Annotated in this window: 100 protein-coding genes and 1 CRISPR repeat array (1 of these 101 only partly in view); of the genes, 46 read left to right on the forward strand and 54 right to left on the reverse strand. The window is 38.7% G+C overall.

What is annotated here, in order from left to right; all coding sequences use genetic code 11:
- Positions 1-985 (reverse strand): hypothetical protein (locus FJR04_RS00540; RefSeq protein WP_168490809.1); only part of this gene is annotated, 985 nt, incomplete at its 3' end.
- Positions 986-1515: 530 nt separating this feature from the next.
- On the opposite strand from FJR04_RS00540, the gene psaA reads away from it, so the two are divergent.
- The 4 genes from psaA to FJR04_RS00560 all read left to right on the forward strand — a co-directional run bounded on the left by psaA (position 1516) and on the right by FJR04_RS00560 (position 7831).
- Positions 1516-3774 carry a photosystem I core protein PsaA gene (gene psaA, locus FJR04_RS00545; protein WP_168490811.1) on the forward strand — a complete coding sequence of 753 codons (2259 nt, stop codon included), beginning with the start codon at positions 1516-1518 and terminating at the stop codon, positions 3772-3774.
- Between the two features lie 168 nt (positions 3775-3942).
- Complete coding sequence (gene psaB, locus FJR04_RS00550; RefSeq protein WP_168490812.1) at positions 3943-6174, forward strand: photosystem I core protein PsaB; 2232 nt, start codon at positions 3943-3945, stop codon at positions 6172-6174.
- Between the two features lie 217 nt (positions 6175-6391).
- Positions 6392-6949 carry a CAP domain-containing protein gene (locus tag FJR04_RS00555; RefSeq protein ID WP_371717152.1) on the forward strand — a complete coding sequence of 186 codons (558 nt, stop codon included), beginning with the start codon at positions 6392-6394 and terminating at the stop codon, positions 6947-6949.
- A gap of 18 nt (positions 6950-6967) precedes the next feature.
- Positions 6968-7831 (forward strand): alpha/beta fold hydrolase, encoded by an 864-nt coding sequence (locus FJR04_RS00560; RefSeq protein WP_168490814.1) that lies wholly within the window; start codon positions 6968-6970, stop codon positions 7829-7831.
- A gap of 231 nt (positions 7832-8062) precedes the next feature.
- On the opposite strand, the gene FJR04_RS00565 is transcribed toward FJR04_RS00560, so the two are convergent.
- The 6 genes from FJR04_RS00565 to carA all read right to left on the reverse strand — a co-directional run bounded on the left by FJR04_RS00565 (position 8063) and on the right by carA (position 14204).
- Positions 8063-8365: a DUF1816 domain-containing protein gene (locus FJR04_RS00565; protein ID WP_168490815.1), complete on the reverse strand. Its 303-nt coding sequence runs from the start codon at positions 8363-8365 to the stop codon at positions 8063-8065.
- An 85-nt stretch (positions 8366-8450) separates the two neighbouring features.
- Positions 8451-9338 carry a 23S rRNA (guanosine(2251)-2'-O)-methyltransferase RlmB gene (gene rlmB, locus FJR04_RS25995; RefSeq protein WP_371717154.1) on the reverse strand — a complete coding sequence of 296 codons (888 nt, stop codon included), beginning with the start codon at positions 9336-9338 and terminating at the stop codon, positions 8451-8453.
- A 651-nt stretch (positions 9339-9989) separates the two neighbouring features.
- Complete coding sequence (locus tag FJR04_RS00575; protein ID WP_168490816.1) at positions 9990-10469, reverse strand: ribonuclease III domain-containing protein; 480 nt, start codon at positions 10467-10469, stop codon at positions 9990-9992.
- 455 nt (positions 10470-10924) lie between these two features.
- Positions 10925-12265, reverse strand: coding sequence for an RNA-guided endonuclease InsQ/TnpB family protein (locus FJR04_RS00580; RefSeq protein ID WP_371418246.1), 1341 nt, complete (start codon positions 12263-12265; stop codon positions 10925-10927).
- A gap of 268 nt (positions 12266-12533) precedes the next feature.
- Positions 12534-12905: an STAS domain-containing protein gene (locus tag FJR04_RS00585; protein WP_174763489.1), complete on the reverse strand. Its 372-nt coding sequence runs from the start codon at positions 12903-12905 to the stop codon at positions 12534-12536.
- Between the two features lie 129 nt (positions 12906-13034).
- On the reverse strand, positions 13035-14204 hold the full coding sequence (carA, locus tag FJR04_RS00590) for a glutamine-hydrolyzing carbamoyl-phosphate synthase small subunit (protein WP_168490822.1): 1170 nt from the start codon (positions 14202-14204) through the stop codon (positions 13035-13037).
- A gap of 262 nt (positions 14205-14466) precedes the next feature.
- Between carA and FJR04_RS00595 the strand changes: the two genes are divergently transcribed.
- Positions 14467-15501 carry a TIGR02281 family clan AA aspartic protease gene (locus FJR04_RS00595; protein WP_168490824.1) on the forward strand — a complete coding sequence of 345 codons (1035 nt, stop codon included), beginning with the start codon at positions 14467-14469 and terminating at the stop codon, positions 15499-15501.
- Here the strand turns inward: FJR04_RS00595 and trpD are convergent.
- Positions 15431-16477: an anthranilate phosphoribosyltransferase gene (gene trpD, locus FJR04_RS00600; RefSeq protein ID WP_168490826.1), complete on the reverse strand. Its 1047-nt coding sequence runs from the start codon at positions 16475-16477 to the stop codon at positions 15431-15433. The genes FJR04_RS00595 and trpD overlap by 71 nt on opposite strands.
- A 13-nt stretch (positions 16478-16490) precedes the next feature.
- On the opposite strand from trpD, the gene FJR04_RS25800 reads away from it, so the two are divergent.
- Positions 16491-16634, forward strand: a complete 144-nt coding sequence (locus tag FJR04_RS25800) for a hypothetical protein (protein WP_217359196.1) — start codon at positions 16491-16493, stop codon at positions 16632-16634.
- A 92-nt stretch (positions 16635-16726) separates the two neighbouring features.
- Here the strand turns inward: FJR04_RS25800 and FJR04_RS00605 are convergent, their stop codons facing one another.
- Positions 16727-17572, reverse strand: a complete 846-nt coding sequence (locus FJR04_RS00605; protein WP_168490828.1) for a DNA adenine methylase — start codon at positions 17570-17572, stop codon at positions 16727-16729.
- Positions 17573-17661: 89 nt separating this feature from the next.
- Between FJR04_RS00605 and FJR04_RS00610 the strand changes: the two genes are divergently transcribed.
- Positions 17662-18387 carry a cytochrome b/b6 domain-containing protein gene (locus FJR04_RS00610; protein ID WP_168490830.1) on the forward strand — a complete coding sequence of 242 codons (726 nt, stop codon included), beginning with the start codon at positions 17662-17664 and terminating at the stop codon, positions 18385-18387.
- Between the two features lie 186 nt (positions 18388-18573).
- A complete protein-coding gene (locus tag FJR04_RS00615; protein WP_168490832.1) occupies positions 18574-18801 on the forward strand; it encodes a hypothetical protein in 228 nt (75 codons plus the stop codon).
- Positions 18802-18853: 52 nt separating this feature from the next.
- Here the strand turns inward: FJR04_RS00615 and FJR04_RS00620 are convergent, their stop codons facing one another.
- From FJR04_RS00620 to dcm, 5 genes are all read right to left on the reverse strand, one after another.
- Positions 18854-19948 (reverse strand): hypothetical protein, encoded by a 1095-nt coding sequence (locus FJR04_RS00620; RefSeq protein WP_168490833.1) that lies wholly within the window; start codon positions 19946-19948, stop codon positions 18854-18856.
- 68 nt (positions 19949-20016) lie between these two features.
- The gene (locus tag FJR04_RS00625) at positions 20017-23433 is read right to left on the reverse strand and encodes a virulence factor SrfB (RefSeq protein WP_168490834.1); all 3417 of its coding nucleotides are present in this window, start codon (positions 23431-23433) and stop codon (positions 20017-20019) included.
- Positions 23434-23483: 50 nt separating this feature from the next.
- Entirely contained in the window at positions 23484-26042 is a 2559-nt protein-coding gene (locus tag FJR04_RS00630) for a dynamin family protein (protein WP_168490836.1), read from the reverse strand.
- Positions 26043-26487: 445 nt separating this feature from the next.
- On the reverse strand, positions 26488-27507 hold the full coding sequence (locus tag FJR04_RS00635; protein WP_168490838.1) for an ABC transporter ATP-binding protein: 1020 nt from the start codon (positions 27505-27507) through the stop codon (positions 26488-26490).
- A gap of 86 nt (positions 27508-27593) precedes the next feature.
- The gene (gene dcm, locus FJR04_RS00640; protein ID WP_168490840.1) at positions 27594-28961 is read right to left on the reverse strand and encodes a DNA cytosine methyltransferase; all 1368 of its coding nucleotides are present in this window, start codon (positions 28959-28961) and stop codon (positions 27594-27596) included.
- 156 nt (positions 28962-29117) lie between these two features.
- Here dcm and FJR04_RS00645 point away from each other — a divergent pair, with 156 nt between their 5' ends.
- Positions 29118-29912, forward strand: coding sequence for a hypothetical protein (locus FJR04_RS00645; protein WP_168490842.1), 795 nt, complete (start codon positions 29118-29120; stop codon positions 29910-29912).
- 3 nt (positions 29913-29915) lie between these two features.
- On the opposite strand, the gene FJR04_RS00650 is transcribed toward FJR04_RS00645, so the two are convergent.
- A complete protein-coding gene (locus FJR04_RS00650; protein ID WP_168490844.1) occupies positions 29916-31091 on the reverse strand; it encodes a DNA cytosine methyltransferase in 1176 nt (391 codons plus the stop codon).
- 89 nt (positions 31092-31180) lie between these two features.
- On the opposite strand from FJR04_RS00650, the gene FJR04_RS00655 reads away from it, so the two are divergent.
- The gene (locus FJR04_RS00655) at positions 31181-31483 is read left to right on the forward strand and encodes a GNAT family N-acetyltransferase (protein ID WP_217359197.1); all 303 of its coding nucleotides are present in this window, start codon (positions 31181-31183) and stop codon (positions 31481-31483) included.
- Positions 31484-31588: 105 nt separating this feature from the next.
- On the opposite strand, the gene FJR04_RS00660 is transcribed toward FJR04_RS00655, so the two are convergent.
- From FJR04_RS00660 to FJR04_RS00670, 3 genes are all read right to left on the reverse strand, one after another.
- Complete coding sequence (locus FJR04_RS00660) at positions 31589-32581, reverse strand: WD40 repeat domain-containing protein (protein WP_168491152.1); 993 nt, start codon at positions 32579-32581, stop codon at positions 31589-31591.
- 90 nt (positions 32582-32671) lie between these two features.
- Complete coding sequence (locus FJR04_RS00665; RefSeq protein ID WP_168490846.1) at positions 32672-32965, reverse strand: hypothetical protein; 294 nt, start codon at positions 32963-32965, stop codon at positions 32672-32674.
- Between the two features lie 250 nt (positions 32966-33215).
- Positions 33216-33386 carry a chlorophyll a/b-binding protein gene (locus FJR04_RS00670; RefSeq protein WP_168490848.1) on the reverse strand — a complete coding sequence of 57 codons (171 nt, stop codon included), beginning with the start codon at positions 33384-33386 and terminating at the stop codon, positions 33216-33218.
- A gap of 285 nt (positions 33387-33671) precedes the next feature.
- On the opposite strand from FJR04_RS00670, the gene ald reads away from it, so the two are divergent.
- Positions 33672-34763, forward strand: a complete 1092-nt coding sequence (gene ald / locus FJR04_RS00675) for an alanine dehydrogenase (protein ID WP_168490850.1) — start codon at positions 33672-33674, stop codon at positions 34761-34763.
- A 120-nt stretch (positions 34764-34883) separates the two neighbouring features.
- On the opposite strand, the gene FJR04_RS00680 is transcribed toward ald, so the two are convergent.
- Together FJR04_RS00680 and hcp are read right to left on the reverse strand one after the other, a co-directional pair.
- On the reverse strand, positions 34884-35273 hold the full coding sequence (locus tag FJR04_RS00680; RefSeq protein ID WP_168490851.1) for an MAPEG family protein: 390 nt from the start codon (positions 35271-35273) through the stop codon (positions 34884-34886).
- A 220-nt stretch (positions 35274-35493) separates the two neighbouring features.
- Positions 35494-37128: a hydroxylamine reductase gene (gene hcp / locus FJR04_RS00685; protein ID WP_168490854.1), complete on the reverse strand. Its 1635-nt coding sequence runs from the start codon at positions 37126-37128 to the stop codon at positions 35494-35496.
- A 167-nt stretch (positions 37129-37295) separates the two neighbouring features.
- Between hcp and FJR04_RS00690 the strand changes: the two genes are divergently transcribed.
- From FJR04_RS00690 to FJR04_RS00710, 5 genes are all read left to right on the forward strand, one after another.
- Positions 37296-37667, forward strand: a complete 372-nt coding sequence (locus tag FJR04_RS00690; protein ID WP_168490855.1) for a type II toxin-antitoxin system RelE/ParE family toxin — start codon at positions 37296-37298, stop codon at positions 37665-37667.
- Positions 37668-37672: 5 nt separating this feature from the next.
- Positions 37673-37999, forward strand: coding sequence for a DNA-binding protein (locus tag FJR04_RS00695; protein ID WP_168490857.1), 327 nt, complete (start codon positions 37673-37675; stop codon positions 37997-37999).
- 302 nt (positions 38000-38301) lie between these two features.
- Entirely contained in the window at positions 38302-38994 is a 693-nt protein-coding gene (locus FJR04_RS00700; protein WP_168490859.1) for a Crp/Fnr family transcriptional regulator, read from the forward strand.
- Between the two features lie 157 nt (positions 38995-39151).
- Positions 39152-39955: an ABC transporter ATP-binding protein gene (locus tag FJR04_RS00705; protein WP_168490861.1), complete on the forward strand. Its 804-nt coding sequence runs from the start codon at positions 39152-39154 to the stop codon at positions 39953-39955.
- A 67-nt stretch (positions 39956-40022) separates the two neighbouring features.
- Positions 40023-41429, forward strand: a complete 1407-nt coding sequence (locus FJR04_RS00710; RefSeq protein ID WP_168490863.1) for an MlaD family protein — start codon at positions 40023-40025, stop codon at positions 41427-41429.
- Between the two features lie 122 nt (positions 41430-41551).
- Here the strand turns inward: FJR04_RS00710 and FJR04_RS00715 are convergent, their stop codons facing one another.
- A complete protein-coding gene (locus FJR04_RS00715; RefSeq protein WP_168490865.1) occupies positions 41552-41848 on the reverse strand; it encodes a DUF3288 family protein in 297 nt (98 codons plus the stop codon).
- Between the two features lie 244 nt (positions 41849-42092).
- On the opposite strand from FJR04_RS00715, the gene FJR04_RS00720 reads away from it, so the two are divergent.
- Positions 42093-44543, forward strand: coding sequence for an ATP-dependent Clp protease ATP-binding subunit (locus FJR04_RS00720; RefSeq protein WP_168490867.1), 2451 nt, complete (start codon positions 42093-42095; stop codon positions 44541-44543).
- Between the two features lie 432 nt (positions 44544-44975).
- Positions 44976-47168, forward strand: a complete 2193-nt coding sequence (locus FJR04_RS00725; protein WP_168491154.1) for a transglycosylase SLT domain-containing protein — start codon at positions 44976-44978, stop codon at positions 47166-47168.
- 205 nt (positions 47169-47373) lie between these two features.
- Here the strand turns inward: FJR04_RS00725 and cobQ are convergent, their stop codons facing one another.
- Positions 47374-48849 carry a cobyric acid synthase CobQ gene (gene cobQ / locus FJR04_RS00730; RefSeq protein WP_168490869.1) on the reverse strand — a complete coding sequence of 492 codons (1476 nt, stop codon included), beginning with the start codon at positions 48847-48849 and terminating at the stop codon, positions 47374-47376.
- A 127-nt stretch (positions 48850-48976) separates the two neighbouring features.
- The gene (locus FJR04_RS00735; protein WP_168490871.1) at positions 48977-49381 is read right to left on the reverse strand and encodes an Npun_F0494 family protein; all 405 of its coding nucleotides are present in this window, start codon (positions 49379-49381) and stop codon (positions 48977-48979) included.
- 147 nt (positions 49382-49528) lie between these two features.
- Here FJR04_RS00735 and FJR04_RS00740 point away from each other — a divergent pair, with 147 nt between their 5' ends.
- Complete coding sequence (locus FJR04_RS00740) at positions 49529-49966, forward strand: peroxiredoxin (protein ID WP_168490873.1); 438 nt, start codon at positions 49529-49531, stop codon at positions 49964-49966.
- Positions 49967-50048: 82 nt separating this feature from the next.
- Here FJR04_RS00740 and FJR04_RS00745 read toward each other — a convergent pair whose 3' ends face one another.
- From FJR04_RS00745 to FJR04_RS00755, 3 genes are all read right to left on the reverse strand, one after another.
- Positions 50049-50423 carry a hypothetical protein gene (locus tag FJR04_RS00745; RefSeq protein WP_168490875.1) on the reverse strand — a complete coding sequence of 125 codons (375 nt, stop codon included), beginning with the start codon at positions 50421-50423 and terminating at the stop codon, positions 50049-50051.
- A 31-nt stretch (positions 50424-50454) separates the two neighbouring features.
- Positions 50455-51345 (reverse strand): ABC transporter permease, encoded by an 891-nt coding sequence (locus tag FJR04_RS00750; protein ID WP_168490877.1) that lies wholly within the window; start codon positions 51343-51345, stop codon positions 50455-50457.
- A gap of 113 nt (positions 51346-51458) precedes the next feature.
- Positions 51459-52199: a GDSL-type esterase/lipase family protein gene (locus FJR04_RS00755; RefSeq protein ID WP_254445173.1), complete on the reverse strand. Its 741-nt coding sequence runs from the start codon at positions 52197-52199 to the stop codon at positions 51459-51461.
- 611 nt (positions 52200-52810) lie between these two features.
- On the opposite strand from FJR04_RS00755, the gene FJR04_RS00760 reads away from it, so the two are divergent.
- On the forward strand, positions 52811-54088 hold the full coding sequence (locus FJR04_RS00760; protein ID WP_168490880.1) for a glycoside hydrolase family 10 protein: 1278 nt from the start codon (positions 52811-52813) through the stop codon (positions 54086-54088).
- A gap of 46 nt (positions 54089-54134) precedes the next feature.
- On the opposite strand, the gene FJR04_RS00765 is transcribed toward FJR04_RS00760, so the two are convergent.
- Both FJR04_RS00765 and FJR04_RS00770 read right to left on the reverse strand, forming a co-directional pair.
- Positions 54135-56117 (reverse strand): FHA domain-containing protein, encoded by a 1983-nt coding sequence (locus FJR04_RS00765; protein WP_168490881.1) that lies wholly within the window; start codon positions 56115-56117, stop codon positions 54135-54137.
- 39 nt (positions 56118-56156) lie between these two features.
- Positions 56157-56690: an FHA domain-containing protein gene (locus tag FJR04_RS00770; protein ID WP_168490883.1), complete on the reverse strand. Its 534-nt coding sequence runs from the start codon at positions 56688-56690 to the stop codon at positions 56157-56159.
- A gap of 65 nt (positions 56691-56755) precedes the next feature.
- Here FJR04_RS00770 and FJR04_RS00775 point away from each other — a divergent pair, with 65 nt between their 5' ends.
- Both FJR04_RS00775 and FJR04_RS00780 read left to right on the forward strand, forming a co-directional pair.
- A complete protein-coding gene (locus FJR04_RS00775; RefSeq protein ID WP_168490885.1) occupies positions 56756-57190 on the forward strand; it encodes a hypothetical protein in 435 nt (144 codons plus the stop codon).
- Positions 57191-57238: 48 nt separating this feature from the next.
- Positions 57239-57580, forward strand: a complete 342-nt coding sequence (locus tag FJR04_RS00780; protein ID WP_168490887.1) for a helix-turn-helix domain-containing protein — start codon at positions 57239-57241, stop codon at positions 57578-57580.
- Positions 57581-57703: 123 nt separating this feature from the next.
- On the opposite strand, the gene FJR04_RS00785 is transcribed toward FJR04_RS00780, so the two are convergent.
- The 8 genes from FJR04_RS00785 to topA all read right to left on the reverse strand — a co-directional run bounded on the left by FJR04_RS00785 (position 57704) and on the right by topA (position 67158).
- Complete coding sequence (locus FJR04_RS00785; protein ID WP_168491156.1) at positions 57704-58117, reverse strand: salt stress protein, Slr1339 family; 414 nt, start codon at positions 58115-58117, stop codon at positions 57704-57706.
- 281 nt (positions 58118-58398) lie between these two features.
- Positions 58399-59004: a VWA domain-containing protein gene (locus tag FJR04_RS00790; protein WP_168490889.1), complete on the reverse strand. Its 606-nt coding sequence runs from the start codon at positions 59002-59004 to the stop codon at positions 58399-58401.
- 37 nt (positions 59005-59041) lie between these two features.
- Positions 59042-59647: a VWA domain-containing protein gene (locus tag FJR04_RS00795; protein ID WP_168490891.1), complete on the reverse strand. Its 606-nt coding sequence runs from the start codon at positions 59645-59647 to the stop codon at positions 59042-59044.
- A gap of 139 nt (positions 59648-59786) precedes the next feature.
- Complete coding sequence (locus FJR04_RS00800; protein ID WP_168490893.1) at positions 59787-62411, reverse strand: HD family phosphohydrolase; 2625 nt, start codon at positions 62409-62411, stop codon at positions 59787-59789.
- A gap of 183 nt (positions 62412-62594) precedes the next feature.
- The gene (locus FJR04_RS00805) at positions 62595-63506 is read right to left on the reverse strand and encodes an ADP-ribosylglycohydrolase family protein (protein WP_168490895.1); all 912 of its coding nucleotides are present in this window, start codon (positions 63504-63506) and stop codon (positions 62595-62597) included.
- Between the two features lie 40 nt (positions 63507-63546).
- Complete coding sequence (gene aroQ / locus FJR04_RS00810; RefSeq protein WP_168490896.1) at positions 63547-64041, reverse strand: type II 3-dehydroquinate dehydratase; 495 nt, start codon at positions 64039-64041, stop codon at positions 63547-63549.
- Positions 64016-64156, reverse strand: a complete 141-nt coding sequence (locus FJR04_RS00815) for a hypothetical protein (RefSeq protein ID WP_168490898.1) — start codon at positions 64154-64156, stop codon at positions 64016-64018. The genes aroQ and FJR04_RS00815 overlap by 26 nt, the downstream gene beginning before the upstream one ends.
- 362 nt (positions 64157-64518) lie before the next feature.
- Complete coding sequence (gene topA / locus FJR04_RS00820) at positions 64519-67158, reverse strand: type I DNA topoisomerase (protein WP_168490899.1); 2640 nt, start codon at positions 67156-67158, stop codon at positions 64519-64521.
- Between the two features lie 462 nt (positions 67159-67620).
- Between topA and FJR04_RS00825 the strand changes: the two genes are divergently transcribed.
- Both FJR04_RS00825 and FJR04_RS00830 read left to right on the forward strand, forming a co-directional pair.
- Positions 67621-67911: an RNA-binding protein gene (locus FJR04_RS00825; RefSeq protein ID WP_168490901.1), complete on the forward strand. Its 291-nt coding sequence runs from the start codon at positions 67621-67623 to the stop codon at positions 67909-67911.
- A gap of 838 nt (positions 67912-68749) precedes the next feature.
- Positions 68750-70312, forward strand: a complete 1563-nt coding sequence (locus tag FJR04_RS00830; RefSeq protein ID WP_168490902.1) for an NAD(P)H-quinone oxidoreductase subunit N — start codon at positions 68750-68752, stop codon at positions 70310-70312.
- A 55-nt stretch (positions 70313-70367) separates the two neighbouring features.
- On the opposite strand, the gene FJR04_RS00835 is transcribed toward FJR04_RS00830, so the two are convergent.
- Both FJR04_RS00835 and FJR04_RS00840 read right to left on the reverse strand, forming a co-directional pair.
- Positions 70368-71678 carry a response regulator gene (locus FJR04_RS00835; RefSeq protein WP_168490904.1) on the reverse strand — a complete coding sequence of 437 codons (1311 nt, stop codon included), beginning with the start codon at positions 71676-71678 and terminating at the stop codon, positions 70368-70370.
- Between the two features lie 164 nt (positions 71679-71842).
- Positions 71843-72421 carry a response regulator gene (locus FJR04_RS00840; RefSeq protein ID WP_168490905.1) on the reverse strand — a complete coding sequence of 193 codons (579 nt, stop codon included), beginning with the start codon at positions 72419-72421 and terminating at the stop codon, positions 71843-71845.
- A 241-nt stretch (positions 72422-72662) separates the two neighbouring features.
- Here FJR04_RS00840 and lipA point away from each other — a divergent pair, with 241 nt between their 5' ends.
- Together lipA and psaX are read left to right on the forward strand one after the other, a co-directional pair.
- Entirely contained in the window at positions 72663-73559 is an 897-nt protein-coding gene (lipA, locus tag FJR04_RS00845) for a lipoyl synthase (protein ID WP_168491158.1), read from the forward strand.
- Positions 73560-73697: 138 nt separating this feature from the next.
- Entirely contained in the window at positions 73698-73817 is a 120-nt protein-coding gene (gene psaX, locus FJR04_RS00850; RefSeq protein ID WP_168490906.1) for a photosystem I protein PsaX, read from the forward strand.
- 21 nt (positions 73818-73838) lie between these two features.
- Here the strand turns inward: psaX and FJR04_RS00855 are convergent, their stop codons facing one another.
- Positions 73839-74708: a branched-chain amino acid ABC transporter permease gene (locus tag FJR04_RS00855; RefSeq protein WP_168490907.1), complete on the reverse strand. Its 870-nt coding sequence runs from the start codon at positions 74706-74708 to the stop codon at positions 73839-73841.
- A gap of 220 nt (positions 74709-74928) precedes the next feature.
- On the opposite strand from FJR04_RS00855, the gene hrmK reads away from it, so the two are divergent.
- Together hrmK and larE are read left to right on the forward strand one after the other, a co-directional pair.
- Positions 74929-76749 carry a hybrid histidine kinase/response regulator HrmK gene (gene hrmK / locus FJR04_RS00860; RefSeq protein WP_168490908.1) on the forward strand — a complete coding sequence of 607 codons (1821 nt, stop codon included), beginning with the start codon at positions 74929-74931 and terminating at the stop codon, positions 76747-76749.
- Between the two features lie 418 nt (positions 76750-77167).
- Positions 77168-77983 carry an ATP-dependent sacrificial sulfur transferase LarE gene (larE, locus tag FJR04_RS00865; protein ID WP_168490913.1) on the forward strand — a complete coding sequence of 272 codons (816 nt, stop codon included), beginning with the start codon at positions 77168-77170 and terminating at the stop codon, positions 77981-77983.
- A gap of 70 nt (positions 77984-78053) precedes the next feature.
- On the opposite strand, the gene FJR04_RS00870 is transcribed toward larE, so the two are convergent.
- Positions 78054-79184 carry an SGNH/GDSL hydrolase family protein gene (locus tag FJR04_RS00870; protein WP_168490914.1) on the reverse strand — a complete coding sequence of 377 codons (1131 nt, stop codon included), beginning with the start codon at positions 79182-79184 and terminating at the stop codon, positions 78054-78056.
- Positions 79185-79978: 794 nt separating this feature from the next.
- On the opposite strand from FJR04_RS00870, the gene FJR04_RS00875 reads away from it, so the two are divergent.
- Positions 79979-80173: a hypothetical protein gene (locus tag FJR04_RS00875; protein ID WP_168490915.1), complete on the forward strand. Its 195-nt coding sequence runs from the start codon at positions 79979-79981 to the stop codon at positions 80171-80173.
- Positions 80174-80771: 598 nt separating this feature from the next.
- On the opposite strand, the gene FJR04_RS00880 is transcribed toward FJR04_RS00875, so the two are convergent.
- Positions 80772-81497, reverse strand: a complete 726-nt coding sequence (locus tag FJR04_RS00880; RefSeq protein ID WP_168490916.1) for a cyclase family protein — start codon at positions 81495-81497, stop codon at positions 80772-80774.
- Between the two features lie 381 nt (positions 81498-81878).
- Here FJR04_RS00880 and trxA point away from each other — a divergent pair, with 381 nt between their 5' ends.
- From trxA to FJR04_RS00915, 7 genes are all read left to right on the forward strand, one after another.
- Positions 81879-82214, forward strand: coding sequence for a thioredoxin (gene trxA, locus FJR04_RS00885; protein ID WP_168490917.1), 336 nt, complete (start codon positions 81879-81881; stop codon positions 82212-82214).
- Positions 82215-82480: 266 nt separating this feature from the next.
- Positions 82481-84565: direct repeats of the CRISPR family, unit length 37 nt; unit sequence ATTGCAATTTCTACTACTCCCTATTAGGGATTGAAAC.
- Between the two features lie 181 nt (positions 84566-84746).
- Complete coding sequence (locus FJR04_RS00890) at positions 84747-85412, forward strand: nitroreductase family protein (protein ID WP_168490918.1); 666 nt, start codon at positions 84747-84749, stop codon at positions 85410-85412.
- A 795-nt stretch (positions 85413-86207) separates the two neighbouring features.
- Positions 86208-86708 (forward strand): DUF2231 domain-containing protein, encoded by a 501-nt coding sequence (locus FJR04_RS00895; protein WP_168490919.1) that lies wholly within the window; start codon positions 86208-86210, stop codon positions 86706-86708.
- A complete protein-coding gene (locus tag FJR04_RS00900; RefSeq protein ID WP_168490920.1) occupies positions 86705-87316 on the forward strand; it encodes a DUF2231 domain-containing protein in 612 nt (203 codons plus the stop codon). The genes FJR04_RS00895 and FJR04_RS00900 overlap by 4 nt, the downstream gene beginning before the upstream one ends.
- A gap of 72 nt (positions 87317-87388) precedes the next feature.
- Complete coding sequence (locus FJR04_RS00905; protein ID WP_168490922.1) at positions 87389-88315, forward strand: cytochrome c oxidase subunit II; 927 nt, start codon at positions 87389-87391, stop codon at positions 88313-88315.
- A gap of 160 nt (positions 88316-88475) precedes the next feature.
- Positions 88476-90128 carry a cytochrome c oxidase subunit I gene (gene ctaD, locus FJR04_RS00910; RefSeq protein ID WP_168490924.1) on the forward strand — a complete coding sequence of 551 codons (1653 nt, stop codon included), beginning with the start codon at positions 88476-88478 and terminating at the stop codon, positions 90126-90128.
- Positions 90129-90278: 150 nt separating this feature from the next.
- On the forward strand, positions 90279-90884 hold the full coding sequence (locus tag FJR04_RS00915; RefSeq protein ID WP_168491160.1) for a heme-copper oxidase subunit III: 606 nt from the start codon (positions 90279-90281) through the stop codon (positions 90882-90884).
- Positions 90885-91128: 244 nt separating this feature from the next.
- Here FJR04_RS00915 and FJR04_RS00920 read toward each other — a convergent pair whose 3' ends face one another.
- Genes FJR04_RS00920 through FJR04_RS00935 form a run of 4 tightly spaced genes read right to left on the reverse strand, consistent with a single transcriptional unit; the run spans position 91129 to position 93647 of the window.
- Positions 91129-91371: a transcriptional regulator gene (locus tag FJR04_RS00920; protein ID WP_168490926.1), complete on the reverse strand. Its 243-nt coding sequence runs from the start codon at positions 91369-91371 to the stop codon at positions 91129-91131.
- A 43-nt stretch (positions 91372-91414) separates the two neighbouring features.
- A complete protein-coding gene (locus FJR04_RS00925; protein ID WP_168490927.1) occupies positions 91415-91594 on the reverse strand; it encodes a hypothetical protein in 180 nt (59 codons plus the stop codon).
- Positions 91595-91629: 35 nt separating this feature from the next.
- Entirely contained in the window at positions 91630-92580 is a 951-nt protein-coding gene (locus FJR04_RS00930; protein WP_168490928.1) for a hypothetical protein, read from the reverse strand.
- Complete coding sequence (locus tag FJR04_RS00935) at positions 92580-93647, reverse strand: AAA family ATPase (protein WP_168490930.1); 1068 nt, start codon at positions 93645-93647, stop codon at positions 92580-92582. The genes FJR04_RS00930 and FJR04_RS00935 overlap by 1 nt, the downstream gene beginning before the upstream one ends.
- A 189-nt stretch (positions 93648-93836) precedes the next feature.
- Between FJR04_RS00935 and ilvA the strand changes: the two genes are divergently transcribed.
- Positions 93837-95348, forward strand: a complete 1512-nt coding sequence (ilvA, locus tag FJR04_RS00940; RefSeq protein ID WP_168490932.1) for a threonine ammonia-lyase, biosynthetic — start codon at positions 93837-93839, stop codon at positions 95346-95348.
- A 140-nt stretch (positions 95349-95488) separates the two neighbouring features.
- Here ilvA and FJR04_RS00945 read toward each other — a convergent pair whose 3' ends face one another.
- Together FJR04_RS00945 and FJR04_RS00950 are read right to left on the reverse strand one after the other, a co-directional pair.
- Positions 95489-95935, reverse strand: coding sequence for a pyridoxamine 5'-phosphate oxidase family protein (locus FJR04_RS00945; RefSeq protein ID WP_168490934.1), 447 nt, complete (start codon positions 95933-95935; stop codon positions 95489-95491).
- A 371-nt stretch (positions 95936-96306) separates the two neighbouring features.
- Positions 96307-97209, reverse strand: coding sequence for an alpha/beta fold hydrolase (locus tag FJR04_RS00950; RefSeq protein WP_168490936.1), 903 nt, complete (start codon positions 97207-97209; stop codon positions 96307-96309).
- 82 nt (positions 97210-97291) lie between these two features.
- On the opposite strand from FJR04_RS00950, the gene FJR04_RS00955 reads away from it, so the two are divergent.
- Positions 97292-98209 (forward strand): FTR1 family protein, encoded by a 918-nt coding sequence (locus FJR04_RS00955; RefSeq protein ID WP_168490938.1) that lies wholly within the window; start codon positions 97292-97294, stop codon positions 98207-98209.
- A 167-nt stretch (positions 98210-98376) separates the two neighbouring features.
- Complete coding sequence (locus tag FJR04_RS00960; RefSeq protein ID WP_168490939.1) at positions 98377-99243, forward strand: shikimate dehydrogenase; 867 nt, start codon at positions 98377-98379, stop codon at positions 99241-99243.
- Positions 99244-99373: 130 nt separating this feature from the next.
- On the opposite strand, the gene FJR04_RS00965 is transcribed toward FJR04_RS00960, so the two are convergent.
- A complete protein-coding gene (locus FJR04_RS00965) occupies positions 99374-101266 on the reverse strand; it encodes a hypothetical protein (RefSeq protein ID WP_168490941.1) in 1893 nt (630 codons plus the stop codon).
- A 317-nt stretch (positions 101267-101583) separates the two neighbouring features.
- Here FJR04_RS00965 and FJR04_RS00970 point away from each other — a divergent pair, with 317 nt between their 5' ends.
- The gene (locus tag FJR04_RS00970) at positions 101584-102816 is read left to right on the forward strand and encodes a succinate--CoA ligase subunit beta (RefSeq protein ID WP_168490942.1); all 1233 of its coding nucleotides are present in this window, start codon (positions 101584-101586) and stop codon (positions 102814-102816) included.
- Between the two features lie 37 nt (positions 102817-102853).
- The gene (locus FJR04_RS00975; protein ID WP_168490944.1) at positions 102854-103738 is read left to right on the forward strand and encodes a CoA-binding protein; all 885 of its coding nucleotides are present in this window, start codon (positions 102854-102856) and stop codon (positions 103736-103738) included.
- 320 nt (positions 103739-104058) lie between these two features.
- Here FJR04_RS00975 and FJR04_RS00980 read toward each other — a convergent pair whose 3' ends face one another.
- Together FJR04_RS00980 and FJR04_RS00985 are read right to left on the reverse strand one after the other, a co-directional pair.
- Complete coding sequence (locus FJR04_RS00980) at positions 104059-105900, reverse strand: tetratricopeptide repeat protein (RefSeq protein ID WP_168490946.1); 1842 nt, start codon at positions 105898-105900, stop codon at positions 104059-104061.
- Positions 105901-106127: 227 nt separating this feature from the next.
- Positions 106128-106721, reverse strand: a complete 594-nt coding sequence (locus tag FJR04_RS00985; protein WP_168490948.1) for a thylakoid membrane photosystem I accumulation factor — start codon at positions 106719-106721, stop codon at positions 106128-106130.
- 458 nt (positions 106722-107179) lie between these two features.
- Between FJR04_RS00985 and FJR04_RS00990 the strand changes: the two genes are divergently transcribed.
- The 3 genes from FJR04_RS00990 to FJR04_RS01000 all read left to right on the forward strand — a co-directional run bounded on the left by FJR04_RS00990 (position 107180) and on the right by FJR04_RS01000 (position 109957).
- The gene (locus tag FJR04_RS00990) at positions 107180-108517 is read left to right on the forward strand and encodes a Mur ligase family protein (RefSeq protein WP_168490950.1); all 1338 of its coding nucleotides are present in this window, start codon (positions 107180-107182) and stop codon (positions 108515-108517) included.
- Between the two features lie 103 nt (positions 108518-108620).
- Positions 108621-108893 (forward strand): hypothetical protein, encoded by a 273-nt coding sequence (locus FJR04_RS00995; RefSeq protein WP_168490952.1) that lies wholly within the window; start codon positions 108621-108623, stop codon positions 108891-108893.
- Positions 108894-108961: 68 nt separating this feature from the next.
- A complete protein-coding gene (locus FJR04_RS01000) occupies positions 108962-109957 on the forward strand; it encodes a metal ABC transporter solute-binding protein, Zn/Mn family (RefSeq protein WP_174763485.1) in 996 nt (331 codons plus the stop codon).
- A gap of 106 nt (positions 109958-110063) precedes the next feature.
- Here the strand turns inward: FJR04_RS01000 and FJR04_RS01005 are convergent, their stop codons facing one another.
- The 3 genes from FJR04_RS01005 to FJR04_RS01015 all read right to left on the reverse strand — a co-directional run bounded on the left by FJR04_RS01005 (position 110064) and on the right by FJR04_RS01015 (position 113496).
- On the reverse strand, positions 110064-111140 hold the full coding sequence (locus FJR04_RS01005; protein ID WP_168490954.1) for a fatty acid desaturase: 1077 nt from the start codon (positions 111138-111140) through the stop codon (positions 110064-110066).
- 170 nt (positions 111141-111310) lie between these two features.
- Positions 111311-112372, reverse strand: coding sequence for a fatty acid desaturase (locus FJR04_RS01010; RefSeq protein ID WP_168490956.1), 1062 nt, complete (start codon positions 112370-112372; stop codon positions 111311-111313).
- 308 nt (positions 112373-112680) lie between these two features.
- Positions 112681-113496, reverse strand: a complete 816-nt coding sequence (locus FJR04_RS01015; RefSeq protein ID WP_168490958.1) for an acyl-CoA desaturase — start codon at positions 113494-113496, stop codon at positions 112681-112683.
- Between the two features lie 86 nt (positions 113497-113582).
- Between FJR04_RS01015 and FJR04_RS01020 the strand changes: the two genes are divergently transcribed.
- Together FJR04_RS01020 and FJR04_RS01025 are read left to right on the forward strand one after the other, a co-directional pair.
- Positions 113583-114815: a methionine gamma-lyase family protein gene (locus tag FJR04_RS01020; protein ID WP_168490960.1), complete on the forward strand. Its 1233-nt coding sequence runs from the start codon at positions 113583-113585 to the stop codon at positions 114813-114815.
- A gap of 37 nt (positions 114816-114852) precedes the next feature.
- Positions 114853-115230, forward strand: coding sequence for a GxxExxY protein (locus FJR04_RS01025; RefSeq protein WP_168490962.1), 378 nt, complete (start codon positions 114853-114855; stop codon positions 115228-115230).
- Positions 115231-115284: 54 nt separating this feature from the next.
- Here FJR04_RS01025 and FJR04_RS01030 read toward each other — a convergent pair whose 3' ends face one another.
- On the reverse strand, positions 115285-115343 hold the 3' end of the coding sequence (locus FJR04_RS01030) for a Coenzyme F420 hydrogenase/dehydrogenase, beta subunit C-terminal domain (RefSeq protein WP_168490964.1). The gene runs 1135 nt beyond the window's last position; the window shows 59 of its 1194 coding nt (coding positions 1136-1194); its start codon lies off the right edge, out of view — the gene reads right to left on this strand; the stop codon is at positions 115285-115287.

Genomic DNA, 115343 nt, shown 5'->3' on the forward strand with positions numbered 1-115343 from the left:
CAGTAACTGGAGTCTCAGTTGTATAATTCGGTTCTACAATGCCACGTACCTGTTCCGCTGTCAGTTCTCCCCTGACAATTTTTGACAAGGTATCTTGACCATTGGGTTGGTAATTAATTAACCTGATAGTGGTATTGAAGGCATTTTTCACAGGTTGCCCTTGGTTATCGAGGAATTCTAGTTTTATCCAAGTTTTACCAGGTTGAAAGCCTTTGAGATAAATTGGTTGCCAACGATCAAGAATAAAGCTTTCACCATTGACTGTGCTACGAATGCGCCAATTACTCATTGTATCGTCAGGATTAGTTTCCGCGATACTATGTAACGGTGCATTAGTTAGGTAGAAGTCCAGCATAATTGGTTCTGCACCATAACCACCATTGGGACGACTGTAAGTAAGCAGAGGTAACTTAACATCAGGATTATTGTCCTCGGTTTTCGTCAAAACATGAAATGTGGTTTGGGCATAAGCACCTTCATTTTTAAAACTTTCATGCCACGGACGAGAGGCAAAAACGCGGAGGGTATGTGTACCTGGAGATAAATCTGGCAAGACCACTGGCTGATTTAAGTTGTAAACAGCTATGTAAGGTTGATTATCTAAAATTAGGTGTAAATGGGGTCCAAGTTGCCATTGAGGATCTTTAAATATCGGTAAATCCTTAACTTCTAACTGGACTTTAACTGTATTGTCTTGGAGAATTTCATCTGCTTGGGGACTCAGGATGCTGACTTGGGGTTGATAACCCTCTAAACTAGGGCGCAATGCTTGGATAACATCTGGTGGTGCTGTTTCCGCAAATGTTCCAGAAATTTTCGTGGCAGGTATCGCTTTGACGGGATTTTGCATCAATACTTCTTGACTGCTTGCTGATTCAACACAACTGCCTAATATAACAACTAGCACTAATGTGATCACCCATTTGAAAATCGGGAATCTCTTTGAAAAAAGCTGCTCAAAATTTTTTTTACACCCAGTATTCATGTTTTCCTCTGTTAATATTTTTTAACAATTAACGCAATCATTGTGACGCAAATTATGACCCATGGACTATGAACTGAAAGCATAAATCTATGGCCAAAGTTATAAATTTACCTACTTTTCTCTGATTACAATGCCAAATAAGTGATTTTTGTGACCTGATCATAGGACAAAAAGTTGCTTTTATCTCGCCAAATTTAGCCAAAAATCGCTAAACAGTAGTAGTTTCATCTGTTTTGCGTATCAACTATAAGTTTTACAAATTGTTGTTCTTTGTAAATTAAATGAAGAGTCTATTGACTTTTGGCAATGAATAGGAACTTGTAAAGCAAATTAGGCAATAAAATTGGCGATTTTAAATTATTGTTAAAATGTCTCTGACAATGTGCAAGTTCACACTCTATAATTCAACAGAAACAACTTTTCTTTTCCACACGGCAAGTTCATCGCTTTTTCAGAGAAATCGGAAAACTGCGACTATGTAACTCTAGGTGGTATTCATGATTCCCCATTCCTTATAGAGAGGAGGTCGAATGACGATTAGTCCTCCGGAGCGAGAGGAAAAAAAAGCACGAGTGATCGTTGACAATGACCCGGTTCCTACCTCATTTGAAAAATGGGCAAAGCCAGGACATTTCGACAGATCCTTATCCAAAGGTCCAAAGACCACAACTTGGATTTGGAACCTCCATGCCCTCGCCCACGATTTTGATACACATACAAGTGATTTAGAAGACATCTCTCGCAAGATATTCGCCGCTCACTTCGGCCATTTGGCTGTAGTAGCAATCTGGTTGAGCGGGATGTTGTTCCACGGTGCTAAGTTCTCCAACTACGAAGCTTGGCTGGCTGATCCATTAGGCATCAAGCCCAGCGCCCAAACAGTTTGGTCTATCGTTGGACAAGACATTTTAAACGGTGATATGGGCGGCGGTTTCCGCGGCATTCAAATCACCTCTGGCTTGTTTCAAGTATGGCGTGGCTGGGGTATTACTAGCTCCTTCCAACTGTATGTAACTGCAATTGGCGGCTTAGTATTAGCAGGCTTGTTCTTATTTGCTGGCTGGTTTCACTACCACAAACGCGCTCCTAAACTGGAATGGTTCCAGAATGTGGAGTCAATGCTGAATCACCACTTATCAGTGTTGCTAGGCTGTGGTTCGTTGGGATGGGCTGGTCACTTAATCCATGTGTCTGCACCAATCAACAAGCTGTTAGATTCAGGTGTGGCGATTAAGGACATCCCCTTGCCCCACGAGTTCATTTTGAATAAAGAATTGTTGACAAATCTGTATCCCAGCTTTGCCAGCGGTTTGACACCTTTCTTCACATTGAATTGGGGAACTTACGCTGATATTTTGACCTTCAAAGGCGGGCTGAACCCTGTAACAGGCGGCTTGTGGATGACTGACATTTCTCATCACCACTTAGCGATCGCTGTACTGTTCATCGTTGCTGGTCATATGTACCGTACCAACTGGGGTATTGGTCACAGCATTAAAGAAATCCTCGAAAATCATAAAGGTCCTTTCACTGGCGAAGGTCACAAAGGTCTTTATGAAAATATGACCACCTCTTGGCACGCTCAGTTAGCTACTAACCTAGCTTTCTTAGGTTCTTTGACAATCATCATCGCGCATCATATGTACGCGATGCCTCCCTATCCTTATTTGGCAACTGATTACGCTACTCAGTTGTGTATCTTCACTCACCATATTTGGATCGGTGGTTTCTTGATTGTTGGTGGTGCTGCTCACGCAGCCATCTTCATGGTGCGCGATTATGATCCCGTAGTTAACCAAAATAACGTGTTAGACCGGGTGATTCGTCACCGCGACGCTATCATTTCTCACCTCAACTGGGTTTGTATTTTCCTCGGCTTCCACAGCTTTGGTTTGTACATCCACAATGACACCATGCGTGCCTTGGGTCGTCCCCAGGATATGTTCTCCGACAGTGCAATTCAATTGCAACCAGTATTTGCTCAGTGGGTGCAAAACTTGCATACACTAGCTCCCGGCAACACAGCACCTAACGCTCTTCAAGTAGTTAGTCATGCTTTTGGTGGCGGTATGGTAGCTGTAGGCGGAAAGATCGCTATGATGCCCATTGCTTTGGGTACAGCGGACTTCTTGGTTCATCACATTCACGCCTTCACCATTCACGTTACTGTTCTCATCTTGCTCAAAGGTGTATTGTACGCCCGCAGTTCTCGTCTGATTCCAGACAAGGCTAACTTAGGCTTCCGATTCCCTTGCGATGGTCCAGGTCGTGGTGGTACTTGCCAAGTTTCCGGTTGGGATCATATCTTCCTCGGACTCTTCTGGATGTATAACTCCTTATCAATTGTAATTTTCCACTTTAGTTGGAAGATGCAATCTGACGTATGGGGAACAGTAGATCCAGATGGCACAGTAAATCACATTACTGGTGGTAACTTTGCAGAAAGTGCAATCACCATTAACGGTTGGTTACGTGACTTCTTGTGGGCGCAAGCTACACAAGTAATCAACTCCTACGGCACAGAATTGTCCGCTTACGGACTAATGTTCTTAGGCGCTCACTTTGTTTGGGCGTTCAGCTTAATGTTCCTGTTCAGTGGTCGTGGCTACTGGCAAGAACTAATTGAGTCCATTGTATGGGCGCACAATAAACTGAAAGTAGCACCAACAATTCAGCCTCGCGCACTGAGCATCACTCAAGGTCGGGCTGTAGGTGTGGCTCACTACCTATTAGGAGGAATTGCCACCACTTGGGCATTCTTCCACGCACACATCCTTTCAGTAGGATAAAAATCAGTGGAATTTTGGTGAGGCAGCGCGGTCTTGGGGGTTTCCCCCATGAGCGACTGCCAAACCTGAAAGGATTTTGGATTTTAAGATTTAATCCAAAATCCAAAATCTAGAATCTAAAATTTTACTGACAAATAATGGCTAAAGGTCAGAGGACAGATCACACCTATGGCAACAAAATTTCCAAAATTTAGCCAGGATCTCGCACAGGACCCGACTACTCGTCGGATTTGGTATGCGATCGCTACAGGCAACGACTTTGAAAGCCACGATGGCATGACGGAAGAGAATCTTTACCAAAAGATTTTCGCTACGCACTTCGGTCACTTGGCAATCATCTTCCTGTGGGCATCCAGCCTCCTGTTCCACGTAGCCTGGCAAGGTAACTTTGAACAGTGGATTAAAGATCCCCTTCACGTCCGTCCTATCGCCCATGCGATTTGGGACCCTCATTTCGGTGATGCGGCAATTGAAGCTTTCACCCAAGCTGGTGCAAACAACCCTGTAAACATTGCTTACTCCGGTGTTTACCACTGGTGGTACACCATCGGGATGCGGACAAACACAGAACTATACACTGGTTCAGTTGGTTTGCTCCTGTTGTCAGCATTGTTCCTGTTTGCTGGTTGGTTACATTTACAACCCAAGTTCCGTCCTAGCCTCTCTTGGTTTAAGAGTGCTGAACCCCGCCTGAACCACCACTTATCTGCTTTATTTGGTGTTAGTTCTTTGGCTTGGGCTGGTCACTTGGTTCACGTTGCTATTCCTGAATCTCGCGGTATCCACGTGGGTTGGGATAACTTCTTAACTGTAGCCCCCCATCCAGAAGGTTTAACCCCCTTCTTTACAGGTAACTGGGGCGTTTATGCTCAAAACCCTGACACCGCTGGCCAGATATTTGGTACTTCCACTGGTGCTGGGACTGCGATTCTCACCTTCTTGGGCGGTTTCCACCCCCAAACAGAATCCTTGTGGCTGACTGACATGGCTCACCACCACTTGGCGATCGCAGTTTTGTTCATCATCGCTGGTCATATGTACCGGACTAACTTCGGAATTGGTCACAGCATCAAAGAAATGCTGAACTCCAAATCCGGTTTAATTCCCGGTAGCAAAAGTGAAGGTCAGTTCAACCTGCCTCACCAAGGTCTTTACGACACCATCAACAACTCCCTGCACTTCCAGTTGTCATTAGCTTTGGCATCTTTGGGAACAATTTGTTCCTTGGTAGCGCAGCATATGTACGCTCTGCCTCCTTATGCTTTTATCGCTAAGGATTACACAACACAGGCAGCCCTGTACACACACCACCAGTACATCGCTGGTTTCTTGATGGTTGGTGCTTTTGCTCACGCAGCAATCTTTTGGGTCCGTGACTACGATCCCGAACAAAACAAAGGCAACGTTCTTGACCGAATTTTGCAGCACAAAGAAGCGATCATTTCCCACCTTAGCTGGGTATCTCTCTTCTTGGGCTTCCACACCTTGGGCTTGTACGTTCACAACGACGTAGTTGTAGCTTTCGGTACTCCTGAAAAGCAAATTTTGATTGAGCCAGTATTTGCTCAATTCATTCAAGCTGCTCACGGTAAAGTTCTCTACGGCTTAGACACATTGCTGTCTAATCCCGATAGTATTGCTTACACAGCTTATCCTAACTACGGCAATGTTTGGTTAGGTGGCTGGTTGGAAGCCATCAACTCTGGCACCAACTCCCTCTTCTTAACAATTGGTCCTGGCGATTTCTTGGTTCACCACGCTTTCGCTTTGGCTATCCACACCACCACCTTGGTACTCGTTAAGGGTGCTTTGGATGCTCGTGGTTCTAAACTGATGCCCGATAAAAAGGACTTCGGTTATGCCTTCCCCTGCGACGGTCCCGGCCGTGGCGGTACTTGCGATATCTCCGCATGGGACGCTTTCTACCTGTCCATGTTCTGGATGTTAAACACCATTGGTTGGGTAACTTTCTACTGGCACTGGAAACATCTAGGTATTTGGCAAGGTAACGTTGCTCAGTTCAACGAAAACTCTACCTATTTGATGGGCTGGTTCCGTGACTACCTCTGGGCTAACTCTGCTCAGTTGATTAACGGTTATAACGCCTACGGCATGAATAACCTGTCTGTTTGGGCTTGGATGTTCCTCTTCGGACATCTAATCTGGGCAACTGGTTTCATGTTCCTCATCTCTTGGAGAGGTTACTGGCAAGAGTTAATTGAAACCTTGGTTTGGGCGCACGAGCGTACTCCTCTAGCTAACTTGGTTCGCTGGAAAGACAAGCCCGTTGCTCTCTCCATTGTTCAAGCTCGTGTGGTTGGTTTAGCTCACTTCACAGTTGGCTACATTGTCACCTACGCAGCATTCCTCATTGCCTCTACTGCTGGTAAGTTTGGTTGATCCTGACTACTGATTTTAGGTAAGTAAAAAAAAATCCCCTGCCGCAAGGTGGGGGATTTTTTGTAGAATAGGCGTTTTATTTCTTTTAATGGTAAATTTACCAAATTCAAAATTATCAGGAAAATTACATCTAACTTGGATCTACATAGGCTTTATGATTAATCTATGACGTTTATACTGTTACTTTAGATAATCAATGACTGAACAAAATTTGACCATGATTTCAGATTTGGAACAAAAAGTAATTGCAGAAATGAATCTGGTAAGGACAAATCCTGCAACATATTTACCGATTTTAGAAAGCTGGAAACAGCTATTTCAAGGGACTAAGGTCAAAGTCGCTGAAAATTCTTATTTACAAACCCAAGAAGGGATCATAGCTGTTGATGAGGCGATCGCCTTTTTGAAATCAGCCGCTCCTATTCTTGTATTAAATGCCTCCACAGGAATGTCTTTAGCTGCAAAAGATCACGTCAAAGATCAAGGTTTAAAAGGTGGGATCGGTCATAATGGTAGTGACGGTAGCGATCCCTTTACCCGGATGAATCGCTATGGTCAATGGCAAAGCACCGCTGGAGAAAATATCAGCTATGGTACGAAAACTGCCCAAGATATTGTTATGCAATTAATTATTGATGATGGTGTCCCATCCCGTGGACATCGGACAAATATCTTTAACCCAGCTTTTCAGGTAACTGGTGTTGCTTACGGCAATCACACCACTTATGGCAGTATGTGTGTTATTACTTACGCCGGTGGTTATAGGGAAAAATAAAACTGCAAATGGGGATTTATGGGTGATGCCTTCGGCGATCGCAGCTACCGCACATCTCAGGCTGTACCACTTAATTTCTACATCCAAGGTCAAGGATTTCCCATTCTTGGTTTACATGGTCATCCTGGATCTGGACGTAGCCTCTCCATCTTTACCAATCATTTATCAAAACGCTATCAAACTATCGCCCCAGACTTGCGCGGATATGGCAAAAGTCAGTTTCAGGGTAAATTTGAGATGCAAGATCATTTATATGACCTAGAAGCCCTGTTAGACCAATTAGAAATAGAAAAATGCCTAGTATTGGGATGGTCACTAGGGGGGATTTTGGCGATGGAACTAGCAATGCGTCTACCGCAACGGGTGACTGGCTTAATTCTTGTCGCCACCGCGGCTAGACCTTGGGGCAATCATCCCCGGATTTCTTGGCAAGACAATGTTTATACAGGCATTGCTGGCATATTGAATTATCTAAAACCTAGTTGGCAATGGAATATTGATACTTTCGGCAAGCGATCGCTCTTTCGCTACTTAATTCAACAACACACATCCACAGCCTACAGTTACATAGCTAGGGATGCCGTACCAGCCTATTTAAAAACCTCTCCTGCGGCTACTAATGCTCTCTACAGCGCCATTAGAGCAGGTTATAATCGCATTCCCGATCTCTGGAAAATTCAATGTCCCAGCTTAATTCTTGCTGGTGAACAAGACCGACACATCACGGCCGATGCCAGTTTAGAAACAGCCCGACACCTCACAAATTCTCAATGGCAGTGTTACCCCAATACTGCCCATCTCTTTCCATGGGAAATACCCCAGCAATTACTAGGGGACATAGATCATTGGTTAGCAACCAACGCCCAGGTAATAAAAGTTTAGACTAAGGTTTGCTGATAGCGTAGCGTGGCGTAAGCAATATAATTAACAATTGACAATTGACAACTAACAACGCTTAATAACCCAGATTCAAGACCATTCTGATCTCCTTCTTCCCTGTCACCTGTCACCTTCTCCTAACGAAAAGACTTTTTCTACAAGCCCTAGACTAGGTGTAGTTCGTTCCCAGGATTGGCCTAGGAACGATAACAGCCTATGGAATTGGTAATTAGACTATAACTGACCGCTAAAGACAGGCTTTACTTTACGGTCAATCCATTCCCCCAAATCTTCAGCAATTGTCAAAACACTAGGTTTACAGCGTTTGATATTAACTATAATGCCCTGCGCTCCTTCAATTTCTAAATCTTCTATATAGCCTTTACTTGCTGAGTCCGCTTCCACGGAACTGAAAAATGGTCCGAAGTAGTATGTACACCGAGGGTTCTGCGTAACAATTTCTACCCACCAAGCAAGGCCGAGTCCATTTAATGTATTAATCAACCCTTCTTGGAAGTTATGCCAAATCGTTTTCATGGTTTTCGCCGATTTATAAACGTGTGACTGGGTGTGTGAGAATATGTTAGATTTTTTGTCTTTTACATTTCTTTATACTCTTTTACTATTCTTTTTTCAAAGAAATTGTCTGTAATTTATCAAGGTACAGTGTATTTAGCGATTTTTGACGATAAATTTCGTAAAGTGCCATACCAGTTGCTACCGAAGCATTAAGGCTAGGAGTCTTGCCCTGTAAGGGAATGGACACTAAAACATCGCAAGAACGTTGTGTCAACATACTCAGACCTTCGCCTTCACCACCGACAACTAAAACCACTGGTCCACTAAATTTAACAGTTTGTAATGGTTCACTACCTGTAGCCGCAGTCCCGTAAATCCAAAAACCTTCTTCTTTCAACTGCTCTAAAGCGCGACCGAGATTTACAACTCTAGAGACAGGAAAGCTTTCTAAAGCCCCGGCTGCCACCTTCACCACCGTTGAAGTAATTCCGGCTGCCCTTCTTTGGGGAATCACTAGACCGTGAGCGCCAATAGCTTCTGCTGTGCGAATAATTGCCCCTAAGTTGTGGGGATCAGTAATCCCATCAGCAACCACAATTACAGGATCAGTAACAGATTTAGCCTGACTAATCAAATCCTCTAATTCAATATAGGAATAAGGAGCAATTTGAGCAGCTATCCCTTGGTGATTTGCCCGACCAGTAATTTGGTCTAACCGCATTGGTTCAACTTCATCAATAACTGCACCATTATCCTTAGCTTGCAAAATCAAATGATGAAATCTGGGATCATAACGGAGACGGGTAGTAATCCAGAGACGGTTGATACTACGTTCATTTTCCAAGGCCGTCAAAACTGGATGACGACCGTATATGAGATCACTCTCTTCTGTAGATGTAGATGTAGATGTAATTTCTGAAGATTGCTGGAAAGATTGGTAAGAGGGACGATGTCTACTGGAAAAAGATTTCCCTTCATTTGCTAATGTGATTTCTGAGGATGGTTCAGAAGAGTAACGGGATGAGCGGGGTTTCGCAGAATAGGATTTCCCTTCATTTGCTAATCTAATTTCTGAGGATTGCTCAGAAGAGTAGCGAGATGAGCGGGGTTTTGCAGAATAGGATTTCCCTTCATTTGCTAATCTAATTTCTGGAGATTGCTCAGAAGAGTAGCGAGATGAGCGAGGTTTTGCAGAATAGGATTTCCCTTCCTTCGCTAATCTAATTTCTGAGGATGGTTCAGAAGAGTAGCGAGATGAGCGGGGTTTCGCAGAATAGGGTTTCCCTTCTTTATCTAATCTAATTTCTGGAGATTGTTCAGAAGAATAGCGAGATGAGCGAGGTTTCGCAGAATAGGGTTTCCCTTCCTTGTCTAATCTAATTTCTGGGGATTGTTCAGAAGAATAGCGAGATGAGCGGGGTTTACCGTCACTTTTGCCTTGATTACGGATAGGGTGAGGGACAACGCGCTTACCTTTAATTTTCACAGATTGACCACGCTTAGATTCGCCACTATTATTGTATTTTTTGGGTTGACTTGTCATATGAGTATTGAGGTTTTATTTAGATGAGTGAACAGCCCGATGACATCAATTTAATGAACCATTACAAATCAGTTTCCTATCACCAGATGTAGCTTTTTACTATTTCTCTAGATGGAGTTTTTGTAATAATTCGGTTAAACGGGGGTAATCAGTAAGATATAAGTAGCCAACTAAGGTTTCTAAACTAGTTGCTTGTTGATAAATTTCGGGATTCAGTCGTTTATGACGAACCGTGGCAGAGTTACGACCTCTGCGAACAATTTCTAATTCGTTACTCCTCAAGTAAGGAGTTAACATTCGCAAATGTATCGCTTGTGTTTCTGCTCTTACCTGATCCACTACTGAACGATGGTAATTTTCCAGTCGCTGTTGTGGCCACAGGTAAAACATTCTAACATATAGTTCATAAATTGCATCTCCCAAGTAGGCTAAGGCAGAAGGAGATATCTGTTTTATTTGATCTGAGGATATTTGCTGGGGTAGTTGCGTTGTATTTATCAACCATGGGTCAATATCTGATGAATCCTGCATGACAGTTTCATCTTCTCCATTTTGGCCTGTTTCCTCCTTGGACTTCACAGATTAATCATTCCTTAATAAAGCACTACATTGAGAGATAATTTTCACAAACATTGCTCTAATTGCAAAAGTAATGTTCGCGTACCTAGCATATTCCAAACTAGCAAAAATTACCAAAAATTACTGATCTTGTTTTCTGAACTCTTGGGAGTTGTTCTTGTCAGTTAGCTGAACACAACAACTTTTCAAGCTATTTAGCAGATTGTCCGAATGATTCAGGATTATACTTCCCAGTATTTTTGGCTGGGAGAGGTAAAGCCATAGTGGTGTTATGGGAACTGTATATTTACTAATAGACACATCTGTAAATTCACAACAAACCTTGATAAATCAAGGACGTAAACTAATTCACGGATAAGTTTAATAGAGAAAATGAAACTATGAACACGCAACAAATACGGTATTTCTTTACCAAAGATTTAGGATTGCTATATCTATAGTAATATGAACTACCTCTAGTTAGCTTCGCTTGAACTAGAGGTTTCTACATCCTCTAGTTTGTTATTAGCAAAGTCCCCTTGAGATTTTTGACGCTTCTTTTCCCCTAGTTGCCTCATGCTTCCCGCTTTTTTGCGGGTGCGTGAAGTAGAGCCAGAAAGATCAGCGTCTACGAGGCTAGTTCCTAACCCCGGTAGAGTGCCTTTTGCCCAATAAAGCATGACCTCAGCAGCAGCAATATCCCTGTCCTGAACATACCCACAAACACCACACTGATGCTCTCGTTTATCGAGTGTTTTCTTGTGCTGATTTCCGCATTTTGGACAGGTTTGACTGGGTTTGACTTGACGGGTTGGGACTTCCACGAAGACACCACCAATTTGTTCTACTTTGTATTTAATAGATGCTCTAAGCATCCCAAAACCCACGTCAAGAATTGATTTATTTAACCCAGCTTTTTGCTTTTTGCGCTTACCTTTTTTCGCTTTACTAGTCATATTCTTAACTTCTAGTTTTTCCGTTGCAATGAAGCTATTACTGCCGATTATTTCTACTGCAACTTGATGTACCCAGTCTTGACGTTGATTAGCAACTCGTGCGACTAGTTTACTAACTTTCAATTGGGCTTTTTTATATCTTCTAGAAGCTTTGATTTTTTTGTTTCTATTTGGTGCGCGTTTACGTCTCTTCTCCTTAGAAGCTTTTTTGATTTTCTGTTCAGCAATTCTATAAAACTTAGGGGCATCAATTTGTTGATGATTTTCCCCGTCGGTAATTGATAATGCTGATTTACACCCTAAATCAATTCCTACCGCACCAATGGGTAAAGTTTTTGGTTTTAGGGCTTGCTCTAAAACATTAACTGTTATAGAGGCGTACCATTTGCCATTGCGAAAAACAATAGTGCAAGTAGTAGGTTTCCCCCAATATTTGGCTTGTCCACGCATTTGAATCTTGCCAATTTTGGATAGATTCAGATACCCATTCTCGCCATTAGATTCTACTTTAAACCCAGCAGAATCTGGATATGTCCACCCCGAATAATGCCTGATTGATTTGAATCTAGGGCGTTTACCCAACCCTTTAAACCAGCGTTCAAAAGCAAAATCAACCCGCTTTAAAGTCGCCTGTAAAGCATGGCTAGGAAGCTCTTTGTATTCTACCCAGACTTCTTTAAACGCTGGCAAACAATTTTGTTGCTCAAAATAATCAACCTTGTGGTTAAACTTTTGATATTGGGTAAACCTGTTATTGACTGCGGCGTTATACAAGTCTTTATGTAACTTCCGGTGATACCGCAATTTCGATTCAGTTGTCTGATTTGGATATAACCGGAAAGTCATACGTCTTATCGCCACAGTAAATATTTACCCTCTGTTTAAAATCTGTAGAATAGAAAGATTGGTTATTTTCGCTTCGCTGCAATAACCCGCTCTAACCCCTACCCTATGGGTACATTGAGGGTAGGGACTGCCGCGAGTAGTTCAATTTTATTTAACCTTCAACATAATACATTAAATAGATGTTAAGTAGTTACTGTGAAGAGATAGATTTTTCCTATAGGCAAAAATTAAGCTATCCAGATTTAACATCGGATAGCCTAATTCAGATTTTCCAGTTAAGCAATCAAGATGCTGTGATGTTTTCTAGGGCTGCATCAACTGAAACTTGTAGGGCGAGAAACTTCTCCAAGCGAACAAGCTTAACCGTTTGGGTAACACGGGCATTAGTGACAATTTGCAAAGTGCCTTTAGCTGTTTGAGCCTGTTTGGCTAGTTGTACTAGCGCACCCAAGCCCGAACTGTCTACAAAGTCTATTTGTGAAAGATCCAAAATTATGTTTTTTGGGCCTTCATCAATTTTACTGCCAAGTACCTTACGAAATGTCGGCTCAGAAAAAGCGTCTAATAAACCTGTGAGGCGGAATAGCTGACAGTTATCCCGGACTTCGCGTGTACCTCTCAGGCTCACGGTTAGATTTAGTGGTTCAGCTATAATTTCCTCCTCATTTTTTTTACTAAAAGTAAACGTTCCAGTATAGATGGTTTGTGAGCAAGTTGTCTTGGTTGGGGGGTTGGCAAAGATTTTTACCAATTACCATCATGACATTTTTTATTTTTACTCAAGCTAGGCGTTACTCGCTCCGCTCGTTGCTTGCCGTGTTGCTTGCATTTGGATCACAAACTGCTCAAACAAGTAATCAGCATCATGGGGTCCAGGACTGGCCTCTGGATGATACTGAACAGAAAACACAGGTAGAGACTTATGACGGACTCCAGCGACTGTCAAATCATTGAGATTCAAATGACTGATCTCAACGGTTGCCGTTGGTAAGGAGTCTGGATCAATGGCAAAACTGTGATTTTGGCTGGTAATTTCCACTCGTTGTTTTAAGCCAGCAGGTTGATTTAAACCCCGATGTCCAAATTTTAGTTTAAAGGTTTCTGCGCCAAGAGCATGACCTAAAATTTGGTGTCCCATGCAAATGCCAAATATTGGTTTTTGACTTGAGAGCAGGGCTTTAGTGGTGGTGATACCCTCTGTTACTGCTGCGGGGTCTCCTGGACCGTTGGAGAGGAAGATACCATCTGGATTGTATTTGAGAATTTCTTCTGGTTGTGTATCGGCAGGAACAACTATGACGCGACAACCATAACTGGCTAGACGACGCAAGATATTCCGCTTTACGCCAAAGTCTAAGGCCACGACGGTAAATGTTTCCCCAATTTTAGCGATCGCTTCGGAGTTAAATTCCCAAGGGGTGGTGGTGGCTTCATGCCATTCATAAACTGCTGGTGTCGTTACTTCTTTAACCAGATTTAATCCTGTCATGTTGGGAGCAGCTTGTACCATTTCTAACAATTCTACTTCGTCGAGAATTGCTGTAGAAATGCCGCCATTCATTGCTCCAACTGTGCGAATTTTCCGGGTGATAGCGCGGGTATCTATGCCGTATATGCCGGGGACGCGATGCTGTTGGAGGTAATTTGGTAAGGATTGGCTGGAACGCCAGTTACTAGGTTTGTGACAAATGTTCCGAGCGATCGCTCCTTTGACATAGGGTTTAGCAGATTCCTCATCTTCGGGATTAATGCCAGTATTGCCTAATTCTGGATAGGTAAAAATGACAATTTGACCGCAATAACTAGGATCAGTTAATACTTCCTGATATCCGGTCATCCCAGTATTAAATACGACTTCTCCAATGGCGGTTTCTGTAGCACCGAAAGACCAACCACGATAAGAAGATCCATCTGCTAAAACAAGTAAAGCTGGTATTGCGTCAGACAGGGACATAGGTAATGGGGGAATAGGGGGCTGGGGACTGGGGATAAGTAAAAGTTTTTTGTAGGCGCGAATTGTGTCGTTAGGCTATTTCAAATTAATGTTTGCCCCAGTTTGCGACTGCGATTGTTTATTATCCCATGAGTTAAGGTCTTTAGATTTGAGACTGGAATTAATTAAAAATTAAATGGTTAAAGAGTAGAAGTAGAGCATCTTTAATTCTGTGGGGAGAGTACACTTGGAAAGAGCAGCCAGGGCGGTTAAAACATTTAATATGCTTCAGTCTTTTTTGTCCCGTACAGCCCTCATTTCTGGTTTCGTTAGTTTAGCGGTTTTGACTGTTGCTTGTGAACAAAACCAGCAAACAACAGCACCTGTTGGATCTAAATCATCTTTATCAACTGGGAGTTTGGCAGCGATCAAGCCTTCTAGTCAAGTTAAACCAGCATCAAAGCCCCTAAAACCTGCGCCCACTCAATTAAGTGCTTTTGAAATGGCACTAAGCAAAGCCGCTGGTGCTAAGAGTAGCAGTAAATCTGCAAATACAGCAGATGATTGGAATTTGGTGATAAATCAGTTCCAAGAGGCGATCGCTTTCATGAAAAAAGTCCGGCGAGATAGTCCCAATTTTCCCTTTGCTCAACGCAAAATCAAGGAATATAACCGTCAAATTGCACTTGCTCGCCAAAAAGCTCGACCTCGCAATTGGATATCTTCCATTACTGAGCCTAAAACTGTCGTAATTGAAGTTCCCAAAGCACAAACTACCGTTACAGTTCCTCCCCATCCCGTCATCAAAGCTCAAAAACCATCATTATTAAAACCAACTTCTCCTGCATTGGCGATCGCTCCTTATCACAATGAGGTATTTATTGCCCCAATTAAGCGACGCATTGGTAAAACACCAATTATTGAAGTTACTTTTAATGGTACACAGCGATTTGAGATGATTGTAGATACAGGGGCTAGTGGGACTGTGATTACCCAGAAAACAGCAGCGGCTTTGGGAGTAGTACCCGTGGGAAAAACTAGAGCTAATACCGCTAGTGCTAAAGCTGTAGAATTTGCCATTGGCTATCTAGATTCAATGGAAGCCGGGGGGATGATGATCAATAAAGTCCCAGTAGCGATCGCTGGTACAGAATTAGATACAGGATTATTAGGGCATGACTTTTTTGGTAACCACGATGTCACTATCAAACGCCATGTTGTCGAATTCCGTCCCCAAATCAATGAAGTTAATTCTGTAGGAATTGAACCAAATCCTCCAGCTTTTTCCAGGGGCTACCGCTTTGTAAAATTTCCCTAGCTACAGTCACCCCTTGGGCATGATTTAGCAAAGGAACTGCACCAGCTACCTGTAACGCAAGGGAAGCATTAAGCGCCACTATATCCTGTTGCGCTATTGTCCCCTTCCCTTGCAAAACTTCCTTGAGAATAACTGCATTTGCTTCTACATTGCCACCTTTTAAAGCCGTAATAGGGGCAGGTGTCACGCCTACTTCATCAGGATCAACAGTGGATAAGTGTACTTGACCATTGCTTAATATTGCCAAATCAGTAATATCCCCTAAACCAGCCTCATCTAATTTTTCTCTCCCATGTAGAACAATAGCTGTTTGTGTCCCCAATTGATTTAAAGCTTCTGCAATAGTTTCTATCAGTTGGGGATCAAATACACCAATTACCTGACCGGTTGGAGATAGGGGATTTACCAGGGGACCTAGTAAATTAAACACTGTTCGCACCTTGAGATTTCGCCGTAATGGGGCAACAGCTTTAAGTGCTGGATGCCAACCAGGGGCAAATAAAAATGTAATTCCTACCTCCTCTACTGCTGCTTGAACTTTTTCACTCGTAGCAGTCAAATTAATTCCTAATGCTTCTAAAACATCAGCACTTCCCGTCAGGCTAGAAGCTGAACGACTACCATGTTTAGCCACAGGTATACCAGCCGCTGCAACTACAAAAGCCACCGCTGTGGAAATATTAAATGTTGATGCTCCATCACCACCAGTACCACAAGTATCAATTAACCGTAGGGGCGGGGTTTCCCCGCTCTTAGCTCTCGGTACAGAAGATAGAGATTTCAATACTTCCGCCATTCCTGTCAATTCTTCAGCACAAACACCTTTGAAGTTCAAAGCCATTAAAATTGCCCCTGATAGTTCTGGGGGAATCGCTTCATTGATCCATCCTTGCATCAATTCGGCTGCTTGTGTGCGGGTTAATGATTGACGTTCTAATAATTGTTTGAGTAAGTTAGACCAAATAGTAGAATCCATGCTGCGGTTTTTTATGACACTGGATGTGATTTTACCGAAAAATGGTTATCTGTTTCGCGCGATCGCTTTTAGTGGCTATTTGATGCGAAGAGAACGAACCGCAGAGGCGCAGAGGACACAGAGGAAGAGAAGAAAGAGATGTTTTGATCTTATTTAGTGAGATCCAGTCAGCCAATCGCAAACTCTGTAGGGGCGCAGGGTCTGCGCCCTCGATTGTATTTTATCCTAGTGATAACTGCTATATGGTGTTTAAGCCGTAAGTTGAGATTTTTCTGAATATTGGTTAATTTTATAATTACTAATAAATAGTTCTTTGCCTTTTTCAGCTTTTTTCTGTTTATAATTATTCATCCCATACTGTAATTCCCATTCTAGGATATTTGCCCAATGAAAATTATCTCTAATTTCTGGAGAATCATCATAGGTAATTAGCCACTGATGAGGGCATTCTTTTAAAATTTCTGCAAATCTGAGATGATCAAAACCAGTGTGTAAATTTCCTCTTTTCCCATACAGTTTAGATTTTTCAGCTTTAAAATAGGGGGGATCTAAAAATATAAATACATCATTGCCACCCATATTTAAAATTTGACTATAATCTAAGTTAGTAATTTTAATATCTGTCGTTAATATGTTTTCTAACTTCTGCAAACGATCTATTGATGAATGTGTAAATCTTGTATGAAAAGACTCTAAAGAAAATCCACCTGATTCTATAGTTCCCGAAAATGTAATTCTGTTAAGAACAAAAAAGCGCACTGCTCTTTCTAAATCTGATAAAGTATTCACATCTACACTCGCTAATTGGGTAAATAGTAATTTCCCATCTTTTGAGTTTTCTTTAATTTGACGAATTTCAGAAACTAATTTCGATAAATCAGATTGAGTAAAATGCCAGAATAGAAATAATTCCTGGTTTAAATCATTAATAGAAATCTTTAAATTAGGGAATTTTTGTTTTAAGTAAATAAAGACAGAACCACCACCAACAAAAGGTTCTCGAAATTCAGAAAACTTTTCAGGTAAATATTCAGAGATTTGCTTGACTGCTCTTGACTTTCCACCAGGATAACGGAGAGGACTTTTGATATTCATTGTTTCCGATGTTTGAGACGTGATAATATAAATTTTATATTTTATATCTACATCAAAATTAACCTTCTTAAAAACTACAATATCAGCTTATGAATCGTTCAGCCCCTTATCAACCCTTGATATTGCGAATCCTGCATGGTATCAGCGGAGTTTTAGTAATTGGTGCAATTATTAGCGGATTCTTAGTTTACAATACTTTTGACAAAAGATTTGGATATATTCCAATTCCCAAAATTAATCCAATACAAGATATTCATGGGACATTAGCAGTATTTTTCTTGATTTTACTGCCATTCTTTGCACTTTATAGCTTTCATGCTGGAAAAAGACGCTTACTACAACCAGACTCAATCCAAAATCTAACTCAATTCGGTAAACCAATTTGGTGGATAAGTCTGCAACGTTTAGTAAATACTAAAATCCTAATTGCTGCTGTTTTGGCAGTAATATCTGGCAGAATGATGAAAGAAGAATGGCTACCTATAGGAGAACTTGATCATATTTGGTATTATCTTCATCTAATAGCTTGGGTAATCATGATCTGCTTTTTAGCAGTTCATGTCTTGATGTCAGCTAAAGTTGGTGGTGTGCCATTATTAATATCAATAATATCATGGGAATTCCGCGCAGAAGATAGTCCTGCTAACTGGTACACTCGTTTGCGTGGTTGGTTAAATAATTTCTCTCATAATATTCAAGGAGAAATTAATCAGTTTATGGGGGGTAGTTTATTATTGAAAATAATTGAGGTGATTGTATTGGGGGGAATTATCGCCGCATTTGTTTTACCATTATTTTTTTCAGGTAGTGAATAAGTAAATTTAGACATCAAATAGACGCAAATATCATTCTTGGCATTTTAGAAAAACAGCAAATTGATACATTTTTCTAAATCAATTTTTATCTCTAAAGTTGCATAAGTCAAAATACCTATAGCAAGATATCTAAGGGTTTAAGATATAGCAAAATAGGATGACATAAGTTGTGACAAGGATAAAAATATGAAGCGTATAGCATCAATAACTCTATTAGCATTTTTGGGAACTACCGCTTTCGTTGCAATATTCAAAAATTCTCAAGACATAACGACATCACAAGTCATATTTGCTAAACAAAACCCGACTATACTCGTTCCAGCACCTACACCTACACCCGTACCAACCCCTACACCTACATCCGTACCAACCCCCACACATCCACCGATACCTACACCTATACATCCATTTTAGGATCATCATTTTGGTATTTTCAGTTTTTAAGAAAACAAAAAATATCCTGTAGTTACCTTAAAGTCCGAAATATAACTCTTCCTGGATACTCTTGCTGATTAATGCGGGCATATACTCGTAAACAAGTTAATACTTCACCAGGATTACCACCACAGTCTAATTGCAAGTCATCTTTAGAAAATTCACAGACATCAGCATACAGTCCTGATAATTGCTTAAGTCGGACTTCATTACCTACTTTTATCGCTTTATCAGCGGCTTTTCTGAGGAGACGACGGGATTCTTTTTGTAATTTTCCCCACCAAGAATAACGTTCAGCAGGAGGAATAAATACTAAGGAATGAATGGCTTCATCCATGTCAATCCAAGCACATAAGTTGAGGACTGTATCAGTATTTTGATCGGATTTTTGAGTGCGGTGAAAGCGATCGCTTAATGCGTCAATATATTGATTACGTTGTTCTGATTTGGAATATAAGGAAATTACATCAAAGCTAAAAACACTTTTTAAAGCATGATGTAAATCTGGTTCTATCTCAATAAATTTAATATATAAAAGTAAAAATCCGGCTATTAAATGAAGATTCTCAGATAAATGAGTTTGGGCAATTCCTGAATTTGCCAGTGCTTTTTGAGATAAACATAGTCCTTTGACTTTAACTGTACCACTCAAGCCTGGATAAATAATTTCATCACGCACAAATGGTAATTCATAAAGATTTTTATTATCTGCAATTGCACCTAATTCTTCTGCCAATTTTAAAGCCATTTGTCGCCAAGATGTGGCTAAATCTTCAGGAACACGCAATAATTTTCGGTGAATTTCATTCCATATTTCAGCATCAGTTTGGCTGTGGATATGAGAATTACCCAGATAATAATTTAATTCAGGATCGTAATTAAAAGCCTCTTTTAATTTCAATAATTTTAATTCATTTGTTGACTGAGGTTTTTCTGCTATGACTGGTATAGGTTGTAAGAGATGATCAAGTTCTTGGAGTAGTTCTTCGCATATCCCAATTCCAGAATCTAAGGGGTATTCTTGATGGGCTTTTGTTAAAGTTGCGGTTAATCCATATAAATTAAACCGTAAGATTTTGGCTAATTCTGAGTTTTCTGTATTTAGTAGTTTATATAAATGTTGCATGGTTTTGTGAGGATGAAAATAGAAGATTGTAGATCCCCGACTTCTTGAAAAAAGTGGGGATTTTGGACTTAATGAATCCCACAAAAAGGATCACGTTCTTTATCAACTTCATTAGGTTGTAATTCTAATTCTGCCCGATAAACACATCCTTCTTTTTGGAGACATTCTTGATTATTAGATGTCCAATAAGGAACTGCACCAGCGTGCATTCTTAATATACCTTTGTTATCAAGAGTTATATGATATTGACAAGGGTAATCTGTAATAATGTCTGGTTTACTGAGTGTACCAATACGTATCCATTTTTTAGTATTGGTTTCATTATCAGTTTGATAAATATAGAAGGTATGTTGACCACTTTGGGGGAATGGTGGTAAGGGTTTACTAATTAATCCTGTTCCTGGTTGATTAACACCATCTTGTAAATAATGAAATGTTTCCATCAATTTACTATCATTATTATCAACTGCAAATACTAAATGATAAGCATGAGGTTGATCAACAGTTGCTGACTCTAAAACATTGACGGCTATATCACCATCATTTAAGTTATGCGGTAGATTCTCAATGGCAATATTCCATTTTAAATTACCATCAGCAAATAGGGTATTTTCAGCAGACTTAGATATAACAGAATTGATATTAATTCCCGCTACATCTATTAAATAGTGAGGATTACCTCGACATAGTAAAACACTAAATTGTAAAGCTTGATCAATCTCAAATTGGACTTTGATTTTTTTGAGAAAGTCCTGTTCTTCCATGCCTAATTTATCCATCAATATCTTACCATCAAAACTCCCCCACAAGCGAAAAGTTCCATTTTCATAATCTTGACGATGGATAATATTAGTTAATTGTATACCCTGCCAAGGTGTCCGCACTTTCGCAACAGTGTCCCAAGGTGCAAGTTGATATAGTTCTTGTCCTGCGCTAAATATGGGTAATGGTTCGTTACTTTGGGTTTTGCGTTTGAAGTTGCAAGGAAGATAATAAAATAGGTTTTTGACATCAATTTCTAATTGATTTGCACCTTTCCGCAACAGATTTTTAGATTCTTCCGGATCAAATCGAAAGCGACGCAGTTTTTCGGCATAACAAGCACCTGCGGAGGTGGCAATTTTTGTAAATTCTAAAACAAAGGTAATCCGTTCTGGATTCCAAACAAAATATGGTGATTGACTAAATTCTTCGTAAATTTGTTGTTGAACAAGATCAAGATTACAAGTTTTACCAGAAAGAATTAACCAATCTACTTTTTGATTAGTTTCAGAATTTAGACGGCTTTCCATTAAACCTTTAGCAATACCAATAGCTTCCTTAATGGACGACATAGCAGATCGTTCAAATTGCTGATTGTCTAAGGTTAGAGAAATAGATTCAGGGCTTCTAACTTGAAATTTAACTGAACTTTGGGCGAGAAGTTCACCAATTTGCTGTTCATTTAAAGTGAAGGTTAATAAAGAACTGTCTGTGGGTGGTTTTTGTCCTAATTTGAGTTTAGCGGTTTCGGCATGATCCCACAATGTGTAAAATGTTTGGAGGCGTTGGGGTGCTTGTTGCCAGCGAGTTGGTAATACTTTTTCGGCTGTATCTAGGGCATCTTTAAAGGCTACATCACCTTCGGGATTTTCTTTATCTATACATTTCAACAAACTGCCAGTTTTAAATTTTCCATCTTCTAAAAAACGTTCATTTAATTCAGAGTTAATTAAGTCTTCTAATTTGTCGCTTTCGATATCACCTGTAGTCACTGCGGTGAGAAGAAAATCGGAAATAGCAACTTTTAAGAGGCGGAATATTCGTAAAGTAATTAACTCACCACCTAATTGTAAATGTCCAGAAGAACCTAATAGTTTAGGAGTAAGTTTATAGTAACGTCCTCCTAAGCCTCTATCTTCATTATCTGCAAAGAATGGGGTTTTATCTTCGAGAGTAAGTTCAATTAAAGCTAAGTCTGTTGTTCCGCCACCAATATCTAAAACGAGGACATTTTGTGACCATTTATTGCCGTTTTGACGACAGCGAGTTTTAAAAGATTCAATGCCAATATTGAGATTACCGCCAAATTCTCGCCAGAGGAAAAATATAGCCACAGAAACGGCTTCGTCATAGGCTGTTTGCACATCATCAATGCCTAATTCCTGTACCAATTGCTTAATTTCTTTGCGAACTACTGGAGGGGCAACAGCGGGATAGGTAACAACTGCTGTTAAAAAATCACCTTCCGAAAATCTGCGTCTAGCCCGTTGGCGATAGTCTTCTGTTAGTTCGATTAATTGCGCCCAAGCTGCTTGAATTAGTCGATTAACTTGAATATTTTCTTCATCTTCTTCTAAGATAACGGGAAAAGATCGATCTTGTCCAAAATAGCGTTTGGGTGAATGGTGAAATCTACTAATAATTTCTTTGACGGAAATACTTGATCCTTGGGCTATCGCTTTTTTTCGATTATCTCTTGCGTCTCTCCCCATTCGCAGTTTTAAGGGAATTAATTCTGATATTTCCATTTCACTGGGAATTTCGGTATTTCGCCGATCAATATCTAAAACTACGGGAATTAAATTTTGTGATTCTAATGTGGGAACACGAAAAACTTCATGATAAATGGAATAAAGTTTTTTGCTAACAGCCCGTCGAAATCTATCACTTGTTCCTAAACATAATTCAATTTGGCGAATTGCTTCTAAAAAAAGTTCCTTGTTATCAATTTCAAAAATTTCACTTAATTGATGTGATTCTATTTCTAAGTTTTTGCTAATATCAGCAAGGAATTTTTCCCATTCGCTGCCACTAACATCAATTAAAGCTAAATCAGGGGGAGAATTTAACCATTCGGCCATGCGTTCTCTTAATCTCAGTTCTTGTTCTCTGGGTAAAACTTCAGCAATAGGTACTTCAATAGGATCAAAAAGTGTAACCGTGGAGTTAGAAGTTCCAAAGTCTAAAGCTAACCAACCAGGGAATCTTTTTCTTTGTTTTTCGTTAAGTTTTTCACTAAGTTGTTGACTTAAACTATGAAGATATTGGTCAAATTGAGAATGGTTCATGGCTGTATTATTTACTGCAATTGGTAGATTTGATGATGCTTGTAAATTGGGGATAAACCAAAGATCACATTCAGCAGATATGTGTTTAGATATAGATAAAATTGGTTGTCCCACAGCATCAGATTCAAAATATTCAACAATCACCTTTAAAGTACAATCAACTACTGTCATTAAAGGTGAATCTAAGAGACAAGGATCTTGTCCTAGTTGACAAATATTAGATATTTGTTTAGGGATAGATGAGTTGAATTGTTTATAGGTTCTTTGAATTTTTGCTGCTAATTCATTTGGTGTGCCTCTAACTATACAGGTAATTCGAGAAATGTAAGAGATGTTGCTATTAATAGAGATAATTTGAATTGAGGGTAGATGCAACTGTGCATTTTCTCTCACACCTAATTTAAAGCTAGGTGGAATCTGAATTTCCACAGGCATTTTTGATTTTCCTTATTTAAGTTGATAGTTAATCACTGAATGCTGACCAATTAAATATAGGTATATGCTTCAGCTTCATTAATTGCGGCAATATCTCCTAAAATTTCTAACCAGGTGGGAATAGCTAATTCAGATTGTGAATCTCTAGCCGCAATATATCTGAGTAATGCTTCTTGTTTAGAAAGGTTTTGCAAACTGGGGATAATTTGATCTAAAATGCCATTGATTTCTATATTTACCTGTTGATTAATCTCACTCACATACTGGACTAGGTGAAGACTGGCACTAGCGGTAATTTCATCTCGTAGTCGCAAGACAAAAAGTTGATGATTGGTATTTCTAGATGGGTTTTGATTTCTCTCAGGAGACCAATCAAAAATTTGCCCAACACTGTGTTTTTCATCTTGTCTAGCTAGGGGAAAAATACTTTCTGGTTTGATGCTTTGATCATTGTTATTTAGTTCGGCAATAATGGCTTCTTTCCATTGACGAGGATCACATCCTAATAACAGTTTATAAAATAAATCTGCTTCTTCTAAACCAAATTTATTTTCAATTTCTTGTTCCATTTCTGGCTGAAGAATGGCTTGCAGTTTTTCCCGTTCTAAGGTGATTTGATGTGCCAATGAGTTTAATAAGTCTACCACAGCTTGACGAATGCGATCGCTCGCAAAACTTTCTAATTCTTTAATGGTTTTCTCAAAAGCTGGATAAAAGTCATCACTCTTAGTTGGTAGGGAATTATTCACCCTATTTCCTCGATCAAATAATTTCCCCGCTGCACCTTTAAATTCAGCTAAGGTAATTGTGCCATTTTGGACTTTATTAAAAAGTAATGTCCATTGACTCCAATTCAAAATTCTCAAAGTTAGTTCATCTTTAATCACATCACTAACTACAATTCCTCTTCTATCTTTAAGTTGTTCTTTTCCTAAACCTTTCTGGAAATTTCTGTAGGTTTTATCTAAACTTTCAATCACCAATCGCAATTCTATTAAAGCTGGAGTATCGGCTGTGGGTATACCTTGTTCATGAATTTCCGCAATAATTTCTTTGAGATATTCTTGTTGTTGACGAATGACATCAGCAGCCCGACGGGTATCTTCATACAATTGCTTTAAGCCATGATTAGCAACATGAGTTTGAATCAGTTCTCTTAATTTACTAATCCCTCCATCTTGAGAAAAATAACCCAATTGTCTGCCTAATTGATTGCGTCCATCTGCGGCTAATAAACCTGTGCTTAAATCACCCCATTTCTGTTGGAGTTTTTTCGATCTTTCTAGATATTCGGGATAATCTAAATTGGCGAGAAATTCCTCTGAACCGGCTTTAACTTGACTGGAACGTTTAGCTAATTCAGATAATCCTAACAGTGGTGATAATAAAACAATCCGGTCTTTTTGAGAAGTAAAAGCCTCTGCACCATCAATGATAGTTTTGAGAACTTTCAATTTTTGGAAAACTGTATTTGTTTGTAAAGGTTGTGAATCTGATTGATTAGCAATTAATAAATCTAGTTCTCTTTCACCACCTTCACTTTCTAAAGGTAGTTGATCAAAACGTCCCACACCCACCAGAATTAAATCCTTGAGGTCTTGTCCGGGGCGTTGTTGCTGCATCATTGTGAAAATTTTATTGGCGCGATCGCTCCCTGGTGATTTACCATTTAGCAAAACTAAAATTGTCTGTACCTGTGCCAATTCTCGCAATGATAAAAAGGTGTCTCTAGTTCCAGAATTAGCTGCACCCAAACCTGGAAAATCTAACAATACAAATTCTTCTGCACCTGTAACATCCCAAATTTCTCTGGATATTTTGACTTCAATATCAACACGACGAATTAAAGGAAAACTGTTTTGTAATAATTGAATTGCTAATCTTTGGGGCGCACTCGGTAAACGAATATGTGCTGCTGGTAAATCCTCAAATTTGAGCGATTGAATCGCTAGAGGCATTTCTGCCAGTTGTAAACCTTCGCGGGCAGTGACATCATCAATTGGGTAAAAGCGACCGCATAAAGCCTCACCATAGGCTTGATAAGCCCGCAAAAATGACACTAACTCCCTGACCAAATAGCGCAATTCTAAATTATTTGAGCTTTTCCAAACTTCTTCACACCAGGTACTAATATCTTTACCACTTCTAATTTTAGCAACCTGTAAAGGTGTTACACTTGCAGCAGTAGCGCGACGGTTTGCTTCTCTGAGCATGAAGTGTAAGCACTCATTTACCCCTTCATGAGATAAATATTCTACAGTGTAATTGTCTACTTGGGTAGTTACAAAACCATCCTGGGGTTTAATATGAATAGCAGTAACATTACCTGTGGTAGGATTTTCGCTGACTGGTAAAGCGTCTGCATAACCAATTAGACTGCCTAACAGTAAACTTTTACCACTGCTAAATTCTCCCATTACGCCGATTTTTACCGGTGATGTTGCCAATTCTACAGTTTTTTCAGCCGCTTCTCGCAGCCGTCGCAGACAATCATCAAGGCTAGTCGGAATCCAATCTTCCTCCTGGGAAGGGCTTTGAGGTACTGAGTCAATTTTGCGGAGGATAAATTCACCGTACTCTTTCAATCGCGCCAGTTTATCTGGTTCCATAGAGTAATTTTTCGCTTGATTTCATTGTCTGACAGGGTTATAACACAAAATAATCGCTACTAAAAATCCGCGAGAACCAAGTTTCAGTTCCCCAATCAAATTTATTTTCCTACACGATTATAGTGATGTCCGGTAAATTACCACCAGTAGGGGCGCAAGGTGTGCGCCCAAAAATATAGTTCATATCAATTTACGAAAACTTGATAAATAATATCAAACTTACTCAATTACCAATTAATCAAGAAGAACCCCACCCCCGTTTTACTTACGTAAAACTTACCCTCCCCTCTAGAGGGGAGGGCTAAAGTGAAACCGTATGACTGTTAGGACTTACGCAAAATATCTCGGAAACCCTCTTTTCTTCGTGTCCTTCGTTCCTTCGTGGTTTGTTCTTTCGTGATTCGTTTTTTCGTGACTTGTGCGTAAGTCCTGACTGTGTTTGCGTCTACCTCATATTCTGCTTTTTCTCGGCTTTAGGATCACGATTAGCTACAGCGGCTAATTCAGCATCCATTAAAGTTTTTCCGGTTGCAGCTAGGTAAACATCATCTAAACTAGGACGAGATTGGGCAATACCAAAAATCGGTAAACCTGCATTATTTAATGTTTGCTGAATCGTGATTAAAGTGTCATTTTGGGGAGTTACTACCAAATTCAAAGAATTACCTTGGGCGCTATTGATGATAATTTCTTGAACAAAAGGTAAAGCTGCTAAAAGGTTTTTCGCAGTTTCGGCTTCTTCACTGGGTGAAAATTCGCGGATTCTCAAAGTGATGCGATCGCCTCCTACCTGATCTTTTAACTGAGAAGGTGTACCATTAGCAATAACCAAACCTCTATCTATAATTGCCACTCTATCAGCTAAAGCGTCAACCTCTTCTAAGTAATGGCTGGTAATGACAACGGTAGTTCCCGCAGCCCGCAATTGACGCAAGAATTCCCACACCACAACCCGGCTTTCAATATCCAATCCTACGGTTGGTTCATCTAATACCAAAACATCCGGTGAATGGAGTAAACCAGCAGCCAAATCTAACCGTTTGCGTAAACCACCGGAATAAGTGCCGGTTTTTTTATCTGCGTATTCTTGTAAACCCAGTAAATCCAAAATAGTGTTAATTCGCTGTTTGATTAGCGCACCGGGAAGATGATAAAGTGCGGCTTGTAATTGTAGTAACTCCCGGCCAGTCAGTACCTTATCTAAAGCTACTTCCTGGGCGACATAACCCAACTTTTGGCGGGCTAATTTGGGGTGATCTAATACGGAAATGCCCGAAACTTCAATTTTCCCAGCATCAGGGGTTGTCAGCGTACACAAAGCCCGGAGAGTGGTCGTTTTCCCAGCCCCGTTGGGTCCAAGTAAACCAAAGATTTCTCCAGCTTGGACTTCAAAGGAGACATCCTGAACTGCGACGACATTACCGTAGCTTTTTTTTAGATTTTCGATGAAAACGGCAGCAGCCATAACAGCTATAATCCCTAACTATACAATTCGCAACAATCTATCTTTTATTGTACGAGTTGAGCGATCGCTGTGATGAGTTTAATATTTCATTTTGAGATAATCTTGAGTAAAGATTTAGCTAAATGATAGATTACAGGCACAGATACGGCATTACCAAATTGATGCTTGGCCTTATTTTCATTATGTGCGATTTGGAAATTTGCTGGAAATCCTTGTAATATTGCGTAATCTTTTGCGGTTAATGGTCTATATTTTTTAAGAAGATAAATTTCCTGAATAAACTTCTGTTTATATATTTTTGGTTCATCACATTCTAGCGATATAGTTGCTAAATAATCTCTCGTTCCCGTTGCAGTTAAAGTCCCAATAGCATCAGCATGAGGTAAATATATTTTAGAAATTCCCTTAATTCCTGATGAAATTTTAGAATTAACAAATTCATAACCTTTATTTTCTACAAAACGTAAAATTGATTTTTCAATTAAAATATTGATATCTTCAATATTTAACTGAGGAATTAAAGCTTGTAAAATTTCTATACTTAAAGGATTTCCGTCTTTATCACCGTAAATTTTTCTTCTACGATTTTTTAATATGGTTTGACAAATTTGCTTTTCTCTTGGAGTGGTTTCTATTAAGTCCCAAGAATGAATAGTAGTATGTCCATCTCTGACATCTGAAAATAGAAAAAAATCATTTAATTCATCTAATTTTTGGAATCTACCCCTAGCACCAGGAATTTTACCATCTATAAATAACACTGTTGGAGAAAATTTCTTTTTATAAAAATCCGTGCGTTGAATATCAGGAATTACATCATATAATTTCTCATGTTTATTTACAGGTTGAGGAAAGGTAAAACCCCAACTGTTATTTATATCATTTCTAATTCCCACAATAAATATTCTGTCTCTATCTTGAGGTAAACCAAAATCGTAGGAATTAAGCACCTGATATTTAACTACATAGCCAGATGATGTTAAATTATCAAGGATGTATTCTAAACTAAGTTTATTTCTCGGTTCAGTTAAACCTTTAACATTCTCAAATATAAACGCTTTAGGTTGATTAGATTTTATTACTCTAAAAACATCATTCCATAATTGACCTCTAGGATCTTTTAAACCTTTTAATTTTCCTGCTATTGACCAAGGTTGACAAGGAACTCCACCGACAATTATATCTATTTGAAAAGGTAATTTATCTAAATTAGTGATATCTCCTAAATATGGTTCGTCAGCATTGATATCACGAATAAAGTTATTTTTGTAAACTTTGATGGCTTCTTTGTCAATTTCTGAATAACCTAAACAAATTCCTCCTAGTTCTTCAAGAGGAATTCTAAAACCACCAATGCCGGAAAATAGGTCTATAAAGGTAAATTTGGTTGTGTTTTTTATGGTATTTGCCGGTTGGAATGGTTCTAGTTGTTCAGAATTAATACCAGATTTCATATTAATTTAATATCTATACCTCTCTTCTATGATATAGTAACCAGAATATATTTAGTGTTTTAATTAGGTATACGAATATTGATTGAAAATATCAAGTCTATAAAGATATCTATTTGCTTGCTAAATTTTGCTTAAATAGGTTAATACAAGTATTTTATGTCTATCAATTTAGCTGCTGAAACTCTCATACCGCTTTCTATAAAACAAAGAAAAGAATTAATTTTATATCATGCTTCATTAATAGATTCTACTCATATAATAGATGAAGATTTACATATAGCATATCAATATGGGAAAACTATTTCCTCAATAGGATTAGAATATTTTGAATATCAAATTCAAAAAGATAATCAAAATTACTCTGTTTTAGAATTAGAGACTCAATCTAATTTAATTAGCAATAAAACTGAGCAGTTTGCAGATCAGTTTATTGACTGGTTAAGAACAGATTTTAAAAATAAAAGTGCAATACTTGAGCATCATCCTAATCCACGTAATCTTTTTGAACTATGTGGTGCAAAGTTATTAGTTACTAGCAACTCAGTCACAAGAAGCCTTAGTACAAAAATGGGGCAACTTTGGGAAGAAATAGCTGATATTAGCCCTTATGTAATTGTACCCGAATTTGAATTTGGAATCAAAATTAAAGGAATAGATATTGTTCTACTAACAGACTCAAAAATTAAGTTTGCACAGTTAAAAACTTTAAAGGGTACTTTAACTGGTTCACAAACAAATAGAGCGAAAAAAGAATTAGGGATTCATGATAATCCCTTATTTATATCTGCTTTTAATTTAGGTTCATGGACATTTAACGACTCTAAAATTCCTCGCATAGCTGGTAAAGAATTTTGGGATATGATTCATCTTGAATATGAGCTAATTGAGAACCATATCAGATATATGTTGCAGAGAATTGATAATGAATTTGCTGAGTTAGCTGCAAAGTAAATTTTATAAAGAGAATAAAGAGAGTTGTTCAGTAACTTCTTTTCCTTTTGGTTGATTTCCCTGCATTAGATTAATCAGATATTCACCTAGTTCTTTAGCAAGTAATACCGGAACTGCATTACCAATTTGTTTGTATTTAGAACTTACCGAACCATGAAAAATCCAATCATCAGGAAAAGTTTGAATTTTCGCAGATTCGCGCACAGTTAAAGGACGAAGTTCTACAGGGTGACACATATCTGTAGCTTTTTGTTGGGGACTGGTTGTGATAGTTGGTGAAGGTTTATCCCACGATAATCTTCTGTAAAAACCAACTTTTCCCCCACCAGAATTATAAGCACCTCCCATTGCTTCTCTTTGTAATTCTTCTGGTAAATTTTTCCAATTTTGTCCTGCTTCTAATAATCTTAAAAACTTGAGACGATTTTCTGAATAAGCAATAAATTCTGGTTGGATATCAATAAAATCTGTTAACGCATCTTTTAAAGTTCTCCACTTTGGTAAAATTTTACCATCTTTACTATATTTAGCGAGAGGAAATGTCGCAGCCTCACCATCTCTAGAACCAATAAAAACTACACGGGATCTATTTTGGGGAACACCATAATCTGCGGCTTCTAACAGGTTGTAAACTACGTTATAGCCTAATTCCTTCATTTCTGCTAAAACGACTTTCAAAGCTGCACCATTCATTTCATCAAGTTCTAAAACTGGGTAATCTTTTCCTCTTTGATTAATAGGACGATGACGCAAAGAAGCAGAAAGTAAACCTCTGACATTTTCCATTAGGAAAAATCGGGGTTGGACTTCTTTAACAATGCGAATAAAATCCATAAATAAACTCCCGCGCGGGTCCATAACTGAACCACGTTTTCCTGCGGTACTAAATGGCTGACAAGGAGGACCACCCGTGACTAAATCTATTTCACCAACACGCAAAGCACGACCTAAATTTAAAACTCTTCCACCTTCTTCTAGTAATTCTTGAGAAGTAACTTTTTCTAATTCTCTGGGAATAGCACTTTCTTGAAGATAAGGTCTATTAAAAGCAATTGTTTTGACTGCATCACGGTCTTTTTCAACTACACTAACAGTATGAAATCCTGCTTGTTCTAGTCCTAAATCTAAGCCATAAGCACCTGTAAATAGGGAAATGCAAATAGGTTGATTATTGATCATTTTGCAAGTATAATTTATTGAGATGATATATTATAGCTAAAAATTGTAACTGATAGATGTCAGATTAAAAATCAAGACATTTACTAGAATTGAGATATTCATTAAAAATAAAAAGAGAACCAAATATTATCAAAGTTCGTCCTGAAACTCTATCAGACTATTTATCTATAACAGAAGTTAATATCAAAGCATTTGGGATTGAAAATGAAGCTAAACTCATAGAAAAAATTCGTTCTTCTCCCGGTTATATTCCCAAATTATCTTTAGTTGCGGAAATAGACAATCAAATAGTTGGTTATATGGAAGATGTTTTTATGGTAAAAATTCTTGCAAATTATCAAGATAAATATCAGGGAAAAATTGTTTATCCACCTGCATTTAATGAAGTATAATTAAGTAATTTACAAATCTGGAATGTAATGACAAAAAGATAATAGATATGATATAACTATTTATAAAAATTACTGAATATCAGTAACACCATTAATTTAATTTTGTTAAAATTTCCAAATATTAATTTTCCTGTCAAATCCTCCACTGGAGAGGGTTTTACCATCGGGACTAAAAGCGATCGCACTCACCCAATCACTATAACTAAGAAGTGATGTTTTCAGTTCACCTGTAGTTAAATCCCATAATTTAATCCCATCTTTACCCCCACTAGCCAGAGTTGTACCATTGGGATTAATAGCGATCGCATTTACCCAATTATTATGTCCTCTTAGGGTCATCATTTCTTCTTCAGCATTGACATTCCAGACTCTAATTGTCTTATCTCTGCTACCACTAACTAAGTTTTCTCCATTAGGAGTAAAAGCTAAAGATGTAACTATTTGCGAATGTCCCTTTAACTGACTAATTAACTCCCCACTACGCAAATTCCAAAGCTTAATCACACCTTTCTGATCACCACTCGCTAAAGTTTGACCATCAGGACTAATAGCTAAAGTATAAATAACATTATCAAATCGGACTAATGTTGCTAATGGGCGTTGTTGTTGTAAATCCCACAAACGAATCCCGTCTAAACCACCACTAATCAGAATTTTACTATCAGGAGTTATCGCTAAAGACAAAACTTGACTACTATGTCCCAGCAAAGAACGACTAAACTCTAAATTTTTCAGATTCCAAAGATTAATTCGGTTCTCACTTCCCGCACTAATAAAAGTTTGACCATTAGGAGAAATCGCCATAGATTCTACAGCGGCTGAATGCGCCCTAGCAATATTCCCAATATTTTTACCAGCTTGGAAATTCCAAAATCTGATTTTACCCTCGTTTTCACCTCCACCACTAATCAGCATTTTTCCATTAGGACTGAAGATGAGGGATTTGACAATACCTGAATGGGCGACAAAACTATGCAGCAGTCGGGGTTCTCCAATGTTACTATGATCTATGGGGTTGGGTATAACATCATTCGCCGCCCGAACAGACTTAATACTTAAATCTTGCCCAATTTGACTAAATATAACGACAAATACCATCAACCCCAGAATATTGTTTCTGGGTTTTTTGGGCTTAGTGGTACTTTTTCTAAGTTTTGGAAATAAATTTAACAATTTCATTGGTTATACCTACTGACGTGGTTTTTTCTTAGAAACCTTCAGTACAGGTAAAGGGGCCGTAGAAGATTGAGGCGGTAAATAATGTTGCACAACAGGTTCTTCTGGTAAAGACGGACGTTGCTGCATTCGCCATAATTTAAAAGCGAGGGCTACTCCTGCTGTTCCTAATCCAAAGGTAAATAATGACCAACTATCATCTAATCCACCAATCAGAGCATCTATGACACCAATAGTTAGTAATGCACTAATTATAGGTTCTTTCCGGTAGGCTGACTTTAAAAAACGAGGCAATACAGCATTCATCACAGCTTACTTATTTCCACTTAAGTTTTTGTATAGATTTACTCAGAATATTCCGAATACAATTTGCCAATTACATCAAAGGCAAATAATAGCACAAATAATTATAATTTCCTTGAGGGAAAAAAGGAGTACGGTAATTAACACCTATTGTAGGGGCGAAGCATTCGGAAAATAGCCTTTGACAAAAATGGATAATTTATCGCCTGAATGCTTCGCCCCTACTTGAATTCTTCCCGTTAAAATGAGGAATTTACTTTAAACCTAACCATGAAAGTACACCTTGGTTGGTAGAGTATTCAATTACTACCATTAAAATGAAGCCAATCATGGCGGCTCTACCATTTAATCGTTCGGCGTATTCATTAAAGCCAAACTTAGGTTCTTCTAGTTTGGGCGTAACTGTTGGTTGTGTTTGTGACATAATGGGTGATTCCTTTCTTGATAATTAGCAAACAAAGATTTACAGAGATTTTGGAAAAATTGCAGGGATGATTGTCGGTACTTTACAATTTTTAATTATTCTTTATCTATTGTAATAAAACTGGCAAATTAGTCAAGGTATAGTGCTGGGAAGATAAGGAACTTTGTCAATGCAGCTTCTTTAATCTCCGCAAGAGATTCGAGGCATTTTGAATCATGGAATACGGACATAGCAACATAGATACTGGCAGGCTAAAGTGAAACAATAAAATATTAGAGGCTGTCCATGGAAATAGGTATTCCCAAGGAAACTAAAGATCAAGAATTTCGGGTAGGTTTAAGTCCTTCCAGTGTACGGGTATTACGGGAAAACGGTAATAATATTTTTGTGCAAAGTGAAGCTGGTGCTGGTGCGGGATTTACTGATGAAGATTACCGCAGTGCTGGAGCAAATATTGTAGATAATGCTGATGCTGCTTGGAATCGAGAGTTAGTTATCAAGGTAAAAGAGCCTTTGGTCAGTGAGTATAAATTTTTGCAAAAAGAGCAGTTGTTATTTACTTATTTACATTTAGCAGCAGATCGTAAATTAACAGAACATTTAATAGATTGTGGCACTTGTGCGATCGCTTATGAAACCGTAGAACAACCAGGAGCAAATAAACTTCCCTTACTCACCCCCATGAGTATTGTTGCTGGTCGGTTAGCCGTACAATTTGGCGCAAGATTCCTAGAACGTCAACAAGGAGGAAGAGGTGTTCTTTTAGGGGGTATCCCTGGAGTCAAAGCCGGAAAGGTGGTAATTTTAGGCGGTGGTGTCGTCGGTACAGAAGCCGCCAAGATTGCTGTTGGTATGGGTGCAATGGTGCAAATATTAGATGTCAATGTTGAACGCCTATCCTACCTAGAAACCCTCTTTGGTTCAAGAGTAGAATTACTTTACAGCAATTCCGCCCATATTGAAGCCGCAGTTAAAGAAGCTGATTTACTCATAGGTGCAGTCTTAATTCCCGGTAAAAAAGCCCCTATTTTAGTATCGCGTGAATTAGTTAAAAAAATGCGCCCTGGTTCGGTGATTGTTGATGTCGCTGTTGATCAAGGTGGATGTGTGGAAACATTACACCCCACATCACATACGAAACCAGTCTATATAGATGAAGGTGTTGTGCATTATGGTGTTCCTAATATGCCAGGAGCAGTACCTTGGACATCAACACAAGCCCTCAACAACAGTACCTTACCCTATGCTGTTCAATTAGCAAGTCTGGGAATTAAAGCTTTAGACGTTAACCCAGCTTTAGCAAAAGGTTTGAATGTCCATAATCATCGTCTTGTACATCCTGCTGTTCAAGAAGTCTTTCCCGATTTAATTGGGTAATTGGGAATTTTCTTCTTCCTTCTTCCTTCTGACTCCTGTAAGGGCGAAGCATTCGGAAAATAAACTTGGGAAAAAACCGATAATTTATCGCCCGAATGCTTCGCCCCTACGATTCCTGTACTATTTCAGCATAGATAAAATGATACCAACCAGTGAACCAATAATTAGCACGATACTACTCAGAGAACTAATTGCAAAACCTGGACCTCGCTTTTCGGCTGCTTGATAATATCCCCAAGCATACGCAATCCTTCCCACTACCCAAGCTGCACCTATTCCAGAACCCCAAATAGGGCTAACGTAAATAGAAAATAACCATAAAGCGGGTATAAATAAAGCAAGTTGTTCTAAGGTATTTTGCTGTACCCGTAACACGCGCTCAAAATCGAGATTTCCGGTAGTTTGTGGTACGGGAACTTGATATTTGAATCTAGCTCTACCTACATTAATTGTGACTACAAAATATAGTAAAAGTGCGGAAACTGTGACTAAACTAGGATAAGGTGACATAAACTTTAGTAAAATTGGAAATTGGCTTGCTTGAGAAAATATTATAGATTATGGGTGATATTGGAGTTTAGACAAAATTAAATGAAGCTGCATAAAATAAGATTTCCAGAATAATTGACCGCAGATAAACGCAGATAAACGCCGATGCAGACGGATGAATTAATGGATTTCATGATTGTGTTCAGTCTGAATGAGGTGCTAAACTCCAATTCTATTACGTTTAACCAAGACAAGCAGCTAAATCTTGTTCTGGGGTGGTAATGAGTTGCAAATGATAGGTTTCTGATAGTAATTTGATGACGTTAGCTGATAGAAAAGCGGGAAGTGTCGGACCAATGCGAATATTTTGGATACCTAGATGAAGTAAGGTTAATAAAACGGCGATCGCTTTCTGTTCGTACCAAGATAATACCATTGATAATGGTAATTCATTGACACTAACTTGAAACGCATTTGCTAAAGCTACCGCAATTTGAATTGCAGAGTAAGCATCATTGCATTGTCCCACATCTAATAACCGAGGAATACCCCCAATATCACCCATCTTTTTGTCAAAGAAGCGGAACTTTCCACAGCCTAATGTTAAGACTACACAATCATGAGGAATCTGTTCTACTAAATCACTGTAATAGTTTCTTCCTGGTTTTGCACCATCACAACCACCTACTAAGAAAAAGTGCCGAATATTCCCTGATTTGACAGCATTAATCACTGTATCTGCCACACCTAAAACCGCATTTCTAGCAAAACCTGTGGTGACTGTTCCTTTATTTTCTTCATCGCTAAAACCTGGTAATTCTAAAGCTTTGTTGATAACTGGAGAAAGATTACTCATACTCAGGTGTTGTAAGCCAGGATAACCCACTGGACCTAATGTAAATACTTTATCTTTGTAAGATTCATGGGGAGGGACAAGACAATTTGTAGTCATGACAATTGCACCAGGAAAATGGTCAAATTCATGGGTTTGATTTTGCCATGCTGTACCATAATGTCCGCAAAGATGGGGATATTTTTGTTTTAATAGCGGATAACCATGCGCTGGTAATAATTCCCCGTGGGTGTAAACTTTAATTTCTGTTTTTGCGGTTTGTTCTAAGATGGCTTTTAAAGCTAATAAATCATGTCCTGAAACGAGAATAGCTTTACCAATTCTATGTCCTAAATTTACTGGTGTGGGGGTAGGATGTCCAAAGGTTTCTGTATTTCCTACATCTAAAAGCTGCATTGCTTTCAGGTTCATTTCCCCAACTTTTAAGGCTAGACTTAACCAATCTTGTAAGGTTTTATCTTGGTCATCTAAATGAGCTAAAACTTCATGGCAAAATGTATATAATCCTTCATCATGCTGATTTAATTCTAAAGCATGGAAAGCATAAGCCGCTAAACCTTTTAGACCATATAAAACAGTCAGCTTGAGAGAGAAAATATCTACATCTTTAGCTGAATGACTGATAAATTCAAATTCTAAATCTTTACCTTGCTGGATTTGTGCTGGTAAATTAATAGCAGGTTGGAACTGATTAATTGCTGATTCTATAACTTTATTCTCCAAAGCTTGAATTTGTAACTTGAGACTTTCGCGAAGTGCGATCGCACGATTCACAAAAGCCATAAAATCAGAAGTGGTAAAATTCACATTTGTTAATGTGGAAAACAGCATCTCACAGGTAAATTCATCTGTATCACGGGTAGTAATACCTAGAGATTTTGCTTGTAGTGCAACTTGGGAAAGTCCCCGCAAGCAATGTATCAACAAATCTTGCAAAGCAGCAACTTCAGGACTTTTACCACAAGCACCCCACTGATGACAGACATCTCCACGGGTAGTTTGTTCACACTGGTTACAGAACATAATTCGTTCCTCAACTTTTTATGCTTCCAGCGTATTCATTTCCGTTAGAGAACTCCTTGATTTAAGTCAAGTTTATTTGTAAAGTTTGGTAAAGTTTTTTCTAGTACAAATTCATTAATAGTCAGAAACTTATTGACAACAAGTAACATATAAGTTACCATAATATTATGTCTATTATAAAAGTTCAAGAATATCTTAAAGAAGATGGTTCAAGTCCTTATCAAGAATGGTTTAATAGCTTAGATGCCAAAGCTGCTGCAAAGGTTACAGTTGCTAAATCTCGTCTCGAATTAGGAAATACATCAAATGTTAAATGGTTTGATGGTATCGGTGAATATAAGATTGATTGGGGTCCAGGATATCGCATTTATTTGGCTCAGGATGGTAAGCAACTTATAGTCTTATTTGGTGGGGGAACAAAGAAAAATCAGCAATCTGATATTAATCGTGCTAAAGAATTGTACCAAGAGTACAAAAAGCGAAAAAAAGAAGTTAGTAAAGAGCAAGAAATTGAAACCGAGAATAGAGAGAAGAGGTAGTTATTATGGCACTGACTAGAGACTTTAAAGAAACTGTTAATGCACGAATTCAAAAAGATCCTGAATTTGTAATAGCATTACTTGATGAAGCTATTTCTCTTTTCCTCAATGGTGAACCAGAAACAGCAAGATTGATTTTAAGAGATATTGTCAATGCAACTGTAGGTTTTGAACAGTTGGCAATTGAAACTTCTAAACCGAGCAAGAGTTTACATCGAATGTTATCTGCCAAAGGTAATCCAACAATGGATAATTTGACTGCAATTTTCAATGTTTTGCGAAAAAACTTGAATGTTGATATTAATGTTCAGACGACGATTATTTCCCATTGAAAACTTATGTATAAATTACCATTGCTAATGGTTTTACGAAATTCTGAGATTAAATATTTTGGTTTTTTACCAGACCTAATTAAACCAAAAAATCTAAATCCAAATCTAGTAAAAATACACTTTTTGATATTTTCTCATACTTATCACCACACAGATAATATAATGAAAATTGGTAATTGATGATAATATCTCAGATTCCATCCTGTACATCCTTTAATCCTGGATATCCTGATTCAGACAATTTCCTTAACTATAAATTGAAGTTATAATCTGTAATAATATAACCAAATTTCCTGATATTTATGACTGTAACCGAAAAAGTCCTAGAAGTTAAACAATTTCTCCAACAAACCCCAATATTTCAAAACATCATTGAAGAACAATTACAAGCAGTCGCTAATATTGCTATTCTCCAAACTTATAAAAAAGGTGAAACCCTATTTTGGGAAGGAGACGAAGCCACAGGATTTTTTATTGTGCAATCTGGCAGAATTAAAGTTTTCAAAATAGGGAATTCTGGTAAAGAACAAATTCTTCATATATTCGGTGCAGATGAATATTTTGCCGAAGTACCTGCTTTTGATGGCGGAAATTTTCCGGCTTCAGCAGCAGCAATGGAAAATGCAGAAGTAGTATTTATTCCGAGAACTGCATTTTTAATAGTTTTGCAGCAACATCCAACTTTAGCAGTAGCTATGTTAGGAACATTCGCTAGACACTTGCGACAATTAACCCATTTAGTTGATAGTCTTTCTTTTCAAGAAGTTCCAGAAAGATTGAGTAATTATCTATTAAAATTGAGCCAACGTAATGGTAATATTAATATTGTAGAACTCGATTTACCAAAAGGACAACTAGCTGCTTTATTAGGGACAGTTCCAGAAACTCTTTCTCGGGCTTTTTATAAATTAAGTCAAGAGGGAAAGATTGAGATTAACGGAACAAAAATTAAATTGCTGAATTTTAATAAAAATTCGGAGGGGATGTCATCATAAGTCGAGAATATCATCCTCAATGGAGCGATCGCATCATGAAGCATCTCACAAATTCAGGAAAAATGGGGATTGTTCGTTGAGCTTCCCTGCACTCAGAATGAGAAAATATACTTAAGCTGTCTTTCTCTCAACCTGTTCCTCCCTTCCTAGTATACCAATGACCAATTACCAATTACCAACCACCGAACCATTAATTGAATTAAAAGGTATTTCTAAGACTTTTGGGAATAACAAAGTTTTAGATAATGTAGATTTGACAATATACCGAGGACAAGCATTAGGGATTATTGGACCTTCGGGAACTGGTAAATCCACGGTTCTACGGATTATAGCGGGGTTATTGAAACCTGATGAGGGAGAAATTTATGTCCAAGGGGTACGACGATCTGGGTTAATTGAAGATGCTGCTGATCCTGTGGGGATTGGGATGGTGTTTCAGCAAGCAGCCTTATTTGACTCCTTGACAGTAGAGGAAAATATCGGATTTCTACTTTACCAAAATTCCCGATTAAAGCGATCGCGCATTCGAGAACTGGTTAACGAAAAATTAGATATGGTAGGCTTATCAAGCATTAATCATCTTTACCCATCAGAACTTTCTGGAGGGATGCGAAAAAGAGTCAGCTTTGCACGGGCGATTATGTCTAACCCAGATCATCCCACAGATAGCCCAGAGGTTTTATTGTACGATGAACCTACGGCTGGACTCGACCCCATCGCCTCAACGGTAATTGAGGATTTAATCCGCAATTTACAACATACACATGGAGTCTGTAGTACATACTCCATTGTTACGCACCAAGATAGTACCATTCGCCGGACTTCAGATCAAATAGTATTTCTTTATCAAGGTAAAGTGCAATGGCAAGGTACAGTTAGTGAAATAGATAATACAGAAAATCCTTTGATTAGACAATTTATGAGTGGAAAGGTACAAGGACCTATTCAAGTCGCAGGTTAAGTATCTAAAAATTTCTAAGTTTAACTTTATGGCTTATGCCACGCTAAGGATATAGGTGGAGGAACAAATGCGAGATCTAATTAGCAGTTTCACGTCCGCACGCACATGGAGAGAAGGCTCTGTAGGATTGTTGCTCCTGCTAGGGTTAGGCGCATTTGGCGTAATTTTACTGTGGTTGAATAAAATTACCCCAGGACAAGATTCCTATAAAGCCATTGTCGAATTCGCTAACGCCGGGGGAATGCAAAAGGGTTCAGCCGTTCGGTTTCGGGGTGTCAAAGTTGGGAGTATTACTAATGTTCAAGCTGGAACAAATGCTGTTGATGTAGAAATTCAAATTAACTCACCAGATTTGAAAATTCCTGCTAATTCGGTTATTGAAGCGAATCAAAGTGGATTAATTAGTGAAAATATTATTGACATTGCGCCAAAAGAAGAGTTACCTAAAGAGGCGATCGCTAAACCCCTCGATAAAGACTGTAACCCCAGTCTCATTATTTGTAATGGTTCTCGTTTAAAAGGTGTAATTGGGATCAGTGTTGACGAATTGGTGCGTCAATCAGCCAGTTTTGCGGCTCAATACAGTAATGAACAATTCTATAAAAATATTAATCGCACCTTGGAAACCTCTTCCAGTGCTGCCGCCAATATCGCAGATTTGACCAAAGATTTGCAAAGTTTGAGCAAAAGCTTTCAGGGACAATTAGGTATATTTTCTGGTACTGCTGTAGCATTACAACGCTCCACCAACCAACTGACTGCAACTACTACCAAAACAGCAGATCAATTAGGAACAACAGCTAAAGACTTTAGTGTTACAGCCCAACAAGCAAGTCGTTTACTGACTAACTTAGATAATCTCGTCACTACTAATCGTTCTTCTTTAGTGGGAGCTTTGAATAGTATGACGCAAACTAGTGACCAACTGCGTCAGACAGTGACAAGTTTATCCCCAGCCCTTAATCGCTTAACCCAAGGAGAATTACTAAACAATCTAGAAACCCTGTCTGCAAACGCAGCCGAAGCTTCTACTAATTTAAAAGATGCTTCTCAATCCTTAAATGATCCAAAAAACATTGTCTTACTGCAACAAACCTTAGATGCAGCGAGAGTGACTTTTGAAAATACACAAAAAATCACCTCTGATTTAGATGAATTGACAGGTGATCCTAAGTTTCGTCAAAATCTGCTGCGATTTGTCAATGGTCTGAGTGAATTAGTCTCTTCTACCGAGGATATCAAAGAACAAACTCAGGTAGCTGCAACCCTAGATTCTCTCAAAGCTTCTGTCAACCAACCAAAAGTAGTAATTACCGCACCTGTTCCTCAAAAACAAACTTTAGTTATTAATCCTGCACCCAAAATTCTTAAGAAAGTAGATAACCCCCCTGAACCAGTCCCAGAACAACCCAATTCATCCCAAGAACAACTTCTACAACAACTCCGAAATTATCGAGAACAGGGGAGTAGGTGACAGGGAGCAGAGGGGCAGAGGGGCAGAGGGGCAGAGGGGCAGAGGGGCAGAGGGCAGGAAAAATAATTCTTACCAATCACCAATCACCAATCACCAATCACCAATCACCAATCACCAACGAACTAATTCCAATCCTGCTCTTCCTTTTTGCCACGAGTTTTGTAAATTCCGCCAATATCATGGAGTTGGCGAGTTTTTTCAAATAGTTCCGCCTCAGTTAAACCCCAGCTTTGTAAAACTTTATCTAAGTTGCTTTGGATGTCTCTAGCGCCTGGAAAACCTTGATAGCGAATTTTTAGTCTAGCTAATTCTGATAAATTGTAGTCCGTTGCGCCTTGAGCGAGTAAAATATCAATAAGGGGGCGATCGCGGCCGTAGAGGGGGTGTTGTTGGTCTTTGCTACCTAAAGGCTCTGTCATAATTATTATGAGTACATAATTGGTAATACATCAACAATATCAGACTCAAAAAACCTCTGTAATTGCTAATTATCCACCATTATCTGGAGAATGACGGCAACTACGCCTTGTTACTTACGGCTCTCACTACTGCCATTCAGCTTTAAATAAAGATACATTATCTTTAAGAAAATACAAGAAACTTTAGATGAGGGTGAACTTTATCTCACCCAAAGTCCAAGCAGCAAGGGAGCAATAACCCGCTATGTTTGAACACTTCACTTCCGAAGCCATTAGGGTAATCATGTTAGCTCAGGAGGAAGCACGCCGTCTGGGACACAACTTTGTAGGAACAGAACAAATTCTCCTGGGTTTAATGGGAGAAGGAACAGGGGTTGCTGCGAAAGTCCTGGCTGAGTTGGGTGTTACCCTGAAAGAAGCCCGTCGGGAAGTAGAAAAAATAATTGGCCGGGGTTCTGGTTTTGTCCCACCGGAAATTCCTTTTACCCCCAAAGTAAAAAGCCTGTTTGAGCAATCCTTCCGAGAAGCTCATGGTCTTGGCCATAATTACATAAACACTGAACACTTATTATTAGGTTTAACTGAGGCTGGTGAAGGAGTAGCCGCCAAAGTATTACAAAATCTAGGAGTGGACTTACAAGTTGTCCGTTCGGCTGTCATGAGCCGATTGGGTGAAGATACAACTGTTACGGCTGGCGGTAGAAATAATTTCCAGCGCAATCAGAATTTATCTATAGAAGAGTTTGGGAGAAATCTCACCAAATTGGCTCAAGAGGGCAGACTAGACCCCGTGGTTGGTCGTCAGAAAGAAATTGAACGAACTGTGCAAATTCTGGGGCGGAGGACGAAAAACAACCCGGTTTTGATTGGAGAACCAGGCGTTGGCAAAACAGCGATCGCTGAAGGTCTAGCGCAACGGATTGTTAATCAAGATGTTCCCGAAGTTCTACTCGATAAACAAGTAATCAGCTTGGATATGGGGTCTGTAGTGGCAGGAACACGCTTCCGTGGTGATTTTGAGGAACGCCTGAAAAAAATCATGGAAGAAGTCCGCACCGCAGGCAACATCATCTTAGTGATTGATGAAATTCATACCTTAGTTGGTGCAGGTGGTACAGAAGGCGGTTTAGATGCAGCTAATATCCTGAAACCAGCCTTAGCACGGGGTGAACTCCAATGTATTGGTGCAACGACCTTAGATGAATATCGTCAGCACATCGAGCGTGATGCCGCTCTAGAGCGGCGTTTCCAACCAATTTTGGTCGGTGAACCATCGATAGCCGAAACTATTGATATTCTCTATGGTTTACGTAGTGCTTATGAACAGCACCATAAAGTCAATATTACTGATGAAGCAGTAGTGGCAGCGGCTGAGTTAGCAGATCGTTATATTAGCGATCGCTTCCTACCAGACAAAGCCATTGACTTGATTGATGAAGCTGGTTCTCGTGTGCGCTTACGTAACTCGCGTATTGCCAATAATAAAGAACTCAAACGGGAATTAACCACCGCTACCAAAGCCAAATCTGAAGCTATCAGAACTCAAGACTTTGGCAAAGCTGGTAAGTTGCGGATACAAGAATTGGAACTTCAAGCCAAACTTGATTTAGAAGAAAACCAGCAACCTGTTAACGCTCCCATTGTCAATGAGGAAGACATCGCCCAAATTGTCGCCTCTTGGACTGGTGTTCCTGTTAACAAACTCACTGAATCGGAATCAGAGTTACTCTTACACCTGGAAGACACCTTACACAAACGGCTCATTGGGCAAGAACAAGCAGTTACATCCGTTTCTCGCGCTATCCGTCGCGCCCGTGTCGGCTTAAAGAGTCCTGATCGTCCCATCGCCAGTTTTATCTTCTCTGGTCCAACTGGTGTAGGTAAAACTGAATTAGCAAAAGCCTTAGCGGCTTACTTCTTTGGTGACGAAGACTCTATGGTGCGCTTAGATATGTCCGAATACATGGAGAGCCAAAATGTTTCTAAGTTGATTGGTTCACCTCCTGGTTATGTAGGATACAACGAAGGCGGACAATTAACGGAAGCTGTACGGCGCAAACCTTATACAGTGTTGCTATTCGACGAAATCGAAAAAGCGCATCCCGATGTATTCAATATGCTGCTGCAAATCTTAGATGATGGTCATCTTACGGATGCGAAAGGTCGAAAAGTAGACTTCAAGAATACATTAATTATCTTGACTTCTAATATTGGTTCTAAGGTAATTGAAAAAGGTGGTAGTAGTTTAGGGTTTGAGTTTGATAATCAACCAGATGCTAGTTATCATCGGATTCGCAACTTAGTTAACGAAGAACTCAAAGCTTATTTCCGTCCAGAATTCCTCAACCGTGTTGATGATATCATCGTCTTTACTCAACTCAACAAAGATGAAGTCAAGCAAATTGCTGAAATCATGCTGCGTGATGTTGCTACTCGCCTGAAAGATAAGGATATAGCCTTGGAAGTTACAGAAGCCTTTAAAGAGAAGGTAGTACAAGAAGGCTATGACCCAAGCTACGGCGCAAGACCATTACGCCGCGCTATTGTGCGTCTGCTAGAAGATTCTCTGGTTGAAGCTATCCTATCTGGTGAAATTACAGATGGAGATAAGGCGATCGTTGATGTAGATGATGATGGCCAGGTAAAAGTCAGAAAATCGGAAACCCGTGAGTTGCTATTAACTAATGTTGGTTAATTACGGGTTTTAATAGCATTAGCAAATTACTTATTTGGTGGGTGACGTTATTGTTAACCCACCATTTTTAATCAGTTCTGTTTATCAGTTAGGAGTTATAGCGATCGCTATTCTAGGAGAGGCGTTGCTGAATGAATGTATGAATTAGCCTCACGCAAAGGCGCAAAGGCGCAAAGAATTAAGAGTTAAACTAATTTTTAAATTTCATACTCTGATTCAGCAACGCCCTATGAGGTAGAGCAAATGCAAAAATTATATTGTCATGGCTTGACGCTATAACTTGTCGTTAAAGAGTTATTTTGATCCAAACTGGCGGAAATTCATGCAGCAAAGTCGTAAAAGTTAATCATGGGTGTTACCCTAAATGTTAAAGTTGCAAAGATATTAATTGCCAACTTTCTCTTCCAGACACTACGCAAACAGCGAGTATCAATGTTGAAGAAATTACAGAAAACACAAATTTATCTGCTTACGGGCGCTGGAATATGTGCCTTTTTTGCTGGTGCAATGGTGGCAGCCCCCCAAGCTGGCAAAACCCTAAGCCAATGGCTGAACTTGAGTCCAGATAAGCAGGAACAACTAACTGAGGCTAACAAAGCTAAGTCAGTTGTATTTTCTATACTGTCTCAATCTGTACCAGAGAGATTAACAAAACTTACGGAAATTGCTGAACGAGGTAGTTCCCCAGATCGGGAACGGGCCCGTTATCTGTTGGCCAGTGATTATGTAGAAACTTCTCAAGGGGAAAAAGCCCTGAGTTTATTATTAGGACTAGAAAAAGACTATCCCGTTTTAGCTCCTTATGTTTTACTAAAACAAGCCCAGGCACATGATATTTTAGGTGAAGGTAAAAAAGCTTCAGATTTGCGCCAAAAGGTGTTAAAGGAATATCCTCAAGAAGCAGCGGTAGTTAAAGCCATATATGCGATCGCTCAACCAAAATTGCATGATCAAGCGATCGCTCAATTCCCTTCCCATCCCCTCACGTGGGAAATTATCCGCAAACGGTTAAGAGAAAATCCTAATCAACCCAATTTACAATTAATCTTGGTTAAATACGCCGCTGATGAACCGGGAATTATTGGTGTATTAGATCAATTAGTAAAACAACCACAACTTAAACCCGCAGATTGGGAACTTGTTGGTGCAGTGTACTGGAAAAATAATCAATTTACTAAAGCTCAGAATGCCTATGTTAAAGCACCGAAAACAGCTACTAGCCTCTATCGCATCGCTAGGGGATTACAATTAAATAAAGAGCAAGATAAAGCGATCGCTGTTTACAAACAACTCATCCAAAAGTTTCCCACCGAAACAGAAACGGGAATAGCCCTACTAAGGTTATCAGAAATCGCTAAAGGTAAAGATTCCATAACTTATCTCGACCAAATTATCAGTAAATTTCCTGAACAAGCTCCTCAAGCCTTAGCAAGAAAAGCTACTCTGTTAGAAAGTCTCAAAGATGATCAATCAGCTAATGCTACATGGAAATTATTACTAGGTAAATATAGTGGATCTGATGAAGCCGCAGAATTTCGCTGGAAAACAGCCGAAGCTAAAGCTAAGAATAATGACTATTTAGGTGCGTGGGAATGGGCGCAACCAATTACTATTAATAACAAGACTAGTATCATAGCTCCCAGAGCCGGATTTTGGGTAGGCAAGTGGGCAACGACACTAAATAAGCAACAGGAAGCGATTACGGCTTATCAGTATGTAATTAGTGAATTTCCTTACTCTTATTATGCTTGGCGTTCTGCCAGTCTTTTAGGTTTAAATGTGGGTAATTTTAATAATATACGTTTGATGAACCCCACCATTATTCCTTATCAACGCCCTGTACCTCCAGCGGGTTCTCAAACTTTCCAAGAATTGTATTTGTTAGGACAAGATCGTGATGCTTGGCAACAATGGAAAACCGAAGTTAATCAAAAAACTGAGCCTAGTGTCGCGGAACAATTTACAGAAGGGTTGATGAGTTTCACTAAAGGTGATTATCTAATTGGGATTGACAAAATTTCTAAATTAGAAGATAGGAAAACTCCCACAGACAAAGCCGAATATCAAGCTTTAAGTCAACAAAGTATTTATTGGCAAGCCCGTTATCCTTTTCCCTATTTTAAAGAAATTGAAAAATGGTCTACTTCCCGTCAACTTAATCCGCTGTTAGTTACAGCCTTGATGCGGCAAGAGTCTCGCTTTCAACCGAAAATTAAATCGGTAGTCGGTGCAACTGGTTTAATGCAAGTTATGCCCAGTACAGGTGCATGGATAGCTCCACAAATTAATTTAGATTTTAAAAAACTCAATCTGGAAGATCCCACCGATAACATCAATTTGGGTACTTGGTATCTTGATCATACTCATCAACAGTATGGTAATAATTCCATGTTAGCGATCGCTAGTTATAATGCTGGACCTGGTAATGTTGCCAAATGGTTGCGAACTATACCCAAAAAAGATCCAGATGAGTTTGTGGAAGTAATTCCTTTTGATGAAACTAAAAATTACGTTCGTCAAGTTTTTGGTAACTACTGGAATTATCTCCGACTTTACAATCCAGAAGTTTCCGCTATAGTCACAAAATACTCAGAAGCACACCCTAAGTTAGGAACTTCCAAATAGGGGCAGGGAGTAGGGGAGAAATAAATATACTTTCTTCTTCCTTCTGATAGCGCAGCGTGGCGTGAGCCATACTCCTGTAGGGGCGAAGCATTCGGACGATAAATTATCGGTTTTTCCCAAGTTTATTTTCCGAATGCTTCGCCCTTACACCGAATGCTTCGCCCCTACGACTCCTGACTCCTGAATGGGCGCAGGCCCTGCGCCCCTACGAGATAAACGGTGTTAAATCTAAATGTTCTTCAATTTGAGTTGCTAAAGAATCTAAAATTTGTTCTCGCTGTTCTCGGTAGTTTGATACACCTGTTGGTAATGATTTCAAACCTCGTTGTTGTCGAAGACGATTTACCCAAGCTCGTCGCCATGGTCCATTATCAAAAATTCCGTGTAGATAAGTTCCCCACACCGATTGACAACTATCCACTAAACCTAAATTAACATCGTCAAATAGAGGATGACAGGATTTTTGATCAGCGGGGTTTTCGATACGCGATCGCCCTTGGTGGATTTCAAACCCGGTTACAGGTAAGCCCATTTGGGGATAATTGGAGGTAACTTGACGCTGACGGGCAATTTTTTGACCTGTAATGACTGTTTTTATTGGTAATAAATTTAACCCTTGATATCTGCCAGCTTGCCCTTCTACTCCTTCTGGATCGGCGATAGTTTGTCCCAGCATTTGGAAACCACCACAAATTCCTAAAACTGTTCCTCCAGAAGCTGCATAGTTTTGAATTGCTTCTGCCATACCGCTTTTTTGCAACAGGATTAAATCTGCAATTGTGGTTTTTGTTCCGGGGATAATTACTGCATCTGGATGTCCTAAATCTTGCTTAGGGCTGAGATATTTTACTGTTACCGATGGTTCTGATTCCAAAGGATCAAAATCGGTAAAGTTAGCAATTCTAGGTAAGCGAATTACAGCAATATTCAGTTCTGAATTAGCTTTTGCTGGTTTGCGTTCTAGTAAATCGAGGGAGTCTTCCGCTGGAAAAACCTGTTCTAAATAGGGAATTACCCCCACAACAGGTATACCTGTGCGTTCTTCTAACCATTTGATTCCTGGTTCGAGAATTGATCGTTGTCCCCGAAATTTGTTAATCGCGACTCCTTTAATTAAGGCGCGTTCGTCTGGGTCTAATAGTTCTAATGTTCCTACTACATGGGCAAATGCCCCACCTCGATCAATATCAACTACTAAAAGGGTGGGTGCATTTAAATGTTTTGCCACCCGCATATTAGTTAAATCCCGATGTTTGAGATTAATTTCTGCGGGACTACCAGCACCCTCGCAAACTAAAGCATCAAATTCTGTAGATAGATATTGTAGACATTCTTTAATAGTCTGCCAACCTAGTTCAAAATATTGTTCATAATAGTCTGTGGCGCTGACTTTCCCTATGGCTTTACCTTTAAGGATAATTTGGGATGTCATATCCCCTTGGGGTTTCAGTAAAATTGGGTTCATTTCTACTAAGGGCGCTACTCCCGCCGCCCAAGCTTGCACTGCTTGAGCATAGCCAATTTCTCCCCCACTAGCAGTCACGTAGGCATTTAAAGCCATATTTTGCCCTTTAAAGGGAGCTACTCGCCAACCGCGCCGCGAAAGAATCCGACAAATAGCTGTGGTTAACAGTGATTTCCCCGCGTGGGATGTTGTTCCCACTACCATTATTGATTTCATTTTTAACTATAATCTAGTATGTTCGGATCAGTAGTGCATCGGTAAATAAGCTGTGATTTTTTTAAAGTTGCATGAGTATGGCGGGCAAGATGCCCACCCCATAAGAGTTTTAACCACAATTCATTGGTTAAAAGGGTAAACGCAACCAGCGAGTAATAAAATCATTGAAGCGATCGCTTACTGACGGATTACGCCAATTTTGATCTTGTAACTTTCCTATGAGTAAATGTCCCAGCGGTGTCAGACGAAAACTATCTGTAATTCCCTGTCCATCAACTTCTCGCCGCAATACTCCTACGTCAATTAACCAGGCTAAAGCGTTTTCACAGGTTAATTCTGATAATGGACGATTAGTGTAACTTTGCTTGATGCCTTTATCCATGGCAATAGTGCCTAGTTGGATACTTTGACTGGCCATTGCTACAAATAAACTGAGATTAAAGGGCGAACAGATGAGCGATCGCTCGGCTCTTTCTAGGGCTTTATCAGTATAAACTAAGGGTTTGAGGTTTGGGGAATTCACAGTAGACATTTTTACTCACTATAAATTGTGCTTTTTGTCAATACTTTTGTCATGAATATTTCTGTTTGATAATATTCGTTAACAATTTATTTAAATATTGTAAATTATTGTAAAATTTTGATTGCATGAAGATTTTTAAACAGGACAAGGTGAATTATGCCTCTAGCAGTTGGTACAGACGCACCTGCATTTACAACTAAAGACACTAACGGTAATACAGTTTCATTATCAGATTTCGCCGGTAAAACCGTAGTTCTCTATTTTTATCCCAAAGATGACACACCAGGCTGCACCAAACAAGCTTGTAGTTTCCGGGATGCTAAACCAGAATATTCGACAAAAGGCATAGTTGTTCTTGGAGTGAGTGCTGATGATGAAGCAGCCCACCAAGCATTCACCTCCAAATATAATCTCAATTTTCCCCTGTTAGCTGATACCGATAAAAGCATCATCACTGCTTATGATGTTGATGGTGGTGGTTATGCCAAGCGTGTTACCTATGTAATTGGTACTGATGGCAAGATTACTCATATTGATACCGCTGTAAATACAGTTACACACGCTAGTGATGTTTTGGCAGCACTGAATTTGTAATCATAAATCAGTAGGGGCGCAGGCTTTGCGCCCAGAAGAGCAGCTTAAACCACTGCTCTTTTCTGAACTCCTTTTTTAGGTATTATTGACCTGATAAAGGTAAAATTTGTAAAGGCAATGTATTTGTAACCTCAGACGCACCTGGATTTTGTTGTGACTGAGTTTGCAGACGTTTTTGTTGTGCAGCTTTGAATGCGGCTGCGGCTTGATCTAACTGTTGACTTTGTTCATTAGCATTCCATTGGAGATTTCCAAATTGTGCCTGATGAATTAAGTTAAACATATTGAAATCTGAGGCATTACCAGATAAAGGATTACTATTACCATCGCTATCGGGACTACCAAAAGGTTGATTAGGATTAGCTAAAGTAGGTTCTACTACGAGAATAGAAGCAAAACTCATGCCGGCGATAGTGGCAACAATAATTTTGTGAACTGGTAAAAATGGTCTTTTCATGAAATTTCCCCTCATAATGATGCTTTTTATATTAAGCAAGAGTCCGACGCAATTGGGGTTGAATACTCAGTAAAGCTACTAATGCAAAACCCAACAACACTAATAACGCTACACCAAAGGTAACATCACCCCAAAAAGCGTGCATTACTATGTCATTTAATGACCAACTGCTGTGTAGATACAAATAGCGAATAGGTTCGATCGCATAGCTGAGAGGGTTGAGGGTAGCGATAACCTGCAACCAACCAGGCATAAAGGATAAAGGTGCTAAGGCTGTGCTGGCAAACAACAAAGGTAAGTTAGTAACAAAAATTACGGCGATAAGTTCAATATGTCCAGGTAAAGCAAAAGCCAAACCGAGAGAAATAGCCGTGACACCTAAAGCTAAAAGAAAGACAATGAGAGCGATCGCGCATAACCCAGCCATATCCGGTAAACCAGCCCCTAAAAACGCTGCTGCTGCCACAATTACCGCCGCTTGTAATAAACTTTGGCTAATAATAAAAATAGCAGAAGCAAACACAATTGAGAAGCGAGAAGCTAAAGGTGCAACCAGCAACCGATTTAAAAAGCCAAATTCTCTGTCAAACATTACAGGTAAACCGGCATTCAATGCCCCAGCAAAAGCTGTAAATACGATGACACCGGCTGCTAGAAATTGTCCGTAGTTTGTCGTACTCCCAAATAAACCCTTGGGGGCATTTTGGAATAAAGCCCCAAATAAAACTAACCACATTACCGGCTGAATAATTCCGGCGACAAGGGTAGAAGGACGGCGTTGCAGTTGAATAAAAAGACGACGAGTTAAAGCGAAGGTTTCTTGGAAAATTTCTCCCAGAAAATTAGGAGTAGTATCAGCAACTACATTTGCAGATGTTAATTGCTGCCAGTTCATATCAGCCTTTACAGCTATTTTATTCATACGAAATAATTGGATTTCAGGGTATAAATTATAAACATCTCTGCAATTTTCAATTAGCAAAGAATATTTATAATTCTTAACAATATATTATAACAAAAATCACTCTAGACTGTTCACAAATCAACGTTTTCTCCCACAGATACACCCCACTCTCTAGTTCCTAGTTCTTGCTGATAGTCAACTTGACAATGATATTTTGCTAGTTCTGGCCAGTTGAGTACGGCTTCTAACAAGTCTTGATACCCCAGCGTGTTGGGATGAAGTCCATCATTGCTAATGCGTTCACTTCTCCAAGCTGGACTACGTTGCATCCATTGGTCAAAAATATCTAAGTAGGGAATTTGCCTTTGATAACAAGCTTGACGAGTTGCTTCTTTGTAGCGATATTGGTCGGCGTGATTGTAAAATAGACAGTCAAGGAAAGGCATTTTAGTTTCTTCTACAGGAACCATGCCCACAAAAATTACAGGACATAATTGTTGTGCTTGATCTAGTAATGTAGCTATCTCCAATTCAAACTGATTAAAATCTGTGTAGTTTCTGCCGTTTGTGCGTCCTAATCTTGGTGTATCATTAACTCCAACAGATAAAATAATCAAATCAGGAACACGATGACGAATTTCCCCACGGTGACGGAATTCTATTTCTAGTCGTTGGGAAACTTGCTGTGTGCGATCGCCCCTAATTCCCAAATTATAAAGCACATGACCCACGCTGTCTGGTAACATCCACCATCGTCGGAGTTGTTCCACCCAACCACCTTTTTCCGGGTCGCCATATCCATATACTAAGCTATCTCCTAAAGCGACAATCTTTAAAGGCTGACATAGTTTTGGCGATATAGATCGTTGCATGGAGGTAAAACTCTGAAAATTTGGCATTATGAACAGCAATATAGTTGATTTCGGCAACAGATTATATATATTTTTACACTATTATCCATTAAATGTAAAATTAAACTTAGCTTGTCGGGTTAAAATTTTTACTACCACACAAGCACAAGCCCACTGCGGCAAGTTTTCTCTTTCTAGACTTCTATAGGACTAAGATTGGATTTTTGTTCGCGTAATGCACCCTGATCTTGATGAATATGCTTTTTTAATTTCGCTCTGTGATACTAGTAGCCGGTCAAATACATTTTTACGGATAAAGAACAAACGAACCACAAAGGACGCAAAGAGCGCGAAGGAAGAAGGAAGAAGGAAGATTATTTACCCGTCAATTACTTTTTGACAGACTACTAGTTCTTGATTAAATTCTTGATTACAAAAAAGTCAATATCAATTACAAAATTTTTTCATATCATCACGATGATAAATAGTAATTCTTTGTCATTTGCTAAATGTCAAAAATAAATTTTTGATGAGATTTGCGAGAAAAAATAGTCAAACCAGGCACTACTTTTGATCAACTACGTCAACTATCTTAAATTTAGTCAATCCCATTGGAATAGTCTCAAATCAAAATGAAATTCAATTTCTTAAAGTTTTGTTCCCAGAAATTACTTAAACGATTATTTCTGCCTTTGTTCTTAATATCCTTACTCACCGCCTTTTGGGGAAACACCTTCACTGCTGTTAACGCCCAAGCACCACGTCAAGAAATTCGTGGTGTATGGATGACAAATAATGATCTGAATATTCTCAGAGATAGGACTAAAGTTCAGGAAGCTGTAACAAAACTGCGACAACTCAATTTTAACACTATCTATCCTGTGATTTGGAATTCTGGATATGTGATGTATCCGAGTAACGTAGCCAAGAGATTAGAAATTCAACCCTTTGTATTTCGAGGTTTAGACGGACATGATATCCTTGAAGACCTAATTGAAAAATCCCACCGTCAAAATTTACTGGTAATTCCTTGGTTTGAATTTGGCTTTATGGCTCCCCCAACCTCAGAATTAGCCATAAATAAACCTGAATGGTTCACACAAAAACGGGATGGTAGTCAAACATCTATTAGTGCCGCTGGTGAAGTTAAATGGTTAAATCCTTTTCATCCCGAAGTACAACAATTTATTACTGATTTGCTGGTAGAACTGACCAATAAATACGATCTTGATGGTATTCAATTTGATGATCACATGAGTTTACCCCATGAATTTGGCTATGATCAATATACAGTTGCTTTATACACCAAAGAAACTAAAAAAAGTCCCCCAACAGATCCTAGAGATCCGGAATGGGTAAATTGGCGAGCAAATAAAATTACAGATTTTATGGTAAGACTCAACCAAACCATTAAGCAAATAAAACCCAAACTGATTTTCTCTGTTTCTCCTAATTACTATGATTTTGCTTATAAATTTCAACTCCAAGATTGGTTGAATTGGGTGCGGTTAAACATAGTAGATGAGTTAATTGTGCAAGTTTATCGGGACAACTTGAATGATTTTAGCTCCAAACTTTCCCGTCCAGAAATGGAAGAAGTCAAACAAATAATTCCTACGGGAATTGGAATTATGGCAGGTTTAAGAACTAAACCCGTTTCCATTCAACAAATTCAATCTCAGGTTCGAGCCGCTCAACAACGGGGACTGGGTGTAGCTTTTTTCTATTATGAAAGCCTTTGGAATGCAGCACCAGAACCATTAAAAGAACGCTTGGCTGGATTTAAAAATTTATTTCCATATCCTTCACAGCGAACGGCATTAGAACGAAATTACGGCAGAATTCAGGAGTCAAACTCTTTTGATGAATTCCAAATATTGCCAACCACAGGCTACGGACAACAAAATTAAAGATAATTAGTGGGGGTGTGAATCCCCCTTCTTCTTGTCTCAATCCCTAATTTTTACTTCCGCCCGGCGAATAGTTAAAAACCCACTTTAACCATTGTTGTAAAGAATTCACACCATTGATACTCTTCACCCCCGGCGCACGCGCAGTATATAATCCATCAACAGCAACTAATGCCGAATATTGTAACCCCAAAAAACTATCAACAGCGGCATAAGGTCCACCCAGGGTAATTGCTCCTGCGGCATAGATTTGTCCTTTGGTATTTCGCATTTCTAATAGTTCAAAATTATTCGCTACGGTTAATCTTCCTAAATGATTTAAAGGGAGATTGTAATGTTGAACTAAATCTTCTAATAAAGGACTAGCTTCAACTTTGGCATCTAATCCAGTAGCATCAATAATAAAGTCTGCGGTTAATTTCATTTCCCCCAAACCTTCTGCTTGAATATTAGTAATAGTCCGGTTTTGTTCATCTTTTTCTACACTAAATACCTGACCAAAAGTGATTTGATACCAACCTTCTTTGATGCCTTGTTCCGTGATATTTTGCCAGTCTAAACGGTCAGCAGTAGTTGTCCCTCCCCAGTCTGCTAGTAAGCTTTTACGTTCTTCGGGAGTAGCTTTTTCTAGCATTTCCCGCAGTTCACCACCCCAACAAGCTTTTGGCCAGTTAAAGGGCTGAAATTCATAGTGATTTTTAACGGTACGTTGTGCTTTTTGAAATTTGTTGCCTTGGGGTTTAGGCGATCGCATTAAATGTAAAACTGTAACATGACGATTTTGTTTTCTCGCTTCATAAATCCGCTGTATAACCCGTGAAGCCACAATTCCCCGTCCCCTAATCAACACTGTCCCACCTTGGCGTTCTAGTTGTTCATAAACATGATTGTGGTCTTCATAGGCATTAACTACAGATTTAAAATCCTGATACTTTTCTCGATAAGTTTGCAAATCTGGTAGAAACTGAATGGCTGGATATCCCGTAGCTAAATGTAAATAACGACTGACAATAAAAGCATATTCTCCTTGTCCTAAAGCATAAGCAATACAATATCTCCCATCTTCCGTTTTCCGAATTCCTCTTACTCTTCCATAACGATAAATTTGCTCCCAACCAATGCGTTTTGCTTCCCTATCTATAGAATTAAAAACATTACCTGCACGAGGAGTATAGGTTTGGGCAAAAGTTGGTTCACTAAAAACTTGCCATAAATATTTAAATGCAGACTTTAAATGACCTTGAGTTAAATCATGCCAAGATTCTCGTAAAGCATAACTAGGCCAACCCCAAATATTATCGGGACAAGAATCAGAATTAGAACGCAATCTTTCTGGCAAAGGAATTTGGGAATTGAGACAAAGCCGCTGATAACGGGCATAGGGTTGTGGTTCTAATCCCACAGCAATAATTTTATTAGCTTTTACACCACTAATTCTCAGCAAATCAACCCAAATAAAACTTCCCAAACCTGCCCCAATAGCTAGATAATCACATTCATGAATGGGTAAACCTGTAGCATGAAGCGCCTGAACTTCTACCTTTTCTGACTGAAAAGCCGACGGCGGAAAATTACTACCTACAGGCGTAGCTACAGGTAACGGTGATACACTAGAATCGGGAAGATTAGTATGAGGATTAAATTGAATTCTAGAAGGATGATTAGGAGTAGGAATAATAGTATTAATACCAAACTGAACAGTAATTGCATAAGGTCCAATTTGCACAGTATCGCCATTCTTTAACTGACAACGAGTTTGTTTTTGACCATTAACATAAACTCCATTCGCACTATTTTGATCAATCACAAATATATGATTTTCATCCCAGTCTTGTTCTGAGTCAATTAGCGCATGATAACGAGAAACTTCATTACTATTTAACAGCATTCTCGAAACACGCTGTCCCTGAATTTCTGTTGGTAAGCGGGCAAATTCTCGACCAAAAGCAATGGGTATATTTAATTTTGGTTCTCGTCTTTCTCCCGTCGCTGGATCTTCCCAACTTAATTGAATTTGTAAGTTAGTCATGAGTCAGTTATTTGTGGTTAGTGATCAATTATTAATGATTTAATTACTGGGTGCAACCAAAACGCTGACGGCTGCTGCTAAAGATGTACCACACCAAGGACAACCTATTTTTAAATTTTCGGCTGGGGAAATTTTATGACATCTGGAACATTGTAAACCATATACAGGTGTGGGTCTTGTCACAGGTGTGGGAGAATGTATTTGCAATTGTGGTGGTATAATAGTTGGGGAAATAATCTTGTGAACAGAAATAGCTGTAACTTCTATTTTCTGTTGTCCTAAATAAATGATGCTACCTTTTCCTAAAGCCATTTCCCCTTTAATTAATTGTTGATTATTGATTAGTGGAGGATTTGGTTCACGCAAGTTTCTGATATAAAATTGTTGCTGTTGTGCGTGAAAAAATATTTCGACGTGCAAACCCGATACAGTCGGGTGAGTTAAAATAATATCGCATTGTAAGGGATCTCGACCAAGACGCACAGTACCTGGATTTTTGCTGGACTGTTGCTCGTAAATATGCTGTGTGATATTTTGATCTTTATCTTGCCAATGTAAAGTTAATGTGTTCATTGTCTTTAAAGTAAATTTTTATCTCCTTTTAATTCCGACTCCTGACTCCTAAATGCTTACATTTTATGACTCCTACTTTACTTGGTCGTTGGCAAACGCGATTATTATTATTAGCAACTGTAGGTATCTTGGTATCTATACCTTTCGCTACAGGTTTATTTGGCAACAAATCTAATTTAGTATATTTTTGGATACTTGCCTATGTCGCCATTTTTGGACTAGGTTGGGATATTTTGTATAACTATCTGCAAAAATCCCGTTGGGATAGAGACTGGCCAGCAGCTTATCAGCTTTTTGCTGGTATCTGGGAAATGGTATTTGTCTTTTGTGGGGTGAAGATATTGGGATTTTTACCTATACCTATACCTAAGAATGAATTATCACCGTTTATCTTTTTGCTGCATTATAGTGTTGTTTGGTTAGCAGTTTTTATAAGTTCACAAAGCATAATGAGGATTATTTTCCCCCGGTGGCGGTTTCGCGGTGGAAAATGGTTGTGAGTTAACCCCCTTTGGGGAATTAAAAATTAAAGACAAAAAACTGAAACTATGAACAGTGAATTACCGATACATGATAAAGCTAATTGTGAGGTAGAAACTACCCTCAAAGTCATTGGTGGTAGGTGGAAGGTATTGATAATTAGAGAATTAATAACTGGGGTGAAACGGTTTGGAGAATTACAACGTTCTTTAAATGGAATTACCCAAAAAATGCTCACTCAGCAACTTCGAGAAATGGAAGTAGATGGGATTATACATAGAGAAATTTATCCCCAAATTCCCCCAAAGGTAGAATATTCACTCACACCTTTAGGGGAAAGTTTAAAACCTATTCTTTATGCTATGCACGAATGGGCAATTAATCACTTACAGCATAATTCCATAAATTAAGATTTAGGGCGTTGCTGATTAAGAGTATGATTTTGTTTCACGCAGAGGCGCTCCAGTCACAGAGAGTAAGGGTTTGAAATCTTTGATTTTTCAATTTCATACTTCAATTCAGCAACGCCAGATTTAGGAGTTAGTTTGTAAATAATCAATTGCGGCTGCTAATTTGTCAGGATAACTTTCAGCAAATTTTTCAAACCATAATCCTTCTGATGATAATGGATCTAATTTAGCTAACCACTTTTTGGCGGGTTTTTCTAAAGCTTGTCTTTGTTTAGCTTTAAGTTTTTCCTGACGAATTTTCTCCTGGATTAATTCTTCTTGTTTTCGCAGTTCTTCAGCCGCATCTTTTGCCGCTAAATCTGACTGAACATCTGCTAATAAATTATCTATAACTACATCTGATTTTGTCGTAGTTGAATTAACAAATTGAATGGAGTTTAAGTTAGTCTGGGGTACGGTAGGTTGATATGAAATATGTTCCGTTTTAGTTTCAGCTTCTGCAAAATCGGCTTGTACTTCTGATAATAAGTTATCTATAACTACATCTGACTTTGTAGTAGGTGAATGAACAAATTGAATGGAGTTTAAGTTAGTCTGGGGTACGGCAGTTTTAGTTTCAGCTTCCGCAAAATCAGCTTGTACTTCTGATAACAAGTTATCTATTAATACATCTGATTTCGTAGTAGAGGAAACCACAAACTTAATTGGGTTTAAATTAGTTTGTGGTGGTGTAGTTTTTGGTTGAGTATGTTCAGTTTTAATTTCAGCTAATAGCTTATCAATGGAATCCATATTGGTAATTCCTGGAAAAGAGATTGCTAATCATTAATGGCATTGAGAAGAACTTCTGATAAACTCATATCTTCCATATCATCCATTGTCACGGTGTCGCAAATATCAAATTTAGCACCTGCACTTTGTAGTTCATCATCTAGAATTTTCAGAAAGCGGGTAGCTTGAGCATCATTACCAACTTGAATAAAGGAAATACCTAATTCTTCATCTTTATCTAGACGACGAGAAGCTTCAATAATTACCTTCATTACGGCTTTGCGATCATCTGGTTCACCATCAGTAACTACTAAAATTGTTTCCCCATTGGGTTTAGCTGTACCAGCAGTTTTACGTTGTAGATAATCATCGGTAGCGTGTTTTAAAACTCCTGCTAAATCGGTTGTGCCAGAAGGATCATTTTCCATGAAAATTTGTGAAACTTTGGCAGATGTGACATTTTCATAACGTTTGAATTTTCCAGAAAACAAGTAAATAGTAATGCCATCTGGATCATATTGTTCACATTTACTTGCTAATGCTAAAGTTGATTCTTGTGCTGTTACCCATCTAGTTCTACCACCTTTTTGATCTGGGGTAGCCATGCTACCACTTTTATCAATAATCAAGGTGTAATCACGATTGTCTAGCATGGCTAAATTCTCCAGTTATTGGTAAGTAATTTTTAAATTAATCAGTTATCGCATTCATTAAAACATCAGCCAGACTCATGTCTTCTAAATCATCTAAAGTTATGGTGTCACAAATATCGAATTTTGCACCAACACTTTGTAATTGATCATCTATGGCTTTGAGGAATTTGGTTGCTTGAGGATCATTGCCAACTTGAATCATGGAAATTCCTAATTCTTCATCTCGATCCATTTTTTGGGTAGCACTGATGATGACTTCAAATACGGCTTTACGATCATCTGGTTCACCATCAGTAATAACTAAAATTGTTTCCCCGTTAGGTTTGCTTTGCCCGGCTGCTTTGCGTTGAAAATAATTATTCAGGGCATCTTGTAATACACTGGCTAAGTTGGTTGTTCCTGCTGGATCATTTTCTTGGAATACCTGAGCTACTTTGGCTGATGTCACATCATCGTAACGTTTAAATCTGCCGGAAAAAACGTAAATTGTAATGCCATCTGGATCATATTGTTCACATTTTCTGGCTAAAGCAATGGTAGATTCTTGGGCTATTTCCCATCTACTTCTCCCGCCCACTTGGTCGGGTGTGGACATACTGCCGCTTTTGTCAATAATTAGGGTATAATCGCGATCGCTCATCATAATCTTCCTTTGGTTGTTTTCTCTAGTTTAATGGTTAAGTACGAATACAGTACCATAATTAAATTCTTTGTAATATTTTTATGAGTATTTCTTATCTGTTCCCTTTTTTTGTAATTATCTATGAGTTAGAAATTACAAGTTACGAATTACTAGTTTTTGATTTAGGGTAAGCAATGCGTTTGTGATGAAATTGTTGCCAAACATCTACAAATATTTTGGCAATTTTTGGCATTTCTGCCTTTGTTAATCCTGAATCTATTAATTGTTCATCTTGCCATTTTGCTCGCAAAATATTATTCAGCATATTTAATGCTTGTTCTGGAGTTGCATCTTTGAGGCTGCGTAAGGCAGCTTCACAAGAATCTGCTAACATGACGATTCCTGTTTCCCGTGATTGGGGTATAGGTCCATCGTAGCAAAAATCGGCTTTATCTACTATGATACTAGGATTTTCTTGAGCTACTTGTTGGGCTTGGTGATAAAAATAGGCGATCGCCATTGTGCCTTGATGTTCGGGAATAAAAGCCTGAATCGCTGTTGGTAAGCTGTGTTTCTTGGCCATGATCAACCCTTGCGTCACGTGCTTTTTAATAATTTCTGCACTTTTCCAAGGATCTTTAATTTCTGTATCATGTTTATTTGGTCCTCCCATTTGATTTTCAATAAATCCTAATGGATCGTGCATTTTGCCAATATCATGGTATAATGTCCCCGCCCTAACTAACTCTACATTACATCCCAATTCTTTTGCAGCCGCTTCAGCAAGAGTGGCTACTAATAAAGTATGCTGAAAAGTTCCTGGAGCTTCCGTCGCCAAACGCTGTAATAATGGGCGATTAGGGTTTGCTAATTCTGCCAAGCGGATGGGGGTAATCACATCAAACAGCTTTTCCAGATAAGGGCTTAAACCCAAGGCGACAATACTCCAAGCCAAGCCCGATACAGCAAATAAACCTACTTCTTGGAAGATATACCAACCTGAACCGAATACCGTACCCGTAAAGATTTTTAATAATAAATATATGCCACCTTGGGTTAAGGCAGTAATAACACCTAATAAAGCGAGTTCTTCCCGCGATCGCAATATATGCGCTACATAACTGCTTAAAATTCCACCCCCAGCCCCAGCCATCAATACGAGAATACTTTTATCTACGGTAAATGGTAGTATTAATGACAGTAAACCTACTACCGTTACCCCTACAGTCGGACCATAGAAACTGCCTAACAACAAACCAATGGCACTCCAGCTAGTATAGGGTAAACCGATTGCTAATATTCCCGGTACAGTCAGGGTAAGTAGTAAGACTAACAGGCGATCGCGTTGTCGTAAATAATTATTACTTTTTCTTTCTAACCACACAAAAATCCGAATAGCTACACTCACAACAGCAGCTAAAAATGTTAACCTCATCCAATTCACCTGACGGCCAATCAGTTGATAATGTTCTAAAACTTCAAATTTCCATTGTGTAATTTTCTCTCCTTTACTAACAATTACCTCTCCTTTTTTCACCTGTAACATTACAGATGGTATTTCCTGCGCTGCTAGTTGAGCTTGTTGTTGAGTTTGTTCTTCATCTTTTTTAAGATTTGGTTGAATTACAGCTAATAATATTTTTGTTGCTAACGGTTCAGCCTCACTAGGAACAGATAATTGTACCTGTAAACTCACTGCATTATACAAAATACTTTTGGGTAATCCAGAGGATATTCCCTGGGCAAGAATTCGCTCTGCACTTTTACGAATTCCCGCCTGTGTATTTACCCAATCATTATCAGATAACTCTAAAATAATAGGTTCTATATAAATTTTTTTGAGTTTTCCAGTTTCTAGTTTTGATGCTTTCTCAATAGCTTGATTATATGCTTGTCTAGCTTGAATTATTTGCTTAATCAGTGCCGAAAAATCTCTTTCTGATGTGGTAGCTTGATAAGCTTCAATTTCTGATAATGCTTGAATAAAAGCTGCATCATCACTCGGTTTTTCTTGACTGGGTGTAGGTGTAGCTACCCCACTCAAGCTATCAGATAATGGTAATCCCGGAAAAATTGATGAATTAGATATGGGTTTTCCAGTTGCAGAAATTCGTTTTCTTAAATTTTGTTTACTATTATTTTCTAAAATTCCTTGTAATTTTTGCCATTCTAATATTGGAAGAGAACGCAGATAACGTTGAGTAGGAATTGATAGAACTGAAATATCAAAAAAAGGAAAAACGCCAACTATTGTCCTAATCTCATTACTGGCATCTAAAATTTTGTTCAATCTTTCATTAATCTGCTCATTTGTCTGATTATCAATCATCAAAATAGGCACAGAACTATTTATCGCTGCTTGACGTTGTAGTTCTGTTTCTTGCTGATCTTCAATATTATCCGTATAAGGAGCAATAAATGTTTGTAAGGCGATATTACCAACCTTCATTTTTGGTTGGTTATATAAATCATGCCCCAGCATACTTGTCAGTGATAATATTGCTAACACCAAAATTATTGAGGAGCGTTTTTGATGTATCCATTTAAAAAGAACTGTATCAAGTCCGCCTTTTTTTTTCAGTACGTTACCAGACGATTTATTTGTTTGCCTGTGTTTACCTTGTTTTCCTTGATGACTATTTGTTGATAAATAGAGAAGTATATCTTTGAAGAAATTCCTATGCAGTTTTTGATGGCGCTTTCCTTTGCGGAATAGCACTTTATACTGTCGCTGCCATTGCCTTAAATGCTGGCTCAAGGACTGCAAAAATCGCTGCGTTTTCATCTTTCCTTCCGCGAAATACCCCAAGTATGGCTGATGCCTCTGGCTCCCGAAGGGATACGCCACCCAAGTTAGATTAGAACTTAGGGATGGATAGCGGTTTGTATTTTACCTTATTTAGGGTTAAATACGAGTCTCTAAGTTTACTACATAATTGGTCACGTGCTTTGCCTAATCATAATTCTTTCAACGAATAATATGAGGAGCAGCAAAGATAGTATATCCTTTCTCTACAAATTCGCTAAAATCATCGTTTAGGTCATACACTCCCGACCATACCTCCATCATTGTATCGGCTAATTTTAGCATCTGAGCAAAACTATGAAGTCCCCATTTGGAGGATTTGTTAGCTAAAACAGGAATTTGCCAATTTATAGGTATACCGACGGAACTATTGTATGCACCTGATAATGATCCGGTAATTGCACTTATAACATCTTGATTAACTAAATCGTGATTTTGAGTAGCCCGTAATATTGTGAGGGGAAAGTCTTCTAGGGTACTCAGGAAGCAATAAATAGCTAAACTAATATTGCTAGTGAATGTTTCCTCTAACTGGTGCTGCGTGGCTATACTGCTCAATTCCCTGCACGCTATTTCTAGTCCTGCCCCTTTTTCTAATAAAGCATTGACTTTTATTAACTCTTGTGGTAAAGAAGTTGATGTGTTACCTAAAAAACTAACTGTTTCCGAAATGAGGTGAATGGGGTTTAGTTTTTCATTGAGAGATCGAGCGATCGCATATCCTATGATTAAACTAGCATCTGTGACAACTGGCTCATTTTGCCAATTCAATATTCTTTGCACTGCTAGGATATTTTCTCGCATTTTTGCAGTATCTTCATGAAAAAAAATTACTACTGGTAAGGTAGCGAAAATTATTTGTCCCCAGGAGTTAATATTTGTTTCTAATTCAATCCCTGCTTGTTGCTGACGCTTGAGCCAATCATCTACATCTAGTTTTCCTAAACTAATTAAACTTTCTGTCCCCAAAACGGCAATTTTACCCAAATCACAACTATTTCCGTTAGCTAAACTCTCTCCTAACAATGCTCCCAGAAATATACCCCTAACCCGATTAACGAGAGAATAACGCATGATTTTTAATTGTCAATTGTCAATTATCAATTGTCAATTATTACTGCCTTAAATAATACACCAGTGCTTGCAAGCCCAACACATAGCTTTGAGCGCCAAAACCACTAATTTGACCAATTGCTACCGGTGCTATATGAGAATGATGACGGAAATCTTCCCGACGATAAATATTACTTAGATGCACTTCGACAGTAGGTAAATTAACAGCCGCGATCGCATCTCGTAAAGCTACACTCGTATGAGTGTAAGCTCCCGCGTTTATGACAATTCCCTGATGCTTGCCTAATGCCCCATGAATAGCATCTATTAAAACCCCTTCATGATTTGACTGCACGGGTAACGTCTCTACTTGTAGATGCACTGCTTCTGCTTCTAACAAGCGATTAATTTCTGCTAAAGTTAAAGAACCATAAATTCCAGGTTCTCTGAGTCCTAGCAAATTTAGGTTTGGCCCATGCAGCACTAAAATACTTAAAACTGGCAAATTCAACTCCCACACCTTGAAAATTTTAGCGACGGCGCATAGAAGGTTCATGCACAGGAATAGGAATCAGTTCCGGTTCCGGTTCAGCCTCTGGACCTAGCAGGCTATCAATTAACTTTCGCGCTAATTCTTTCAGCTTTTCCAGTACCTTTTCTATATAATCCATTAAATTGACCGCTCCTGAGATACTACCTCAATTTTATTTAACCAGGTCGCAGAAACTCGCGTATTATCGCACCTTTAGCCTTTAATCAGGTTGACACTTTTCCATAATTATGGTAACAACCACTAGGAAATTGTAATTTTGTGTTTTCCCTTACTTATTAGATTATCACATCTACAATTCTTAATGAGTAATTAGTGATAGGAATCAATTTTAGGAGTCAGGAGAAGAAAGAAAAAGTATTATGACTTACGCAATAAATGGCTTAAAACCTGATTTTTCCGTAGGGGTAATTCATGAATTACCCCTACTATTGTGATGTTGTGCGTAAATCCTGAGTATATTTCTCCCCCTTTCCCCTGCGTTTAACTGGCTGTGTCTTTCTTTTTTCCTCTTGTAGTGGTTGACTTAGTTGTTGATTTAGTGGTTGACTTAGTTGTTTTGCGTGTAGATTTTGTAGATGCTTTGGCTGACAGTAATTCAATTGCTGTAGACAGAGTTATATTTTCTACTGATTCACCTTCGGGAATACTGACATTAGTTTTCCCATGTTTAATGTAAGGTCCATAGGGTCCATCATAGATATTTATGGGCGAATCATCTTCTGGATGTGGACCTAATTCCCGTAAAGCTTCTTTTGACTTACTCTTGGCGGATGCACGTCCTTTTTTAGGTTCTGCCAGTAATTCCAAAGCACGATCTAGAGAAATTGTCAAGACATTATCCGTAGATTTCAGGGAACGGTAATCTTTCCCCTCTTTCCCTTGGTCATGGACAACATAAGGACCAAATCTTCCTAAACTAGCTTGGATTTTTCCACCAGTTTCTGGATGAGTTCCCAAAGCACGGGGCAAAGACAATAGACCAACAGCCATGTCTAAAGTAATTGTTTCCGGTGTTACACCTTTGAGTAAGGACGCTTGTTTGGGTTTGGGATTTTCCTCAGTTTTGTCACCTAGCTGAACATAAGGACCATAAGCACCAATTTTGATATAAATTGGTTCTCCAGTTTCCGGATGACGACCGAGTTGATCCGGACCCACAATTTTTTGTTTAAGGAGGATTTCCACCTGTTTGGGATTAAGGTCAGCAGGTGTGAGGTTTTTGGGGATAGAAGCTGTCACTACCTCTTCACCATTAGTAACTTCGATGTAAGGACCATATTTACCAATACGGACTTTAGCATCTAAATTTTCTAGTTCTACAGTTCTAGCTTTACTGGCATCAATTTCGGTTTCCCGTTCCCTCACCAAAGTTTCTAAACCTTGTTCACCAAGATAAAATTTCTTTAAGTAAGGTAGCCATTTAGCTTCACCTGTAGCAATTTCATCCAAGGTTTGCTCCATTTTGGAGGTAAAACTAGGATCAACAATATCTGGAAAATGTTTTTCCAATAAATCAGTTACAGCAAAGGCAGTGAAAGTAGGAATCAGGGCATTATTCACCAATTGGGCATAATCTTTATCAATGATTGTGCCAATGATGCTGGCGTAGGTACTAGGACGACCAATCCCTTCACTTTCTAAAGTTTTTACCAGAGTTGCTTCAGTGTAACGGGCGGGGGGTTGGGTTTCATGTCCTACCGCTTCCAGTTCACGACACAATGGATGATCCCCAACTTTGAGAGGAGGTAAAATTACTTCCTGATCTTCTAAAGCGGCTTCAGGATCATCAGAACCTTCTACGTAGGCGCGGAGGTATCCTGGAAAATCTATCCGCTTCCCAGAGGAACGAAAACCAGCTTCTTCCACTTGTAGCTGGACGGTAATTTGAGTTTGACGAGAGTCAGCCATTTGAGAGGCGACGGTGCGTTTCCAAATCAAGTCATAGATAGCAAATTCCCGGCCACCCAAACCGGTTTCTTGGGGGGTACGGAAACTGCTCCCCGCAGGACGAATGGCTTCGTGGGCTTCTTGTGCGCCTTTCGATTTAGTGGTGTATTGCCGGGGTTGGGGACTCAGGTATTGTTTCCCGTATTTTTGTTCTACACAACTGCGAGCGGCAGCGATCGCTTGATCAGATAAATGCACCGAATCTGTCCGCATATAGGTAATATACCCTTGCTCATACAAATTCTGAGCTACCCGCATGGTGTCCCGTGCTGACAAGCGCAATTTGCGGTTAGATTCTTGTTGCAGTGTAGAAGTAGTAAACGGTGGTGCAGGTTTGCGAGTGACGGGACGTTCTTCCATATCCGTCACTGACCAAGTTTTTCCCTCTAGGCGTGCCTTTAGGGCTTCTGCTTGCTCCTCGTTGAGTAATACTACTTTGCGACCTGCGGTAATTTCTCCCGTTGTAGAGTCAAAATCACTACCTGTAGCAACTTTCGTACCTGCTAGAGCTACTAACACGGCGCTAAAAGGACTTTTTTCCTGCTCTAGGCTGGCTTTTAAATCCCAATATGCACCTTCATGGAAAGCCCGGCGTTGCCGTTCTTTTGTGACTAATAACCGCACTGCTACAGATTGAACTCGTCCGGCGGATAACCCCCAGGCAATTTTTTTCCACAACAGGGGCGATAGGGTATATCCTACTAATCGATCTAAAATGCGCCGGGTTTCTTGGGCGCGAACTAACTGCTCATCAATGGTGCGGCAGTTTTTCAAAGCTTTTTGAATGGCTTCTTTTGTAATTTCATGAAACACCATTCGCTTTGTCGGCACTTTCGGCTTGAGCAATTGGTATAAATGCCAACTAATGCTTTCCCCTTCCCGGTCTTCGTCAGTTGCCAAAATCAGTTCAGTTACACCTTTGAGGGCTTCTTTAAGCTGAGTGACAATTTTCTTTTTGTCTTTGGGAACGACATAAACCGGTTCAAAGTCGGCTTCTACATTTACCCCAAGCTGCGCCCATTTTTCTCCTTTGACGGCGGCGGGAATTTCACTGGCCGATTGTGGAAGGTCACGGACGTGACCCATGGAAGCTTCTACCTGATAGTCTTTTGGCAGGTAGTTGCGAATGGTACGAGCTTTTGTCGGAGATTCGACGATGACAAGAGTTGACATGGAAATTAAAAAAAAGAATAGCTATAAAGCTAAACAGTCAAGTTGGATTAATTTTTGCGAAATGTCAAGTGGAACTGTCAACTAAAATTATAGAGGTGCTGACTGTAGAAGCTAAGAGGTCAATTAGGAAATGAGAACGGAGATAGGATAAAAGTGGCAGTATTTACATCCTTGTTTATACTTTATACTTCTTATTTGCTGAGAGCTTAATTAAATTTTTGTTGTTTTCATCTCAACTCATCGAACCAGGTAACTTTTATATAAATTTCCCTAATAAATGTAAAATGAGATACATATTACCATAAAACACCACAAATATACATTTTTTTTCTGGTTTCTAGATGATTTGTGTTAATCTAAGTCTAGAGATATAAGTCCGGTGCTACAGATATTGTTATCAGTAAAAATGTCTGTTTGTGTAACTGTGCTACATCTCTATATCAATGGATTTTGGAGAGTTTCATGTCAATTTACGTAGGAAACCTAGCCTACAGCGTCACACAAGAGGACCTGACTCAAGTATTTGCTGAGTATGGTTCTGTTAAACGAGTTCAGTTACCCACAGATAGGGAAACAGGCCGTGTACGAGGCTTTGGGTTCGTAGAAATGGAATCAGATCAGGCAGAAGAAGCAGCTATTCAAGGACTTGATGGTGCGGAATGGATGGGACGCGTCATGAAGGTGAATAAAGCTCGACCACGGGAGGAAAAAGGCAATCGCTCAAGTAGTGATGGCTACTCTCAACGGTATTAATTTTTTAATCAAAATTACTTAGCCTTAACAGTTCAGTTTTATACTGGACTGTTTGTTTTGCGTTGTTGTAGTATATTTGCGGAGAGGGCAAAATTCAGCAATTCAGAATTGACACTCTCAGGGCTAAAGCCACTGAGATTCTTGGTTCAACGAGTCCACTTAACTTAGAACCCTTGCGGTATCTAAGCCAGAGGTGGTTCTCTCCCCAAGCGTTAACTTTCCCTCTGCCCGAAGGTAGTTGCATTACTGCAAATTTTGATTGAGTTTATAATTCTGTGTCGTGTTGATCGAAGTCGAAACACAAGTCTAGCTCCCATGAAGATTTTACCTATTCCTGGGCAGGAACTAGAACTATGGAATAGAACCCCATATCTTCAGTTGTCAAGGTACAGATTGCCGTTAGGCAGTTAGGTTTTTATACAGGTTGATTACCATTCCTGTTGTGAACAGTATAACACCATTGAGAGCAAAGATAACAAAACTTCGCGCACCTCAACCAATCTTGATGAAAAGAAAGGCTCTATGCGGTTAAAACCGTGGTCAGTGAGCTTGCCGAACTGCACGAGCGGTCACTGAGCTTGTCGTTAGCGTAGCGTGGCGTTAGCCATAGTGTCGCTTATATCTCAGGTCTAAAGACACTGAGCTTTACTCTTACCGGATGCTCTTGTAAAAACCACTTAACTTTAGATTTAGATTTGGGATTTTATTTACTAAAATGGCGTGTATACGAATTATTAACTATTGAAGATAGAAAGATTAATGCAATTTTAGTTAAGAAGTATAGATAGAATAAACTTGTGTTAGCCCTAATGTTTAATCGCTAAAACCTATACATCTCATGGATTTTGCTAATTTTGCATCCCAGTTAAATGCTGGAACGATTTTACCAGAGGGAATTGTCATTCTCACCCTCTTAGGGGTTTTGATCGTTGATTTGATCTTGGGACGGACATCTGCTCGCTGGATAGGATATTTAGCGATCGCTGGTTTAACAGCCGCGGTTATCGCTCTATACTTCCAATGGGATAGTAGTAATCCCATTGCCTTTACGGGCAGCTTTAATGGTGATGACCTGAGTATTATCTTTCGCGGTATCATCGCTTTGTCATCAATGGTGACAATATTGATGTCTATTCGCTATGTCGAACAAAGTGGTACGGCTTTAGCTGAATTTATCGCCATTTTGATGACTGCAACTTTGGGAGGAATGTTTTTATCCGGTGCTAATGAGTTGGTGATGATTTTCATCTCTCTAGAAGCCCTGAGTATTTCCTCTTATTTGTTGACAGGTTATACAAAACGTGACCCCCGTTCCAATGAAGCAGCGTTGAAATACCTGTTAATTGGAGCTTCCAGCACAGCCGTATTTTTATATGGTGTCTCACTGCTGTATGGTTTATCCGGTGGACAAACAGAATTAACTGCGATCGCTAATGGTATCGCTACAGCCAATGTTGGTCAATCTCTAGGCTTAGTTATTGCTCTGGTTTTTGTAATTGCGGGTATTGGTTTCAAAATTTCCGCTGCACCTTTTCACCAATGGACACCAGACGTTTATGAAGGCGCACCAACTCCAGTTATTGCCTTTTTATCCGTCGGTTCTAAAGCAGCCGGATTTGCCCTCGCTATCCGTCTATTAACTACTGTCTTCCCTATCGTTGCTGATGAGTGGAGATTTGTCTTCACTGCCCTTGCAGTCCTGAGTATGGTCTTAGGTAACGTCGTCGCCCTAGCCCAAACCAGCATGAAACGGATGTTAGCTTATTCATCTATTGCCCAAGCTGGGTTTGTGATGATTGGCTTAATTGCGGGAACTGATGCCGGCTATTCCAGTATGATCTTCTACCTACTGGTATATCTATTCATGAACCTGTGCGGTTTTACCTGTGTGGTATTGTTCTCTCTGAGAACCGGAACAGACCAAATCGCCGAATACTCAGGTTTATATCAAAAAGACCCACTCTTAACACTGGGTTTGAGTATCTCTCTGCTTTCATTGGGTGGTATCCCGCCACTAGCCGGATTTTTCGGGAAAATTTACCTATTTTGGGCAGGTTGGCAAGCTGGTCTTTACTGGTTAGTTTTACTAGGTTTAATTACCAGTGTTGTTTCCATCTACTACTACATTCGTGTAGTTAAAATGATGGTAGTCAAAGAACCTCAAGAAATGTCCGACGTAGTGAAGAATTATCCCCAAGTCCGTTGGGATTTACCAGGTCTTAGACCTTTACAAGTGGGTTTGATAGTAACTTTAATAGCGACTACTATCTCTGGAGTTTTATCCAATCCCTTGTTTACTCTAGCTAATAATGCCGTTGCTAACACTCCCATGTTACAAGTAACCAAGGTTGCCAGTACACAAGCTAGTGTGATGATCAATCAACAGCAACAGGAATTTTAATTTCTCAATAATGGGTAATGGGTGATAGGTGATGATTTTTTCTCTTACCAATCCCCTATTCCCCATTGTTGTTAATTGGTAAAGTAATAATAAATTCTGACCCCTTGCCTAGTACAGAATTCACCTCAATATTACCCCCATGTTTTTCAATAATAATTTCCCTGACAATTGATAAACCCAAACCTGTACCTTCACTTATAGATTTAGTGGTAAATAAATGCTCAAATATTTTTTCCTTGGTTGTCGGTGACATCCCTATGCCATTATCTTTAATTCCGATAATTACATGATTAGCATCTTCGCTCAGACTGGTTTGAATATGTATTTGATGAGGATTTGCTAAAATATCTTCTGCTTTTTGTTTATGATTAGATTCATCAATAGCATCAATTGAATTAGCTAATATATTCATGAATACTTGATTTATTGGTCCACTAAAACAGTTAATCAGAGGTAATTTAGCGTAGTTTTTAATTACTTGAATATTAGGACGATTGGGAGTAGCTTTGAGACGATGTTTGAGAATAATTAAAGTGCTATTAATACAATCATGAATATCACAAAGAACTTGGCGATCGCTATCTCCCCTAGAAAATGTTCTTAAACTAGTCGTAATATCCCGAATCCGTAACACACCTTCCTGCATAGACGCAATCAAATTAGGTAAATCATCACGAATAAAATCTAGATCAATCTCAGATATGGCCGCTGCTAATTCGGGAACAGGATGGGGATAATAAGTTTGATAAAGATCAATAATACACAGCAAATCCTGGATATGTTCTATAGCCGGTTGTAAATTACCCGCAATAAATCCCACCGGATTATTAATCTCATGGGCTACTCCAGCCACTAAATTTCCCAAAGCAGACATTTTTTCTTTCTGAACCAGTTGGGTTTGGGATGCTTGTAAATCCGCTAATGCTTGAGTAAGTTCCGACGTTCTTTCAGCAACTCTAAACTCTAATGTTTTTGTTAAATTCCGTAATTGTAAATGAATTTTCAGCCGGGCTAATACTTCCTCTACCTGAAAAGGCTTAATAATGTAATCTACTGCACCTAATTCCAAGCCCTTAACCTTGCTATCTATATCAGCTATACCAGTCATGAAAATCACTGGAATATCGCTAGTTTCAGGATTACTCTTCAATTTTTGACAAATTTCAAATCCATCTATACCCGGCATCACCAAATCTAACAAAATTAAATCAGGTTGTTGATATTTAACCTGTTTTAAAGCACTTTCTCCATTACTAGCCGTAGAAACATCAAAACCTGAACACTTTAATAAATCAGAGATGATTAACAAATTGGTATAGCTGTCATCCACTACTAAAATTAAACTATTTTCTTGTTTATCAGCCATACTTCTTCTTGAGAGTCATACAATAGTAAAACTCAAACTAATTTATTGGACAAATGCCAAAAAAAATCCTGCCGTTTCTTAGCTAGGTACAACCTAGCATTACTCAATCCATATTTTATCAGACTGAGGATTTTAGACGGCAAGAATCATTACCAAAAACAATACTACTTAATTTTCTGTTTAATGAAAGTCACAATTTGATTAAGCTGTTTCTTCAAGCCATCAATTTCTACTTGCATCTTGACAATTTTATCATTTAGTGATTTTATTTCAGCGGATGAATCTACTCCATTCACAGATGGATTCGCTGGAGTTGATTGATTGTTTCCAGGAATAACCAGGGATGGATTTAAGTCTTTGCGCTCTTTTTTGGACTTAACCATTGCTGACTTAATCGCACCAATGAGTTGCTTTTGGTCAAAAGGTTTGCCCAGAAATTCAAAATATTCAAATGGTTCTAGGAGTTTTTCCGTCACCTCTTCCTTCCGTCCGGACATAATCACCAAAGGGATTTTCCGTAACTCTGGTTGAGCTTGAATGTTCTGGAAAACATCCCAACCACTCATTTTTGGCAACAGAAAATCCAGCATGATTAAGCTGACTTTTTCCTTGAGGATGAGATTGTATCCTTCTAACCCATCTTTTGCTTCTATTACCTCAAAATTACCCGGAGGTAACATTTCTCGTACTTTCACCCTGACAACGGTAGTGTCGTCAATAACTAAAATTTTGTTACTTGCCACAACTGATTACTCTACTAAAAACTTTATGTTTAGATGGCGGATTGCTGATTGCTTTTAAGAATTCTCTCACTATATCCAAAATTTATGTAGATTGGGGAAGAGTATTTTCTAGTACAAACTTAAAAAACACAAGTATTGTGTGAAACCTCTACTGACGTGCTGATCAATTTGTATCATAATTATGGACTTACTCACGAACGGTAGGAAAACTAACTACAGAGAACATACAGATTACAGAGATATGAACTCTCCCAAACAAGTTGATATCAAGTCAGAAATTATAAATATGCCTAGCTGGTTGCGTCGCCCCCTGGGCAAAGCCAGTGAAATCTCTACTGTCCAACGTATCATTAAGCAGCGTCAAATTCATACAATTTGTGAAGAAGGGCGTTGTCCGAATCGGGGTGAATGCTACGCCCAAAAAACGGCGACTTTTTTATTGATGGGTCCAACTTGCACACGCGCCTGTGCTTTTTGTCAAGTAGATAAAGGTCATGCCCCCATGGCTTTAGATGAGGAAGAACCGCAAAAAGTAGCCGAATCGGTACAGCTTTTAGGATTACGGTATGTGGTGTTAACTTCTGTCGCCCGTGATGATTTGGCTGATGGGGGTGCTGGTCATTTCGTCAAGACCATGGAGACTATTCGCCAATTAAATCCAGAAAGTCAAATTGAAGTGCTAACACCAGATTTTTGGGGTGGCGCGGGGTTGTCAGGCCAACTTCGCAGTATAGAGATGATTGTCCAGGCTCAACCAGCTTGTTTTAATCATAATGTTGAAACTGTCCGCAGGTTAACTCCGAGAGTACGTCGGGGGGCAAAATACGATCGCTCTTTGGCAGTATTAGCAACAGTTAAAGAATTTAATCCCACGATTCCTACTAAGTCGGGTCTGATGGTGGGACATGGAGAAACCATAGCGGAATTAATTGAAACAATGGCGGATTTGCAATCTGTAAAATGCGATCGCCTCACCATTGGTCAGTATATGCGTCCTTCTTTAGATCATCTCCCAGTCCAAAAATATTGGACACCAGCCGAATTTGCAGAACTCGGTAATATAGCCAAGAACATGGGATTTAATCATGTTCGTTCAGGTCCCCTAGTCCGCAGTTCCTATCACGCTGGGGAGGATTGAAGGGCAGGTAAAAATTGACAATTGACAATTGACAATTGATAATTACCTCTGCCTTACAAAAATATTTTTAAAGAATTTGTGAAATTGGTGCATCAGTTTGCTATTTCTTAAAAAGTCACGAAATTAGGAGAACCGCTTATGACCGCTAAAGGAAAACCCGCTGCTAAACCTTCCTACGCTTTCCGTACAGGTTGGGCATTGCTACTTTTGGCTATTAACTTCTTAGTAGCAGCTTACTACTTCAACATCATTCAATAGTTAGAAGTAGACTGGTGCTGCTTAAATCGTGCCTTTGAATAAACCCTTGGGGCGAATAAGCAGCACCAAAATCATGATTAATAGAGCTACACCTTGTTTATACTGTGAACCTAGCCAAGGGGTACTGACTTCTTGAGCAATACCAATAATAAAAGCCGCAGCGATCGCTCCGTAAGGATTACCAATTCCCCCCAAAATTACCGAAGCAAATAAGGGTAAAATCAAAAACCAGCCCATATTCGGACGCACGGCTGTAATTAGCCCGTACATACTGCCACCTAAAGAAGTGAATGTACCAGCAATTATCCAAGTCCAGAGAATTACCCGATCAACATTAATACCAGAAACTCTAGCTAAATCTAAATCATCGGCTACTGCCCGCATCGCTTTGCCAATTTTGGTATTTTGCAACAGGTAGTGAAGTGATAAAATCGCCAGGATAGCTAATACCAGTACCAATAATTGATTTTGTGGTACTTTTAATGTCCCAAATTCTAAAGCAGGGATAACAGGTAAATTATAGTTTTGGTTTTTACCACCCCAGATAAAAATGATCCCATTGCGGAGGAATAAGGCCAGACCAATGGAGATAATTATTAATGTTGTCGAAGTAGCACGAATAGACCGCATTTTTGACCACAGCAACTTCTCCGCGAGTAGCATTCCTCCCACTGTCCCCAAAGCAGCTACGATCATTGACAGCCAAATATTTAAACCCATACCATTGACCATGAAAGTCAGATAAGCGCCCAAGGTGAGAAAATCACCATGAGCAAAGTTAGATAATCGTAAAATCCCATAGGTAAGGGTAAGTCCCACGGCTGCTAAGGCAATAATGCTACCTACAGCAATACCATTGATAATTAATTGAGCAAATTGTTGTATATCCATAATTATGAAGTTACGATGAAGTCATGATAAAGTTACGATGAAGTGGCTGTTGCGAAAATAGGTAGTAAGTGATTTCCTTCAATCATCTTGGGGATCTTCGTCACATTCAGCACTACCAGTGATAGGTTATATATAAAAAGCATTCGTAGGGTAATATACATAAATACTGTTTACATTTTCATTTGTGAGCAGAATATTTTTTTCAGCGGTCTAGTTGACCATGCAACAGTCTTCAAGCTTACCAGAACGAAACTCAAAAATAGACGGAAAGCCTCTTTTGACAACAATTGAACACCTACGGCATCAGTTGTGGTTGGAAAGCAGCTTAAACAAGTTGCAGATTCGCCTCAAGGATTATCTAATTTCTGTGGCTACTACGACTCAATTAGGAATAGCTCCAGAAGCAGAAATTTTCCGAATAGTTGTTAATGAACTTCATACGGCTTTCAGTGATAGTTTAATTGCGTTTACCCAGTGTATCGTAGGCATTGCCATATTTGAACCACAGCAACTAGTTGGTCAAATTTCCTATATTTCCTACTCACCATATTCAGCATCATTAACTCCCAAAGTGGAGGGAATCTCCCCAACAGCCAAGAACTTAAGCATCCGATTACATAAATCTATCAAGCTCAAAGATGTGCAACAAATGGAGACACAACAACTCCAAAGTGCTTGGTATTTATTTGGAGATACTCAGGGGGTAAGAGGTTGGTTGATAATGAATACAAGCAGTTTTTCACCAGATTGCAGATTATTTAAAGATGCCTTTGCACCTCTAAAGTTACAACTAATTACAAAAAGTGTAGAAAATTGCCGTACCGCTTTAGCACAACTTAAACAAATACAATCTCGGCAGCAAGATTGTCAACAGTTGGCAAACTTCAATCAAGAACTAGAACGCACTAATCAACTCAAAAATCAATTTTTAGCTAATACTAGTCACGAAATCCGCACACCTCTAAGTTCTATTATTGGTTTTACCCATTTGCTTTTAGCACAGGGTTATGAACCTGAAAAAGCCCGTCATCAAGAATATTTACGGATTATTCAATCTAGTGGTAAGCATTTACTCGGACTAATTAATGATATTTTGGATCTTTCCAAAATTGAAGCTAATCAGCTAGAAGTGCAATGGGAAATTATTGACGTTTCTACTGTATGCCGGAATGTTTTAGCTTTAGTAAAAGAGAAAGCCGCTAATAAAGGTTTAACGCTGCGTTTAGAAATTGAAACAGATATTAAAAATGTGATAGCCGATCCTTTGCGACTCAAGCAAATGCTGTTAAATTTACTCTTCAATGGGGTTAAGTTTACCACAAAAGGGACTGTAGGGTTACAGGTTGCTAGTCAAGAAGGATTTTTGCGGTTTACTGTTTGGGATACTGGTACAGGAATCTCTCTTGAAGATCAAGCTTTACTATTTCGTCCCTATAGTCAAGTTGTTAACCCCGCAGTCGGACGGAATGAAGGTACAGGTTTGGGGTTAGTAGTGACTCAAAAATTGGCAGAAATTCATGGTGGTTCTTTAGAGTTAGAATCTGTAGTTAATCAAGGTTCTCGTTTTAGTATTTTATTACCTCTTAAGCCTACAGGAAAAGTTTTAGCTGCTATAGAAACAACAGCAGAATATGATTTAGAAGTGGTAAGTCGTTCTTGTATTGATGATAGTAAGATTTCGGCTACTGTAATTTTGTTAGTGGAAGATGATTTACCTAATGGGGAATTAATGGGGATTTATTTGAGAAGGTTAGGATATCAAGTTAGCTGGGTGAGGAATGGGGAACAAATGTGGACTAATCTCCAAGAAATCGCACCTGATGTGATTTTAATGGATGTGAGTTTACCTGATGCGAATGGTTTAGATTTGGTGCAAAAATTACGAAACAATTCCCAATATCAACACATACCAATTATTGCTCAAACAGCAATGGCGATGAAGGGAGATAGAGAGATTTGTCTAGCTGCGGGTGCTAATGAATATATTTGTAAACCGATTGATTTACAAGTTTTAGCTAGTTTGGTAGCAAAGTATGGCTAATTATCTGAATCAGACAATAAAATCCTTGAATTCTGAGTATCGTGATTTAGACAATAAGTAGGCAGGCAAAATTAATTATATAAAAGATTTGGATTTAATGTAGGGGTAGCGCCCCCGTGCCTACCCCGGTATTTGGGGCAACCACAGGGGGTTTGCCCCTACAAAATTGATTGATTTAGGGATTTTTAAAGTACAGGATGATTATTTCTAATTATTTGTCTGCATCAGGATTTGTAGGATTTAAGGATGTACAGGATGATTATTTCTAGTGACTATTAATTTTATAGATTACTTTGGAAATAAAAATCCTGGAAATCTTTTAATCCTGTACTTCGACTTCGCTCAGTAACCAAAAATCCTGATTCAGACAATAATTGGTTAAAATAGAAGTGGTTAGGCGTTATGGGGTTTGAGTAGGATGAGTGGGATAGAAAAACTGGAGCAGTTAAAAGATTTATTTACAGAAATGGAGCAGGCTTTGATAGCCTATTCTGGGGGTGTTGATAGTACACTGGTAGCGAAGATTGCTTATGATGTATTAGGCGATCGCGCGTTAGCTGTCACAGCAGTTTCTCCTTCTCTATTACCAGAAGAGTTAGAAGACGCAAAAATTCAAGCCGCAACTATTGGAATTGCTCATAAAATTGTCCAAACCCAGGAAATGGACAATCCTAATTACACTTCTAACCCGGTAAATCGTTGTTATTTTTGTAAAAGTGAATTACACGATACCCTCAAACCTTTGGCTTTAGAACTAGGTTATCCCTATGTCGTAGATGGTGTAAATGCTGACGATTTACATGATTATCGCCCCGGAATTCAAGCTGCAAAAGAAAGAGGTGCGCGATCGCCTTTAGCAGAAATTGGTGTCTCTAAAGCCGAAGTTCGACAAATCTCCCAACATTTGGGTTTATCTTGGTGGGATAAACCGGCTCAACCTTGTTTAAGTTCTCGCTTTCCCTACGGTGAAGAAATTACCATCGCTAAATTACAGCGCGTCGGTAGAGCCGAAATTTATTTGCGAAATCTGGGTTGGCAAAATTTACGGGTACGCTCAGAAGGTGATACAGCCAAAATTGAACTATCACCAGATCAAATTAAAGATTTTGTCTCAACTACAGATTTACCAACTCTAGTATCCGCATTTCAAAACTGGGGATTTATCTACGTCACCTTGGATTTAGAAGGTTATCGTAGCGGCAAACTCAATCAAGTTTTACAACCTCTGCTTTGAAGGAGAAAAAAAGCCAAAAAATTCTTCTTTCTCAATCCTCGCACTTCCAGAGCAAGGTAATTGTCAATTATCAATTGTCAATTATCAATTGTCTTTGAGCAACTCTAGTTTCTATTTGCTCAAGTGCAGATTGCCATACCTCATATCCAGCGCGAGATAAATGCAATCCATCAGTAGTTAATTCCGAACGCATATTACCATCCAAATCTGTAAACCAATTGTGAATATTTAGATAATTAGCTCCTTGCTTTCTGGCAATTAAAGCGATTTGAGTATTAATATGACGAATACGACTATTAGCGATTCTCTGAGAACGTACAGGTAAAATAGATTGGACAATAATCTGGCTTGAGGGGTGACTCTGGCGTAAGTTGTGAATAATGCGGTGTAAATTCAGCAAAATTGACTTGTCAGTAGCACCTTTACGTAAATCATTAATACCAATCATTACATAAATTGCATCCGGCTTGGTGGACGAAAAAGCCGACAATCGTTTCAAGACACCCTGGGAAGTATCTCCAGATATGCCTTGATTTAGCCATAATTTACCCGTAGGTAGTTTTTCTTTCGGAAACCATAAACTTAAAGAATCACCTACCAAGACGCTCAAACGATTTGCACCTTGGCCTTTAGTCACGGCGTTAGCTTCCATCGCTAATAAGCTTTTCCAGTCTTGATAAGTTAGTTTAGATGTTTTGTGTAAATTCCGGGCTGATGCTAAATTTTCATAATCATTAGTCCGGGTATAAATTTGACCACTTCTCAACGAAGCTATTCTATGCTGATAAAGTTCACTACCAGAAGCTGGTACGGATCTAGCTTTAGCTGGTTGGAAATTGAAAGATGATTTAATCGGAGTTGATGAACTATTCTTAGAGGTAATTTTTCTAGAAATGGAAGATTTTCCTGATTTAGCTAAAGTGCGATCGCTAAATTCTGGTAAAGCAATTTCCTTAGAGGCCATTTTCTCCGTCTCATAGGATTGGAAACCCTGTGCTAAATCCAATAAAGTGCGATCGCTAAATTCTGGTAAAGCAATCTCCTGATGAGATGGTTTTTCGATGTCATGAAACTGAAAACCTTGTACCAAATCCAATAAAGACAAAGAACCTTCGGGAAGACGGGGTATTTGTGGTAGTGCTGATGCGGGTATTGTTAATCCTGTTAACAAGCTTGCGGCCAACAGATAAGGTTCACTCATCGTTGTTTTATTCCTTGTACGTATTCACTGCTTATCCTTATGACAGCCTTTACTAAGTGAATTCAGGAAGATTTCTGTTTCTATTGATTTGATTATTTTGTTCACAATATTTAACTTAGTTAAGCAATGTAACAACATCAAATTAGTTTATCGAAAGTCTATACCCTATGGGCAAGATTAAACAATCCTAAATTTTTGGGTTTTGGACTGCTAAAACCTTACTACATAAGGTTTATTGCTTTTTCTCTATGTATCATGTTTCCAATCATGTTACTCTTGTAGTTTATGAAATTTTGGGAATAAAAACTATCTCATACTTTCGGTAGATGACAATTTTTAGTAGTTTGTGGATAGAGTCATAAGAAGATTTAATAAGTCATTAAGTCAGCATAAATATTCATTTGTCAAAAATCAGCAATAAAAAGCTACAAGGTTGAATCTATAAGCTTTAAATACGCTATTAGTTTTTTGCTATATATACGTTTATTCATACCCACTAAGTACAGTGTTTTTGTAGGATACAAGCGTAAGCATACGGGGTTTATGCCCGTAGCTTAAATAACACAGTAATACAAGCCGAAGTATATAGATCCTAGAAATGCTTGCTATGACTAGGTTATGCCCGTAGACAAAAAAGTAAATTTGCAGAATTACTAGAACTGCTTGCTATTTAGAGTCTGGTTTAGACATATAAATATTTATCGAAACAAAAGCAGATCAGTTCCAGGAATGTAGAATTACTTCGCTAAAAGTGCTAGGATTTATCCGAAGTCATTAATGTTTCCTTTTATTCCGTGGCTAGAGCTAGTACAGCAATCGGTGTTAGTCCCATCATTAAGGAGATTGTGCAAAAACAGGCACATTCAACTCGCTTAACCTTGAAAGAGGTTATCCTCATGGGAATGTTGGCAATTGACAAGTTAGACGACCAAAGTTGTCAAGAGTTGGCGGATCAAGTTCATCAAATGCAGGTTAATGGTGAAATCTAAATCTGTAGGTAAGAGTTAAAAATCTCCAACCTCCAGTTCACAAGCTGAAATTGATAACAAGAGTGTTAGTGTGATTTATCACCTTTCTACTCTTGAATCAAACCAGAGCAATTTCCCATTTCATCATCCTGGTCTATGTCAAAATCTATCCAACGGTGTTACCAATTTTCAGTAACAACTCCCGTTGAGTTAGGACTCACGAAGGGATCTAGTTTTAGATCCCCTGCATCTGTCGAAAATTAAATAGAAAACTCAGCGCAAGCTTGGGGTAACTGTGCTAGATCAATTTTGATTCTTGTCGTTTTGCAGCGACATAAATAAGCACTGTTAAATTCACTATTAGCAATTTCTCATAAATTCTGTGGAATTGCTTTCTGATTCTCCTCTGGGGGTTGATTCAGAAATATTACGTCCAATTCGTAAAGTATTAAGCTTTATAGCCATTATTAAGTAGTTCTTGCTTAATCTGTCTATAAGGCTTTAATATTTTGCGGTTGTCTACTAAATCAAGTTATCTAATTGGTGATTGGTAATTGGTGATTGGTGATTGGTGATTGGTGATTGGTGATAAAATTCTAGTTATTATCTTGATAAAAATTCAAAATAACGCTATCACCGCAGCCGGAGAACCAGAACCTCCTTTTAATCGTAGAATACCAATGATTAAAGTAATACCTTGAGGTGGTAACTGATCTAAATTGGTGAGGTTTTCGAGAACTATGAGCGATCGCTCTAGCAACAACCGATTAATAGTAAAATTGGTATCCTGTCCAGAATCTATACCATGAGTATCAATCCCTACTCCAGTTATTTGTCTTTGTATAACTAAAAACTCAGTTGCATGATCACCAAAACCAGGAAAGTGCATTTTTCCTTCCATATCTTGGTTAAAAAATGCCTTCTGACTTAACCACTTTTTTTGCCAACCAGTATAGAGTATAACTAAACTCCCACTAGGAATTTCCCCAAACTGCATTTCCCAAGTTTGGATATCAGCAATAGTCAAAACATAATCAGCATTAACCCCAGCTTCTTCACAGACATTAATCACTACAGCGGGTACTATCAAAGATGGAGCAGAATATTTGTCTATACTCGCACCATTAGGATAAAAACTATTAGGCGCATTAATATGAGTGGCGCTATGTTCTCCTAAAGAAAAGCCTCGCAAATAATAACCATCATCTTGAATTTCTGCAACACTAGCAAATTCAACCGGAGGATCACCAGGCCATTTAGGTATATCCGTGTCAATGACATGACTCAAATGAATAACACGAGAGTAATTAATATTTTTTGCGTGCTGTGGTTCTTGTGTAGACAAAAGAATAAATTCGTGAACTAAGGAAAATCCATATCATTGTAGCAAATAATCCCCCCAGCCTTTTCACTTCAAGGTAATGGGGGGAGGTTAAATGTTGCAGCAAAAAGTGAAATTAATGTCAGTTAACACTTCAAAAGTTAAGCTTGCAATAAGAGAGAGTTAACTTAAAATAAAATTCTCTTACTTCTACCCTGCGACAAATTCTGTGACAACCTGCGGGGACTAATGAAAAATCGAGGATTTGAAATCCACTGAGGCGGTTTTTGTCTGTGTAGCTGCGACTGCTAGTCGCTTAATATTTTTCAACTTAGCAAAATATTTCTTCTTATATTTATTCGATAATATTGAATTATTGATTTAAATCTAGGCAGACAATTAATTATGTCATCCATTACCAACGTCACTGAAGCCACATTTAAGCAAGAAGTGTTAGAAAGCGAAACTCCTGTTTTAGTTGACTTTTGGGCCCCTTGGTGTGGTCCTTGTAGAATGTTGTCTCCTGTTGTTGAAGAAGTAGCGGCAGAATACGACGGACAGGTAAAGGTGGTGAAACTCAATACTGATCAGAATCCTACTGTTGCTAGTCATTATGGAATTCGCAGTATTCCTACTTTGATGGTTTTTAAGGGAGGACGACAAATCAATACTGTTGTTGGTGCTGTTCCTAAATCTACCTTATCTGCTGCTTTAGATAAGTATGTTGCTGCACAAGCTTAGTTAAAGATATGGGGAATTTCTGTAGTAAATCTGTTTTTCTGCGCGAGTGGGTGGGTGTAAAAAATCTAGGTTCAAAAAAAATGGCTGGAATTATTTCTCTGCAAGGCTTTCATGGTGTTTCTGGTCTTCACGTTCCCGCGCACCTTATACAGCAAGGGTTTCGGCTATTTTGCCCCTTGACACTTTTTCCCAAATGCACTATGATAAGACCATCCGCGCAACCGAACCTTGAAAACCAAATACAGTCAGGCTTCCAGCGCCCCGCTATTGCAATTTCTACTACTCCCTATTAGGGATTGAAACAATCGGTGAGAAGCACTTATAATTGCTTCTCTGATATTGCAATTTCTACTACTCCCTATTAGGGATTGAAACTCAATAGAGAACCCAGACTTACCAAACCGGGATTTTATTGCAATTTCTACTACTCCCTATTAGGGATTGAAACAGCGTAGGAAAAGCTAAATCCTTTGCTCCTAGCGATTGCAATTTCTACTACTCCCTATTAGGGATTGAAACGTCGCAAGGTACGACTAAAATCTTTCTTTCTACATTGCAATTTCTACTACTCCCTATTAGGGATTGAAACATGTATCAGATAACGATCTATTGATTGGTTTATTTGGAATTGCAATTTCTACTACTCCCTATTAGGGATTGAAACGATTTTTATGATCAGGTTCTTCCCAGGCTCTGTCCGAGAGCAATTGCAATTTCTACTACTCCCTATTAGGGATTGAAACCGAAGCTCTCAAGGATTTAGTCTGTGAACCAGATGCTAATTGCAATTTCTACTACTCCCTATTAGGGATTGAAACACCCTGATTTTCTCTAACAGTATGTGTAAATTATCAATATTGCAATTTCTACTACTCCCTATTAGGGATTGAAACAATAGTTCCAGGGAATAGATAATGCTGTTTATCGTGGTAATTGCAATTTCTACTACTCCCTATTAGGGATTGAAACCTCAATCAGTCGGGATGCGATCGCTTTCTGTAAATATTGCAATTTCTACTACTCCCTATTAGGGATTGAAACCGGCTTGTAGGGATACAGCCGCATCTTCCAGAGCATTGCAATTTCTACTACTCCCTATTAGGGATTGAAACTCCACGGTAACACTAACTGCTGGGACAGAAGATGATTGCAATTTCTACTACTCCCTATTAGGGATTGAAACAGAGAAGTATGCCGTTGTTCGGGGCAAGAATGGATAATTGCAATTTCTACTACTCCCTATTAGGGATTGAAACAACAAATGAAGTATCTACAGGCTTCTCTTCTCTATTGCAATTTCTACTACTCCCTATTAGGGATTGAAACCCGACTCAGTGAATATGGGCAAGAAAGATCAGTCTTGAGATTGCAATTTCTACTACTCCCTATTAGGGATTGAAACTGAATGATGTGCATGACATCAATGAATTAGACAAATTGCAATTTCTACTACTCCCTATTAGGGATTGAAACTTATATCCTCCAATAACTTCCACGCACAAAAAAGATTGCAATTTCTACTACTCCCTATTAGGGATTGAAACATGCTTAGGACGCAAGATTAAATTTTAACTTTGGGCTAAATTGCAATTTCTACTACTCCCTATTAGGGATTGAAACTTTGCGTGACAGGTTGTATTTGATTACAGGCTACTAATTGCAATTTCTACTACTCCCTATTAGGGATTGAAACTAAGTTGATCAATCTTACTTTAGGAGTCTAATATGATTGCAATTTCTACTACTCCCTATTAGGGATTGAAACCTTACAAATATTTAGCTCCAAAAGGAAATGGCGATCGCATTGCAATTTCTACTACTCCCTATTAGGGATTGAAACTTTTCTCTTGTAAACCGTTTCAAACTCGGACCATTGCAATTTCTACTACTCCCTATTAGGGATTGAAACGAATGGTAAATTGCATCTCCTAAAATGCTGGGTAAATTGCAATTTCTACTACTCCCTATTAGGGATTGAAACCCGTAATTTTCTTGATGGTCGCAGTAGCAACACCAATTGCAATTTCTACTACTCCCTATTAGGGATTGAAACGAAAATGTATCCCAACAGCCACTTAGCGTAAAATCTTCAAAATTGCAATTTCTACTACTCCCTATTAGGGATTGAAACATCTTCCTTTTTTTCTACAGGTTGACACACCCGGATTGCAATTTCTACTACTCCCTATTAGGGATTGAAACCTATTGTTTTTTCTGCCATGATGAATTATTAATTAGTAGCGATTGCAATTTCTACTACTCCCTATTAGGGATTGAAACGATGAAGCTACTGCTTGGCTACCTTGGGATTTAAATTGCAATTTCTAATAATCCCTATTAGGGATTAAAACGCCAAAAAATTCTTCCTTCTCAATCCTCATCTTAGAAGTACGAATTCATTGTCAATTGTCCATTGTCAATTGTCCATTGTCAATTGTCCATTGTCAATTGTCCATTGTCAATTGTTAATTGTTGAACTCCGTACAAAAAAGCGTTAACCTAAGCGCATAAGACTAAATACAGGAGAATCCCGTGAATTCAAGCACCCAAATCAAAGCATTAGACGTACCCAGCGCCATTTTACAACGTCGTTCCATCAAAACCTTCAAACCAGATCCCATCTCACCAGAACTACTCAAACAACTAGTAGAACTAACCGTAGCTGCACCCAGTAGTTTTAACGTCCAATGTTGGAGAATCGTATTAGTTCAAGACGAAGCGCAAAAAACAGCATTATGTGCCGCCTCTTGGAATCAAAAGCAAATTATTGAAGCACCAGTTACCTTTGTATTTGCTGCTGACGCTGCTGCGGGAGAACAAGATATAACACCCATATTAGAACAAGGTGCAGCCACAGGGGCTTGGAGTGAGGGAACAGTCAATTATTTTAGAAAAGCGATTCCTCAATTTCAAGCAGGTTTAGGAGACAAGCGCCGGGAATACGCCATTAAAGATGCCATGATAGCGGCTACGAACTTAGTCTTAGCAGCCGAAAGCTTGGGTTTATCCACCTGCTTCATGAATGGTTGGATTGAAGATCAGGTAAAAACTATTATTGGCGCTGAAAATAATCCAGATTTAGCGATCGCTGTTTTAGTACCCGTAGGTTATGCAGCCGAACCCCGTTTAAATCCCGGTCGTCTACCATTATCGGTTAATGTTTCTGTAGATAAATTGGACAACCCCTATCAAGGTTAATTAGGGTTTGGGGATTAGGTGGGTATGAATGCAGATATGGGTTTACAGTATTTTTTATTTCGCGCAAAGGCGCTAAGGAGCAAAGGCGCAAAGAATTAAGAGTTAAAGATATAGCGGTATGCACTCTTTGTGAGATACAGTCATTAAATCGCAAAACCTGTAGGGGTGGGGTTTCCCCGCCCTCGATTGTATTTCATCCGACCGATAACCGCTATATCTAATTTTTAAATTTCATACCCTGATTCAGCAACGCCTGAAAATGTTGGATAAATCTGTGGAAATTGCTGTAGTCTATGGGACTGATGTTATGTTTACTTGGAGGATGTTTAAAAATTCTCCTCACCTGACTATTACTTACTATAAAAATTATATATTTCGGTTCTTTAAATTACAAAGTGATAATTTGTAATTGTACATCAATAAACATAAAAATAATTGGTTTTGCTTTAAAAATATTGTAATACAGCAAAGATCAAACCTGTTGCTGCCTCTCTCATTAATTCTAGAAGTTCTACTTTTAGTTTTGCTGACAATTCATAAAAATTTACGTAACCTAAAAGGTAGGTCTAGTAAATTCAACCTCTAACAGTGATTTAGTTTAGCTACATCCATAATTACTGTTGTCAACAATGTTGGTAGGAGGAAATAACTTGACCAAAAGTAATTGGCTATTTGGCTATACATTGCAACAAACTCACGCCAAATTTATCAAATAATTTATTGATATGAGTGAGTGAGTCTCTAGCAATTATTTAAGTTGGGCTAAGGAGTAGTAAATAATTCTAGGAGAATGTAATGCTGGATTTTTTCACTTCATTGAATGAGCATAATTTACCATATCCAGATCCGTTACATCCTATCGTGGTTCACTTCGTAATTGCGATGGTGCTATTTTCGGTTTTCTGTGATGTTGCTGGGTATTTAACTGGAAGAACTCGCTTATTTGAAGTGAGTTGGTGGAATATGTGTATTGCTACAGTATCTATTTTTGTAGCAATTATCTTTGGTCAATTTGAAGCTGGTTTAGCTAAACCCTACGAACTTGCTAAATCAGTATTAAATATTCATACTCTCATCGGTTGGTCACTTTCAGGTATTATCGCGGCAATTACAGCTTGGCGTTATGTTTTGCGGAGTCGTAACCCGAAAAAACTCCCTTTTCATTACATAGCAGTGGCACTTTTATTAACAGCCTTGGTTGGGTTTCAAGTCTATCTTGGTGATGAACTTGTATGGGTGTATGGCTTACACACCGTACCTGTAGTGGAAGCGGTAAAGGATGGAATCTTACCATGAACTCAGAATTACTAGACCAAATTAGTCACCAAATGGGTGCAAATGGTTTACCTTATACCATTCCAATTCATCCTAATTTAGTGCATCTCACATTAGGTTTGTTCATCATTGCCATTATCTTTGATCTTTTAGGTGTATTTTTCCCTGTGGAAAAATGGCTATTCAATTTTTTGGGAATTAAAGTTGAACGTTCTCAATTATTTGATGTGGGTTGGTACAACATTTTTGCTGCGGCTGTGATTACATTTTTCACAGTTGGTGCGGGTTTTTATGAAATGTTATTAGCAGCCCCACCAGCAGATATCAAAAGTCCTTGGGGAATGCTGGCAATGCCGACAATGATGTGGCACGGTGTCGGTGGTGTATTACTACTGGCGATGATTGTGGGTATGACCTTTTGGCGAGGTTGGCAACGTTACGTTATCGGCAAAGACGAAGAGAGAGAAGTCCAAATTTCTTATCTAGTTGTTGGTGTAATTATTATGTTGCTGATGTATCTTCACGGAACATTAGGAGCGCACCTAGCAGCAGATTTTGGTGTTCACAATACAGCAGACAAATTACTGCGAGCCGGAAAGGACATCAATCAAATATTTGGGAATAAGTAATGGGTGATTGGTGATTAGTAATCGAAAACTGACTACTGACCATTGACAATTAACAACTGACAACTGACAATTATGAAAATTCGGCAAATTTTAAACTTTTTGACCCTAGCTACTGGGGCAGTTGCCGTAACTCTTACTAGTCTTTGGATTGGTAAACAGGCTTATTATTGGCTTCCTCCTCAAGGGGCTGCTGAATCTCATCTGATTGATGATTTATTTAGCTTTTTGGTAACATTAGGATCTGTAATTTTCCTGGGAGTAACTGCTACTCTTCTGTATTCCCTTACTTTCCATCGTGCTAAATCTACAGATTTTAGTGATGGTCCTCACATTGAAGGTAACGTTACCTTAGAAGTAGTTTGGACAGCAATCCCGATTATGTTGGTGTTGTGGATTGCAAGTTATAGTTACCAAGTTTATGAACAAATAGGTATCCAGGGTCCATCTCACCAGATCCACCTACCGAACCCAATGAACATGATATCCGCCTCTACTGAGCCAGATGAAGCTTTAGAAGCCGCAGCAGGTGAGGATGTAGAACATATTGATGTATCAGCTAAACAGTGGGCTTGGGTGTTTCATTACCCAGAAAACAAAGTTACCAGTACAGAATTGCATTTACCAAGCGATCGCCGTATCCGTCTAAATCTGCATTCGGAAGATGTACTTCACGGCTTTTATATACCCGCTTTCCGCCTCAAGCAAGACATTATTCCTGGTGAAGACCTCGACTTTGAATTTACCCCTATTCGCCCCGGTGCTTATGACCTAACAGACTCTCAATATAGCGGTACATACTTTGCCACTATGCGAGCTAAGGTCGTTGTGGAATCACCTAGCAAATATCAGCAGTGGTTAAGCCAAGCTGCCAGTCAAGCACCCACCGCAGCCCCTAACCAAGCGGCTTCTGAATATGCCCTAAAAATAGAAAACGGCATTAACAGCGGTTGGAAAACTGTTGAACCCGCTGCACCTCCATTAGTCAATTTCCCCGGGTGAACCAACTTTTGTCTGAATCAGGATTTCCAGGATTTAAGGATTTTCAGGATTTTATTTATTTGTATTTTTTAAATCTTGTTCATCTTTCTAATCCTAAGCATCCTGATATGGCTACGCCACACTATCAGACATTTAATCCAAATTTCCTATTCTTTAACTAATGACTAACATCCCCATTCCTATTTCTGGTGAATCACATCACCACGAACCGCCCCAAACCTGGAGAACATACTTCAGCTTTAGTACAGATCATAAAGTTATCGGTATTCAATACCTGGTTACTTCTTTTATCTTCTTCTTGGTTGGTGGTATCTTCGCCATGATTTTGCGCGGAGAACTCATTACTCCTGAATCGGATTTAATTGACCGCACAGTATATAACGGAATGTTCACCATGCACGGAACAGTGATGCTGTTTCTGTGGACATTTCCCTCCCTTGTGGGTTTAGCTAATTACCTCGTTCCGCTGATGATTGGGGCGCGAGATATGGCTTTTCCTCGCTTGAATGCGATCGCTTTTTGGATGGTCCCAGTGGTGGGAATTCTCCTCATGACTAGCTTCTTTGTTCCCGGTGGACCGGCTCAATCTGGCTGGTGGGCATATCCCCCCGTGAGTACCCAAAACCCCACAGGAAACTTGATTAATGGTCAAGTTCTCTGGTTATTAGCGGTCGCCATTTCCGGTGTATCTTCCATTATGGGTGCGGTGAATTTTGTCACCACCATTGTGAAAATGCGAGCGCCGGGAATGGGTTTCTTTAGAATGCCTCTTTTTGTTTGGGCAGTATTTAGCGCCCAAATTATCCAATTATTTGGACTCCCAGCTTTAACAGCAGGAGCGGTAATGTTGCTGTTTGACATTACATTGGGAACTGCCTTTTTTGACCCCACCAAAGGCGGAAATCCGGTGATGTTCCAGCATTATTTCTGGTTCTATTCTCACCCAGCGGTTTATGTAATCATTTTGCCTATCTTCGGGATTTTCTCGGAAATATTTCCCGTTTATTCTCGCAAACCTTTATTTGGTTACAAAGTCGTTGCTGTTTCTTCAATGTTAATTGCTGTAGTTAGCGGCATTGTTTGGGTACACCATATGTATGTGAGTGGTACTCCTGGTTGGCTACGGTTGTTTTTCATGTTGACAACTATGTTTGTATCTATTCCCACGGGGATTAAGGTATTTGCTTGGGTGGCAACTATTTGGGGTGGCAAAATTCGTTTAGATACACCCATGTTATTTGCTTTGGGTGCTTTGGTAATGTTTGTGTTTGCTGGCATTACAGGAATTATGCTTTCTTCTGTACCAGTGGATGTTCATGTTAACAATACCTATTTTGTAGTTGGTCATTTCCATTATGTTCTCTATGGAACTGTGACTATGGGAATGTATGCTGCTATCTATCATTGGTTTCCGAAAATGACGGGCAGAATGTTCCATGAAGGTTGGGGCAAAATCCATTTTTGGTTAGCATTTATCGGCACAAATTTGAATTTCTTACCTATGCACCCTTTAGGTTTGCAAGGTATGGTTCGCCGTGTTGCTTCTTATGCACCTGAATTAATTGGTTGGAATATTATTGCTAGTTTGGGTTCTTTTCTGTTAGGAATGTCTACTCTTCCTTTCATCTTCAATATGTTAATTTCTTGGATGGATGGAGAAAAAGCTCCTGATAATCCTTGGAGAGCAATTGGTTTGGAATGGACTGTTTCTTCTCCTCCTCCTGTTGAGAATTTTGAGGAAATTCCGATTGTTACTTGTGAGCCTTATGGTTATGGTAAGCCTGAGTTAATGGCATTTTCTGAACATGAGTAATTTGTAGGGTGCGTTGTTTTTGACGCACTTTCTCTCTGCTTTTTAATTTTTTGTTCACGCAGAGACGCAGAGGCGCTGAGAGGGAAGGAGTGTTGCTGGAGTTTGTGTTTAATGGCAACTAATAACTAATTTACTGATTTGGAAATTATGATGGATAGTTCTATTTCTTCGGAAGATTTACAACCTCATCACAGTCATGAGCATGAACATGATGAGGAAGGCAATAAAATGTTTGGTTTTATTGTTTTTCTGTTATCGGAAAGTGTCATTTTTTTGAGTTTCTTTGCTGGCTATATTATCTACAAAACTTCTGCTGTTAATTGGTTGCCGACTGGTGTTTCTGGTTTGGCAATAAAAGAACCTACTATTAATACGGTGGTGCTTGTTGCTAGTAGTTTTGTCATTTATTTTGCAGAAAAGGCTCTAGAAAGACATGATTTCAAAAGTTACCGTCTATTGTTGTTTTTAACGATGATCATGGGTGGTTATTTCCTTTATGGCCAAGCTGTGGAATGGAGTGAACTGGAATTTGGTTTTACTTCTGGTACTTTTGGCGGAATGTTTTATCTATTAACTGGTTTTCACGGTTTGCACGTTTTTACGGGTATTCTGTTACAGTTAATTGTCTTATTGCGTTCTTTCATTCCTGGTAATTTTGATAATGGACATTTTGGCATAAATGCCACTTCTTTGTTTTGGCACTTTGTTGATGTGATCTGGATTATTTTGTTTCTACTTATCTACGTTTGGCAGTAGGGAAATAATAGTATTTATTTGTGGTTCGTAGTGGGTACTTTAGTACCCGGAAAGCACTCAAGTGCTGACTACGAGCTTATTTTATTGACAAAATACTGTTTTAACTTCTCATCATTTAGCAAATGCTAATGCTTGAAAGGTGTCTGAATCAGGATTTCCAGGATTTAAGGATTTACAGGATAAGAAAATTATTGAGTGAAAAATAATCTTTGATTTCTACAAATTTATTAATCTTTTATCTGTATTAACCATTGGTTGGCTGTATTTCATAATTTAACTGATAATGTTGATCTTCAAAATTCTCAATTAGCCTTACCAATAATTCCAACAACATATTTTCTTCTGGTGTTAGATGAGAACGAGAAAGTAAATCTTCGACAACTGCTAAAAACTTCTCATTTTCTTCTTCAGTTTTGATGACTCGCGGTTGATACTGAGACAGTAATTTGCTGTAAGCTTCTGAATTATATGGATGTCGCTCTTTCATATCTGAGTTTATCCTAATTTTTAAATTTAGCTGCTTGTAAGACTTATAACATACTATTTGCAGCGTCGAAAGCATCATAAGGCGACCAAACTGGATAAAATTGATCAGCTTTAATTAAGTTAGTTTCTTCTTGCGCTAGTTCAGATATCAAAACCTGCATGATGTACAGTTTATCTGCACGGCTGAGAGTGTGTAGGGTGTTGAGAAGTCCTGTAGAAACCATTAAAAAACTCCGGTATTTTCAAGAAGGATAAAAATTTATTCTATTCCTGTTAAATTGGCAGCTTGTTGAAAATAAACATTTAACATTAAACCTATATCATGAAGAATAGCAGAATTAATATTCTTTTCTATTTCTGGTAAAAGCATTTCCTCAACAAAGATATCATATTTAAGCTCACGTATGGATAGATAATGGTAAGCTTTATTAAACAAATGTTTCAATGCCTCTCTACCCTGAAACAATCTCTTTGCTTGATCAATATCTAGCATCATAGGGTCATGAAACCAAGATTTCCATGTAATCTCTTGTAATTTATTATCGAGTATTGTTTCTAAATATTGTATTTTTGTTTGAGATTCTCCACCCTTTATTTGTATTTGGTTTAAAAACCAAATCTCAATCTCATCTAAAGAGGATATCTGATTTTGTGGTTTATCTAATTTTAATCTTTCGTAATGTTGTATAAAGCGAAATCTTAAACACTCAACTAATTCATTACATATAGAATTTTGCAAATATTCTATTAACCATTGATCTAATTGTTCTTTTGTCAATGTATTTTGTGTATTTCTTTTATATGGTTTTTTGCCTTTAGCTTGAGTAGGTAACTGATTTAAGATATTAGCTATAGTTTCAGTTTCTTCCAAAAGATAATTTTCCCATTCATGTCTAAGCCAATAGACTATTTTAGCTGCTTTATTCTCAATTAAAGTAGCATCTATTGTATGATTATCTTTATTAATTGTTTTTTGTGCTGTAAAATCTCGATCCTTAATTGCAATAACAGGTATATGTCTATGTAAACTACTCTTTCTGTATAGAATTTTAGCGATGCTATTAAAGTTTCCGCTACCACCAACCTCAATAACATCATAGTTTATCTTAGGAAGAATATTTGCTGAAATTAAATTTCCAATGGATCTATTTATAAATGAAATTTCCTTTCCTTCAATGAGGATATATAAAAAATCTTTAAATATTTCCATTATTTTTCTTCCAAATCACCCAAATTAATAATTTCCGAATCATAAAACATTTTTGCTACTGTTGGGGAATGGGTTGTAAAAATATATTGATTATTGGAGTCATCTTCTCGCAAAACTTGAATTAATCTTTTTTGCCAAGCAGGATGTAAATGTAGTTCAACTTCGTCAATGAGAACAATAGAATTTTTCGCCGTATCTGCTGCTAAACCAACCAGAATTCTTAAAATTTGATGTTCACCTGAACTCATTTGTAGTAAATCATATTCTACACCCTTTCTTTTTAGAATCAAAGTATCAGAATCTGGTCCAGACTCTAAACCTATTAATTCTGAAGGGAAGCAAATTTTATTAAATAATCTTTTAACTCTCTTCCAATAGGATTCCCCATACTTTGCCTCATTCCAAGTTAGGTCTTTTCGGTAATACTCGTTCAGCCAGGATAACATATCACTATTTGCATTCTTTTTCTCTATATTATTCAAGTTTTTTAGTAGTCGTACAGTACGTCTTTGATCTAAATAGCAAACTCCGCCAATTTTATCAAAAATTTCATAATTCTGAAGATTAGATGATACTGTTTTAGATGCACGCCCTCTTGCACCTAGAACTTGTACAGCATTATTCGGCTCATACCTAAATTCATATTGAGTTTTAGATTGGGCAAAATTTGGAAAACTCCAAATCACTTTTGCCGGACTATTTAGAGGAGGAATATCTCCTTTGGAAAAATCAAAATTTTGATTTAGCTTAAGAGACGAAAAAACCCTATTAATTGCTTCTGCTTCATTTTTTTCAATGGAATATTCAAATGTTATTTGAGCAATATTACCTCTACCTCTAACCAATTGTTGTACATTATATTCCAATCCGTCTCTTAGTGATGGTTTAGTTGGATTTTCAAATACTTTAACTACTACATGAATTGCATCTAAAATGGAAGTTTTGCCTGAACTATTCGGTCCGACAATTAAATTGATAGGTCGAGGATGACCAAGTAAATCGGTAAAATCTAAAGAAATATTTTGAATGGCACGAAAGTTTTTTATTTCCAAGAAATGTAATTTCATATACTTCGTAATTCTTGTATTTTATTTAACTTAAAATAGACGGCAAATTAATCATAATCTCTAACAAAGCTGACTGTCATTATAGCACGTTAACCTGCTATTAGGGGTGCGAAACCATTTTCCAAACCCATCCCACCAACTACCCAACAAGCGGTAAAATTAACATCCATCCCCAATTCTCTCCTTGATATGTATTGCGATTACCTGGTACAAATCCTCACAGCCCGCGTATATGATGTAGCCCAGGAAACACCACTGGAATATGCCCCTATTCTCTCCCACCGTATTAATAACAAACTCCTCCTGAAACGGGAAGATATGCAATCGGTCTTCTCCTTCAAACTGCGGGGCGCATATAACAAAATGGTCAATCTCACCCCAGACTTACTTAAACAGGGTGTCATAGCCGCTTCTGCTGGCAATCATGCCCAAGGTGTGGCTTTAGCTGCCAGTCGCTTGGGTACAAAAGCCATCATCGTTATGCCCGTGATTACGCCCCAGGTAAAAATAAATGCCGTCAAAGCCCGCGGCGGAGAAGTTGTATTACATGGCAATAACTATGATGATGCTTATGCCTACGCCCGGCAAATGGAAGCAGAAAAAGGATTAACTTTTATACATCCCTTTGATGATCCGGAAGTGATTGCTGGCCAGGGAACAATTGGTATGGAAATACTCCGCCAATATCAACAACCTATTCATGCCATCTTTGTGGCTATTGGTGGTGGTGGTTTGATTTCTGGTATTGCAGCTTATGTCAAACGGTTGCGTCCCGATATTAAAATTATTGGTGTTGAACCTGTGGACGCTAACGCCATGTATCAATCATTGCAAGCTGGGAAGAGAGTGCGGTTGTCTCAGGTAGGTTTATTTGCTGACGGTGTAGCGGTGCGGGAAGTAGGAGAAGAAACCTTCCGGTTATGTCAACAATACGTAGATGAAATTATTTTAGTGGATACAGATGCCACCTGTGCGGCGATTAAAGACGTGTTTGAGGATACTCGTTCTATTTTAGAACCTGCGGGGGCATTAGCGATCGCTGCTGCTAAAGTTTACGCAGAAAGAGAACAAATTCAAGATCAAACTCTCATCGCTGTTGCTTGTGGTGCTAACATGAATTTTGATCGCTTGCGTTTTGTGGCTGAAAGAGCAGAATTTGGAGAACGTCGAGAAGCTATTTTTGCAGTTAGAATTCCCGAAGAAAGAGGTAGTTTAAGAAAGTTTTGTGACTGTATTGGTAAACGCAATCTCACAGAATTTAATTATCGGATTGCTGACAATCAAGAAGCACATATTTTTGTGGGTATGCAAATAGAAAACCGTGCCGACGCGGCGAAAGTAGTTGAAGATTTTGAATCTCACGGTTTAAAAACCATAGATTTAACAGACGACGAATTAACAAAATTGCATTTGCGTCACATGGTAGGAGGACATTCTCCCCTTGCAGAAAATGAACTACTTTATCGGTTTGAATTTCCCGAACGTCCAGGGGCTTTAATGCAGTTTGTAACTTCTATGTCTCCTGATTGGAATATTAGCTTATTTCATTATCGCAATAATGGTGCAGACTATGGACGGATTGTAGTAGGAATGCAAGTTCCCCCCCATGAAATGGAAGAATGGCAATCATTTTTAGATACTCTCGGTTATCACTATTGGAATGAAAGTGATAATCCTGCATATAAGTTGTTTTTAGGTTAATTTGATATCAAGGTCTAAACAAGTTTATTACAGCTATTTTCAGATAAATTAACCAATTTCTTTGTTTCACGCAAAGACGCAGAGGCGCAAAGGAAGAAATATGTGAAAATTGCTGTAATTTTGGGTTTATGGGGATGATTCTAATTTACCTGAATTGTTTGCGGAGTAAAACTAGATGAACTATCCCAATAGTCTACTTTATTAATTTTGACTTTTAGTAATGCAATGTTGGGTTCATCTATTCCTTTTGGAAACCAAGTTTGTAATTTTGGTTGCCATTTTGTTTGCAGTTGATCACGATCTCTTGTTAATTGTGCTGTACCTAATATGGAAACATACCGCTGCTGAGTAGGTACAGAAAAACTAATATTCACCTGTTGATGATGTTGGATTTCTACTACTTTATGGGAATTATCTAAGGTAAAAAACCAAAGCGTCGCATTATCGTCAATATCATTCCACATTGACATGGGACGACTATGTAAACTGCCATCATCATCAACTGTGGTTAACATCCCACATTCAATCCCTTGAAGTAGTTCACGCAATTCCTGAACTTGTGGTTTTGTCTCTAAAGATTGTGTCATTATATCTTGAATTTTGATTTTATAAGGATGGGTGATATTTTTAGTGTTAAAGTTTTTTAGTTTATATACGTGAGTCTAAAGAGGTAATTATCAAAATCTGTTTTTACCAATTTATAACTAAAGAAATATACCCAATAGCAGATGGTTATTAAATGTTTTCAGTTTATTAAAATAATGAACTTGCATAAAATAAGATTTAAAAAGTAATTAACCGCAGATAAATACTGTTAATAATTATTCTATAGCGGTATGCACTCTTTGTGAGATACAGTCAGCCAATCGCCAACCCTGTAGGGGCGCAGACCCTGCGCCCTCTATTGTATTGCATCAAGGGCGATAACCGCTATATGCAGTTTCACATACAGTTGTTATTAACTCAAATTAATTACCCAATCACGTAAATGTGAATTTACTTGTTCGGGAATTTCGTCATGGGGACAATGACCGGCTGTGAGGAAATATTCTGTTAATTGGGGATAATATTCACGGAATTTTTGAGAACGTTCTCTTGCTTTCATCCAAGGATCTGCTTCTCCCCATAATAACAATAAAGGACAAGTTAACTGTTTAAGTAAAACGTCAACTTTTTCCCCTTGAGGAGTGCTAAAAACAGAAACAAATACATCTAAAGCCCCTTTGTCAAAAGCCGGACGTTGAATTTCTTCTACTAATTGATTTGTAATTGCACTTTTATCAAGATAAACCTTTTCTAAAGTTCGGCGAATTACCCACTTTTGGCGCGTATATTGAAATAATAAAGACTGGGCTAAACGTTTTTTAAATGCCCATTTAACAGGTTTTCCTAAAAGTTTTTGCAGAGGATTTGGAGAAGGTTGAATTTGATTTTCTGGTTGAGAAAATGGACCAGCACTATTGAGTAATACCACACCAGCAGCACTTTCAGGACGTTGGGAAGCAACGCATAAACAAGCATAACCTCCTAAAGAGTTACCCGCTAAAATTGTTTTTTGACCGATAACTTCACTGATAAAATCATGGAGTTGATCACGCCACAAGTCGGCGCTATACTGTAAATTAGGTTTTGCAGAACGGCCAAATCCTAACAAGTCAATGGCAAATACTTGGAAATCTGCACTCAATCCTGTGATATTCTTGCGCCAATGGTCTGTAGAAGCACCAAAACCATGTACTAAAAGTAAAGGTGGACGCTGGATTTGTGGTTCTCCTGCTTTGACATAATATACGTTATGTCCGCGCCATTGCCAGTATTGACCAGGGATAGGATTTGTAGAAGGAGCGATACTTGTTTGCATATTGTGAAGAAATATTAAGTTACTTTTATAATAATTCAGGAGTTACCCATTGACAAACCATATCAAAGCTAATTAATTTCCTATGAATTGGAGTGCTGCATTACCCACTTTTTTCATTACCTTACGCGAAGGTGTAGAAGCCGCTTTAGTGGTGGGAATTGTCTTTGCTTGTTTACAGCAAGCTCAACAACAAAAATTACACCGTTGGATATATTTAGGCGTTATCACTGCGGTAATAGCTAGTTTTGGAGTTGGGTTAATTCTCAATTTAAGTATTCAAGGATTACAAACATCTGATTTACTCTATGCACCAGTTTTCAAGCAATTGTTTGAAATGGGATTAGGGTTAATAGCAATTTCTATGCTCAGTTGGATGTTAATTTGGATGACAAAACAAGCAAGATTCCTCAAAGCTGAAATTCAAACTTCTGTAAACAGTGCTTTGAATGAAGATAAAAAAGCAGCTTGGGCAATTTTTAGTTTAATCTTTATTGCCGTTTTTCGAGAAGGTTTAGAGACAGCATTATTTATTGTTGCTCAATTTCAATCGGGTTTTATACCTGTGCTGGGAGCAATAGGAGGATTAACCATAGCAGTGTTAATTGGAATGCTGTTATTTAAGTGGAGTATCCGCATTAACCTTAGTCAATTTTTTCAATGGATGGGGATATTACTATTAACAATAGTTTCCGGTTTAGTAATTTCGGCTCTCCGTCATCTTGATGCTGCTGTCAAGGCTTTTAACCAAATAAATGCTCTAAATATTTGCCAAGGAGGAAGCAATGCTTGTGTTTTAGGTTGGCAAATTTGGGATTTCTCAGACATTTTACCTGATAAACAATTTCCGGGAATTTTGCTAAAAACCCTATTTGGATATAACCAAAAATTGTATTTAGCCCAAGCTGTAGCATATATCCTATTTTGGATTGTGATTGGTGGTTTATATTTCCGCAGTCTTAACCAAACTGCACCATTAAAACCAGCCAGTAAAGTTAATTAAATGTGAGATAGAGGTATTTTAAATATCTCTTTCTCTAAAACTCCAGTTGGGAATGACCATAATTATTCCTGTCAAAAAATCAAATTAAAATTAATAACTGTAACTTTTCATAAAAGCTTAATGGTAAATTAAATTATGAGATAACGAATAAATAAACATTAATAAAAATGATTACTGGAAAAACTAAACTTTTGGGAGTGATTGGACATCCTGTGTCACATTCCCTTTCCCCATTGATGCACAATGCAGCTTTGGCTAAACTGGGATTAGATTATGTGTATTTGCCTTTTCCCGTTGCACCGGAGAATTTGGAGAGAGCGATCGCTGGTTTTGCTAGTATTGGTGTAGTAGGATTTAGTATCACTATTCCCCATAAACAAGCAATATTGCCGTTATTATCCGAAGTTTCCCCCATTGCTCAAGCTATCGGTGCTGTGAATACTGTCACTCGTCAAGGTGATAAATGGGTGGGGACAAATACAGATGTAGAAGGATTTATTGCTCCTTTACAAACAACATATCATCAAGATTGGAGTCAGAAAAAAGCGGTAATTTTAGGAAATGGTGGTGCAGCGCGGGCTGTGGTTGCTGGTTGTATTCAACTCGGTTTGGCAGAAATTCACGTTGTCGGGCGTAATTTCCAGAAATTAGAGGTATTTAGTCAAAGTTGGCAAAATTCACCCTTTGCAGACAAATTTCATGTCCATGAATGGCGAGAATTACCAAACCTACTCCACCAAGCTAACCTGTTGGTAAATACAACTCCTATGGGAATGTATCCCCATGTGGAAGAATCGCCATTAAGTAATCAAGAAATGGGTTATTTGCCTGATGATGTTATTGCTTATGATTTAATTTACATCCCTAAACCCACCAAATTTTTGCACCAAGCCGAAAAACAAGGAGCAATTATTATTGATGGTTTAGAAATGCTAGTCCAACAAGGTGCAGCAGCCCTAAAAATCTGGTTACAACAAGAAACAGTCCCCGTCACCGAAATGCGTCAAGCATTGCAAAATCATTTGGAGATTTGAAGAAGGAGGTAGGGGCGCAGGGAGCAGGGGAGCAGGGGAGTAGGGGAGTAGGGGAAAAGAATTATTACTCTTACCAATCACCAATCACCAATCCCCAATTGTCAATTGTCAATTGTCAATTGTCAATTCCCTAATCTGGTTTCCGCATATACCTTTCCTGTCCTTGGGAATTATAAATAAATAGAGACAGTTGGGAATTTTGACTAATGACTTTGAGAGCTTCTTGTAAACTTTGGAAATGACCTTGCATTTCGGGATTATTTGCTTGCAACAATTTGTCATACTCAGGAGTTAAACGAACACTAACTTGCTGATTAGTGACAATAAAAGTACAAATCTTAATGGTACTGGTACAAGTGCGATTGAGTTCAACGCGAGTTTGAGTTAAGTCACCATAGACTTGTAATTGGTCCTTTGCCTGTGCCAAAGATGCTGTATAGGGTTCAACTAGGGCTGTAGCTTGATTGAAATAAAAACTATCTTGGGGTATTTTTTTAGCAGTGTCTAAAGCTTGCTGCCAAGAATTGATGGCGGCTTGCCATTGATTTTGATTACCATAGACCTTTGCTTGATTGGCGGCTTGAATGGCTTGTTGATAGGATGTTGCCGCTGATTGTTCTTTTTTGGCGCGATCGCTTACAACCAGGTTTTTTGCTTGATAATCTGCTAAGAGTTGGCGTGCTTCTTCAGATCCTAAACTATTGATAGGGATAGTTTTTAACGTACTAATTGCCGTCCGAAAATTAGATTCTACCTGTTGCCAATCAGCAGCAGTTTTAGCAGTGGCTTGACGTTTTGTCGCTGTTTCCCCGGAAGTTTTAGCAGTGGCAATTTTTTGTAGCCATGTTTCTTCTTTCACTAACTGCTGAGTAACATTTTTTAACCCATTTTGATAGCTTGGTAAATTTGCCTGTACCAATCCATAGAGTTCATGACTAGGTTTAATGATCTCTACTGCGGTGATTGCCTGTCTCCATAGCTTTTGTTGATTGCGTAAGTCATCCAAACTCTTCGCGGGAGTTTGCCCACTTTTTTGGGCAGTGGATGCCGTCTGTAAAGCCTTGACTACCTGATTTATCTTTGTAGACTGTGCCGAAAACTGATTAACTAATTCTTGCGATTCTTGATACCGGGGAGACCACTGAGGAATTTTTTGCAAATCTGCAACTACTCCATCTAGTTGTTGTTGCAGTGCTAACAAGTCTTTTTCCGATTTAGTTCGCTTGAGTTGAGGCTGATAATCATTTTTAAATTGTTGGGCAGTTTGTAATTCTTTACACTCAGAAATAGCACAAGCCCGATGGAGGACGAAAACACCACCCCCAGACAGGAGTGCAATAACCGCCGCAATACCGATAATTATAGGTAGAGGGGGGAGTGCCAGCGATAACTGTCTTTTTCGAGGTTTATCGGGGATATTGGCAAAAGGATCAAACTTTTCCTCTTCTTCCGCTGATTCATCTTCATCTAGATCAAAAGATGGATTGTATAAAATTGAATCTGCTGATGGAGAATCTTCTAAGGAAGGTTCTGCGGGACTGGAGAAAAATGAATCAGCAATGGGTTCTTCGCTGTCTTCTAGTTCTATGTCTGTAAATGCTGGTAGTGATGGTTGCTGAAGATCAAGCGGTACAAACTGTGTGTCTCCACCATTTTCAATAGGATTAAATTGCGTGTTTCTCCAACTTTCACTTTCAGGTTCTGCTTCTGACTCTACTGTGGGAATGGGAAAATCGAGGAAATGTTTAGCATAGGGCAGCTTTTCTCCAGAAACTCTCAAGAAAAATTGTACCCGTTGAGTTTGGTAGTTGAATTGCCATTGTAGTGCTTGTTCTAACACCTCAAATACTTGCTGTGTGTCAACCGTTACACCAGGAAGATGTTGAGTTAAAATCATCAATTCATCATTTTTGATAGCGCATTTCACTTGGAAATCCTGACTGTCTGGGACTTGGGCTACCAATCTTTCCTGCAAAATATTGCCTAAAAGTTGTAAATCTTCTTGTGGAACTGTTACTTTCATAAAGCGTTACCGCCACTCTTTCTATATAGTTTTGATTATCAAGGGGATTGAGAACTGGAGATTGGGAATGGGAAAATTTTCACATCCAATAGAATCAGTTTCTAGCACAAGGTTAAATTTGTCACGAAAAACACACTCAAGGAGTAATTATTCAGACTTCTATTTTTTTATACAGCTAGATTATAAATTAGACAATCCAATGGCAAAATTAATTTTTTAGTTAACCAAAGTCAAATTCTATAATCTTAGGTATTGTACAAAATATCAGATAGCATCAGAGAAAGCGCGTTAGACTTGTCAATACAAGGTGTGTCTCAATGGATTTATTGGAGTATCAAGTTAAAGAATGGTTTGGTAAAATCGGGATTCCTGTCTTACCATCCCAAAGAATAGATCATCCTACCGAGTTAAAACGGTTAAAGATTAGTTACCCAATTGTGCTGAAATCCCAAGTACAAGCGGGGGAAAGAGAAAAAGCAGGTGGAGTCAGAATTGTTGAAACAACGATAGATGCGATCGCCGCAGCGCAAAATATATTTAATCTCCCAATTTGGGGACAATTGCCAGAGGTGTTACTGGCAGAATCCAAGTATGATGCTCATGAAGAGTTTTATCTAGCTGTAGTCTTAGATACCGCTCTGTCTCGTCCCGTTTTGTTGGGTTGCAAAGAAGCAAATATTGATTGGGAAACAGCAGGAGAAAACATTCAGCACGTAGTTGTAGAACAGGAATTTTCTCCATTTTATGCTCGACGACTGGCTTTGAAAATGGGTTTGCAAGGTGCGTTGATGCAGTCTGTGAGCGATATTGTTGAGAAGATGTACCAGTTATTTGTCCAAAAAGATTTGGACTTAATCGAAATTAATCCCTTGGGTGTGAACTCTACTGGTCAAGTAATGGCTCTCAATGGTAAGGTCAGGGTGAATGAACGATCAATTAACCGTCATCCCGAAATAGCCGAGATGGCTGCCAAAATGCTGAGTCGTCCTCATGGTAATGCCAAAAAGAACGGCTTGTTGGATAGCTGGGATAGCTTAGAAATGCGTGGTAAAATAGGTATATTAGGTAATGGTAAAGGTTCTGTATTAACAACATTGGATGCGGTGGTTAATGCTAGTGGCAAACCTAGTAAATGTATTAATTTACGCCATTCTTTCATGAGTGATACTGCACCGACAACTTTTGGCGATCGCCTCGTCACCAGTCTGAAAACTTTGGCTAGTGATCAGAATATTCAAGTTATTCTCATCAACTTCGTGGGGACGATTCCTCAAGTTCACCAATTTCCGGAAATTATTACCAACTTTCTCCAATTAGATAGAAGTGAAATCACATCAGATGTATCAGCTACCAATGGTAATAATCCGCCGCTTGAATTACCACATTTAGTCATCCGTTTAGCAGGTGCTGAATTTAATGATGCTAGAAAATATTTAGCTACATTCAAAACCACTCATCAATCACTCATCGTTGTAGAAAATTTAGATGCAGCCGTTAAGGAAGCAGTTCGTTTAGCAAAGTTACCTGTAGTTAAAAAGGGGAGTAAGTAATTATCAATTGTCAATTATCAATTATCAATTACGAATTATGAACTTAACGCCAGAAAGTAAAGTTTTAATCCAAGGCTTTTGTGAATTTATATCTGCAACTCATATAGCCCAAATGCAAGCTTATGGTACAAATTTAGTAGCAGGTGTTAGTCCTGGCTGTGGAGGACAGAAAATATATGATCTACCAGTATTTGATTTAGTAGAAGAGGTTGTTTCCAAGTTTGGACAAATTGACACAGCAATTATATGTGTTCAACCTTATCAAGTTTTGGATGCAGCATTAGAAGCGATCGCTTCTAATATCTCCCAAATTATCATTATTACCGCTGGTGTACCACCATTGGATATGGTGCAACTACTTCGCAAAACCGAAGCTTGTGAAACTTTAATTATTGGACCCAATAGTCCAGGAATTATTGTCCCTGGAAAAATTCTTTTGGGTACTCAACCTAGCGAATTTTATAAACCTGGTTCTATAGGAATTGTCAGCCGTAGCAGTACCCTTACTTATGAAGTAGCTTGGGAATTAACAAAGGTAGGTTTAGGACAATCCATTAGTGTCAGTATTGGTAGTGATGCTATTGTTGGTTCTTCATTTCTTCAATGGTTACAAATTCTAGATGAAGATGAAACTACAGAAGCCATTGTTTTAATTGGCCAACCCGGTGGAGGAAGTGAAGAAGCAGCAGCACAATACATTCTTGAAGCCATTGATAAACCTGTAATTGCCTATATTGCAGGTAGACACGCCCCACCTGTCCAAAATTGGCAACAAACAGGAACTTTAGCAACTGTAATTGGACGTTCTCCTAATTTTGGAACACCAGCCAGTAAAATAGCTGCTTTTGAATCCGCAAAAATTCCTGTCGCTGATCGTCTCTCTCAAATTCCTGAACTTTTGAAGAAGGTAATGGGTAATTGACAATTGACAATTGACAATTGACAATTGACAGGTGATTGGTGATTGGTGATTGGTGATTGGTGATTGGTGATTGGGTAATTTGATTTCTTCCTTCTTCCTGTACTCCTGTAAGGACGAACCATTCGATGTAAGGGCGAAGCATTCGGAAAATAAACTTGGGAAAAACCCGATATTTATCGCCCGAATGCTTCGCCCCTACTTGGAAAAAACAGATATTTATCGCCCGAATGCTTCGCCCCTACTTGGAAAAAACCGATAATTTATCGCCCGAATGCTGATGCTTCCAGCTCCCGTTAGGGATACGCCCCTACGACTCCTGATCAAATATCTTCCTGGTATTTCATTAATAAACTGGGAAGATAATCATATCCATCAACACCAATAACAGCAATTATTTTAGGACGATGTTGTTGCAGGAATAATTGAAATTTATCTCCACCAATTTGTCCCTTAATTATTGTTAATAAACCTGCGGGTTGTCGCCATTCATCAGCAGCAATTTGTTCTAGAAGATACATTCCTAAACTACCAGTATAAATTGCTTTTTCATAATTGGAAATATGATAATTAGCTTCAGCTAAATATGCTAAATTTCTACCTTGGAGATACAAATCACCTGAGATTTGGGCAGTTTTAAAAGCATTTTCTAAATATTTAATAGCTGTGGCATATTGTGTAGTTATTAAATAAGCAATACCTAAACTACTAAAACACAAAGCTTGACTTTGTAAATCACCTAACTTTTCTGCCAATTTCAAACCTTGTTCTAGGTAATTAATTGCTAATTCATAAACTTCAGTTCTGCTATTTTGTGCTTGTTTGGCTTGCATAACTTCGCTATAACCTAAGTTTACTAAAGCATTGGCTTCTCCAGTTTTATCACCTGTTTGTCTACTAAAAATTAATGCCCGTTGACTATAATTAATTGCTTCACCATAATTTTCTTGTTGAACGTAAGTACGACTCAGGTGATTAAGATTGGCAATTTCACAGGTTTTATCTCCGGCAGTTCTAGCGATTTCTACAGCTTGTTGATGGAAATTAAGCGATCGCTCATACTTTCCTAAATTACGCTGAGAATAACCCAACAAGGTCAAAATCCGGGCTTTTTCTTGCGTCTTTTCCACTGAACGCAAAGGTGCATCTAAATAATCCAAAGCATCCCGCAAATAACTTCCAGAAAATGAAGCGAAAATCCCCCCATAAAGAGGAAAATAAGGGCGTTGGGCAAAGGTTCGTAAAATCTGAAGCATTATTTGGGAAGCCCCATTACTGTATACTGCTTGATTTTCAAACCCGCTGGCTAATTGACTCCAAATTACTGCAAAGGTTAAAAATGTGGAAATAGATAACTTTGGACCAGCGGTAATATCATAAGCTTGTTGATCGAACCAATTAATTAAACCCCGTTGCAAAAATTGTAAAACAATTGCTAATTCTACCCAATTACTCAGACTAATTACCTGCTGTTTTTGAACAAATTCTATTGCTGATTGTTCTGTTGCCAGAGTATGAAAAAATGCTTGAGAGAATTCACTATTTACGACTTTAGCCCAACTTGCCCAAGGTCCTTGTTCACCTGGTACACCTCCAAATCCTAGAGAATTCTTTTTTTCATACATCCAATTCAGTAAGTTTGGTTGGAGTTTTTGCCAAGTAGCAATACCGCTATTAATCCCATCAGCAATTTGTTGAAAATCTTCATTCGCAGTCGCAAATTGTCGCAAAGATTTGGCTAATTGTTGCAGTTGAGATAGATTTAAGGGATACTTGAGATTAGGATCAGTAGCCCGTAGAAAAGCTGTTAAACGCTCATCTGGATTTGCGGTGGTAATTTCGCGGATAGATAAAGCGATCGCTTCTGTAATTTTATTTTGTTCTTGCCAGCGTTGCCATTGAGTTTGAATCGTTTTTACAGCCCGTAAACTCCGCGTGGCTTTAGCTTTTTTCAGTTCATCCGTTTCTGTATCTACTTGAGATTGTAAAGCATTCAAGCGATCGCTCAAAACTAACTCAAACACTTCCCCAGTCCCGGAAGTGATGCCTTTGAGTAACATTTGATATACTTGTTCTACAGAACTAATCTTACCCTTGAGGGTAGTTTCGATAATTTCATCAATTACAGCAAGATATTGATCTTGTAATGGCAGAGAGTCTGACACTTTAGTTAATATAAAAAATCACAACAACTTCTATTGTATAGCAATATCTTCGCCATTTTTTTTGTAGCTTGGTTCGAGTGGCGCAAAACCCAACAAATACCTATGTAAATAAAAAAATATCCTTATACAAATCCCCATAATTCTAATTATGGGGATTTCCCTATTCCCTGTTCCCTGTTCCCTGTTCCCTTGTGATAACGACAATTTTTAACGCCAACCTACTTAATTTACTGATCTTCTAACTGACTACTAAATTGTTTAGGAGAACGTCGTTTTAACTCCACCGACTCAGATCGAGGTAATAAGTCAAATACTTCTCTCAACTTATCGTCTATTTTCTCAAAAGGAACTTGACCTTTTTCATTCAAGACTACCTTACCCGACTGATCAAAGACTACAACTTGAGGAACACTTCCTGAATAGTAATATCCTGGTTCTGTGGGTTGATAGGTCTTGTCAGCTAAAATAGTATCAACGCCGATAGGAATAACCTCCGCTGCACGGCCATAGAATGCTTGCACCTCGGAAACAACTGGTGCATATTGTTTACAATCCCTACTATCATCAACGTAAAATGTCACTATCGCTGGTTTATGTTGGGCTAAATTCTGAGCTAGTGTCTCTTTAGAAGGAACTAAAGAACCATTACCAGCATATATTACAAAAATATTACCATCATATCGGTCATCCTTAATACCTGCCAATGCTGGCTGCATACTAATAAAGAATAAGCAAACAAGCAGCAATAGGCATTTAGACACTAACTGTCGCCAATTAGTAATTATTTGAGTTTGTAAAAAAAGCCACTTTATGCTATTCATCAACAGAAACCTTCTAAGCTATTATTTGTTCTCAGTTTGTGCTGAACTGATATTAATTGAGTTGGATATATACAGCAGGGAACAGGGAATAGGGAACTCTTAACTAGGTTGAATATCTCCTGGTACATAGCTTTGTTCTTAAATTGTTTACCTGCAATCTGCTGTAATTACACGCGCACACTATTTTTTAAGATAACCCTTACAGGGACTATATCTCAAAAACATCTGATATTTACAGCAACTTGCAGATCAATGAGGTAGAAAATCTAAATTGAAACCTAGACACAAATCCAGTTTTACTCGGTGACTCCTGACTCGGTGACTCCTGCTGTATAAAGAAAAAATTATTCGTCAGTTATAACGTCTCGACTGGAGATGTCTTTTTAGTGTTATGTTCACTAATTAGTTAAACTTGCAAAATTCAATTTGCAATTACAGGTTATTACTAAATCATCACTGTGGGCAAGAAAATAAGAGTTATAGATAGACTACGCTTGGGTTTTGCAGTATCAATAGCAAAAAGCGTGACTTTTTTAGTCAGGTTACTTCGTCTTGGTGCTGCTAGTGTCTTACCAGGTTCTATTGCAAGACGCATAGAACCCCGCATTTTGCAATTGTTGAGTCAGCAGGTAAAAAATGGAGTGATTCTCATTGCGGGAACGAATGGGAAAACCACTACTGCATTGCTGTTATGTACCATTTTAGAGCGGAAAGGTTTCCGTGTCGCCCATAATTCTACAGGTGCAAATCTAGAAAATGGTTTAGCGACAGCTTTCATAGACAATGCTAATCTACTGGGAAAGCTGAATATAGATTATGCAATTTTGGAAGTTGATGAAAATATAGTTCCCAAAGTTTTAAAACCGCTGCAACCTCGGATTATTCTCTGTTTAAATCTGTTCCGTGACCAACTGGATAGGTATGGGGAAGTTGATAGTATTAGTAAACGATGGACAAAGGTTATTTCTACTTTACCAGAAACAACAGTAGTTATTCCCAATGCTGATGATCCGACTTTATCATATTTGGGTCAACAGTTACCTCAACGGGTTTTATTTTTTGGTTTGCATGAACCCGAAAATTATTTAGAAGCAATTCCTCACGCTGTTGATTCTATCTATTGTCCCCGATGTGGGCATTCTTTAGATTATCAAGGCGTTTATTTGTCCCATTTAGGAGATTTTACTTGTCCTAGTTGTGGTTTTAGTAAAAGCCAACCTGCTTTAGTCAGTCAGGAATGGTCACAAATTCTTGTTGGTTTGTATAACAAATATAATACTCTAGCCGCAGCCACAGCGGCAAAGGAATTGGGAATTGATGAAATTAGTATCAGAGATACAATTAGCAATTTCCAAGCGGCTTTTGGTCGTGCGGAAGACTTAGTTATTGACGGTAAACGGGTGAAAATTTTATTATCGAAAAATCCCGTAGGAACAAATGAAACTATTCGTGTCGTCACTCAAAGTAGCGATAAAACTACTTTATTGGTGTTGAATGACCGAACACCAGATGGTACTGACGTATCATGGATTTGGGATGTGGATACAGAAAAGTTAGTAGAACGGGGTGGAACTTTGGTTGTGAGTGGCGATCGCGTGTATGATATGGCTTTACGGTTGCGTTATAGTCAAGAATCTATCAAGAGTGACATTAACCTCATTGTAGAGTCAGATTTACGGCAAGCGATCGCCACTGCTCTAGAACATACACCAGCAAACGAAACTTTACATATTCTCCCCACCTATTCAGCCATGCTAGAAGTACGAGAAGTATTGACTGGTAGAAAAATTCTCTGATCATTAAAAATTGACAATTGATAATTGTCAATTTTTAACGAACTAATGACTAATGACTAATAATTAGCTATGCTATATCAGCAGCAGTGTTTATGTGTGAATCATGAAAATAGTCAAACTGATTTTGCTTGCTTTTCCCGTGTTTTTAGCATCTCTGCTATTACTAGTTAATCCCGCACACGCTTCCAGATTCAAAGCTACACCCGCTGCACAGATGATTGTGGTGACATCTACTCAAGCAAATTTTGATCTAGCGACACCACAAATAAATAAGATCACACATTTATCCATAGACTCAACTGGTTGTAGTTGTGCTAATTGTGTTCAGACTAATTTACAAAAATTACAAGGTAAATTACCCATGGTGAGCATTTAATAAATTAGACTCATCCATGTTTTGGAGACACAGATTTGCTGTGTCTTTATTAATTTATATAAGTAATTATGTTAGAAAAAAAATTATCTACACATTTATTAAAAACTACAATTCTGGGTTTAGTCGTAAGTTTATTTGGCTGTGGTAATCAAACTATCAGGACAACATATAATTCCAGAAATTTAACTATTAATCATAACTTACCCTCAGTAGTAGCAACTAATAGCATCATTTGTGATTTAACAAAACAAATTGCTGGAGATACCATAAACTTAACTTGTTTAATCCCTTCTGGTATGAATCCCTTAACTTATCAACCCATACCAGAAGATATTCAAGCCATTGAAAATGCTAATTTAGTTTTATATCATGGTTATAACTTTGAGCCGAGTTTGACAAAAATTATTAAATCTACTCAAAACTCTAAACCCAAAATTGCTGTTGCTCAAAGTGCAGTCACCAATCCTATCAAAATTCAACAAATAACTGAACCCCATGTTTGGCATAATCCTAATAATACTATTAAAATGGTAGAAATAATTAATAGTAACCTAGTTAAACTAGTCCCCAAAAATCAAAATATTTATAATAACAAAACAGAAAAATTAACTCAAGAAATCAACCAAATTAATAATTGGATTAAAGTCAGACTAGCGAGCATTCCTGCGAAAAACCGTAAATTAATTACATCTCATGAAGCCATGATTTATTATGTCAAAGCTTATGATATTCCCTATACAGGAAGTTTAGCAAATGTTAACCGTGTAGAAAAGTTGACAGATACAAAAGTCAAAAATTTTGCTAGAGATATTCAAAAAGCTCAAGTACCCACAATCTTTGCAGATAAAACTACAAACTCTAATTTGCTTGTACCTATAGCCAAAAAAGCTAAAGTCAAAGTTTTTGAAAGACCACTATATATTCATGGACTAGGTGAACAGGGAAGTGACGGAGAAACCTATCAAAAAATGATGGCTGCTAATACAAGAATAATTGTAGAAGGATTAGGAGGAACGTATTTAAAGTTTGAGTTGAAAATTTCTCAAAATATGGATAAAAAATGACTGAGAATTATTGGTATTTGCTCGAGAAATATCCTCAAAACATCATGAATTGGGAAACCTACACCGTACAGTCAGGTACAGTGTAGGTAGTTCACTAATCTACTGATTACTTCACACTTTGCTTTTTAGAAGTGTAATAAACCTTACTACCAGTATCAGGAACAAAATGACAACCAATAGCAGAATTCCATAAAGACTTCCAAACTGGTTCTTTCGATTCGTGGAAATACTCACCCATAATTGGTTTAATGGCCTCAGTTGCTTTTAGCAAATTGTAATGAGGCATATTCAGGAAAATGTGGTGAGCAACATGAGTACCGATATCATGATGAATGTGGTTAAAAATCCCATAATCTCGGTCAACGCTAGAAACTGCACCTTTAAGGAAAGTCCATTCTTCCCCACGATACCAGGGAATTCCGGGTTCAGTGTGGTGCAGGAAAGTCACCAAATCCAACCAAATGATAAATACAATGTACGGTGCAGCGTAGTATTTTAACAACGACATCCAACCAAATTGATAGGTAAATAAACCTAACAAAGCCACCATACCAATCCAAAGTGTGGTGCTAGTGATAATGTCCCATTTTTCTGAAGGCTTAAACAGTGGGCTGCTGGGTGAAAAGTGAGAACCTTCTTTACCAGGAGAACGCTTAAACAAATATACTGGATAAGCCAATAAGAATAGATAAAAACGCCCTATTCTTTGCGCTAAAGGCATCTCATCATACTCAGATTCAGAGACAGGATACCAGCTTTCATCATTCTCCAAGCTGCCTGTATTTTTATGGTGGGTTCTGTGGCTAATTCTCCAACCATGATAAGGCACGAGAATGAAAGTATGGGTGATATGACCAACCAAATCATTCAACCATTTATGCTTAGAAAAAGATTGGTGTCCGCAGTCATGACCAACTACAAACAAAGCCCAAAACATTGTTCCTTGCATTACCCAGAAAACTGGCCAAAAATACCAAGAATCTAGATAATTAGCCACTGCATACAGCAGCCCAACAATGAGAACATCACGGAAGAAATAATACAGTGATTTAGTCACACTAGGCTGAAAACATTCAGCGGGAATAGCAGCTTTTAAATCCTGAAGAGTAAATGGTAATTTTTCTTGCCCTTCAGAAGATTTAGAATTAGGGTTTTGATTGAACTGGATGGTATCTAATTGCACTTGATTGGTTGGTTAATTGTAAATTAGAAATTAACTGTGAGGTAATATTTAGTCACCTCTAAAATTTAAACTGGGGGATATTGGCAATTTACCTTAACATTTTCAGATGTGGTTAATTGCCAAACTAAAAGAATTGGTTATGAAAGTAGCAATAATTACTACTTCATCCTTTATGATTTTTCTGCCCGATATGCGTCAAAAGTAGTATAACCAATATCAGTCTTGTAGAGTTGACATTCGTTAGTTATTTTCTTCATTAAATCCCAAGAGAATTTGTATTCATCATGGAGATAAGGACTCCAATTTTCTTTGATACTGCTATAAGCCAACCGCAAATTATAGGAAGGAATAGCAGTAGAAATATGATGAGGAACGTGAACGTTAATATCGTGGCAAAGAATTTCTACCCAACGAGGATAATCACAATGAATTGTTCCAAATAACTGTGCTAAGGCTTCATTCCATTTATCAGCAGTTTTAAAAGGAACATCTGGAAGGGTGTGGTGAACAATGGTGAATGTACTCATCCAGAAATGGTAAACCATCCAGGGAATAAACCAGAATTTAATAAATCCCCAAACACCAGTTGTAATAATCAAAGTTGGGAAAACAAGAGCCGCAAAAGCAACGACTACAGCCACAGAAAGTTTAACACTAGCTTGGTCTTTTTTCTGAAAATTGCGGGCATCAAAATGGACAACTGCCCAATGTCCAATTGAACCTACCCACCAGAGACGTTTACTCATGAAAAATTCAAAAGCGGATTGTCTATTTTTAGACCAGCTTGCAAAAACTTCTGTTCTAATGGGATGCCAAGCGTTATCTTCGTCTAGCTTGTTGGTATGTTTATGGTGATGATTATGCTTAATGCGCCAGCTATGAAAAGGGTAAATTAAGAACATCATGAAGAAATGTCCCACTAAATCATTTACCCAACGACGTTTCGCAAATGAACGATGAGCGCAATCATGGCCAATAACAAAAAAACCTGTTAAAGCAGTTCCAGTAAAAATCCACGCTATGGGTAGAAGAAACCAAGGGGAAATTGCTATAAAATAATAGCCTAATGCAGCCATAGATGAACTGAGAATTACAGTTGTCCATGCTTTGCGGCTATTTTTCTGAAAACATTCCTTGGGCAGACTTTTGATAATATGTTTTAGTTTTATTTGGTCTTTACCAAGGTCTGTGGAGACCGCTATTTCCTGACTTTTGATAATTGATGTAGTCATGAATACCTGAAAAACAACAGACTGCAACACAAGGTTACTGAGAAAAGTAACTTGCTGCAAAGTTTTGTAACATTAATTTCTGAGATTATAGCAACCTAAGAACAACTTAGGATAGATGTTGGCAATTAAAAATTTCCAATTAAAAATTTGTAATTGCTTTAGTTGAGAAGGTAAGCATTCAACATCCAAAAAAGAAGGTCTGTATAATCTTAGCGGATAGGTAAATGCTTTTGTTACACACAAAAAGTCAATAGTCTCAAGCCAAAAAATTGACTAGAAAACTATTGACTTTGGGCATGAAATCTGTATTATGCCTTTTTCTCTGCCAGCTTCACGTTTGTAGCTAGGCCTAGTAATTGTAATAACTGAATAGTCATCCAAGTCATATCAATTTCCCACCATTCCAAACCATGACGAGCAGAGTATTGAAAAGCATGGTGGTTATTGTGCCAACCTTCACCAAAAACTAGGATAGCAACCCACCAACAATTAGTTGATTTGTCACCAGCATCATAAGTGCGGTAGCCGAATTTATGAGTAGCACTGTTTACCAACCAGGTACAGTGATAAACCCAAATAATCCGCACAAAAATTCCCCAAACCACCATTGGCCAGCCACCTATGAAATAGAGAACTAAGCCCAAGGCAATTTGTAAGAAAATGAAATTTTTCTGTAAAAACTGATAAACTGGGTCATCAATAATGTCTTTAGTGAAGCGAGGAACTTGATCGTGAGCGGGAGCAAAATGAATCATCCAACCCATGTGACTCCACCAGAAACCTTGATTTGAATCATGGGGATCTGATTCAGTATCAGAATGTAAGTGGTGAATACGATGTGTACCCACCCATTCAATTGGACCACCTTCACAAGATAGTGTCCCAAAAATCACCAAGACATACTCTAACCATTTGGGTGTTTGAAAACTACGATGAGTGACAAGACGGTGATATCCCAAAGTAATACCTAAACCTCCAGTCACCCAGTAAAGCAATAAAGCAACACCAACTGCCCTCCAGCTAAAATTGCTAGGAATCAAGGCAAAGAGAGCGCCGACGTGCAATGCAACGAAGAATAGGGTATTAACCCAGTTAATGTGAGGTTTAGAAGTAGCAATTGTCATGCAGTAACCTGAATAGAAATTGTTCAGCCTAGTCTGCGCGATCCTAGAATCCGCATATCTATTTTATGTTTTTGAATGAGGAAAAGATGAACAGCTTTGAACAGCTGCGGGAAGCAGAACAGGCACTATTAGAAATTTTTTCTGGTATTGACGCTCAGGTCAAGCATAATCTTAAACGAGTATTAGATGCCTTTCGTCATCACCGAGTAGGCGCACACCATTTTGCAGGCGTAAGTGGCTACGGACACGATGATTTAGGACGAGAAACTTTAGATAAAGTTTTTGCCCAAGTGATGGGTGCTGAAGCTGCGGTGGTGCGAGTGCAGTTTGTTTCGGGAACTCATGCGATCGCTTGTGCGCTGTATGGTGTACTTCGTCCTGGGAATGAAATGTTAGCAGTAGTCGGTTCTCCCTACGATACGCTCGAAGAGGTGATTGGCTTGAGAGGACAAGGCCAAGGTTCTCTAATTGATTTTGGCATAAAATACCGCCAATTGGAACTAACTGAACAAGGAAAAATAGATTGGCAAAACTTAAGCACTAGCATTACCGAAAACACAAAGTTAGTATTGATTCAACGTTCCTGCGGATATTCATGGCGGCCAAGCCTATCCATAGCCGACATAGAAAAAATTGTTTATCTAGTTAAACAGCAAAATCCCCACACCGTTTGCTTCGTAGATAACTGCTACGGCGAATTCATAGAAACCCAAGAACCAACCCATATTGGTGCTGACTTAATAGCCGGGTCATTGATCAAAAATCCGGGAGGTACAGTCGTGAGTGCTGGTGGTTACATCGCCGGACGCGCCGACCTAGTAGAAGCTGCCGCCTGTCGCCTCACAGCCCCCGGTATTGGTAGCGAAGGGGGAGCAACCTTCGACCAAAACCGCCTGTTATTCCAAGGATTATTTTTAGCCCCGCAGATGGTAGGGGAAGCCATGAAAGGAACATACCTCACTGGATACGTATTTGACAAACTCGGATATCCAGTCAACCCAGCGCCCCTAGCACCCAGAGGAGATGTCATCCAAGCCATCAAACTCGGTTCAGCCAAAAAACTAATTGCCTTCTGTAAAGCCATTCAACAGTATTCACCCATCGGGTCTTATCTCGACCCCATACCCGACGATATGCCCGGCTACGAAAGCCAAGTAGTCATGGCTGGAGGGACATTTATCGAAGGTAGTACATTAGAGTTATCAGCGGATGGACCACTAAGAGAGCCTTATGTGGTTTATTGCCAAGGGGGGACTCATTGGACTCATGTATCTATTGCTTTACAAGCAGCTATTGAGGCGATGATCAATATAGAATAATCCTCACGCAAAGGCGCAAAGACGCAAAGGGAAAAAGATGAATGAGAATGAGATTGCAAGGGAGGTTGTTGATGCTGCGTATAAGATTCATACAAAGTTGGGACCAGGTTTGTTGGAATCTGTTTATCAGTCTGTTCTAGAATATGAGTTAGGAAAGCGAGGATTGCAGGTGAAAGCGGAGCAACCCATACCTGTAGTTTATGAAGATGTTCATCTAGAGGTAGGTTTTCGGGCTGATTTAATAGTTGAAAACAAAGTTATTATTGAACTTAAGTCTGTAGAGACCGTTCACCCAGTGCATAAAAAGCAACTACTAACTTACCTTCGTCTTGCTGATAAACGCCTTGGCTTACTCATCAACTTCGGATCATTCCTCATCAAAGATGGAATATCCCGCATTGCCAACAACTTATAAAATCAGGACAAAGACGCTTCTTACCTTTGCGTCTTTGCGCCTTTGCGTGAGACCCTATTCCGGTAACTTATACTGTCCCACTATCCGCTTCGCAAACTCCGGTACATGAGCTT

The sequence above is a fragment of the Anabaena sp. UHCC 0204 genome (assembly GCF_009711975.1).
In the GTDB taxonomy this organism is placed as follows: Bacteria; Cyanobacteriota; Cyanobacteriia; order Cyanobacteriales; family Nostocaceae; genus Dolichospermum.

Bases quoted from the DNA above. Each gene is read 5' to 3' on its own strand.
- psaA (WP_168490811.1), top strand. From the start codon at position 1,516: ATGACGATTAGTCCTCCGGAGCGAGAGGAAAAAAAAGCACGAGTGATC.
- psaB (WP_168490812.1), top strand. From the start codon at position 3,943: ATGGCAACAAAATTTCCAAAATTTAGCCAGGATCTCGCACAGGACCCG.
- FJR04_RS00555 (WP_371717152.1), top strand. From the start codon at position 6,392: ATGATTTCAGATTTGGAACAAAAAGTAATTGCAGAAATGAATCTGGTA.
- FJR04_RS00560 (WP_168490814.1), top strand. From the start codon at position 6,968: ATGGGTGATGCCTTCGGCGATCGCAGCTACCGCACATCTCAGGCTGTA.
- FJR04_RS00565 (WP_168490815.1), bottom strand. From the start codon at position 8,365: ATGAAAACGATTTGGCATAACTTCCAAGAAGGGTTGATTAATACATTA.
- carA (WP_168490822.1), bottom strand. From the start codon at position 14,204: ATGTCCCTGTCTGACGCAATACCAGCTTTACTTGTTTTAGCAGATGGA.
- FJR04_RS00595 (WP_168490824.1), top strand. From the start codon at position 14,467: ATGCTTCAGTCTTTTTTGTCCCGTACAGCCCTCATTTCTGGTTTCGTT.
- trpD (WP_168490826.1), bottom strand. From the start codon at position 16,477: ATGGATTCTACTATTTGGTCTAACTTACTCAAACAATTATTAGAACGT.
- FJR04_RS25800 (WP_217359196.1), top strand. From the start codon at position 16,491: ATGACACTGGATGTGATTTTACCGAAAAATGGTTATCTGTTTCGCGCG.
- FJR04_RS00605 (WP_168490828.1), bottom strand. From the start codon at position 17,572: ATGAATATCAAAAGTCCTCTCCGTTATCCTGGTGGAAAGTCAAGAGCA.
- FJR04_RS00610 (WP_168490830.1), top strand. From the start codon at position 17,662: ATGAATCGTTCAGCCCCTTATCAACCCTTGATATTGCGAATCCTGCAT.
- FJR04_RS00615 (WP_168490832.1), top strand. From the start codon at position 18,574: ATGAAGCGTATAGCATCAATAACTCTATTAGCATTTTTGGGAACTACC.
- FJR04_RS00620 (WP_168490833.1), bottom strand. From the start codon at position 19,948: ATGCAACATTTATATAAACTACTAAATACAGAAAACTCAGAATTAGCC.
- FJR04_RS00625 (WP_168490834.1), bottom strand. From the start codon at position 23,433: ATGCCTGTGGAAATTCAGATTCCACCTAGCTTTAAATTAGGTGTGAGA.
- FJR04_RS00630 (WP_168490836.1), bottom strand. From the start codon at position 26,042: ATGGAACCAGATAAACTGGCGCGATTGAAAGAGTACGGTGAATTTATC.
- FJR04_RS00635 (WP_168490838.1), bottom strand. From the start codon at position 27,507: ATGGCTGCTGCCGTTTTCATCGAAAATCTAAAAAAAAGCTACGGTAAT.
- dcm (WP_168490840.1), bottom strand. From the start codon at position 28,961: ATGAAATCTGGTATTAATTCTGAACAACTAGAACCATTCCAACCGGCA.
- FJR04_RS00645 (WP_168490842.1), top strand. From the start codon at position 29,118: ATGTCTATCAATTTAGCTGCTGAAACTCTCATACCGCTTTCTATAAAA.
- FJR04_RS00650 (WP_168490844.1), bottom strand. From the start codon at position 31,091: ATGATCAATAATCAACCTATTTGCATTTCCCTATTTACAGGTGCTTAT.
- FJR04_RS00660 (WP_168491152.1), bottom strand. From the start codon at position 32,581: ATGGTATTTGTCGTTATATTTAGTCAAATTGGGCAAGATTTAAGTATT.
- FJR04_RS00665 (WP_168490846.1), bottom strand. From the start codon at position 32,965: ATGAATGCTGTATTGCCTCGTTTTTTAAAGTCAGCCTACCGGAAAGAA.
- FJR04_RS00670 (WP_168490848.1), bottom strand. From the start codon at position 33,386: ATGTCACAAACACAACCAACAGTTACGCCCAAACTAGAAGAACCTAAG.
- ald (WP_168490850.1), top strand. From the start codon at position 33,672: ATGGAAATAGGTATTCCCAAGGAAACTAAAGATCAAGAATTTCGGGTA.
- FJR04_RS00680 (WP_168490851.1), bottom strand. From the start codon at position 35,273: ATGTCACCTTATCCTAGTTTAGTCACAGTTTCCGCACTTTTACTATAT.
- hcp (WP_168490854.1), bottom strand. From the start codon at position 37,128: ATGTTCTGTAACCAGTGTGAACAAACTACCCGTGGAGATGTCTGTCAT.
- FJR04_RS00690 (WP_168490855.1), top strand. From the start codon at position 37,296: ATGTCTATTATAAAAGTTCAAGAATATCTTAAAGAAGATGGTTCAAGT.
- FJR04_RS00695 (WP_168490857.1), top strand. From the start codon at position 37,673: ATGGCACTGACTAGAGACTTTAAAGAAACTGTTAATGCACGAATTCAA.
- FJR04_RS00700 (WP_168490859.1), top strand. From the start codon at position 38,302: ATGACTGTAACCGAAAAAGTCCTAGAAGTTAAACAATTTCTCCAACAA.
- FJR04_RS00705 (WP_168490861.1), top strand. From the start codon at position 39,152: ATGACCAATTACCAATTACCAACCACCGAACCATTAATTGAATTAAAA.
- FJR04_RS00710 (WP_168490863.1), top strand. From the start codon at position 40,023: ATGCGAGATCTAATTAGCAGTTTCACGTCCGCACGCACATGGAGAGAA.
- FJR04_RS00715 (WP_168490865.1), bottom strand. From the start codon at position 41,848: ATGACAGAGCCTTTAGGTAGCAAAGACCAACAACACCCCCTCTACGGC.
- FJR04_RS00720 (WP_168490867.1), top strand. From the start codon at position 42,093: ATGTTTGAACACTTCACTTCCGAAGCCATTAGGGTAATCATGTTAGCT.
- FJR04_RS00725 (WP_168491154.1), top strand. From the start codon at position 44,976: ATGTTGAAGAAATTACAGAAAACACAAATTTATCTGCTTACGGGCGCT.
- cobQ (WP_168490869.1), bottom strand. From the start codon at position 48,849: ATGAAATCAATAATGGTAGTGGGAACAACATCCCACGCGGGGAAATCA.
- FJR04_RS00735 (WP_168490871.1), bottom strand. From the start codon at position 49,381: ATGTCTACTGTGAATTCCCCAAACCTCAAACCCTTAGTTTATACTGAT.
- FJR04_RS00740 (WP_168490873.1), top strand. From the start codon at position 49,529: ATGCCTCTAGCAGTTGGTACAGACGCACCTGCATTTACAACTAAAGAC.
- FJR04_RS00745 (WP_168490875.1), bottom strand. From the start codon at position 50,423: ATGAAAAGACCATTTTTACCAGTTCACAAAATTATTGTTGCCACTATC.
- FJR04_RS00750 (WP_168490877.1), bottom strand. From the start codon at position 51,345: ATGAATAAAATAGCTGTAAAGGCTGATATGAACTGGCAGCAATTAACA.
- FJR04_RS00755 (WP_254445173.1), bottom strand. From the start codon at position 52,199: ATGCAACGATCTATATCGCCAAAACTATGTCAGCCTTTAAAGATTGTC.
- FJR04_RS00760 (WP_168490880.1), top strand. From the start codon at position 52,811: ATGAAATTCAATTTCTTAAAGTTTTGTTCCCAGAAATTACTTAAACGA.
- FJR04_RS00765 (WP_168490881.1), bottom strand. From the start codon at position 56,117: ATGACTAACTTACAAATTCAATTAAGTTGGGAAGATCCAGCGACGGGA.
- FJR04_RS00770 (WP_168490883.1), bottom strand. From the start codon at position 56,690: ATGAACACATTAACTTTACATTGGCAAGATAAAGATCAAAATATCACA.
- FJR04_RS00775 (WP_168490885.1), top strand. From the start codon at position 56,756: ATGACTCCTACTTTACTTGGTCGTTGGCAAACGCGATTATTATTATTA.
- FJR04_RS00780 (WP_168490887.1), top strand. From the start codon at position 57,239: ATGAACAGTGAATTACCGATACATGATAAAGCTAATTGTGAGGTAGAA.
- FJR04_RS00790 (WP_168490889.1), bottom strand. From the start codon at position 59,004: ATGCTAGACAATCGTGATTACACCTTGATTATTGATAAAAGTGGTAGC.
- FJR04_RS00795 (WP_168490891.1), bottom strand. From the start codon at position 59,647: ATGATGAGCGATCGCGATTATACCCTAATTATTGACAAAAGCGGCAGT.
- FJR04_RS00800 (WP_168490893.1), bottom strand. From the start codon at position 62,411: ATGAAAACGCAGCGATTTTTGCAGTCCTTGAGCCAGCATTTAAGGCAA.
- FJR04_RS00805 (WP_168490895.1), bottom strand. From the start codon at position 63,506: ATGCGTTATTCTCTCGTTAATCGGGTTAGGGGTATATTTCTGGGAGCA.
- aroQ (WP_168490896.1), bottom strand. From the start codon at position 64,041: ATGAACCTTCTATGCGCCGTCGCTAAAATTTTCAAGGTGTGGGAGTTG.
- FJR04_RS00815 (WP_168490898.1), bottom strand. From the start codon at position 64,156: ATGGATTATATAGAAAAGGTACTGGAAAAGCTGAAAGAATTAGCGCGA.
- topA (WP_168490899.1), bottom strand. From the start codon at position 67,158: ATGTCAACTCTTGTCATCGTCGAATCTCCGACAAAAGCTCGTACCATT.
- FJR04_RS00825 (WP_168490901.1), top strand. From the start codon at position 67,621: ATGTCAATTTACGTAGGAAACCTAGCCTACAGCGTCACACAAGAGGAC.
- FJR04_RS00830 (WP_168490902.1), top strand. From the start codon at position 68,750: ATGGATTTTGCTAATTTTGCATCCCAGTTAAATGCTGGAACGATTTTA.
- FJR04_RS00835 (WP_168490904.1), bottom strand. From the start codon at position 71,678: ATGGCTGATAAACAAGAAAATAGTTTAATTTTAGTAGTGGATGACAGC.
- lipA (WP_168491158.1), top strand. From the start codon at position 72,663: ATGAACTCTCCCAAACAAGTTGATATCAAGTCAGAAATTATAAATATG.
- psaX (WP_168490906.1), top strand. From the start codon at position 73,698: ATGACCGCTAAAGGAAAACCCGCTGCTAAACCTTCCTACGCTTTCCGT.
- FJR04_RS00855 (WP_168490907.1), bottom strand. From the start codon at position 74,708: ATGGATATACAACAATTTGCTCAATTAATTATCAATGGTATTGCTGTA.
- hrmK (WP_168490908.1), top strand. From the start codon at position 74,929: ATGCAACAGTCTTCAAGCTTACCAGAACGAAACTCAAAAATAGACGGA.
- larE (WP_168490913.1), top strand. From the start codon at position 77,168: ATGAGTGGGATAGAAAAACTGGAGCAGTTAAAAGATTTATTTACAGAA.
- FJR04_RS00870 (WP_168490914.1), bottom strand. From the start codon at position 79,184: ATGAGTGAACCTTATCTGTTGGCCGCAAGCTTGTTAACAGGATTAACA.
- trxA (WP_168490917.1), top strand. From the start codon at position 81,879: ATGTCATCCATTACCAACGTCACTGAAGCCACATTTAAGCAAGAAGTG.
- FJR04_RS00895 (WP_168490919.1), top strand. From the start codon at position 86,208: ATGCTGGATTTTTTCACTTCATTGAATGAGCATAATTTACCATATCCA.
- FJR04_RS00900 (WP_168490920.1), top strand. From the start codon at position 86,705: ATGAACTCAGAATTACTAGACCAAATTAGTCACCAAATGGGTGCAAAT.
- FJR04_RS00905 (WP_168490922.1), top strand. From the start codon at position 87,389: ATGAAAATTCGGCAAATTTTAAACTTTTTGACCCTAGCTACTGGGGCA.
- ctaD (WP_168490924.1), top strand. From the start codon at position 88,476: ATGACTAACATCCCCATTCCTATTTCTGGTGAATCACATCACCACGAA.
- FJR04_RS00915 (WP_168491160.1), top strand. From the start codon at position 90,279: ATGGATAGTTCTATTTCTTCGGAAGATTTACAACCTCATCACAGTCAT.
- FJR04_RS00920 (WP_168490926.1), bottom strand. From the start codon at position 91,371: ATGAAAGAGCGACATCCATATAATTCAGAAGCTTACAGCAAATTACTG.
- FJR04_RS00925 (WP_168490927.1), bottom strand. From the start codon at position 91,594: ATGGTTTCTACAGGACTTCTCAACACCCTACACACTCTCAGCCGTGCA.
- FJR04_RS00930 (WP_168490928.1), bottom strand. From the start codon at position 92,580: ATGGAAATATTTAAAGATTTTTTATATATCCTCATTGAAGGAAAGGAA.
- FJR04_RS00935 (WP_168490930.1), bottom strand. From the start codon at position 93,647: ATGAAATTACATTTCTTGGAAATAAAAAACTTTCGTGCCATTCAAAAT.
- ilvA (WP_168490932.1), top strand. From the start codon at position 93,837: ATGTATTGCGATTACCTGGTACAAATCCTCACAGCCCGCGTATATGAT.
- FJR04_RS00945 (WP_168490934.1), bottom strand. From the start codon at position 95,935: ATGACACAATCTTTAGAGACAAAACCACAAGTTCAGGAATTGCGTGAA.
- FJR04_RS00950 (WP_168490936.1), bottom strand. From the start codon at position 97,209: ATGCAAACAAGTATCGCTCCTTCTACAAATCCTATCCCTGGTCAATAC.
- FJR04_RS00955 (WP_168490938.1), top strand. From the start codon at position 97,292: ATGAATTGGAGTGCTGCATTACCCACTTTTTTCATTACCTTACGCGAA.
- FJR04_RS00960 (WP_168490939.1), top strand. From the start codon at position 98,377: ATGATTACTGGAAAAACTAAACTTTTGGGAGTGATTGGACATCCTGTG.
- FJR04_RS00965 (WP_168490941.1), bottom strand. From the start codon at position 101,266: ATGAAAGTAACAGTTCCACAAGAAGATTTACAACTTTTAGGCAATATT.
- FJR04_RS00970 (WP_168490942.1), top strand. From the start codon at position 101,584: ATGGATTTATTGGAGTATCAAGTTAAAGAATGGTTTGGTAAAATCGGG.
- FJR04_RS00975 (WP_168490944.1), top strand. From the start codon at position 102,854: ATGAACTTAACGCCAGAAAGTAAAGTTTTAATCCAAGGCTTTTGTGAA.
- FJR04_RS00985 (WP_168490948.1), bottom strand. From the start codon at position 106,721: ATGAATAGCATAAAGTGGCTTTTTTTACAAACTCAAATAATTACTAAT.
- FJR04_RS00995 (WP_168490952.1), top strand. From the start codon at position 108,621: ATGAAAATAGTCAAACTGATTTTGCTTGCTTTTCCCGTGTTTTTAGCA.
- FJR04_RS01000 (WP_174763485.1), top strand. From the start codon at position 108,962: ATGTTAGAAAAAAAATTATCTACACATTTATTAAAAACTACAATTCTG.
- FJR04_RS01010 (WP_168490956.1), bottom strand. From the start codon at position 112,372: ATGACTACATCAATTATCAAAAGTCAGGAAATAGCGGTCTCCACAGAC.
- FJR04_RS01015 (WP_168490958.1), bottom strand. From the start codon at position 113,496: ATGACAATTGCTACTTCTAAACCTCACATTAACTGGGTTAATACCCTA.
- FJR04_RS01020 (WP_168490960.1), top strand. From the start codon at position 113,583: ATGAACAGCTTTGAACAGCTGCGGGAAGCAGAACAGGCACTATTAGAA.
- FJR04_RS01025 (WP_168490962.1), top strand. From the start codon at position 114,853: ATGAATGAGAATGAGATTGCAAGGGAGGTTGTTGATGCTGCGTATAAG.